The organism is Aliiroseovarius sp. S1123, assembly GCF_023015885.1.
Taxonomy (GTDB): domain Bacteria; phylum Pseudomonadota; class Alphaproteobacteria; order Rhodobacterales; family Rhodobacteraceae; genus Aliiroseovarius.
On record NZ_JALKBE010000006.1, the window covers coordinates 1 to 115,343 of the forward strand.

Sequence of the window (115,343 nt, forward strand, 5' to 3'; positions counted from 1 at the left end):
CAAACAAAAGACACTCGAAACGCGACGCTTGCATCACCGCCACCACGCCGCATAATGAAACCAACCAGATGAGCCAAACTCTCTATTAGTTTACGCAGCCATTGGTTCCAAAAACCCTGACGACGGACAGTTCGTCGTCCAGCATTCGTAATGACCCCAAATGTTCTGTCATAGACCGGCGCCCAACGGGCGTATGAGGTTTTGACGGCATTGAGTTCCAAGACACTATCCCTCGACAGGTTTTGATTTTCGTGAACAGCGGTATGCCCAAACAAGGCACGATGCGTAAACTAAGGTCAGAAATGTCAGCGTAGCCCATAGGTAGGTCAGCAGGGCTGCGGCCAAAATCCCGGCCCCCAACAGGAAGAATTTGGCGTTGGCGCGATCCATGGCCATGTTTTTAAATGAGTAGGTCGGAATACGACTGATCATCAGCAGACCAACCAAGCAGATGTACAAAGCAACAACGACCGGAGGGGTCAGAGGCATGTCTGCAACTGCAAACGAGAAGACCATCGGCAACATCACCAAGACCGCTCCAGCAGGTGAGGGTACACCGACAAAAAACTCAGACGGCGTTGAACCCGTTTCCAAGCGACAGCTGACATTGAAACGCGCAAGGCGCAAGACACAGCAAATTGCGTAGAACAATACAGCAATCCAGCCAGCACTTCGAAAGTCTTGAAAGGCCCAACTGTGCAAGATCAGCACCGGAGCGACGCCAAAGTTAACAAAATCAGCCAGTGAATCGAGTTCAGCTCCTACAGCGGTTGCCCGGTTCAATAGACGCGCCAACCGACCGTCGAGACCATCAAGAACACAGGCTGCCAGAATAAGCTGAACAGCCAATTCAAAGTTGCCCTCATACCCAAATCGTATGGCGGTAAGCCCTGCGCAGATTGCGGCGATGGTAATGAGATTGGGCAACAGATAGATCAAGCGAATATCTGATTGCTTCTCACTATCCAAGGGCTCGGTCACTGATCAATCCGCCCAGGCGGTGCGCGCGGGTTCAGTAGAGGCAAGATCTGCTAAAACGGTCTCACCTGCGATCATGGTTTGTCCTAGGTTGACCATTGGTTCTACCCCATCGGGCAAATAGACATCCAACCGTGAGCCAAAGCGGATCAGGCCGAACCGCTCTCCGGTACGCAAGGTGGCACCTTTCGTCGTGAAGCAAACGATCCTTCGGGCGACCAGCCCCGCAATCTGCACCACGGCAATTTGGCGGCCGTCAGCCATCTCAATACAAAGGCTGTTGCGCTCGTTGTCAGCACTGGCTTTGTCCAGTGACGCATTGAAAAACTTGCCAGGACGATAGGCTATCGCTGCGACCTGACCCGCTATTGGGGCACGGTTCACATGGCAATTGAAGACACTCATAAACACGCTGACGCGGGTGAGAGCCGTATCAGGCATTCCAAGTTCGGCTGGCGGGACAGCTTTTTCGATGAGCGAGACGATGCCGTCAGCAGGACTGACGATCAGCCCATCGCGTGAAGGTGTGACGCGCACGGGATCCCGAAAAAAGTAGTAGCACCAAATCGTCAGCCCCACTCCAATCCACCCCAGAACGGACCAAATGAGAAAGAGGACGACCGTGATTGCGGCAAAGATGCCGACAAATTTGCGCCCCTCAGGATGCATTGGCTTTAGGAACGTGTCACGCATCTTCATGGGGGCAACCTGATCTGGTTTGAAACGACTCCTTCTATCGTCAAAGTGACAAAATTTGCAATGTTATAATCTGCAGTGTTTTAGGGTCAGGATCGAACGGTCTTAAATGTCCAAGCCTAGATCCACTGTCCGCGCCGAATGGGTCAGCACGCCGGACGAGATATAATCCACGCCCGTCGCAGTGATCGAGGCGATCCGATCCAATTTCACATTGCCGCTGGCGTCGGTTTTCAACCGGCCATCAACCATCACGACGGCCTCGCGCAACATATCATTATCCTCGATCATCCGCGCACGCAGCGGGCTCATCTTCCCCTGTGCCATGCGAACCTCGCCCATGGCATGCAAGAGGTCAGCGGTTCGACCCCGCTAGGCTCCACCAATTCTCTTTCCCATATTAGATAATAGTTTGAAGCGGTTACGTGGTATCCGTCTACCTTTCGCGCATTGTGTCACCAGCTTGCATGAAGTCCTGTGTCACTCGGATCTGGTGACAAATGTGGCGAAAGCCGTAAAGCAGACCTTCGAATTGATCGCAGCGAATGGTAGCTTCGAACCGACCTACACAGGCACCAGTCAGCGCTGGTGAGAAGTAACTCAAGTAGCCTAGATGCCCTCAATCACGCGCATATCGCGCAAGACACCCAAACGCGGCAATATCGCTTGATATGTCGGGTCTTCGTAAGCCCGAATTGCTGCGTCGGTGGAGGCGAACTCAATGATGATCGAACGCTCGTTCTGACCCGCCTCGAAGGTCTTGACCGGCATACCTCTTGCGATGAAACGACCGCCCAACGCTTCTATCGCCTGTTTCGCGTCTGATGCATAGGCTGCTAAGTTTCCTTCGGTTGGCGGGGATCTGTAGCAAACCACCAGATAACCTTTGCCCATAGCCAATCCTCTAACTCGAAATTCAAAATCAGCATTCCGAAAACGAAAAGTCAATGGCAGCTTCGGGCTCAAGGACGAAGCCGCTCTCGCGGCAATGGTGCTTGTGGCTGATGTTTCGCATTGTTCCTGACGTCGTGCATTTTGTGAACTGACGAACCTGTCTGACGATTGGGGTTTTCTCAGTCGACAGAGGAGGTTCCAATGACAGAGGAGAGGACAACGCCGCTTCGGGAGCGGATGATAGAGGATATGCGCATTCGGGGTCTGGGGCGCCAATCTCGGTCAGTATAGGATACCCCACGGCTTCTTTTTTAGCCCCAAGCCAAGTGGCTCTTGGCGCGCATGAATATTTTGAACAGAAAAGGTATTGAACAGATCTAATTGGCAGGCCACCGCCCTCATAAAACGCACAGCGGGAAATGTGCAGGACGACCCGACTCGCAGCAAGCGACCACATCGATTAACGAGCAAAAAAAGTGCGTCTTGATTTGAATCATTGCCCGCCACCTGTTTGAGCCACCAAGCTATAAGCAGGAGGACACCACTATGTGCACTATCGGGAAAACACCCGAGGATTGCGCGGTGGCATGCTGGCGCCCGGCTGAGCTGGGCAAGGCGCGATCAGCGCATGACCTTGGCCGCGAACTTCTGACTGGGTTGCCGGGCGATGCCATCAACATCGGGTTCGAAGCCGTCGACCGGCACGTTGACCAGGGCCACGGCGATCAGGTCGCGTTGGTCTGGCTATCAAAGACAGGCGCGCGCAGGGCGATCGGTTATCGCGAACTTGCCCAGATGTCGTCGCGCTTTGCCAATCTGCTATACGCCCACGGTTTGACCAAAGGCGCGCGTGTTTTCGTTGCGATGGGCAGACGGCCCGAGCTGTATGCTGCCGCCTTGGGCACACTGAAGGCCGGAATGGTGTTTACGCCGCTGTTTGCCGCCTTCGGCCCCGAGCCCATTCGCACGCGGATGGAGATCGGAGCCGCGAATGTTCTGGTCACAACAAAGTCGCTTTACAAACGTAAGGTCGCAGCTTGGCGGGATGAGATACCCTCCTTGCAGTTGGTCCTGATTGTCGGCGATGACGCGCCTGAAGGATGCGTGGCACTGGACCCGGCGCTCGACGATGTGTCGCCTGATTTCCAAGCGGTCCGGACACAGCCCGAAGATCCCGCCCTGATCCACTTCACCTCAGGCACGACTGGAAAGCCAAAAGGCGCGGTCCATGTGCACGAGGCGGTTCTGTATCACGCGATGTCCGGACGCTATGCGCTGGAATTGCAACCCGGGGTGACCTATTGGTGCACCGCCGATCCGGGATGGGTGACGGGGACGACCTATGGGATCATTTCCCCGTTGGTGAACCGCGTGACGATGATCATTGACGAGGCCGAGTTCAACCTCGAGCGCTGGTACGGGATCCTTGAACAGGAACGTGTCGCCATCTGGTACTCGGCCCCCACAGCCATTCGGATGATGATGCGCGCGGGCAAAGAGGCCACGGAAGGTTTCGACTTCAGTGCGCTCCAGTTCTTGGCCAGCGTCGGTGAACCCCTGAACCCCGAGGCCGTGATCTGGTCGCACGAGGTGTTCGGCCTGCCCTTCCACGACAATTGGTGGCAGACCGAAACCGGCGGCATCATGATCGCCAACACGCGCGCCCAAGACATCAAGCCGGGTTCGATGGGAAAACCCATGCCCGGCATCCATGCGGGGATCGTCGAGAAAGACAATGGCGGCCTGCGCGAGATGAATGACGGCGAGATCGGAGAGCTTTCCCTACGGCCCGGATGGCCCTCGATGATGCGGACCTATCTTCACGAACAGGCGCGGTACGACAAATGCTTCCAAGACGGCTGGTATCTGTCCGGCGACCTCGCCATGCGCGATGCGGATGGGTATTTCTGGTTCGTCGGGCGCGCCGATGACCTGATCAAGTCTTCGGGCCACCTGATCGGTCCGTTCGAGGTCGAGAGCGCGCTGATCGAACATGACAGCGTGGCCGAAGCCGCCGCGATTGGCATCCCGGACGAGACGGCCGGGGAAGTCGTCAAAGCCTACGTGACCCTGAACCCCGGCCAGACCCCAAGCGAAGAGCTAGAACGCGACATCCGCGGGCTTGCCCGCAAGCGCCTTGGGGCCGCCGTCGCCCCGCGCGAAATCGTATTCCGTGAATCTCTGCCCAAAACCCGGTCAGGCAAGATCATGCGTCGCCTTTTGAAGGCGCGTGAACTGGGCCTGCCCGAGGGCGATATCTCGACATTGGAGGTGGATGAGAAATGACCGCCAAGAAACCCAAACTGGACCACACCCATGTGCGGCGGCTGTTGCAGGACATGATCCGCATCCGCCGATTCGAAGACAAATGCGCCGAGCTGTATACGCAAGAAAAGATCCGCGGCTTCCTGCATCTCTATGACGGGGAAGAGGCCATCGCGGCGGGGATCATCCCGTGCCTGACCGCCGAAGATCGCGTCGTGGCCACCTACCGCGAACACGGCCATGCGCTGATGCGGGGCGTCTCGATGTCGTCTGTCATGACCGAGATGTACGGCAAGGCCGAAGGCTGCTCGGGCGGGCGTGGTGGCTCTATGCACCTTTTCGACGCCGCGACGAATTTCTATGGTGGCAATGCCATCGTAGGGGGCGGGCTTCCCTTGGCGGCGGGCTTGGCGCTGGCCGACCACATGCGGAGTGACCGCGCGGTCACGGCCTGTTTCTTCGGGGAAGGCGCCGTGGCCGAAGGCGAATTTCACGAGTCCATGAACCTCGCTGCCCTGTGGCAGCTTCCAGTTCTGTTCGTCTGCGAAAACAACGGCTACGCGATGGGCACCGCGCTAGAGCGTTCGGAATCTGAGACCGACATCAGCGCCAAGGCCGCCGCCTATGGCGTCGAAGCACGCGTGGTGGACGGCATGGATGTCGTTGCGGTCGAGGCCGCAGCGATGCAGGCGCTGGACCACATTCGAAGCACCGGACAGCCCGTTTTTCTGGAATGCCGCACCTATCGCTTCCGACCGCATTCGATGTTCGATGCCCAGCTTTACCGCGACAAGGACGAGGTCGAAACATGGCGCGCAAAAGGACCCATCGTCCGCTTCCAGACGTGGCTTTTGGTCAACGGATTGATCCACGAAGATGAGATTGCCGCGATCGAAGCAGAGGTGGCGGCGGAAATCGACGAAGCCGTCGCGTTCGCCGAAGCCGGCACGTGGGAGCCTGTCGACACGCTGACCAAGGATGTCATGGCGCCCTCGGCACCTCCGCCAGAAGTCACGATGCCCTCTGGAGCTCTGGTCGAAACCACCTACCGCGAAGCCGTCCGCACCGCGATTTCGGACGCCATGGCGCGCGACGACCGTGTCTTTTTGATGGGCGAGGATGTGGGCGCCTATGGCGGCTGCTACGCGGTGTCGAAGGGGCTGATGAAGGTGTTCGGCCCGGATCGCATCCGCGACACGCCCCTGTCAGAATCCGGGTTCACCGGGGCCGGGATTGGCGCGGCCTGCGCGGGGATGCGCCCCATCGTGGAGCTGATGACGGTCAACTTCAGCCTATTGGCGCTGGACCAGATCCTGAACACTGCGGCGACCCTGCGCCATATGTCCGGAGGGCAGTTCGACGTACCGGTGGTCATTCGGATGGCGACCGGGGCGGGCAAGCAGCTTGCCGCGCAGCATTCGCACAGCCTTGAAGGCTGGTACGCCCATATCCCGGGGCTGAAGGTGCTCGCCCCAGCCACGCTGGAAGATGCGCGCGGGATGTTGTGGACGGCGTTGCAGGACCCCGATCCTGTGCTGATCTTCGAGAACGTGATGCTGTACAACAGGTCTGGCAAGATCGACACGAACGCTGGCCCCGTCGACATTTCGCGGGCCGCAATCCGCAGGCCGGGCAACGACGTGACGTTGATCACCTATGGCGGTTCGCTTTACAAAACACTCGATGCGGCCGAGGCACTTGCCGGCGAAGGGATAGACGCCGAGGTAATCGACCTGCGGTCTCTGCGACCTTTGGATGATGAGACCATCATGGCATCCGTTGCCCGCACCCGCCGCGCGGTCATCGTGGACGAGGGCTGGCGCAGCGGCTCGCTGGCGGCAGAAATCTCGGCGCGGATCACAGAGCAGGTATTCTGGACGCTGGATGCGCCGGTTGGGCGGGTCTGCGCCGCCGAAGTGCCAATCCCCTATCCGAAACACCTAGAGGATGCCTCGATCCCGCAGGTGCCCGTGATTGTCGCGGCGGTGAAGGCAACCATGGGGCGCGAGTGATATGGCTATTTTTCGGATGCCATCACTGGGCGCGGACATGGAAGCGGGAACATTGGTCGAATGGCTAATAAAGCCAGGAGACGAGGTGCGCCGGGGCGATGTCGTGGCCGTTGTCGAAACACAGAAAGGGGCAATCGAGATCGAAAGCTTCGAGGCTGGGATCGTAACGGAATTGATTGCAAGCGTCGGGCAAACCGTACCGGTTGGCCAAGAACTGGCCTGGATTGGTGCAGAGGAGCCACCAACAGTCGAGGCCGTACCCGAACCGAGCTCCAAGCAACCAAGTGTAGCTGTTGCAAGCAAACTCTCCGCGCCAAAGGTCACCGCAGGCCCACCCAGATCGCTGACAAGTATCGGTGCAAGCCCTGCAGCCCGCCGTGCAGCACATAAGTTGGGAATAGACCTCTCTACCCTACAAGGTAGCGGCCCTGGCGGAGCAATCGTTCTCGCCGATGTCGAAGCAAGCGAGAAACCGAAGAATATAGCCAAGACAACTGAAGGCGGTCTTTCAGAAATGCGCAAAGCCGTTGCCGCAGCCATGGTGCGTTCAAAACGCGAAATACCCCATTTTTCCGCCTCGCATACGATCGAGACACAGGGCGTCTCGGACTGGCTTGCTGCCCGAAATTCAGACCGCCCCCCTTCCGAACGGGTGTTGTTGGGTGCTGTGCTCGTGAAAGCCGCCGCCCTTGCCGCGCGCTCGGTCAAAACGTTGAACGGCCATTTCACCGATGGCGCTTTTGTCCCGTCGGACGAGATCAACACAGGTGTGGCCATTTCATTGCGCGGTGGAGGACTGATTGCACCGGCGCTGCACCGGACCGACACCATGTCGCTTGATGATGTCATGGCCGGGATGCGTGACCTCGTCACCCGGGCGCGGAGCGGACGGTTGCGCGGTTCAGAAATGACCCGTGGGACACTGACAGTGTCGAGCCTAGGCGAAAATGGTGCCGAGCAAATGACGGGTGTAATTTTCCCTCCACAGGTTGCACTTCTGACGGTCGGCGCCCCCCAGGTCCGGCCATGGGTGGTGGGGGACGCGATCATACCCCGTGAAGTGACGAATTTTGTACTCTCGGCCGACCACCGTGTCTGCGACGGGCTGCAAGCATCGAAATATCTGACTGTGTTGGCTGAAAAGCTTTCAAGACCGGAGGAATTATGAACGACAGTGAAATCAGAGATATCGTCCTGAGTGAAATCCACAAGGTTGCACCAGATATCGATCCCGCCGACGTGTCCGATGATGACCATCTTCAGGATGATCTGGAGCTGGATTCGATGGATATCTTATCCCTCGTCACAGCTTTACACGAACGCCTAGGCATATCGATCCCCGAAGCTGAGTATCCAGAGATCGATACCCCTGCCAAGGCTGTTCGATACCTCGCTGGCAAGATCACCGGATAAGACGTAGTACCATATTTCCAGAGACGCGGACAAAGACGCGACTTGTGGTGAAGGTCTGAAATCCGCTCTAATTGCTTGCGCATGCCGGGTATGGTGGCACCCCGGCTCCATCTCCCTGCCCACCGGAGGGTGCACGGAGCGCCCGGCGACTTGCGCCAGCTATCTACCCGGCTCCTGCGGGCCTCCTGGGCGTCTCTCCGTCAGGCGCCGCTCTTGACCTGATAAAGACGATCCAGCACCTCAGCCCCACCTCGACGCCTTGCGCCTGTAGAGTGGAGACAAAACTGTGCCGCGCTGAATGGTGAGTGGCGTAACGGACCCGAGCGGCTTTGAAAGCCGGTCGCCAATAACGCTTGAGGAAATTTGAGTAGAGCACCGGCCCACCGCCACCTTGGCGGGGCAGGGGCCATTGCTGAGCGACACCGGGCCCCGGGAACACGCGGTAGAGCTTGCCGTCCAGACGCGGGTAGCCGCCAAGCAAGAGGTCAGTATTTGGAAGGGCAGAAAGCGGTTGTTCGCCGCGACCATTCCCAAGGTCAGCTTTGCAGGTCGGGAGGGCTCGGCGGTGCCGTCTGGCAAGGCTGTCGTAGTCGAAAGCTGACGCGGAACGTGGCAGCCAGATCCCCTCTAATCCAAGCTTCATACTGTGAGGTAAACTATGGCCGCTTCAAAATCGAGCCGGCGATAACCCCGCGTGAAACCAGTTGAGAAAGGTGACCACCGAGTAGACCGGGCAGCCAGTGGATTTAGTGATGTCTGCCGCATAGGGCGCCATGTTGGTGCATTCCAGAACGATTGCTTTGACCTTTGGTGCGGCTTGAAGAAGCGATGTTGCAGCCCAGATCATCTCGTCTCGGCAGGCCGCGTAGTCCATTTCCTTTCGATCTTCGAACACGGCACTGGCAAAGGCACCCTCTCTTGGCAAGCCTTCCATAGCCGTATCCGGCCGCGCACCTGCCGCGCGAAGATGTGCGTCGCTAAGGCTATCTTTCGAGATGGTCAAAACACCGGCTTCTTGGCCCGACGGAAGCAGGGTTTCAATCATCGCTAATTGCATCAGGGGGGAACTGGCAAACGGCACACCCAATGCTGACTTGAGATCATCCTGTAGAAGAGAAAGAAAGCCGCAGGAGGTCGCGATTCCAGTGCAACCTTCAGCGATAAGCGAACGACCTGCATCAACAAAGTCGCCCAGAATTTTCCGCGGGTCGTCCAGCACCACCTTTCCCGCACTTGCTCCGGGCACGGTGTGAAAGCGCACGGGAAACCCCCATGTCCCCGGGTTTCCAATATCGCCCAACGGGCGCGGAAATTGCGTTTCAAGCATCAAGACGCCAAGGCTTGGCTGGTTCATGTTTTTTCGCTTTTACTCATTGCCCCAATCGGTGCACCGGTTGCCGAATAGGGTTCCAGTTCTTCAAGGAGATAGGCCAGAAATTCCTTTCCCACCAGTGACAGGGGGCGTGTGGCGGATGTTACGATCGCCATGTCCATGGTGATCTGTGGTTCGAACCTACGTGCCACAAATCGATCATCATAGTCGAACTCAAGGCCAAAACGGTCAAGCAGGGCTACACCCATCCCTTCTTTGACGAAGCTCAGAAGGTTCTTGAAGAGATGCGAATGAACGCGCGTCCTTAGCGGAACTTCAGCCGCCTCGAACACGTTTCTAAGTCGCCGCGACGTGATGTGCTCTGGCCCCATAACGATGAAAGATTCATCGCGCAGCAAGTCCGGCGTCAGAACCTCGTGGCGCGCCAGCGGATTGTCCTTGTGCAAGGCGATTTTGGTTTCGATATGAAGCGGATACACTGTGAGCGCATCATAGAGCATTGGCATTTCGCATATGCCGATTTCAAACAGTCCAGACAGAACCCACTCCTGAATTTTCGAGCTGTACTGCGACTGGAACGAGATATTCATGTCCGGCCGTGTCTTGGAAAACTCTGCGATCAGCTTGGGCATGAATCCAAAGGACATAGAGTGCTGAGACGCCACTTGAAGGTGCCCTGCTTGCTTGTTCTGTAGGTCCACGACTGCCTGTGTTACATGGTCAAGCCCCCGGACAACGGTGTCGATTTCACGGTGCAGCAATTCAGCTTCCGGTGTGGGAACAAGCCGTCCGTGCAGACGCTCAAAAAGCTTCAGCCCGGTTTGACGCTCAAGTTCGGCAAGCAGGTTAGATATCCCCGGCTGCGAGATGCCCAGCGCATCGGCTGCTCCGGTCACGGTGCCGGTGTCTACTATCGCGTGGAAGGCTTGTAACTGTCTGAATCTGAGTTTCATTCCTCTTTCTATCATTTTTTATGATATACCTGCCATAAATTAATATTGGAAATGATATTTGGCAGCTGCGAGACTGTTGTCCTTAAAGAGGAGCATGATCGAATGAAGCCAAAGCACGTCGTCATTGTTGGAGCGGGGATTGTTGGCACCGCGTCGGCCATCTGGCTAAGGCGTGCCGGTTTTGACGTTACCTTGCTTGATAAGGGCACGCCCGGGATGGGGGCGTCCTATGGCAATGGCTGCATTCTGGCGAGCTGCTCGGTCGTGCCGGTTACCGGGCCGGGGCTGTTGATGAAAAGCCCGAGCTATCTGCTCGATCCCAACTTTCCGTTGTTTCTGCGTTGGGGATACGTCCCCAAACTGCTTCCGTGGCTCGTGAAGTACATGTCACACGCCAACGAAAGCGATACACGCCGCATCAGCCAAGGCTTGGCGACGATCGTTGGAGATAGCTTTGAACAGCATCAATCGCTCACCGCGGGCACCGACGCCGCAAAATGGGTACAAAGCAGCAGCTACAGTTTTGCATATGCGGATCGCGCAGCATTCGAGGCGGATGCGTTCGCGTGGCAGCTGCGCAAGGAAGCGGGCTTTGAGCCCGAGTTGGTCGAAGGCGACGCCGTGCAGGAAGCTGAGCCGATCCTGGGTTCGAACACCCAGCTTTTGGCCGTTCTGAAGAACCATGGATTTATCCTGAACCCGGGGTCGTATGTACAGGATCTGGTGAAGCTGCTCGAGAAAATGGGCGGAAAGTTTGTTCAGGCGGAAGTGACGGATTTTGACCTGAGCGGCGGACAGGTCAGCGCGGTGGACACGACGCAAGGGCGCTTTCATTGCGACAGGGTTGTGGTTGCGTCGGGGGTCTGGTCCCGTCCTTTGATGCAAAAACTGGGGATCAATGTGCCGCTCGAGGCCGAGAGGGGGTATCACATCACCTTCAAGGGGCCGAGCCAGCGCCCCAACAATCCGATGATGTTGACCGCTGGAAAATTCGTCGCGACAGCGATGGATCAGGGCGTTCGCTGCGCGGGCGTGGTCGAGTTCGGCGGGCTGAGCGAGAAGCGCTCAAAAGCGCCTTTGAAGCTCCTTCGCCGTAAAGTGAAAGAGATGTTTCCGGGCCTTGAATGCGAATCCGACGAAGAATGGCTGGGGTTCCGCCCGGCCCCCACGGACAGTCTGCCGTTGATCGGCGAACTCGGGTCCACCGGTGTATTCACGGCATTTGGCCACCACCATATCGGTCTAACAGGTGGTCCCAAAACGGGCCGGCTGGTGGCCGAGATGATTGCCGGAAAACACCCAAACTATGACACGAGCCCATTCGAACCCATGCGGTTCGCTTCGGGTCACTAACGAAGAAACGTGCACCAAATCAGGGAGAGAACCATGACTGCACTTACAAAACTGAAAACTGCCGCTGCAATCGTAGCAACTACCATCGCCGGCACTGCGGCGTCCGCCGAAAAATGGGACATGCCCATGGCCTATGCCGCGACGAACTTCCATTCCGAGCATGGCGTCATGTTCGCCGATAAGGTCCGCGAATACACCGGCGGCGCCATCGACATCACGCCACACCACGGCGGTTCGCTGTTCGGCGGTGCCGAGATCAAACGCGCGGTTCAGACCGGCCAAGCACCGATCGGCGAGCGATTCATGTCGGCCCACGCCAACGAAGAGCCGATCCTTGGATGGGACAACCTGCCCTTCGTCGCAACGTCCTATGCAGACAACGACAAGCTCTGGGCCGCGGCCAAGGACATCGTGAATGAACGCCTGTCACACCATAACCTGGTGACCCTCTACACCTGCCCATGGCCGGGCCAGGGTTTCTACTTCAATCAGAAAGTCAACTCGTCGGCTGATATCCAAGGTGTGAAATTCCGCGCCTACAACTCTGCCACCGCGCAGATCGCCGAAAAACTGGGCATGATTCCGGTCACCATCGAAGCGGCTGAAATCGCGCAAGCCTTCGCCACTGGCGTTGCGGCTTCCATGATCTCGTCGGGGTCCACCGGCTATGACCGGAAGCTGTGGGAACATGTGTCCGATTACTACAAGGTCAACGCTTGGTTCCCGCGCAACTATGTGTTCGTGAACAAAGGCATCTGGGATGGTCTGGACGCCGACACGCAGGCGGCCATGCAGAAAGCAGCTGACGAAACCGCAGTGTCCTGCGCGGCCAAGTCGGCAGAATTGGCCAGCTGGTACTTCGAACAGTTCGTTGAAAACGGCATGGCTGTTCAGGAAGCGGGCCCTGATTTCCGGGCAGAGCTGGAGCAAATTGGCGCTGAAATGACCGCAGAATGGCTGGAAGCCGTTGGTGAAGACGGTCAGGCTATTCTTGACGCCTACAACGCCAACTAAGGCTGAAACCAAGCACTCTGGAGAAGGCCCCTGACACGAAAGGGGCCTTCTCCAAACTTCATCGCGGGGGACAACTTGATGCGAGATTGGCAACCATTTCTGGGCCTACCTTTATGGGTTTGGCTCTTTGTTTTTCCGACCTGTCTGGCTCTCTATTGCCTGTGGCAAGGTCCCAAGGCCGCGCGGCTTTTGCAGCCCGTTTGGCGCATTCTTGACAAGATCTATAAAGCCGCAGGTGTCATTGGCGCCGGTTTCATGATGGTGATCCTCCTGCTCATCATTGGGCAAATGGTCGCGCGGTGGTCGAGTATGACCTTCCCCGGAGCAACGGAATACGCAGGCTATGCCATGGCCGCGACATCGTTCTTCGCACTTGCCTACACGCTTACTCAAGGTGGGCATATTCGGGTTTCGGTGTTGCTCAATCTCAACCGGCACACCGAATTCTGGCTAGACGCCGCTGCCAAGTTCATCGCCGCGATCACGGCGACCTATTTCGCGAGATATGCGATCAAGACCAACATCGTGTCCGAGATGATCAATGATCGCACACAGGGGCAGGACCTGGTGCCTGAGTGGCTGCTGACCACGCTCGCCATGTTCGTAAACTCTCCTGCCAAATGGGGAGAGATGTGGGCCGCGACCGGTTCTGACTGGGTCTATACACCCATTTGGCTTCCACAACTTCCAATGTCGATCGGCGCGGTTCTGCTGGCCGTTGCCATTTGGGATTACCTCACACGTCTCCTCGCCTTGGGGGAAAGCCAGATTCACGAGGAGGTTCTGGAATGAGCGAACTTTACACCACAGCGATCTTCCTTTTCGTGCTCTTTGCCCTTTTGGGCGGATCCGTTTGGATTGGTCTTGCGCTCATGGGCGTGGCTTGGGTCGGCATGGAGCTGTTCACGTCGCGGCCTGCGGGCGACGCGATGATCACGACGATCTGGGCCGGGTCCTCGAGCTGGACACTGACGGCGCTGCCTTTGTTCATCTGGATGGGAGAGATCCTCTATCGAACGCGATTGTCGCAAGACATGTTCCGCGGACTTGCCCCTTGGATGCGCTTTCTGCCGGGTGGGCTTTTGCACACCAATATCGCTGGATGCACCATTTTCGCGGCCGTTTCAGGGTCGTCGGCAGCAACCCTTAACATGGTCGGCAAGATGTCGATCCCCGAACTGCGCAAACGCGGCTATCCAGAGTTCATGATCATCGGGACGCTGGCCGGTGCGGCGACCCTTGGGCTGATGATCCCGCCGTCGCTGACGCTTATCGTCTACGGCGTGACCATCAACGAGAGCATCACCAAGCTTTTCATGGCAGGCGTCTTCCCCGGCCTCGTGCTGGCAGGGTTGTTCATGCTCTACATCGTGGCGTGGCACTTCATCTACAAAGACCAACGGCCCGAGCCCGAACCCAGAATGTCTCTTGGCGCCATGCTGTCGGAAAGCCGTTTCCTGTTGCCCCTCTTCGGTCTTGTCTTCGTTGTCATCGGGTCGATGTATATGGGGTTTGCGACCGCGACCGAGGCCGCTGCCGTCGGCGTCACCGGCGCGCTTCTTCTGTCCGCGATGCAAGGATCGCTTAGCTGGGATACGTTCAAGAACAGTCTGATGGGCGCGACGAAGACCTCGGCGATGATTGCTTTCATCCTGATGGGGGCCGAGTTCCTGTCCTTGTCTATGGGCTTCACAGGCCTGCCGCGCGCGCTGGCCGAGATGATCGACAGCTACAACCTGTCGCCCATCGCGCTGATTGCGGTGCTGACGGTCTTTTATCTGATCCTGGGCATGTTCATGGACGGGCTGTCCTCGGTTGTTCTGACCATGGCGATTGTCGAGCCGATGATCCGCGCAGCCGGAATTGACGTGATCTGGTTCGGCATCTTCCTTGTGGTGGTAATCGAAACTGCACAGGTGACGCCGCCCATTGGGTTCAACCTGTTCGTGCTGCAGGGCATGACCCGCCACCAGATCGGCTATATCGCGAAAACCGCGATCCCGATGGTCGGTCTGATGCTGCTTATGGTGGTGATCCTTGTGGTCTGGCCAGAGCTTGCGACCTGGTTGCCCAATAACATTCGGCAGGGACCCGGCGGTTGACCCTGATGCTGCAATCGCTCGGGCTGTTCGCACGGTATGGGCGGTTTGTCCTTGTTGCCGGATTGCTGGCGGGGCTTGCCCTGCCAGCAGTCGCACAGGCCCTTCGCCCTTGGTTGAGCGAAATGGTCTTGTTCCTGCTGTTCCTGACCGCGTTCCGTGTTGGGTTTCCAGCAACCCATGAAGGGCTGCGCCGTTCCTGGAGCGTGTTGGGCGTGGTCTTGACCTATCAGCTTGTCCTACCTCTGGTCTGCCTGGGTGTTTTTGGTCTGTTTGGCCTCGCTCAAAGCCCCGTCACGATTGCCTTGACGCTGATGCTCGCAGCCCCTCCGCTTACGGGAAGCCCCAATCTGTCATTGCTGCTTGGTCATTCACCCGAACCGGCCTTTCGTTTGCTTGTCTTGGGTACTCTGCTCCTGCCGCTCACTCTTATTCCGGTTTTCTGGTTTTCCCCGGCCCTCGGAAGCCTGACACAGGCGCTTGCTGCGGCGTTGCGCCTTGGCGCGGCTCTTGGTGTGACGATTGCCTTCGCCTTTGTCGCACGCGCCCTTCTGCACCCCAATATGAGCGAAACAGAAATCCGTGGGGTCGATGGGATAACCATTCTGACGCTTGCCATTGTCGTTGTCGGTCTGATGAGCGCAGTGGCGCCCGCCCTGTCGACCAATCCTGCGGCTCTTGCAGGTTGGCTGTTCATTGCACTGGTCATTAATCTGGGCCTGCAGGTGATCGCCTATCTGGTTCTCAATCGTGGTGGGGACGTGGTTAGCTCAGCCCCAATGGCCGTGGTTGCAGGCAATCGAAATGTGGCGCTCTTTCTTGTCGCGTCCAGCGCCACCCAAACAGACAGTTTTCTGATGTTTTTGGGGTGCTACCAGATCCCCATGTATCTCACACCTTTCCTGATGCGCCCTCTACTGGGAAGGCGGATCCCCTCGGCGTGATGTCGGGGCAGCAGAGCTTTCATACTCAAACCAGTCGAAGTTTCCGGCTTGCGCATTTAACCACCTATCGAAGGAATGACACATGATCGAGCGTATCCATACCGGCCAGCGCATGAGCAAAATCGTAAAACACAACGGAACTGTCTATCTGTGCGGGCAGGTCGGGGCTGGCGATACGGTCGCCGAGCAAACACGCGATTGCCTATCGCGAGTCGATGCCTTGCTTGCCGAAGCGGGCACATCAAAAGAAAATATTTTGCAGGCAATCGTCTGGGTGGCGGATATGGCTGACTTCGCAGAAATGAACGCGGTTTGGGATGCCTGGGTTCCCGAAGGCTATGCCCCGGCCCGCGCTTGCGGCGAGGCGCGCCTTGCACGCTCCGAGCTGAAGGTAGAGGTCATCGTTACCGCTGCCTGTTGATAGTCGGCTCTTTCCCCTTCACACCAACTCAGATTAGCGCCCCTTCGGGGCGCCCCGAAAGGGTGGTTGTTGATTATCTGACCAAGGAACGGACCTCCACGACCGATGGCGCGAATGTCTGGAATAGGCCGATAAGGGACTTCGGAATCGAAACAAATCCGTCTCTTTGTCACCCTTTGGTCACTTGTATAAAACCCAAGAGCTTTCAACCAAACTCAGCGAAATTGAACTTTCTGCCCTGAATTCCAACCCTTTCCAGAACCCACAATTCGGTCCAATTTCGTCCACTTCCCTCCATTTACCTGTACGGGTCTCACAAACCAATCTCGCCCATGGCATGCAAGAGGTCAGCGGTTCGACCCCGCTAGGCTCCACCAAATCTCTCACCCAGATTTGATAATGGCCCGGAGTTCATTGCTCAGGCCGTTCGAGATTGGATCGCAGCGGTCGGTGCCCAAACGGCCTACATTGAACCAGGATCACCTTGCGAGAACGGATACTGTGAAAGCTCCAGCGCACGCTTCAGAGACGCGTTGCTGAATGGAGAGGTATTTTGCAGCCTACGGGAAGCGCAAATCCTGATTGAACAACGGAACCGCTCGGTGAATGCATGCATTCACCGAGCGGTCAGTGGAAAACACTACAACACCAAACGACCGCATAGTGCTCGGTGCTACCGCCCGCCGGCTCCGGAGGTCATCGTTCCGGTGGAAACCAGGCCGATCATGCACGAACACTCAAATTGGACCACTTAGATGGGGCTGATCAACCCTTCGGCTGGTACAGACAGCTCAACCAACTTCAACTCATCTGGGCGAAGCTGCATCTCTCATCCAAATCTGAAAGTCACGAGAAAGACCTTGGAACGGGTTCTACTTTCCAACGACCTGGATCAGAGGGCTGTGTCACATGGCCCGGCGGCCGTTAACCGGACCCCTCCTCAGGTAGGGGAGCAATCAAGCCCTAGGCGGATTTGGAATGTCCGGTAATCCTCTGGGGCAGGTGTATTTACCATCGCGTTTGATAGAGGGTTCAATGACCGCGCCAGATAAGTTATTGTTTATGGGTAAAGAGTGAGAGTACCGATGAAGAATGTTATTGTGGCCGCCGTTCTTGGCCTTTCTGTTGCGACGCCTGCGCTTTCGCAATCCACCCACACAATTCATAATCCTTGCGAAAGAGGGCCGTTGCCTAAGGTAAGGATTATCAACGATTCCAAAGCCGAATTTATTGGATTCTTGCAGGGAATTCGGCCCGCTATGCCCTACGGCACCGCCCGTGTCATTGCATATAGCCTATGTGACGATTTGAGTTTGGTCGGAGATTCGCGTGGCCTGACGACGCGCCTGAACCAACTTCTTAAGTTGCACGGATACTGAACGGGTCTAAGGCGTAAGTCTGTTCCCTTAGGGAAGAGTTTGCTGGATTGGTCGAGCGTATCGCTCGACTGTCTCCATTGGTGCGCCGTGGTGGTGGGGATGTTGTCGGGGTCGCGCCCGAACGCCTTGCTGAATTGACCACGCAAGCGATCAAGCTCATGGCAGACCCTGCGCTCTGCGTTGTGCGATCTGCCGACCGTCCCACGTGCCAGCGGATCAAATGAATGCGGCCTGTTATTAGAAGCAGGTTTCTGCGTCGGCAGGCCGTGGAATGCCGGCAGCCGTCGACAGCGGGAACCATTTACGGAACCGATTGCAGATGGCGGTTTCCCCGATCAGCACAATGCGTTCATCCGCAAGCGCCTCTGACAGGGGGACATCGCCCATCCAAACCCCCATCAAGTCGCGCAATGACGCGGTCACAAACACATCAATGTCTTTGCCCGGATCCTGATAACACAGGTCCACCTCTTTGTGCGTGCAGACCAGCCACCATTTTCCGAACTCTTCAAGGCCCGGGAACTGGAAGCAAAGGACGGTTTCACCCCCCGGAAGCTCGTCCAGCTTCAGGTTGCGCTGGATGTCGAACATCAGAAACGTCACATCCAGATCGTCATCATCCATTTCATCGCGCGCCCAGCGCATCCCCCACACGACCAGAGCCTCGACAACGGCGGACAGCTCGTTCCCGGCAGGGGTCAAGCGGTATTCATGCCCGCGCTGGCCGCTCAGGCGCCGCTTCACGATCACGCCGTTTTCTTCCAACTCTTTGAGCCGTGTGTTCAGGACGGTCGGGGATATCCGGGGAAGCCCCTTTTGCAGCGCAGAGAACCGGCTGCTGCCCAGAAGCAGCTCGCGCACGATCAAAAGTGTCCAAGGGTTTCCCAGAATTTCTGCCGATTTCGCCACGGGGCAGAACTGGCCATAGCTGCGCATGTTGGAACCTCCTGATGTCAGGATAGTGTCGTGCGGGCGGACTACGCAATACGTAGTTGTTTACTACACTGGGCGCAGTATGTCCTGCCTGCTCGCTTGGGTACTTCTTCTTCATCGCCGGACCACACCGGCAACAGAAGGAGGAAACCATGTACAACTTCGTAAAAAACGTGCTGCAGATCTTCGGTGTCGTCTATCTGCGGTTTCGCATTGTCCCACGGATCTGGAATGTCTGGCTTGTCGGCGTCAATCTGGGCTGTCTGTATTTCATCACGCATATCGAGGCACAGGTCCTGCTGGCCGTAACCAGTGTTGCCGTTGCCGGGCAAGCCCTGATCTACGACCGGATTGGCTTCACGCGCATTTTGGGCATTGTCCACCTGATGTGGATCCCGATGTTCGCCTGGATGGCCACCCGGCTTGAGGCAATTCAAGCCGATCCGCAGCTGGCAAGCTGGATTGCCGTGCTGTTCGTGACGAACCTGGTGTCGCTTGTCGTCGATACCACGGACGTCCTTCGCTATCTGCGCGGCGAACGTGCCCCCCACTATAGCTGGTCCCGCGCCTCGGCCGCCTGATGATCCCCGGGTCGCGTTGATCATGCGACCCGGCTTTCCAAGGAGAATTCCCATGACCAAGATTGACCACACCACCCCCTTTGCGGTGCCAGTCTCGCCGATTGTCGAGTTCTGGAATGACGTTCTAGCCCCGAAGTTCCTGACCTATCGCCACATTCTGGAAGGTGGCCTGTCGCGCCACAGCGCCCAAGTTTTTCCGCGCCTGGAAATCCAGAACGGCGCGCAGGTTCTCGATGTTGGCTGCGGTTTCGGCGACACCACGCTGGCTCTGGCGCGGATGGTCGGCACGAGCGGCCATGTGACCGGAGTCGATTGCTGCCCCGATTTTGTAAACGTCGCGCAATCCGAACTGCGCAGCTCGGGGCTGGCGAACGCCAATTTTCACGTCGCAGACGCCGAGGTTCACCTGCCCGAACAGCAATATGACAGTGTCTTTGCGCGTTTCGGCACCATGTTCTTCGTGAACCCCGTGTCTGGCCTGCGCACCATGCGCAAAGCACTTCGCCCCGGTGGGCGGCTGACCCATATTGTCTGGCGACATCGCGCGGAAAACCCGTGGCTGGCGGCTGCGCGGTCGGTTCTTCTGGAGCACCTTCCACAGCCGGACGCAGACGCGCCCTGTTGTGGCCCTGGCCCGTTCTCGATGGCGGACCCGACGCTTGTACGGACGCAAATGGAGGCGGCGGGATTCACCGACATCTCATTTGAAAAGATTGACGCACAGGTTCTGGTCGGGCGAACAATTGAAGAGGCGATCGCGTTTCAACTGGCCATTGGCCCTGCGGGCGAGATTTTTCGCACGGCAGGCGACGCGGCCGAACGTAAGCGGTCCGCCATCGAAACGGATCTGCACGCGTTGTTTTCCGCGGCGCGTCACGATGCAGACGGCATCTGGATGAACAGCGCATCTTGGATGATCTCGGCGACTACGCCGCAGCAGTGAAAGGACGCAGAATGGGAAAAAATTCCGATGCAACGGTGGATGCAGAGGGGACCTTTGAGCCCTATGCCGGCGGATGTACCTGCGGTCATGTGCGATACCACATGCACTCCAAGCCTCTGATCGTACATGGTTGCCACTGCACATTCTGCCAAATCCAGACCGGCGCAGCCTATGCGGTCAATGCTTTGATCGAGTCAGATCGGGTAGAGCTCCTTTCCGGTGCGGTGCGCGACCACCAAGTGACAACACCCAGTGGGGCCGGGCAGACGATCTCGCGTTGTCCGGAATGCGGAGTTGCCGTCTGGAGCAGATATCACGCCCTGCCGAAGGTCGGGAACCATGTCCTCTTCATACGCGCCGGAACGCTGGACGACCCAAGCCTGACGCCCCCCGATGTGCACATCTACACATCTTCCAAACAGAAACATGTCCTTCTGTCCGGCCCAGCGCCACAGTTCGACGCGTACTATGATCCCGCGAAAACTTGGTCGAAAGAAAGCCTCGCACGCTATGCGGTGATCATCGCTTCCAAAACGCGTGGTACCGCGCATTGATGAACGGAAAGGGAATGTGACAGTAGTTGGCGTCCCTGCGGCAGGCGCCGCGAAGCCCCGCTTTCCGCTCTCTGTTTCCAAGCCGATCTCAGAACAGGTCGCCAAGCACCCCTACCAACTGTGGCAGAATTGTCCTGCAGTTTGGAAAGGCGGTATTGGCTAGATCCAGTCGGCGCACACCCGTATGGTGTTCATTTTTCGCATGCTTTCCAAGGATGACCTATGATCATTTCAAGCAAGATGCGGGTGTTGATCGTGTTTTGCCACCCGTCCCCCGAAAGCTTCAACCCGGTCATGGACGGGGACGAATTGCGCAACTATTTGGACACCGGTCGCAACCGTCTTGGGTAGAGGACGATATCGAGGACATTCTTTGGTGCAATGCCCTGATCTTCATCTACTCTACCTGGTGCTATGGCCCACCCGCGATGCTGGAACGCTGCCTTCTGCCCGGAGTGGCGTTCGATCCAGCGCTTTGGGCAGCGACACGATCCCGCGTGGGCTGGCGCATGTCACACGCTTGGGCGGTTTCACCACCTGCGACGCAAGCCTTGCGCTAACACATATGATGGGATCCCCAGGCAAGAACACATTCTTGCGGGGCGTGCGGGCGCTTTTGGCAGTGCGCTGCAAGACCAGCTTTGAGGGGTATTAAATGCGCGCGCCTTCCGGGCTAAAGAAATACGCATTGTCGGCGTCGAATCCGAGTGACAGGGACTGCCCTTCTGCAATGTCATGTTGACCGAACAGGCGTGCCGTAATCTGCTGGTCGCCGAGTTTGGCGATCACGTTCGTATCTCCACCAAGTTTTTCAACATGGCTGACATGTACCGATAGTGCGCCGTCGTCTGCCAGATACAGATCCTCGGGGCGCACGCCCATAGTCCGATCATCGCCTTCCGTCACCAGACCGGCTGGGAAGAAATTCATCGCCGGAGAGCCCAGAAAGCCCGCGACAAACTGGTTTGCCGGGTTGTTATACAGCTCCATCGGGCTGCCAATCTGCTCGACCCGTCCGTCACGCAGAACAACAATCTTATCGGCCAGTGTCATCGCTTCGGTCTGATCATGGGTCACATAGACCATCGACGTGCCAAGCTGCGCATGCAGGCCGGCGATCTCGATCCGGGTGTTCATGCGCAGGGCTGCGTCGAGGTTCGACAGGGGCTCGTCAAAGAGGAATATCTTTGGCTGGCGCACGATGGCGCGCCCGATGGCGACGCGCTGACGCTGGCCGCCCGACAGCTCTGACGGGAAGCGATCAAGATATTCCTCAAGGTTCAGCATGCGGCTGGCCTCGGCCACGCGAGCGTCGATCACATCCTTGGGCTGCTTTTCCTGTTTCAGCGCCAGCGACATGTTCTTGCGCACGTTAAGGTGCGGATAAAGCGCGTAGCTTTGGAACACCATCGCGATGCCGCGCTTGGACGGCGGGGTCATGTTCACCACATCGTCCCCGATCCGGATCTCGCCCGAGCTTGCGTCTTCCAGCCCGGCGATCACGCGCAGAAGGGTGGACTTGCCGCAACCGGATGGGCCGACGAACACAACGAACTCGCCTTCTTCGATTTCGATATTGATGTCTTTCAGCACATGAACTTTGCCGAAGGATTTGTTCACATTGGTCAGGGTCAGCGCCGTCATGGCGTCACCTCCATCAGGTTTACGGGTTGTCCAGTACGGACGCTTTCGTCAGCAGCCAAACAAATGGCCAGCGATTGAACGGCGTCCTGCATATGTCGGGTTAGGTCGATATCTTCGCGGATCGAGCGCAGCATATAGGCTTGCTCGGCGTCGCAAAGCTCTTGGTGGCCGGGTTCATCAGGCAGGTCGATCACGGTGTCGCCGTCTGGGCGGTGCACCAACAGGCCTCCGACCTTGGTGTGGCCATCCACGTCCGAAGAACCGGCCTTGTCGGCTTCAGTGATCGACACCGATCCCGCGGGCGAGATTACGTCTTTCACGAAAAACGCGGTCTCGGACATCATCGGGCCCCAGCCTGCCTCGTACCAACCGACCGATCCGTCGTCGAACGTGACCTGAAATTGGCCGTAATTGTACATGTTAGGCGCGATTTCGTCTGATAGGCGCAGCCCCATAGCGTTCACGCGCACGGGTTTGGCATCGGTGATCTGGCACCAGACATCCACATAATGCACGCCGCAATCAACGATCGGGGCGGTGGTCTGCATTAGTGCCTTGTGGGTCTCCCACTCGGCACCTGTGCTTTGCTGGTTCAGGTTCATGCGAAACACATATGGACCGCCCAAAGCGCGAGCCTCTTCGATCAGGCGCACCCAGCTGGGATGGTGGCGCAGGATGTATCCTACGGCCAGCTTCAGGCCCAGCCGGGTTGCCGTGTCCACCACCCGGCGCGCATCTTCCACTGTCGTCGCCAGTGGCTTTTCGACGAAGACATGCGCACCTGCTTCCATCGCGGCCACAGCATAGTCGGCGTGGCTGTCGGAATAGGTGGCAATAACCACGAGGTCGGGGTGAGTGGTGGAGAGGGCCTCGTGGAAATCAGTGAAAACGGGGTAGGGGGCCAGATCGGGGGCGTCTACCTTGCCCGACCGGTTCACCAATCCCACAATCTCGGCGTCTGGATGATGGTGATGCGCCAGCGCGTGGCTCATCCCCATATTCCCCAGACCTGCGATCAGAACACGGGTCATTTCACGGCTCCCGACGTGATGCCGCGGATCAGTTGACGCGAGAAGATGACGTAGAGCACCAAGACCGGCAGGATCGCCATCGACAGGGCGGACAGGACCGCGTTCCAGTCGGTCACGAATTGTCCGATGAAGACCTGGCTGCCAAGGGTGAGCGTCTTGGTTTCCTCGGCCGGGGCCAGGATCAGCGGGAACCACAGGTCGTTCCAGATTGGGATCATGTTGAACACGGCGACCGTTGCCATCGCCGGGCGCACCAGTGGCAGCACCAATTTAAAGAAAATCGTGTATTCAGACAGCCCGTCGATCCGGCCTGCGTTTTTCAGGTCGTCCGACACCTGCCGCATGAACTCGGACAGGATGAAGACGGCAAGCGGCAGGCCTTGTGCGGTGTAGACAAGGATCAGCGCCCAGAGCGAGTTGACCAGCCCGGTCGCCACCATCATTTCAAGAATGGCCACGGTACCGATGCGGATCGGGATCATGATGCCAAGGGCAAGATAAAGCCCCATCAGCGTGTTGCCTTTGAAACGGTATTCGCTCAGCGCGAAGGCCGCCATTGCGCCGAACAGCAGCACGAAGAACAAGGACGCCACGGTCACGATCATCGAGTTCTGGAAGTAGAGGAAGAAATCCCCCTGCTTCATCACCGTCTGATAGCCGATCATCGAAAAACTGTCTGCATCCGGCATCGCCAAAGGCTCGCGGAAGATCGCTTTGCGCGTCTTGAAGCTGTTGATCAGGATCACGAAGACCGGGAACAGCGCGATCAGCGTGTAAAGGATCAGCGCGCCATGCATCGCGGCTGTATTCAGCGGGTTTGTGCGGGCCTGATTCATGGTCCTAACTCCTTACAGCTGATACCGGCGCATCCGGGTTTGGATGCCGAAAAGATAGATGCAGACCCCCACAAGGATGATCGCGAACATGGCGCCAGCGATGGCCGATCCCATATGCGGGTCTCCCAGTTGCAGCTGGAAGCCAAAGAATGTCCGATACATGAACGTGCCAAGGATATCGGTCGAGAAGGCCGGCCCCGCCAACGCGCCTTGCGCGGCATAGATCAGGTCGAAGGCATTGAAATTGCCGACGAATGTCAGGATCGAGATGATACCGATCGAGGGCAGGATCAGCGGAAGCTTGATCTTCCAGAAGGCAGACATGCCAGTGATACCGTCAATTTCGCCCGCTTCCAGAACCTCTTCGGGGATCGACAGAAGCGCGGCGTAGATCAGCATCATCGGGATACCGACGAACTGCCAGACGGAAATGAGTGCAAGCGTGGTCAGCGCGTATTCTTCCTTGCCCAACCAAGGCGCAAATAGGGATTTCAGGCCCACCGCATCCAGCATCGAAGGAGCGATGCCCCAGATGGGCGACAGGATCAGTTTCCACGCAAAGCCAACAATCACGAAGCTTAGGATCGTTGGGATAAAGATGGCCGAGCGGTAAAGTGCAGCGAAGCGCAGCCGGGGATGGCTGAGGATCGCGGCCAGAGCGATGCCGATCGGGTTCTGAACCAGCATGTGGATCAGGAAAAACCAGAAATTGTTGCCCAATGCGTTCCAGAATTGCTCGGACCAGATCGGATCCCCAAACAGGGTCTGGAAGTTCTGAAGCCCGACATAGACGCGCTCCTGATCAATCTTGCTGAACAAGGACAGGCGCAGCGTGTTGAAAAGCGGGAAGATCATCACCGCCGTATAGACAAGCACAGCAGGGGCAAGGAACACGGCAATGTGCCAACGGATACGAGGCTTTTGCATGGGAAACTCCGGGTGTGTGCCCGGACGCCATCAAAGCGTCCGGGTCGTTTGCAACAGAGGGAGGTTACTGCTGCGGTGCGTACCAGCTGGCCAGACCGTCTTGCAGTTTCTGACCAAGCTCTTCAGGTGACGACGTGCCTTTGATGGCGGCCACGGACGCGCCCCAGGTGTCGTTCTCTAGGTTCGGCGTACCACGCGACAGGATCTGATAGGTCGAGCGGATTGTGCTTTCGCACTCGCCGCGCCAGCCTACGATCTCTTTCGCCAGCGGATCTTCCAGTTCAACAGGTGTGCTGGACAGCGGGAAGAAGCCGGGCAGAGCGTTGCCAAAGATCGACGCGAACTCGGGGCTTGCGACCCAAGACAGGAACGTCTTGGCAGCGTCCGGGTTGGCAGTCTTGGCGTTCATGCCGATGCCGATGTCCGTGTGGTCCGAGATATAGCAGGTGTCGCCTGCATTCTGGACGGGCGGCTTGAAGGCACCCATTTCGAAGTCAACCAAGGCGTTGAAGCCCGAGATCTCCCACGATCCGGCCGGATAGACGGCAGCACGGCCCAGCGTGAACAGGTTTTGGCTGTCGGGATAGGTTTGAGCCTCATAGCCGTCACCCAGATAGCCGCCCCATTTGGCCAGTGTCGCATAAGGCGCAACCCATTGCGGGTCGGTCAGCTTCTGTTCGCCTTTGATCAGCGCCAGACGACCTTCTTCGCCCTTCCAATAGTTCGGACCGATGTTGTTATAGCCCATGGTGGCCGCTTCCCACTGGTCGTTGGTGCCCATCGCCATCGGGATATAGCTGCCGTCTTCCTTGATGGTGTCGAGAGCGGCGAAGAACTCGGCCTCGGTGGTCGGAACCTCGATGCCCAGCTCGGCAAAGGCGTCCTTGTTGTAGATGAAGCCGTGGATCACGGATGCCATCGGCACGCAGAAGCTGGCCGAACCATCATCTGTCTGCCATGCGGACTTTGCCACGTCCGAGAAGTTGCCCATGGCCTCCATGTCGTCCAGATCAGCCAAGTGACCTGCTTCGAACAGGGCCAGCGAGGCATCGAACGGGCGGCAAGTGATCAGATCACCAGCCGACCCAGCGTCCAGTTTCGAGTTCAGGACCGCGTTGTATTCGGCAGGGGCCGACGGGCTGAATTTCACCTTGATGCCGGGATGTTCGGCCTCAAAAGCCGGAATGATCTTGTCCTGCCACAGGGTCAGGTCGTCATTGCGCCAGCTTTCGATGGTCAGCGTGACGTCTTCTGCATAGGCGCTTGTCGCGACCAATGCGGTGCCGGCAAGCGCCAGCGAGAACAAACTACGTTTCATTTTTTCCTCCCAGAAGTTTGATTTATTCGTTCTTGAGTTTCTCCAACACGGGGCGAAGGTGCCCCTTGCGGGCATTCAATAGCGCGGTTGCCTTGGGCAGGCTCTCGACGCCGGATGCGATCAGAATGGCGGGTTTCACGGCGCCACCTGCTTGTGACAGGGCGTTTTCGGCCACGGCGTCATCGACCCCCGCGATCTTCGCGACAATCCCACGTGCACGGCCAAGCAGCTTGGCGTTGTCCGCGGTCAGATTGACCATCATCCCGTCATGCACATGGCCCAACTGGACGGCCATCAACGTCGACAGCATGTTCAGGGCAATCTTCTGCGCCGTGCCCGCGCCCATCCGGGTCGAACCCGAAAGCAGTTCGGACGGGGTGGCCAACAGAATTGGATGATCGCTGAGGCACAGCAGCTCGGCCCCGGCGTTGTTGGCAATGCCGACCACCGTTGCCCCTGCGGATATTGCGACCCGGGCGGCCTCATTTGTGTATGGCGTCGAGCCACTGGCCGATACGGCTATCACAGTATCATGTGGTCCGATGTCTGCGAGGCTCTTGCGAATTTGGTCGGTTTCATCTTCCGTGCCGCCGGGCATTTCCGCCCCTGTTGGCAACCCTCCGGCCATGTGAATGCGGATCTGAGAAGGTGGGATCGAGAACGTGCCGCCCAGCTCCATCGCGTCAGCGGCAGCCATCAAGCCCGAGGACCCAGCTGCCACATAATGCAACACAGCATCTTGGGAAATGCTCTGGGCCATGGCCTGACTGGCGTCTGCAATCTGACCAGAAGCCTTTTCCACGCATGTGGCCGCGTTGCTTTGGCCTTGCGACAAAAGCAGAGCGATCTCGGTCAGAGGCCGGCAATCAAGCCCCTCTGCCTTTTCGTGCAATTGTTCTGTGACACGCTGTGGCACGCGATTCCCCCCATTGGATTGTCAAATAACATACCTATTAAATACCATTTGTCTACCATTTTGTTGTGATCCATGATTATTGCGCCAATTTGGTTTGAATTTAGGCTCCTGGGTCGATTTTGGTCTTTTAAAACTAAAATAGGTATTATAAAGGTATCACATGATTCATTCATCCAAGCATACATCCAATCCCGTGGTGGCCATCGACGGTGGCGGTACGCGTTGTCGCCTTGCTTTGCGCAATGGGTGCGCTGATGCGGTGGTCGAATTGGGGTCCGCTAATGTCACCACAGATTTCGATGCCGCGATTTCCGAGATCTCGCGCGGGTTGGGGTTGTTGGGCGCGCGCGCCGGGATTGAAATGGCCGAACTGATCAGCCTGCCGGCCTATGTGGGTCTTGCTGGGGTTGCGGGCCCATCTGTCGCTAAGGACGTCGCTGAAGCCCTGCCATTTACACATATACGTGTTGAAGATGATCGCCCGTCCGCACTGGTGGGTGCATTGGGCGCGCGTGATGGCGTGGTGGCGCATTGCGGCACCGGGTCGTTCTTGGCAGCCCAGATCAATGGAGATCGGAGATTTGCAGGGGGCTGGGGACCGGTTCTGGGTGATCCGGCATCTGCGCAATGGGTTGGGCGACGCGGTTTGACGCTGACGCTGGATGCGGTGGATGGGATTTGTGCGCACACTGCCTATTCCCAACATGTTTTGGACAAGCTGTCTGGCGCAGCGGGTGTCGTGCAGTTCGCTTCGACAGCCCGCCCGGCGGATTTCGGGGCGTTGGCCCCGGCAATCACTGCCTACGCAGCAAAGGGCGACGCCCTTGCGCGGCAGGTCGTGCAGGAAGCCGCCAACAGCATCGCGGAATTGCTGCCGATCCTGGGGTGGAAGCCCGGCATGGCCATCTGCCTGACCGGAGGGATCGCGCCGCAATACGCATCCTATCTGCCCGACGACATGCAAAGCTGCGTCACCGCCCCAGCGGGGGAACCCCTGAGCGGGGCGCTGTCCTTGGCCCAATCGTTCAGCGAGGAGATTGCCCATGAACATCTCTGATTTTCTGGATCCTCAGGAATGGCTGGGACACCGCTCGGGTCCGCGTTACGTGCAGTTGCGTCGCCGGATTGAAGAAGCAATCGAAAAGGGCATTTTGCCGCCCGACAGTTCTTTGCCCCCAGAACGCGAAGTTGCCGAGATCACTGAACTGTCCCGCGTTACCGTGCGCAAAGCCATTCAAGAGCTGGTAAAGCTGGGTGTTGTCGAACAGCGCCAGGGCTCGGGCACGTTCGTTCGCGCCCCCGTTGCGCGGGTCGAACAGTCGCTGTCGCATCTGACGTCGTTCACCGAAGACATGAAACGGCGTGGCCTTGAAACCACCTCGCGGTGGTTGGAACGGGGCGTCTTCATCCCGTCGCCGGAAGAGGTTCTGACATTAGGCCTTGCTGCCGGGGATTCCGTTGCCCGAATTTACCGCCTGCGCGAGGCTGGTGGGCAACCTATGGCGCTTGAGCGTGCGTCGCTTCCGCTGGACATTCTGCCCAACCCGATCGAGGTGTCCCGCTCGCTTTATGAAGTGCTCGAACAATCCGGCAATCGTCCGGTGCGCGCGGTGCAGAAAATCTCGGCGGTGAATCTAGAACCCGATGATGCCGAACTTCTTGGCGTGGCTGAAGGCACCGCAGGACTGAGCATCCAACGTATTTCCTATCTGGACAGCGGCCGCGTGGCCGAGCTGACCCGATCCGTCTATCGCGGTGACGCCTATGACTTCGTGGCCGAACTGCGCCTTTCAACGTGACCTGACAAACATTAAGGCTGCCTGACATGTCCCAAGACACGACAACGCGCATGCGGCGCGAAATCAATGAAATCCCTGATGCCGTCGAACGGCTTCTGACCGAAGGGCGCGCGGGTGTTCTGGCAACCGCTGCCGAAATCCGCGAGCGCGATCCACGGTTCCTGCTGTCCGTCGCACGCGGCTCGTCCGACCACGCGGCGACCTATCTGAAATATGCCAGCGAGCTGCTGCTGGGCTTGCCGATGGCATCCGTCGGGCCGTCCATCAAGTCGATCTATGGTGTGGACGTCGCGGGCGAAGGCTCGCTGTGCATTTCCGTGTCGCAGTCCGGCCAAAGCCCCGACATCGTGCGGCTGACCGAAGCCTTCGCCAAAACCGGTGCCTATACCGTGGCCATCACAAATGATGCGACGTCGCCCTTGTCCCAAGCCACAGCGGCCACCTTGCCGATTTATGCCGGGCCCGAGCTGAGCGTGGCAGCCACCAAGACCTTCGTGACCTCGCTTGTCGCCGGTCTTTGGCTTCTGGCGCAGCTGAAGGATGACGCCGAGTTGATCGCCGCAATTCACGCGCTGCCTCAGCATCTGCAGAAGGCAACCGAGTGCGACTGGACCCCCGTCGTGGATGCCATCATTGGCTCCAGCGAGTGTCAGTCTCTGTTCACTCTTGGGCGTGGGCCCAGCTGGGCAATCTCGAATGAAGCGGCGCTGAAGTTCAAGGAAACCTGCCAGATCCACGCCGAAAGCTATTCCTCGGCCGAGGTGCTGCACGGCCCGGTCTCGATCGTCGAGCCAGGCTTCCCGGTAATTGCTTTTGCCGCCCGCGATGCTGCCGAAGACAGCATTGCAGGTGTGGCTGATGCACTGGCCGAGAAAGGTGCGCTGGCGTTCACGACCTCGGACAAAGCCAAGGTCGCAACGCATCTGCCGCATGTCTGCACCGATCACTGGATCACGGATCCCGTGGCCTCGATCGTATCGTTCTATGGCATGGTGGAAACGGTTGCAGCCCGGCGTGGGATCAACCCGGATACGCCGCGCCATCTGAAGAAAGTGACGGAAACGGTATGATCCATGGCACGGTGACATATCGCGGCGGGCGGATCTTCGACGGGACGCGACTGATTGACGGTTACGCGATCAGTTTCAAGGACGGGCAGCGCCTGGCGTATGGCCCCGACGCGGATGTGCCTGACATGGGCGCGGTGATCGATCTTGGAGGAGACATCCTTGGCCCCGGCTATGTAGATTTACAGGTCAATGGCGGGGATGGGATCATGCTGGGGGACGATCCGTCGGTCGACACCCTTTCGCGGATCGCGCGTGCCCATCGCGCCCTTGGCGTGACGCATCTGTTGCCGACCCTAATCACCGACACGCCCGAGATCACACGCGCCACGATTGCCGCAACGATTGATGCCGTTCGCGAAGGCGTACCGGGTATCGCCGGGTTGCATCTTGAAGGCCCGCATTTGTCCGTTGCCCGCAAAGGCGCACATGACGCAGCGCTGATCCGCCCGATGACGGACGATGATCTGACCGAGCTTCTGGCAGCCGCCGACGCCCTGCCATGCCTGAAAGTCACCATTGCGCCCGAGAACGTCACCGAAGCGCAGGTTGCCGCCATGGCGCAGGCGGGCATACTTGTATCGCTGGGCCATACGGATGCTGACTATGATACCTGCCGCAGCTACATGGCTGCCGGTGCGCGCTGTGTGACGCATCTGTTCAACGCGATGAGCCAACTTGGCAATCGCGAACCGGGGCTTGTCGGTGCGGCCCTCGCATGTGGCAAGGTATTCTCTGGGTTGATCGCCGACGCGGTTCATGTCCATCCGGAAGCAATTCGTACTGCATGGGCTGCCAAGTCCGGGCCGGGGCGGATCTTTCTTGTCAGCGATGCGATGGCCGTCGCAGGCTCAGACAAAACAGAGTTCACGCTGAAAGATCGCACCATCCATCGCCGGGAAGGTCAGTTAACGCTTTCAGATGGCACGTTGGCCGGGGCAGATCTAGATCTGACCACGGCCATCCGGGTGATGGTCGAACAGGTCGGGCTGCCATTAGAGGCCGTGCTGGGCGCGGCAACGACAGCGCCATCGCAATTGCTCAACGCGGGCTTGGTCACGCCGGCCGATCCAAACTGCCGCGCATCAGATTTGATCCGCATTTCGCGCGATTTGCGCGCGGTGTCTGTTTTGATCTAAGTTCGCCTGAACCAGCACGTAAGCGCTTTGCCTCTGCGGTGAAGCAGCACAAAGCAGAGCGGGAAGACCCGCTTACATGGCCGCCAATGTGTGCTCCAAACCGTTGCGAATGTGCTCTTCAAGCAGTCGCTTGGCCTTGCTCGCATCCCGTGACAGCGCCGCGTCAAACATGGCGTTGTGTTCGACCACGGCTTCTTCACCGCGATACGTCAGGACCAACATCTGATAGCGCAGGTATTTGTCGTATAGTGTCGAGTGGAGCGAGAGCAGGTTCTTGGAATTGCACGCCTCGATCATGGCCAAATGGAATTCCCAGTCATAGCGTTTCCACATCTCTTTCTCGGAATGATCGCCGGAAAGCATGCGTTGTTCCATCAGGTGTAGCTTGTGATGGGCGGCGACCAGATTGCCTTCCCAGTCGGTGTCTCCGTTCTTGATCGATTGTTCAAGCGCATGACATTCCAGAAGGACGCGCAGCTCGGTGATTTCGATCAGGTCTTCACGAGAGACCGGGGTCACAAAGAAACCGCGTTGTTCAGGCGCTTCAACGAAACCTTCGCTTGCAAGACGATTTAGGGTTTCGCGCAGCGTCGATGAACTGGCCGAGTAGCGCTGCTTTAGCGCCTCGAGCTTTAGTTTCGCGCCAGGGGTCAATTCGCCGAAAATGATGTCGTGCTTGATGCGCTGATAGGTGCTTGATCCGACAGTGGCGAATTGTTTGTTCATCTTTTTATCCGGTTTTTTCTGCTTTTCCATTTTTTGTACCATTTCGCTGATACAGTCACAATAACTCAATAAATCCGTTAAAACAAAAAATATCAGACATTATTGCAAATTACGTTTGCCGCGCCTAGGGTGAGGTGATGACGCCGGCGACTCTGTCGGTCAACGAAATTCAAGGCGCGTCTGCGCTCTAGGGGGGACTGTCCCGGTGGAGACTGTTCAAATTGCAATTGCTGGGGTGGGTCTGGTTGGCCGACGTCATGCGGATGCCATCAACCAACTGAAACACGTAACCCTGTCCGGGGTCGTGGATCCCAGCGCTGAAGGGCGTGCCTTCGCCCAAGACCGGGGGGTTGCGTGTTTTGACACGCTGGAAGAGCTGTTTGCGGTGCAAAAGCCGGATGGGTTGGTTTTGGCAACGCCCACATTTCTTCACGTCGAACAGGGACTTGAAGCTGTACGCCATGCGTGTCCGGTTCTGGTCGAGAAACCCTTGGCGACCTCGGCCCGCGAAGCGCGGACGCTTGTTGAGCAGGCAGAAGAGAAGGATGTGCCCATTCTTGTCGGGCACCACCGCCGTCACAACCCACTGATCCGCAAGGCGCATGAAGTTGTCTCGGATGGTGGGATCGGTGAAGTGCGCGCGGTGCACGTCAATTGCTGGTTCTACAAGCCCGACCATTATTTCGATGAAGCGCCTTGGCGCAAAAAAGCGGGGGCGGGGCCGATCTCGGTCAATCTGGCGCATGATGTGGATCTGATCCGCCATCTGTGCGGCGAGGTTAAAAGCGTTCAGGCGCAGTCAGCGCCGTCAATGCGCGGGTTCGAGAATGAAGACGTCGCCGCTGCTGTCTTGCGGTTCGAGAATGGCGCGATCGGCACAATCACCGTGTCCGACAGTATCGTCGCGCCCTGGAGCTGGGAGCTGACGTCGAACGAATACCCGATTTACCCGCCGACGCCCGAAAGCTGCTACATGATCGGCGGCGCGCATGGATCACTGTCCGTTCCCGATCTGCGGTTGTGGACACACCAAGATGGAAAGCGTGATTGGTGGACGCCGATTTCGGCGACGACGCTTATCCGCGAGGCCTCGGACCCGCTGGTCAACCAGATGCACCATTTCGCGGATGTTATCACCGGACGGGCTGTACCCTTGGTGTCCGGACGCGAGGGATTGCGCACGTTGAAAGTGCTGGAAGCCATTCAGTTGGCCTGCCTAACTGGTAAAATTGTCGACATTCACCCCGGTCAAGATATTGAAACTGAAGGGGAATATGTGGCTACAGGATAAAATATCAGATATTTTGCAAAAAATATTGCAAAATATCCAAAATCAGGCAAAGCTTACAATCGAGCTGATCAATGCGATATTCAGGGAGGAAAATCATGATCACCAAACTTACACGCCGCGCGGCGATTTCTGCCATCGTGGCAGCGGGCGTTGTTGCGGGCACATCGGGTGCCAGCTTCGCGGCCGACAAAATCCAACTGCGTCTGGCAACTTCGGGTTCGGAAACGGACCAGCGTTCGGTCGCGATGGCCGAAGTCTTTGGGCCGATGGTCGCAGACTTCGCCGACTATCAACCCAGCTATAACGGCACCATCTTCGCCCAAGGCACCGAGCTTGACGCGATCTCGCGCGGGAACCTTGAGATGTCGATCGCCTCGGCGCAGGAACTGGCACAGTTCTTCCCCGAGTTCTCGATCTTCGCGACAGGTTATGTCCATCAGGACGCTGCCCACCAGGTTGCCGTGTTCAACGATCCGCTGATGGATCCGTTCAAAGCCAAGGTGGAAGACGAACTGGGCGTAAAGCTGCTGTCGGTCATGTATCTTGGCCGTCGTCAGGTGAACCTTCGCCAGTCGAAAGACGAATTGACCGTCATGACTCCGGCTGACCTTGCAGGCGTGAACCTGCGTATGCCGGGCACGGATGCATGGCAGTTCCTAGGTGCCGCTCTGGGGGCCGCGCCCACGCCGATGGCATTCTCGGAAGTTTACACCGGTCTGTCGACCGGTGCCGTAGATGGCCAAGACAACCCGCTGCCGACCGTTGTGGACAAGAAGTTCTACGAGGTGACCAAGCAGATCGTTCTGACGTCGCACCTTGTTGACCTGAACTACATCGCGATGTCGAAAGCTGTTTGGGATGGCATGTCGGCTGACCAGCAGGCCACCGTACAGAAAGCCGCCGATGCTGCTGCCGAAAGCGGCCGCCAGAAGCAGCTGGAGCTGGAAGGAAGCCTTGTGTCCTTCTTGGAAGAGCAGGGCATGTCGGTCTACGAGCCCGATCTTGATGCCTTCCGTACCCACGTGCAGGCACAGTATGTTGGTTCTGAATTTGCAGCCAGCTGGCCCGAAGGTGTGCTTGAGAAAATCAACGCACTGGGCAACTAAGCCAAACTGACAAGGGGGAGAACGACAATGGAGAAAGCCTTCAAGTGGTTCTCCCGACTTGCAGAAGCGATTGCCGGCGGTTTGCTGGCGGCAATCTTCCTGACCTTTCTTCTACAGATCGCGCTGAGATACCTGTTCACGCCCGCCGGCTGGACGTTGGAGCTGATTGGTATCCTGTGGGTCTGGGTGATCTTCTTCAGCTGCGCCTTCGTAGTGCGCGAACAGGATCAAGTGAAATTCGACATTATCTATCTGTCGGTTAGCAGACCGGTTCGTCGGGTCTTCGCGCTTATCTCGGCTGTCGCACTGGTCGTTGGGATGCTCTACACGCTTCTTCCGACGCTGGACTACATCGACTGGATGAAGATCCGCAAAACCGCAACGGTGCGCAATCCGTTTACGGGCAACAAGATTCCGCTACGCGATGTCTTCTCGATCTACGGCGTCTTCATCGTTGCGATCGCCGTACGGTATGCTTGGCTGTTCGTCGACACCCTTCGGAACGGACCGCCCAAGACCGAGCTGGAACTGGCCGTCGAGGCGCTTCACGAGGCTGAAGCCGCAGAGAATTCCCAAGAGGATGCAAACAAATGAGCTTTGAGCTGATTTCCCTTCTTGTCACTCTCTTCTTCTTGGCAGGGATTGGCACGCCGATCGGGTATTCGATCTTGTTGGCATCTGTTGTCTATCTGGGTGTTGCCGGGCTGGACGTGGCTTTGGCGGGCGAGAAAATCCTGCAGGGCTTCTATCGCAGCACCATCCTGCTGGCCGTGCCGCTGTTTATCGTCGCCGCCAACATCATGAACGCCGGGTCGATCACCGACCGACTTCTGAATTTCTGTGTCGCGGCTGTTGGGCGTTTCAAAGGCGGCCTTGGGCATGTGAACGTCGTGGCGTCTCTTATCTTCTCGGGCATGTCGGGATCGGCTGTCGCGGATGCTGCCGGTATTGGCAAAATCATCATCGAGATGATGACCAAAGGCGACCGCTACCCGCGCGGATATGCAGCCGCGATCACCGCTGCCACCGCCACAATCGGTCCGATCATTCCGCCGTCGATCCCCATGGTGCTCTATGCGCTTGTGTCTAAGGCATCTATCGGATCGCTGTTCCTTGCTGGCATCTTGCCGGGCCTGATCATGGGTGCTGTGCTGATGGGCATTAACGGCTACCTGGCCCGCAAGCGTGACTTCGCGTTGGAAGAGCCTATTCCGCTGCGCGAACTGCCGCGGAAAACGGCGAATGCCTTCCCTGCGCTTCTGATGCCCGCGATCCTGCTTTATGGCATCTATGGGGGCGTCACGACGCCAACAGAAGCTGCCGCTGTTGCTGCATTCTATGCGCTGATGCTGGCCTTCATGTTCTACCGCGCCATTTCATTGGGCAAGCTTTATCAGGTGTTCGTGGACAGCGCCCGGTCGTCGGCATCTGTCGGGATCGTCATCGGCGGCGCGTTCATCCTGAACTTCATCGTGATCCAGGAACAGATCCCGCAGGCGATCTCGTCCATGCTGGAAGGCTCGGACATCAGCCCGATCATGTTCCTGATTTTGGTGAACGTCCTGATCTTGGCGCTGGGCTGCGTTCTGGATGCCACCACAATCATCTTGGTGATTGTCCCGCTGTTCATCCCAACATGCGAGGCCTTGGGCATCGACCTTGTTCATTTCGGTGTGCTGGTGGTTGTGAACTCGATGATTGGTTTGATTACGCCACCTTATGGAATCCTGCTCTTTGTGATTAACGCGGTTACAGACATCCCACTGCGTGAAATCATCGCCGAGATCTGGGCCTTCCTGATTGTTCTGGTTCTGGCGCTGATCGCGATGATGCTGTTGCCTGACATGATCCTGTGGCTACCGAGGCTCTTTGGATACCAAGGCTAATGTCACTTGCAATTTCGACCACGTCCATCCCCGGTGATCTCGAGGAAAAACTCTCGGTCATCGCGGAAGCGGGCTTTCAAGCTGTGGAGCTGCACGAGCCGGATTTCACCGGATTTCACGGGGCCGCCGAGGATGTTGCTCAGATGGCGCAGGGGTTGGGGCTGTCGATCAACCTGCTGAAGCCCTTCAACGAACTTGAAGGGTGGGACGGGAAAGAACGCACCCGCGCTTTTGATCGGCTCGAGCGGAAGTTCGACTTGATGGGCGCGCTGGGCACCGATATGCTGCTGATTGGTGCCTCCAGCCGGGAAGTGTCGATTGAGCAGGCCACAACAGATCTTGCAGATGCTGCCGCCCGTGCGAAAGCGCGTGGGATGCGTCTGGCCTATCTTGCGTTGCCGTGGGCGGGATCGGTTCAAACCGATGCGCAAGCGCTGGACCTGATTCAGCAGATCGACAGTCCCAATCTGGGTCTCGCGCTCAATAGCTATTTCTCGCTTGCGGATGGGGCGAAGCCTGCCCAGTTGCGGGACCTGCCGGGCGAACGTGTGTTCCACGTTCAGCTGTCCGACGCGCCGCGCACGCAAGGGGCCATTCGCAGTCTTAAACGGCACTTCGGCATGCTGCCCGGTTTGGGATCTCTGAACCTCGCGGGGTTCGTGAAGGTGCTGTCGCGTGCGGGTTACAATGGCGCGTGGTCGGTGGCGCGTGTGAACGAACACAGCCCGCGTCCCGGCGGGCGCACATTGGCGCAAGATGGCTATCGGGCGCTGGTGAACCTGCTGGACGAAGTGTCCCGCAGCGATCCCGACCTACGCTTCGACATCCCCGATCTTCCGCCGCGCGTTTACACCTCGGGGTTTGAGTTTATCGAGTTTGCGGCGGACACCACCAGCGGCAAAGAGCTGACCGACATGCTGTCGGCCATGTGTTTCCGGATGGAGCGCAAACACGTCTCAAAATCAGTCGAGCTGTGGCGACAGGGTGCGATCAATATCGTCGTGAACACCGATACAGAGGGCTTCGCGCATTCCGCCTTTATCGGCCACGGCCCGTCGGTCTGTGACATGGGGTTGCGCGTTAAGGACGCGGAGCAGACTGTCGCGCGCGCAACCGCGCTTGGCACGCCGAAGTTCTCGCAACCCGTGGGTACGGGCGAATTGGACATTCCTGCGATCCGCGGCGTTGGCGGCAATGTGGTGCATTTCATTGACGAGAAATCCGACCTGCATCGCGTCTGGGATATCGAGTTCGAACCCGTCGCCAAGACCGAAGCCACCCAGCCAGCGGGCCTGCGCCGTATCGACCACGTGGCCCAGACCATGCGCTATGAGGAAATGCAAAGCTGGCTGCTCTACTACACCTCGACCTTCGAGATGTCGAAATCTCCGATTGTCGATGTGGCGGACCCGGCAGGTGTGGTGCACAGCCAAGCCATTGAAAGCCCAGAAGGCGAAGTGCGTCTGAACCTGAATGGCGCCGAGGGGCACCGAACTTTCGCGGCTTCGTTCTTGGCCGACAAGTTCGGGGCAGGGGTGCAGCATATCGCGTTCCTGAGCGACGACATTTTTGAGACCTCCGCGCAGCTTGCGGCACATGGTTTCCCACGGTTGGAGATCTCGCCCAACTATTACGACGATCTTCAGGCGCAGTTCGGGTTGGACGACGACCTGATCGCACGTTTGCGCGCCGGCAACATCCTCTACGACCAGCAAGGTGACACTGCCTATTACCAGATCTACAGCCAGCCGATCTTCCAAGGGTTCTTCTTCGAGATCGTCCAGCGCACCCGCAGCTATGCCGGATACGGCGCGCGCAACGCGTCCGCCCGACTGGCTGCACAGATGAAACACCAACGACCAGCAGGGATACCGCGCACATGAAAGCCGCGCTGATTGGACAGAATATCGGGGGGTCTCTGACCCCGGACATGCATATGGCCGAGGCGAAAGCTCAGGGCTTTAATTATGCATATCAACGATTTGACACCGTAACGCCCCCGTTTAACGGGATGACCTTGAAGGAGATCCTGCAACGGGCCGAGGCTGAAGGCATGGTCGGTGTAAACGTGACCCACCCTTTCAAAGCGGACGCTGCCGGTTTGATGCACGAGCTTTCCGAGACCACACAGACGTTGGGCGCTGTGAACACCGTCCTGTTCGAAAATGGGCGTTGGATTGGTCACAACACTGATTATGTCGGGTTCCGCTCGGCGCTGCGGCGCGAAATGCCGATGGCATCCATTGCGAAGGTTTTGCTGGTTGGGGCAGGGGGCGCGGGCGGTGCCGTTGCGCTGGCCTTGATAGATCAAGGATGCGGTGCGCTGTGCGTAACAGACCTATCCCGTGATCGTGCCAATGCGCTCGCCACGCGGCTGAAGGCGGCGCGACCTCGGGCGGATATTCAGGTTGTTCGTGACATTGAAAGCGCTGATCCCTCCAGCCTGAGCGGTGTCGTCAATGCAACCCCCGTTGGGATGGATGCTCATCCGGGTATGGCTTTTGATCCGGACCAGCTTTCGCCCGCGTGTTGGGTCGCAGACATCATCTATTTTCCGCGTCAGACCGAGCTTCTGAAACGCGCCGCGTCGCGTCGCCTGCGCATAATGGACGGGTCTGGCATGGCAATTTTTCAGGCGGCGGCCGCGTTTCACTTGCTGACCGGGAAAGCGGCATCTCCTGAACGGATGTCCGAGCAGTTCAAGCATCTTGTATCTTTGGAGCGGGAGGAAATGGCATGACCACCCAATCTTCAGATGCAGACGCCATTCGCCATTGGTGGCGCACCTCGATCATCGACATGGAACCGGGCAAGATCGCGTTCCGGGGCCACCCAATTCAGGACCTGATTGGCAATGTGTCCTTTCCCCAGATGATCTGGCTGATGGTGCGCGGTGACATGCCAAACGCCGACGAAGCCGCCCTGTTCGAAGCCGCTTTGGTGGCCGGGGTGGATCACGGACCACAGGCGCCCTCGATCGCCGCTGCGCGTATGGCGGCGACCTGCGGGGTTGGGCTGAACAACGCCATGGCGACGGCTGTAAACATGCTGGGCGATGTGCATGGTGGCGCGGGCGAGCAATGCGCCGAGCTTTACTATGGCATCTCGGACAAGCTGCGCGCGGGGCAGGGGCTGAACGAGGCCGTCACCAGTGGGCTGGACGACTGGCGCACGCAGTATGGGAAGATCGTCTCGGGCTTTGGGCACAGGTTCCACAAACCCGTCGATCCGCGTGCCCCGCGGCTGATGCAATTGGTGCGCGACGCTGCGGCCAAAGGCACGGTGTCCGGCCGTTTTGCCGATATCGGCGAAGAGGTTCAGGCCGAGCTTGGTCGTCAGCGCGGCGGGCGTCCCATTGCGATGAACATTGACGGCGCGACCGCGGTAATTTTCTGCGAACTCGGCTTCCCGGCACCCCTGTCGCGCGGGCTGTTTTGCCTGTCTAGATCCGTCGGCGTGCTGGCGCATGCTTGGGAGCAGATGAACCAGGGTGGTCGGAACAAAGGTCCGATGCCGCCCAGCTATTTACCACTTTATGAAGCGAAAGAAGATGACCGGTGACGCACCGAAAACCTTCCGGGTCGGCCTTGTTGGATGTGGCCGCATAAGTGACATCTATCTGACGACACTTGCGAAATTCCCTGAACTCGAGGTTGTAGCCTGTGCCAGCCTTGATCTGGAGGAGAGCCGGGCAAAGGCCGCGCAACACGGGATTGCACGCGCCTGTTCCGTGGACGAGGTGATTGCCGATCCCCAGATCGATTGCATCCTCAACCTGACCATTCCGGCAGCCCATGCTGATATCACGCGGCGGGCGCTTCTGGCGGGCAAACATGTCTACTCGGAAAAACCCTTTGTGACGGACATGGACGACGGGCGCGAGCTGCTGGAATTGGCCGAGGCACGCGGGCTGAAGCTGGGCAATGCGCCTGACACCTTCCTTGGCGGACGCTGGCAAACCGTGCGCCGTTTGATCGACGAGGGCGCGATTGGTCGTCCGACCGGGGTGTTCGCCCATGTGGGCACCCATGGCACAGAACGGCACCACCCGAACCCGGATTTCTATTATCAGACAGGGGGCGGGCCGCTTCTGGACCTTGGTCCCTACTACCTGACTGCCATGGTGTTCTGCCTTGGCCCCATCGCGCGCGTGGCGGGCATGGCAAACCGCGCCTTTGACCGCCGCCAGATCGAAAACGGCCCCCGCAATGGCGAATGGATAGATGTGCAGGTCGATACCCATTCGCTCAGCTTGATCGAGTTTGAAACCGGGGCCATCGGTTCGATGACCATGAGTTTCGACATCTGGGACAGCGAAACCCCGCGGTTCGAGATCTATGGCGAGACCGGCGTGATCTCGATCCCCGATCCCGACCCTGTGCATGGGGCGAATGATTTTCACGGCCCGGTCTGGCTGCGCACGCGCGAGACCTCGCGCTGGTCACACCAACCTCGCCCCACCGGACGCGACGATTGGCAAGTGGTCGAGAACACCCACGGCTTCAATGAAAACAGCCGCGGTCTGGGCTTGCTTGATCTGGCCTTGGCGGTGCGGGACGACCGGCCCGTACGGGCAAGCGGTGCGCTGTCTTTCCACGTGTTCGAGGTGATGGACGCCATCGCCCGCGCCCCGCACGAAGGGCTCTACCAGAGTATTGCCAGCACATGTCCCGTGCCCGAACCGCTTCCCGAAACCTTCCCTGCCAGCGAAAACACCAGGACTCATGAGGCCGCCAATGCCCATTGAAACCGTTACTATCGCCGAGCCGTTTTTCGGCATACGCCACGTCACGGTCGAGGCCCAGTATGAGGTCTCCGACCGCGCGATTGTGGTGAACGTCTCCGACCGCCCCATTCGTGTCGAGCGGCAGACCCTTGCCCCGCTGCAATCGGCGATCTTCGCCAATGTTACCTTGGACGATGTGGATCGCGCCATCGTGGTAGAGCGGTTCGACGCCCATGCCGATGACGCCGCCCTTTGCGCTGACGTGCGCAAGGCGTGGCCGACGGCTTTTGAGTTGCGAGGGGAAGAACGGCTGCGCGGGGTTGAACACTACATGTCGCCCAAGGTTTTCGTCGGCAATATCGGTCTGACCATGTATCATTCTGCCTCGGTGCCGTTGAATGTCGGTCTGCACAAAGATCACCCGTTCTGCCCGGTGCCGGGCTTTCGCGAGGTGCACACCCAGATCGTCGGGTTCGGCAAGATGCAGCAATGCCGCGAACGCGACCCGGCCACGCTGTATCTGGAAGAACCAATGGCGCCGGGCATGACCCATCGACCGATGTATGACGACCAAGGCAACTATCCTTGGCACCAATATGAAACGACCACGCCCAGCATTTTCATGGCGCTGGAAATCCTGCCCGAGGGGGCAGAGATCCCGAAACTGGGAGGATAAAATGACCGAAAGACTTCTGCCTGAAAACTTGGATTTCAACGGGCCATTCCCGGCCCTCTCGCGCCGCCTGCGCCTTGGTGTCGTTGGCGGCGGACGCATTTCGGCGACGCAGGCCACCGCCGCGCGGATGACCGACAGGTGGGAGGTGGTGGCTGGTGCGCTGTCGTCCGACCCGAAGAGGGCGAAGGCGCGTGGCGCGGAGTGGTTCATGGATCCAGATCGCTGCTATGCCTCGTTCGAGAAGATGGCGCAGGCCGAGGCCATTCGTCCCGATGGCGTCGACGCGGTGATGATCACCACGCCGAACAACCTGCATTTCCCCGCGGCCAAGGCCTTTCTGGACGCGGGCATCGACGTGATCTGCGACAAGCCCCTGACCAACGAGGTGGACGAGGCCACGGCGCTGATCGACCTGACCGCACAAACCGGGCGGGTGTTCGGTGTGGGCTATGTCATGTCTTGTTTTCCAATGATCCGTCAGGCGCGCGAAATCGTGGCCGTGGGGCGCATTGGCAACATCAACCAGATCCATGTGGAGTTCCTGCAGGACTGGATGACGCCCGATGATGCGGCCGACGCGCCGCATGTGAAATGGCGGCTCGATCCGAAGATCTCGGGCCCGACCAGTTGTGTGGGCGACATCGGCACCCACGCGGCCCATCTGGCGAGCTTTGTCAGCGGGCTTGAAATGACGGACCTGCGGGCTGAGTTCCATGTCTGCGGCACGCCAAAGCCGCTTGAAGACACGGTGTTCATGTTCACACGTTTCCAAAACGATGTGCCCGGCACGCTGATGGCGACCCGTCTTGCACCGGGCAATCGCGGTGGGTTGCGGCTTCGGATCTACGGGTCCGAGGGCGGTCTGGAATGGGATTTGGAAACCGCCGAGCAGCTGAAATTCTATCGCTTTGGCGAGGCGGATCGCGTGATCAGCCGTGGTCATGGCCACGGGGTCAGCGCCGCGACCGAGCGGCTCGTGCGCACTGGTCGTGGCTTTTCAGAGGGGTTCATTGAGGCTTGGGCCAATCTCTATACCGAGTTTGCCATGGCCGTGGCGGCGCGGCGCGACGAAGTGGCGTTGCCGGATGATTGGCTGAGCTTCCCCAAAGTGGCTGAAGGTGCCACCGGGGTGCAATTCATCGCGGCCTCGGTTCGGTCGAATGAGCAAGGCGGGGAGTGGGTCACGATCTGACCCAAATTGGGCAGAGTAACCGGGTTTGAAATCAGTAATTGAAATTATCAAAAATATCAGATATTTTAGATTGCGTAGGATAAACCTGCGACTCACTGATTTCGTCCGGAGCCCGTTCCATGCCCGATACTGCCCATCAGGCCGATGACACTTCGCTGTATTCATTGGCGCATCTGACCCTGATCGGGGCGTCGCCGCCCGAGCTGGTCTATATCGCTGCACGTGCGGGCTATGACGCTGTCAGCCCGCGCTTTATCCCGATGAAAGTCCCGGGGGAGTTCACGGAAGCCCCTGTGGACAAGGCGCAGGTGCAGGCCACGAAGACGGCCTTGGCCTCGACCGGGTTGAAGGTGTTGGATGTAGAGCTTGCCCGCATTACCGAAGATGTGGACCCGCGCAGTTTTGAGCGCGCTTTGGAACTTGGCGGCGAGTTGGGTGCCAAGCGGATGATCATGTCGGCCTGGACGCCGACCCGCGACGACCGCAACTTTTTGGTCGATGTCTATGGCGAGACATGCGATTTGGCCGAGCCCTATGGCATCACGGTCGACCTTGAATTCCCGTCCTTCTCGCGCTTGCGCACACTGGACGAAGCGCTGGATATCGTTCGTGCTGCGGACCGTCCGAACGGTGGCATTCTGGTGGATACGCTCTATCTGCACCTCAGCCGCGTCGATCTGGGCGAGCTTTTGCACGTCCCGTCCGAACTGTTTCACTTCCTGCACATCTCGGACTGCTTGCCGGGCATCGCGGACACGCGTGAAGGGATGATCCAGCTGGCCCGTGACGCACGACTGTATCCGGGCGAAGGCTGGATTGACTTTGCTGGCATCATCGAACGGATGCCCCCGGTCGATTACTCGATCGAACTGCCCAACCAGAGCCGCGTGGCGGAACTGGGATACGAAGAACATGCGCGGCGTTGCCTTACGCACGCGAAACGAACCTTCGGCGAGGCGCGCTCTCAGCGCCGGATGCCGGATGCAGCTACTCTCCAACACAATGAGGAACATCATGAGCAAAGAGCTCACTGACGCGGATCGCCAGTTGGCGGCCGACATGCTGGCGCGTGCGCGCGCGGCCATGGCTGAAATCGAAGACTGGTCGCAGGAGCGCCTGGACCGCCTGTCACAGGCGATTGCTTGGTATGCGGGCAACGAGAAAACCTTCACCCGTCTTGCCGAACAGGGCGTGGATGAAAGTGGCATCGGTGACCGCGCAGGTCGTCCCGGCAAACGCTTCAAGATCCAGATGGTGCTGCGTGATGTGTTGCGCACTCCGTCCACCGGTATCGTTGAGGTGGACGAGGAAAAAGGGCTGGTGAAATACGCCAAGCCCGCCGGTGTGATTGCCTCGTTGATCCCGATGACGAACCCGGCGATGACGCCGCCGGTGACCGGTGTGTCTTCGGCCAATGCACGCAACGCGGTGATTTTCTCGCCCCACCCGCGCACTGCCCAGACCACATGGGAAATGACCGAGGTGATGCGCGCGGCGTGTCGTGCTGTGGGTGCGCCTGAGGACCTGTTCCAAGCGATCCGCAAGCCGTCCATCCCGCTGACCCAGCACCTGATGGAGATCTGCGATCTGACGCTGGCCACCGGCGGCAAGCCGATGGTGAAAGCAGCCTATAGCTCGGGTCGTCCGGCTTATGGCGTGGGTGCGGGAAACAGCTCGATCGTCATTGACGAAACGGCTGATCTGGACATCGCCGCGATGAACACGCGCATCTCGAAAACCTCGGATTTTGGATCGGGCTGTTCGGCGGATGGGAACATCATCATCCAGAAGTCGATCTATGAAGATATGGTCAAGGCGCTGGAGGCCGAGGGTGGCTATCTGTGTTCGACCGAAGAAAAAGCGATGCTTGAGGCCGCCATGTGGGACGAGAAAGGCAATCGTACTTTCCCGACCATCGCCTGCCGCCCGCAGCAAACCGCCGAGGTCGCCGGGTTCTCTATCCCTGAGGATCGCAAGTTCCTGATGGTGGAAAACCAAGGGCAGATCGGGCCCGAGCACAAGTTCTCGAAAGAGAAGCTGACCACGCTGATGGCGCTGTATCACTTCGAGAGTTTCGATGATGCGCTCGACACGGTAAGCCAAATCTATGCCACCGGCGGCAAGGGCCATTCCTGCGGCATCTACTCGCACAATGACGAGAACATCGACCGTCTGGCCCGTCTGGCCCCGGTCAGCCGCATGATGGTGCGCCAGCCGCAGAGCAAGGCCAATGCAGGCGCTTGGACCAACGGCATGCCGATGACCAGCTCGCTGGGGTGCGGCATCTGGGGCGGCAACATCACCAATGAAAACGTCACCATGAAACACATGATGAACTACACATGGGTCTCGCGGCCCATCGCCGAAGATCGCCCCTCGGAAGAGGAGCTGTTTGGCGAGTTCTACGGACAGGAGGTCGCATGATGGACGGAGCGAACGTAGCAGGCAAAACGGTTGCCGAACATATCGTCGATTTTCTGGAACGACGCGAGGTCGAGCATGTGTTTGGCCTGTGCGGTCACACGAACATCGCCGTTCTGGCGGCGCTGGCGGAAAGCCCGATTGACTTCATCACCGTACGTCATGAACAGATCGCCAGTCACGCGGCGGACGCTTATGCGCGCGTGACCGGCAAGGCCTCGGTGGTATTGTCGCACCTCTCTCCCGGTTTGACCAACTGCACCACCGGGGTCGCCAATGCGGCGCTCGATTGTATCCCGATGGTGGTGATCGCGGGCGACATTCCGACCCATTATTATGGCAAGCACCCGCACCAAGAGGTGAACTTGCACGCGGACGCCGCCCAGTGGGAAATCTATCGCCCCTTCGTAAAACGCGCGTGGCGCGTGGATCGGGCGGACCTGATGGCCGAGATCCTGGAAAAGGCGTTCCACTTGGCCGAAAGCGGTCAGCCCGGTCCGGTTCTGGTCAACGTGCCGATGGACATCTTCTCGGAAGTGATCCCGTCAGATAGTTTTGACCGCATCATCGACAACACCCGCGCGCTGAAGAAGCCGTCGATTGACGACGAAACCGCGCGCGAGATTGTCGAGAAACTGGCACAGGCAGACAGCCCCGTGGCTTATGTGGGCGGCGGCATTCTGTTGGCGCAGGCCAGCGAGGAACTGCGTGAATTTGTCGAGCATATGGGCTTGCCTGTCGCACATTCCCTGATGGGCAAGGGCGCACTGCGCGATGATCATCCGCTGGTCATGGGCATGACGGGCTTCTGGGGCACCGAGTTGGTGAACCAGTCCTGTCTGAATGCGGACTATGTCTTCGCCGTGGGGACCCGCTTTAAAGAGGCCGATTGCTCCAGCTGGTATCCCGGCTACACCTTCAATATCGGTGGGAAGGACGACACAACGAAGGTCATCCATATCGACATCGAGCCGCAGGAGATCGGCCGCAACTATCCGACCGAGATCGGTGTAGTTGCCGATGCCAAAGCTGCTCTGCGGGTGCTGACGCGCGTTGCGAAAGAGATGTATCCTGACGGCTTCCCCCGCGCCGAGAAGAAGGCCGAGATTTCCGACTTCCGCACCAAGTTCAAAGCCTCGAACACCGAAATGCAAACCTCGTCCGCGTTCCCGATGATGCCGGAGCGTATTCTGGCGGATGCCCGCAAGGCACTGCCGGAAGACGCGATCATCACCACGGATGTGGGCTGGAATAAGAACGGGGTCGGGCAGCAGTTCGATATCCTGACCCCCGGTTCGATCCTGACGCCGGGTGGTTTTGCGACGATGGGCTTTGGCCCCCCGGCGACGATTGGGGCCAAGCTGGCCGCGCCGGATCGCGTGGTGATCAGCCTTGTGGGCGATGGCGGCTTTGGTCAAAACCCGTCCATGTTGGCCACTGCCGTCGAACTGGATTTGGGCATCATCTGGCTGGTGATGAACAACAACGCTTTCGGCACTATCGCGGGGCTACAAAAAGCCCATTACGGGCTGACCTATGGCACGACCTTCCCCGGCACTGCTGCCGCGCCCACCAACGGGCCGGGTTATGCCGAGATCGCGCAGGCCTATGGTGCCGTCGGGGTGCGGATTACGTCTGCGGACGAGTTGCTCCCAGCGCTTGAGGCGGCGATTGCCAGTGGCAAGCCCACGGTGCTGGACGTTCCGATGATCAACAACCCGACGCCGACGACGGGGCATTGGAATATCCTCGATATCTATTCGCCGGACAAAGACGTGTCTCACGTCGCAACCTAAGACCAACAGCCGGGGCCTCGTGCCCCGGCCATTTATTGGGGGATCACCATGTTCAACACCATCCTCGTTCCGGTCGCTTTGGACCACACCGAAACACTTGCGCGGAAACTGGACATCGCCCGACAATTGCGCGCGCCTGACGGTCGCATCATTGCGATCTCTGTGTTCGAAGACATTCCGTCATATGTTGCCGAATACGCGATGGTAAAGCCCGACCGGAAGAAGATGGTGCAGGAGATCAGGAAAGCCTTTGACGATGCCTTGGCCGGTCAAGATGACATTGACCGGGTAACTCTTGCCGGCAAGCCCGGCGTTGTGATCGCGACCTACGCCGAAGAGATCGGCGCGGACCTGATCGTCACAGGCGCAAGCCGACCCGGAAGCGAGGGCTATGCGCTGGGGTCAACCGCGTCCCGGCTTGCACGCCGCGCTCCATGCTCGGTATTCGTGATCAGGTGATCTGTCACTTTGGTTGCTATGTGGGTGTCTTCGATGCAGGATCGCGAGGCTGTGACCGGCGCACCGGAAACGTGTTTTCCGCCAACCACACGCGCATCCCCACACTCTTCTAGAAAACGAGCATCCCCAGCACGGCCGCGATGAGCACAGTCCAGATTTCACTCTTTTTCAGGTACATCAGCACGACGCAGGACAACAGGAAGATCACCGCCGGTGTCAGAAGGTTTGACGCCTCGCTGGCGATCCCGATGAGCAGTGACAGCGCAGCTGAGATGATCATGCCGAAAACGGCAGTCCGAATCCCGGATTGTGCGGCTTTGAATCGTGCAAGGTGGCTGATGCGTTCAAGTTGCCGTGCGGCCAGTATGATGAGAGCCGCCGGAGGCATGAAGATCGCAACTGTTGCAACCATCGCCCCCGCCAAGCCCGCAACTTTATACCCGATGAATGTCGCACTGATCAGGATCGGTCCCGGCGTGACCTGACCCAGCGCAATGCTTGCTGCGAAATCTTCAAGGGACAGCCACCCGTAAGCAGTCACCACGGCCTCTTGGATCATCGGAATGAAGATGTAACCGCCCCCAAACAGCAACAGGCTCATGCCAGAGAACACCGAGAACAACTGAATCAGGATCGATGAGATATCCAACTGGGGAAGGAACAGAAATAAGACGATGCACGTCGCCAAGAACAGAGTGACGACACGTGATCCGATGCCAAATGATGGATGCCGTCGTGCGTTTGGGGCGCGACTATCCGTATCGGCCGCGCGATGCCGCAGGATACCTACGACAGCAGCGACCGTGAAAGTGCAGACGACGATCCAGATTCCACCGACCGCCAAAAGCAAGACGGCCGCACCCACCGCCATTGCCATGTCGATTGGGCCCTGTATGGCCTTTTCACGCATTTTCCAGCCGGCGTTTAAGATGATCGCGGCGATCGCGGGCAGAACGCCTGCCAACGCCTTGTCAGCGACAACCATCGTGCCCCACGATAGGTAGAGGGCTGCAAAGCCCACCATCAGGAAGAAAGACGGAAGGATCACCGCCGCAGCGCACACCGCGCCACCCAATGGGCCACGGATTTTGTCGCCAACATAGGCGACGACATTCACTGCGACGGGCCCGGGAAGCAGCATCGCTAGGGCGACACCGTCCATAAGCTCGTCATCCTCAATCAGACGATGCTTCCCCACGACCTCGGATCGAACGACCGAGATCAGCGCCATGTATCCCCCCCACGAGATACAGCCGATTTTGAAGAAAATTAGAAACAGCTGGGCGAGAGAGATCTCGTCGGCGTAGGTGCTGGCAGATTTATGCGACATGGCGATTTATGTTTCTGCTAGCGAGGCGTTCCTTGATCTCTTGCATTACTGACGCCTGAGCCTTTCTTTTCTGCAGATCCTCTGGCTTCGCGCTTTCCAAGGCCTGTGCCTTAAGACGCTGGTTCTCGTCGTCAAAGCCGCTCATCAGTGGATACCCCATCTTGTGCAGCGTGTCGCCTGCGACGGCTTCGAATACGGCAATGTCCTGCGCGCTCATCTCGCGCAGGAACTTGTTCGTATTCTGCGACATGACTGGCTTTTGCACATTGGACCACATCTGCCCGGCCACCGACGTGCTGGCTGCTTCGCGGGATTTGTGGAATTCAAGCATGTCAGGATAGAATTGAACCTTCATGAAGTCGCACAACCGACGCAGTTCGGTTTCTGGGCGCGTGATCAAGTCGGAATACGCGACCGAAATGAACCGGTCGGCCGGTAGGTTCCGCCCAAGATCCAATGCCTTCTCCTGTTCGTCACGCCATTGCTTCGCGATGTGATAGAACGATTTTTCGCCCACAATCGCCTTGCGGAACGACAATGCTGAATCCCGACCATCGCGATGTAGGTGGATGAACTTCGCACGCGCACCACCAAAGCGGTCGATCTCGTCCGCGAAGTGCACATTCGCAAGGGATTTGCACACCCAATCTGTTGCCATGTTGTGTCGCGCCAACAGGTTGTGGATTTCGAAATAGATGGCCACGAGCGACTGTTCCGCGCACGCGTCTTCCAGTGCCGCGCGATCAATCGTGCCAAGTTTCCAACTGACCGGGTTGGTTTCCACCAGCAGGCAAACATCATCAACCAAGCGCGAAAACGACTGTGAATTCTGCAAGTCGCCATACTCGGTCAGCAATGGCCAAAGTCTTTCCAGAATATGAGGCGGATGGGGCGCGACAAGTTCGGGTGATTGATTCAACATAATACGCAGTAGGTTCGAACCAGACCTTTGGGTCCCGATCATAAAATATGGCATCTGCAGCACTCCGTTTTAGGCCACGTTCACTGTTGCGTCACAGATGCGGTGGCAGCTCCGATGCTCAACTAAAGCGCGTAAATCGTTTACGTTTCGTTAACGCAGATGAAAGTTTTGTTAACCATAGAGGCTCGTTCTGAGCAGGGGATGAGAGCGAAAAAAACATCTATGTAGTGAAAATATTAAGCAATCCGCCCCAAGCTTGCTGCGCGACCACACAAATGCGTTGGCAGAGTTGTGGATCGAAATCCGGCGACGTCCAAAGAGGGGCAGATATGATCAGAAATAGACTCCAAACAACCATTGGTGGTATTGTTGGTGTGATTGCAGCGATGTGGCTAAATGCTTCGCCACTTGTTGCACAGACCTACACATTCGGTATCGTTCCGCAATTCGAAGCGCGAAAGCTCGCGCGAATTTGGGAACCGATTATCAGCGAAATCGAAAAGCGTACGGGCTACGATTTCGAGATTGTAGGGGCGCCACGGATCCCGGAATTTGAAACAAGTTTCATGAATGGTGAGTTCGATTTCGCCTACATGAATCCCTATCACGCGATCATTGCTGCCCAAACGCAAGGGTATCAGCCAATCATTCGGGATGGGGGGCGTGAACTGTTCGGCATCTTGGTTGTGCGCGATGATAGTGACTATCAATCGGTTGAAGATCTTGAAGGGCAAACCATTGCCTTCCCTGCGCCCAATGCGCTTGGCGCATCATTGCTGATCCGGTCCGACTTGACCAATCAACATAGCGTCGATTTTTCACCAATGTATGTGTCGACACACGGGTCGGCATACTTGAACGTTATCCTGAACCAAGCCGCAGCGGCTGGCGGGGTAATGGGAACGTTTCGGTCGCAGCCAATCGAGATATCCGAACAACTACGCGTCCTCTACAAAACGACCCGTGTCCCACCGCACCCAATCGCTGCTCATCCACGTGTACCGGAGGATGTTCAAAGGCAGGTTGCTCAGGCCTTCCTTGACTTGTGGAAAACTGGATATGGTCGTGAGTTGCTTGAACGCGTTCCGATCCGCGAGGTGATTGAGACGAGTCTGGACGACTACACTGAACTGCAAGGAATGGGCTTGGATGCGTTCTTTGTTAAGTGACCCTCCACTTGTGGCACCTGTCAAAGCCGTGATTGCGTCGGCATTGGCAGGGGTGCGCTTTAAACTGCGCAGCCGCTTTGTGGCCTTGCTTGCCTGCATGATGTGCGTGTGTGTGCTTGGGTTGTCATTTATCTGGGAGCCGCGCCTGACAAGAGAGATGACGGCCTCTCAAATTCGGAATCTGGACCAGAACGTTGAAATTCTGTCTGACGCCCTTATCCCATTTCTACTACAAAATCAGATCGGTGCGGTTTTCGAGACTCTAAGCAGCATGCAGAGCCGCTATCAGAATTGGGAAACTGTTGTTCTAACAACGCCAGAGGGCGCGCAGCTTTATCCCCTGTCTGCGGTGGATCCAGAGGCCAAGCCCGACATCATTCAGACCTCGCGGGCCATCTCGTTCGAAGGAAAAGAGCTTGCCGCGCTTTCTGTTCAGGTCAACATTTCTGATGATCTCGGACAGATCCGGCATCAGGTTCGCTTCCTCGCAATTCTGATCGCACTCTTCTTCCTTTGGGCGCTTCTTGTAGTTGGCGTGCTTCTTGATCGTTGGGTTGTTAAACGCGCAGCCCTGCTGGCCTCGGCGGCTCAACAGCTGGCACAAGGCAACTATCAAGCGAAAATTCCACCCAGTTCAAACGATGAAATTGGCGATCTGACCAACAGCTTTTCCACGATGCGGACAACCATCAAAGAAAACGAGAAAAATCTTATCGCATCCCGCGACGAAGCCCAAGCCGCGGCCGAGGCCAAATCGCGCTTTCTAGCTACCATGAGCCACGAAATCCGGACGCCTCTGAATGGGGTCATTCCGATTGCCGAATTGCTATTGGAGCAAGATCTGCCGAAAGAGCAGGCTCAACTTATCGAAACGATACAGGAATCGGGGAAGGCGCTTAAGTCTATCATTGATGACATCCTGGACATCACGAAGATGGACGAGGGAAAATTTGTGCTCCACAGCGATGAGTTCTCGCTTAATAGCCTGGCCCAGAGCGTCATTGGGATTTTTCGCGTTTCGGCACAAAACAAGGGGATATCACTTGATTTTTCGGTGCAGGATACTTGCCCAAAGATGGTTGTGGGCGATGCAAACAGACTGCGGCAGATACTGATAAACCTTGTCGGGAATGCCATCAAATTCACTTCGGAAGGTGGTGTTACTTTACGCGTAAATGGGTTTGCTGATTTAACCCCCCAAACCGGCACCATTTGTTTTGAGGTTTCCGATACCGGCATTGGGATCTCGGAACAGGATCAGGCGCAGGTCTTCGAGCGGTTCGTACAAGTGGATAATCGTAGCAACCGAGAATACCAAGGCACGGGGCTGGGATTGTCAATCTGCAACATGCTGGTCGCAGAGATGGGTGGTGAACTGTCTGTAGACAGCCGCGAAGGAGAAGGTAGTCGGTTCTACTTTTCGTTACCGTTCAACTTTGTTGATGTTGAAAGCGAAACCCAAGCAGATCTTGCGCATGGCCCCGAAGCCACTTCTTCTCATCGCCAGACACCCGCAAAACCCTCCAGCGTTCTGGTGGTAGATGACAGCAAAACTAATCTGAAGATCGCCAAGGTCATACTGCGGTCGCTCAAGCACGAGGTATCAACTGCCGAAAGCGGTGAAATTGCGATCGATCTGATGCAAGAGAACCAGTTTGATCTGGTGTTGATGGACGTCAACATGCCTGGGATTGACGGGCTGGAAACAACGCGCCGTATCCGGAAAGGATCACAACACATGATCCAGACCCCCGTAATCGGTTTGAGCGCGAGCGCCTTCGCAGACGATATCCAGAACTGTCTTGATGCTGGTATGAACGGCTTTCTCGCCAAGCCGCTGTCAAAAGCCGAATTGGCCACGACTTTGTCAGAGCATCTAGGTCACGCGTGAGACGTGTGACTGTCCATCACGAGGCTTTCTGAATGAACGCGATACCGGCCGCATAGGTGTCGCAGCATCAGCTTGGGGTAGAGTGTGACAGCAAGACCAATGCCGCCACCGCTTGGTTGTTTCAGTGCCGTCACCAAGCGAAAACTGCGAGAATGGGTGAGGGCGACACAGGGGCTTTATCTATCGGCAAAATCGAACCACCCAATTGGTGATGTCATATGTTCCAACTTACTTTGGTCGGCGATTGAGGCGCATGAAGGCTGCGACTGGCCTTAATCTTCGCCCTTAAGATAGCAATAACGCTGTGAGACCGGCGACATTTTTAGTTGCTAGCGCTGACAAAGTGCAAACGGGTTGTGGATAATGTGATGAGGCGTTAGGTCTTCCGGCACAAAATGCCTTGTGGAGGGTAACAGTTGTTGGACCTTGTAAATCTTCGTTCAGTGCTTTCTGCTAACTATGATCTCACACCTTCCCTCGCGTTGGCAGAGTCCATGGAAGATGTGTATCGCAAGATGGATCGCGTGGTGACACCGCCGGACTGGGTCAGTTTTGCCCCCTATGTCAAAGCCATCAACGAACTTAAGAAAGAACGCAACGCTGTCGTTCTGGGGCATAACTATATGACGCCCGAGATCTACCATGGTGTCTCGGACTTTGTGGGCGACAGCCTGCAGATCGCGATGAAGGCGCAAGAGGTGGATGCCGAGGTTATCGTTCAGGCTGGCGTTCACTTCATGGCTGAGACGTCGAAAATTCTGAGCCCGGAAAAGACAGTGCTGATGCCGGACATGGAGGCTGGGTGCTCTTTGGCTGAAAGCATCACCGCCGACGGTATCGAGGAAATGCGGGCCAAGTATCCGGGCGCCCCTGTTGTCACCTATGTGAATACCACGGCTGATGTAAAAGCGGCCTCGGATATCTGCTGTACCTCGTCGAACGCGGTGCAAATCGTGGACGCGATGGACAGCGATACTGTTATCATGACGCCAGACCAGTATCTGGCGCAAAACGTTGCGAACCAAAGCAAGAAGAACATCGTGTTCTGGCCCGGTTCGTGCATCGTGCACGAGCAATATACGGCCAAAGATCTGCAAGAGTTCCGCGAATGGAACCCCGGCACGCGCCTGATCGCGCACCCGGAATGCCCGCCCGATGTGGTCGCCGAAGCTGATTTCAGTGGCTCGACCGCCGGGATCATCAAGTACGTGACCGATGAGAAGCCCGAAAAGGCGATGCTGATCACCGAATGCTCGATGGCGTCGAACATCTCGGATGCATTGCCGGAAGTCGACTTTGTTGGCCCCTGCAACATGTGCCCGTATATGAAGAAGATCTCTCTCGAAAAGATCCTTTATGTGCTGCACACGATGGAAAATCAGGTCGAAGTTGACCCATCGGTCGCGGATGGCGCACGCCAATCTGTCCAGAAGATGATCGACCTGTCCCGGAAGCTGGGCCTCTAGTCGCGATGCAAGTTGTCACCACAGATCGCGTCATCATTATCGGCGCGGGTCTTGGGGCTCTTTATGCAGCCTTGAAACTTGCCCCGTGCCCTGTCGTGCTGATCTCGCCCGAGACATTGGGTGAAGGGGCAAGTTCGGCTTGGGCGCAAGGTGGCGTTGCGGCGGCTATGGATGCGAATGACAGCCCGGATGACCATGCCGAAGACACGATCAATGCAGGTGCCGGCACGGTCAACCCCAAGGTCGCCAAGCTGGTAACGCAAGAGGCGCGGGATTACATCCTTGATCTGACCGCACTGGGCACGCCCTTTGATCGTACCGAAGACGGTGGCTATGTCCTGTCACGCGAGGCTGCGCACAGCTATGCGCGTGTGGTGCGTGTAAAGGGCGACCAGGCAGGCGCCGAGATTATGGCCGCGTTGATCGAAGAAGTTCGCGAAACGCCATCTGTTCAGGCGCTTGAAGGCGTCATGGCGGTTGATTTCGAAACCGAAGATAACCGGGTGACGGGCGTTGCCATCCAAGCTGCGCACGATGCGCGGTCTGCGCCAATCATGTTACGTGGCGCGGCAATTCTTGTGGCTGGAGGTGGGTCCGGTGGCCTTTACGCCTTGACCACAAACCCCCATCGCATCAGAGGGCAGGTGATCGGCATGGCCGCACGGGCGGGTGCCACGATTGCCGATCCCGAGTTCGTCCAGTTCCACCCGACGGCCATAGATGTCGGCGAAGATCCTGCCCCTTTGGCGACCGAGGCGCTGCGGGGGGAAGGTGCAGTTCTGGTCAACAAGCACGGAACGCGCTTTATGCTGGATGTCCACAAGGATGCGGAACTGGCCCCGCGCGATGTGGTTGCCCGCGCCATTTTTGAACAGAGCCAAGCCGGGAAACGCCCGATGCTCGATACCACCACCGCGATCGGTGAAGATATCAAAGCGCAATTCCCCTCGGTGACCGAGGCCTGCCTGCGCAACGGGATCGACCCATCCGTTGACCCCATCCCGGTTGCCGCTGCCGCGCATTATCACATGGGCGGGATCGCCACCGACACTCACGGCAAGGCCAGCCTTGATGGCCTTTGGGTCTGCGGCGAAGCGTCGTCGACCGGGCTGCACGGGGCGAACCGGCTGGCCTCGAATGGTCTGCTTGAGGCGCTGGTTTATGCCCGCATTTGTGCCGAAGGGATTTCCACCGAAATTGCGCCTGCTGAGAACGCGCCTGAAGTCGCACTCGATTTTGCGACCGGCGGCACCGCGCCCGATGCCGAGGCGGTTCAAGAGCTGCGCCAAACCATGACCAACCATGTCGGTGTGGTGCGCGATGCGGCGGGCCTGAAAGCTGCGCTTCGCACTATTGCCCGGCTAGAGAAGAACCACGGCAGCAGCCCCTCGTTCTTAAATATGTGTGCCACGGCCACTTTGATTGCCGCAGGTGCGTTGCTGCGCGAGGAAAGCCGGGGCGCGCACGAGCGTTCGGACTTCCCGGACACAAAACCCGAGTTGGCGCAATCAACCCTGTTGACCCTGTCCGACGCCCTGTCCCTACGTTCCAAAATCTGCGGAGAACCTGAATGAGCTTTGCAACCGTTCCCGACCTCATCCTCGAGCCGATGATCCGCAATGCTTTGCTGGAAGATCTGGGCAGCTATGGTGACATTACAACCCGCACGGTTGTCCCTGAAGACATCACCTACACCGCGCGGATCAATGCGCGTGAAGATGCTGTGGTGTCAGGGATGCAGGTCGCGCAGATCGCGTTCCGTCTTGTCGATCCCGATCTGGTGGTCACCACCCACAAGCCCGATGGCTCGGCCTGTTCGGCGGGCGAGACACTGATGACCATCGAAGGGCGCGCGCGGTCGATCTTGTCGGCTGAACGGGTCGCCTTGAACTTTGCTGGCCGGTTGACGGGCATTGCGACGAAAACGGCGGGTTTCGTGGCCGAGACCGAAGGGACCAAAACCCGGGTCACCTGCACGCGCAAAACGACACCCGGATTGCGGATCGTTGAAAAGCTTGCCGTCCTGCACGGCGGGGGTTCCAACCACCGCTATAGCCTGAGCGATGCCATTTTGATCAAGGACAACCACATCGCTGCCGCGGGTGGTGTTCGTGCTGTGCTGGAAGAGGTGAAAGCCAAAGCAAGCCACATGATGGCGGTCGAAATCGAAGTGGATCGCCTTGATCAGCTGGAAGAGGTGCTTGAGGTGGGCGGCGCACACACGGTGTTGCTGGACAACATGGACAATGACACCTTGCGCAAGGCTGTCGCTCTGGTCGATGGCCGGTTGAAGACAGAAGCAAGCGGCAACGTGACACGCGAGCGGATCGCCTCGATCGCGGCGACGGGTGTCGACTATGTGTCATCCGGAGCCCTGACCCATTCGGCGAGAACGGTTGATCTGGGGCTCGACTTTTAAGCGTCGACCACGCCCGCTCTACGCTTTCTGCGTCCAATCCACGCAAGGGATGCTGCCGTTCAAACGAAAGGCGATTGCCTGCAAGATGACACCATTGGTGTTGACGTCGCTATAGGCCTGATCCGATTTGCCAGTCACCGAGAATACTCCGGGGCTGAAGCCCAGCTTATCTGTCGTCGCTTTCTCGCGGACCTGCGCGACCAAGCGGTCCGTATAGTCGTTCGGCCTGCAGGCGTTCCACAGGAAGGCGCCTTTGCTGTTCAGCATATCGACCGCACGGACAAACCCCTTGGTCTTGAAACGTGGGGACGGATCAAGGGTTTCGGCAGTCCATTGGCCGCCATCGTCGGTGATCTGATAGCCTTGATACACAAACCACGGCGCGCGATTGACGGGGCCTTCCGAAACGCAGACCAGCTTGCCGGTTGCGCGGTATTCGTCGATCTGCGCGGCGAACAAAGCCTCGGCGGCGGTGCCGGCCAGAGGCGATGCACCAAGTTCTACTGCCTCAAGAAGATGGGGCTCGGTGCCGATTGGGCCGAACTTTGCCACATCATGCAGAATTTGAACCCCTTGATCGAAGGGGGATCCGGGGCTGGGGGCTGCGTAGGGCGAGGTCACAGGATAGTCCCAAAGGCTAAAACCGCGTGCGATGTATCCGGCGTAGTTGGATCGGTAGGCAGACACCAGTTTGCCGCCACGCACCGTCATTGGTGCGCCGTCTTGGATGGTCTGTTCCAAGTCCCACCCGGCAAGAATGCCTGAGATCCCCAGATCCTGCTTGGTATAGGATTGGACCAGATGAAGCGCGGTCAGCAAGCGCGAGGTGTCGCTTGCATTATAGTCATCGTCCCCCTTGGCCTTGCCATCGGTCGACGTAAGTCCCTTGGGTAAACCAAGCCCGTTGAACGTGCCGGTCGCCAGCCCGCCAAGGACCGCTTTCAACCGGGCGGTATATTCGTCGTCCTCCAATATGCCGATGCTATGTGCACTCATGATTGCCAGCAGATGGGTCCCTGTGTCCCACATCGTGCTGAACCGATAGGTCTCAATCTGGTCGTTTTCGGCCCACGCCGTCGCGGGCGCCAGCCCGGTCGCGGGATCGGTCAAACGCGCGAAATAGGACCAAGCGGTTTTGGCGTCCTGCATAAGCTGTTCGCGCTCATTATTCGCGACGGCGCTGGGCGCACGTGCTGGCCAGCGGCTGGCAGCGCGAAGAAGCCGCGCTGGTTCGCTTTTTATCGATACAGCGCTGAAGTGATCTGCAAGGTCCAATAGGCGAAACTGTTCCGAGCTTCCCAGTGTGATCAGGGTGTTGACCAGCGTCTGTACGTCTTCGGGTCGCGTGAAGGCGCTTTCCTTGACCAGTATGGTGGCGTCTTCACCGAGCGGGGCAGATTGCAGCAGTTTTTCCTGAAACCTTTGCGTAGAGATCGGCGCATCAAGCACCATTGATACCCCAAGGTGAAGCGAACCTTGTGCGTCAAATCCGATATCGCCTTTGCGGGTTTCGGACATGTCAAGAACGACCTCGAACCCGGCGAGGGTACGGGTGTCCGTGGGCATGGACTTTTCGCGCTCAAGCGCGACGCTGTGCACGGCAACGCCAGTGCTCGTGTCGAATGCGGCTTTCCGTATGCTTTGCCAATCGTGCGTGTCCGGGCTTGATGCCAGAAAACATCTGTGAGGGGTCTTTTCCGTCAAGTCGTCTACGGTATTGGCGGGTGGCACGGGCGGCAGAAGCTCGGTGAAGGGAACATGCGCTGCGGCAAGTTGCGCCCTGAGGCCGTTTTCGGCTTTTGCGGACCCGGCGGCGTCGAGGCAAAGAACCATGTGACGGGCGAAAGCGGCACCCGAGCGGAAGCGGAGCTCCGAGGGTAAAATGAAATAGTTGCGACTAGAGCTCAAGGCGCGCCGAAAGCTGTCACCAAGAACGGCGCCCTGATCGAAAAAGGCATCATCGCCTTGCATGTCTTCGCCTGGAAAGGACGCGACGAAAACCAAGGGTCCGTCTTGCGATGCTGCTTGCGTGAATGTGGTCTTGATCTCATTTGCGGAGGGCATGAGGGGAAACGTCCATCCCCCGTTCACTTGCTGTGTGCCATCCGCATTGCGCCAGACCTCGGTCGTGCTGCCGTCGTTCGGGATCAAGAATGAGGTCAGAAACCCCGCAGATCGAAGCCCTTCAAGCGTCGGAGTTTCGCCGTCAGGCAGGTCGGAAATCAATGTTTGCGGCGTGTAAGTCCCGCCAACTTTGGCCATCGCCTGCCCGAACCGGTTGCGCGCTGTGCTGGCGGCGCGCATTCGCAGATAGGGAAGCGCGCCTGCAAGCCCCGGTATCTCGATCGCCAAATCCACCAGACCGGGATAGTCGATGATCAGCCTTTGCAACACCTCCATCAACTCGGTGTTCTGGTCTGCGCTTTCCCATTCCGCTTGGTCGAACTTGATCGCTACGCAGACGGGCACGTTGTGTGATGTGATCGGATCCAGAAAGGAAAAGAGCGCCGATGCCGAGCTGCGCGGCGTTACATTTCGGACAAACAACAGGCTGGGATGCGTGGCTGCGGCATGGGCCATTTGCCAGGGCGAAGAAAGTGCTGCCGCTCCTCCGGCCAAGGTGCGAGAGAGAAATGTCCTGCGATCCATCACCACTCCTCAGAAATACCGCTCGACCCACCATTGCAGCTTTAGTCTTGGCCGCCAACTACCAAGACGTCACACCCGGCATGCCTGCGACCATATACGCATTCCTTCAGCGTACCGGCTGTGACAGACTAATGAAAACGCCAGCCTAGAACGGGACGCGATACAGGTAACTGACTTGAACAGCCAAAAAGACAACAGGGACAAGCCCAAGGCGAAGCCGATATTCTTCGATCCGACGTCCCATCGGCTCGTTCTTTTCAGCGTGTTGTCAGCTGTATTCTTGGTGTTTGCCGTGGTCTGGTTCGTGTCTTTCCTAGTCCATCTGCATGAGTCCGAGCTGCCGCCTCAGGTCGGGAATTCTGACTTAAGTAAGACAGAAGTGTCCGATGCCATCGGATCACCAAACCTGACAGAGGACGAGGCTGCCACAGCGTCGCAAGCGCAGCTTTGGACGGACGCAATTGAAGGCACTATTCTGCCCGGTGACGTCTACATCGCCCAAGATGCAAAGGTGCACGCCTTCGTGCCGTCATGGTCGATGGCGGGTTATGTCGAAGCGCGAACGCATATCGACGCGATAGATGTTCTGATGACCGACTGGGTCACGATTGATGGAACAACTGGTGCGGTAACGACCCCTTCTGCGCCCCAGAAGGATAAGCTTCGGGAGTTATGGGCATCAAACAAATCTCGGGTTAGTTTTTTCCCCGTTGCCCAGATCGAGTTCGCCCAAGGAAGAACGCAACCAAATGTGTTTACCTCGGTCGCGAAACAATCTGGTTTGATCTCTGCGCTGACATCCGTAGCTGTTTCTGAAGGCGCCGAGGGGCTGTGTGTGGACCTTTCGGGTGCCCCCAATGTGACGGTGCAAGACCTGGTGGGTTTTGCGACAACTTTGCAGGCCGGGCTTGAGGCGGCGGGGAAAGACAGCTGTCTCATCGCGGGTACCGATCATGCGCTTTGGGCACAGCCGAATGCGGGTGATCTTGCGGACAAACTGATTGTGCTCGCTTTCAATGAACCGGGACCCTTCAGCGGCCCCGAGCCGCTGGCGCCGCAGGCGTGGTTCGAGGCGAAAGTCTCGAAGCTGTTGGAGAACTTGCCAGCCGAGAAAGTGGTCGTCGCCATTGGCGGGTTCGGCATGGACTGGATCAGCGCCAGATCGACACCGGAGTATCTGAACTATTTCGATGTCGTAGAGGCCGTGCAGCGGCACAGTGGCACACTGCGCATTGACCAAGACGCCTTGAACACGGAAGCGCGGTTTCTGGATGACAAAGGGCAGCGGCATCACATCTGGCTTTTGGATGCTCTAAGCGGGCACAACCAGCTGTCGCGCTTGCCCCTTGGCGATTTGGATGGGGTCGCGATTTGGCCGGTGTCTGGTGGGGATCCCGGTATTTGGAAGATCATCTCTCCGGGTTTGCCGGACCCAAAGATTGCGCGGGACTTTCTGCAAAGGATCAGCGCCGCACCCTATGTAAACTATGTCGGCACAGGTCCGTTCCTGACAGGACACAACTCGGCAACGCCCGGCCGACGCATCCTGCAACTGGATCAAGAGAGCGGCTTGATCGTCGAGGCGACCTATCTGGACTACCCGCGCGCCTTCACGGTGACACAAAGCGGCGACCTGCCGGATCGATCGGTCATCCTAACCTTCGACGACGGACCCAGCGCGAAATACACACCTGCGATCTTGGACATTCTCAAGGAGCATGATGTTCCAGCGGTCTTCTTTGTGATTGGGACGCGGGTTCAGCAGAACCCCGATATCGCGCGCCGCATTGTGGACGAAGGGCATGAGCTGGGCGTGCATACCTACCTTCACCCCAATATCGCCGAGGTCTCGGACCTTCGCCTCAAACTCGAGCTGCATGCCTCGCAAGAGCTGATCGAAAGCGTTTCGGGAAAAAGCACCAATCTGTTTCGTGCGCCCTATGGGTTTGATGAAAACCCCGAGACTCCGAACGAAGCGCGGGTTCTAAGCCTGTTGTCGGACGAGAACTATGTGGTCGTCGGGATCGAGATCGACTCGACCGATTGGACCCGTCCGGGCGCCGAGGAAATCGCGAGAACTGTAACGTCACGGGCCGAGGCAGGTTTAGGCAGCGTCGTCTTGCTGCATGATGCGGGGGGTGATCGCGAACAGACGGTCCAGGCGCTACCCATGATTATTCAGTCGCTCAAGGATGCCGGGATTTCCGTTGTGTCTGTCGCCAGCGTCGCTGGCCACGATAGCCGCCTCAAGCCGGCCATTTTGGTGGAAGAAAGCGATCAGATGAGCGGCATGTCGTTCTTGCTGATCCGCAGCCTGAAAACCGCGGTTACAACGGCCTTTTTTGTGCTGATTACCGCGGGTGTCTTCCGGTCTTTTACCGTCCTGATCTTGGCACTGATCAAGGAACGTCGTGTTCACAAGGGCGGCGAACCGGTCTTGCCGGTGTCGGTGCTGATCCCGGCCTTCTGCGAAGAAACGGTGATCGTGAAGTCGGTGACGTCGGTGCTTCAGTCGACCTATCCGATTGCTCAGGTGATCGTGATTGACGACGGCTCGACCGATGACACGGCTCAGGTGGTCAGCGACCATTTCGGGTCCGACCCGCGCGTGCGCCTGATCCGCCAAAACAATCAAGGCAAGGCCGAGGCACTGAATAACGGCATCCAGCACATCGATACGCCCGTCTTCGTCGCCATTGATGCCGACACGATCATCGCGCCCGAGGCGGTCGGAGAGTTGGTCAAGCATTTCAATGACGATGAGGTTGGCGCGGTTGCTGGAAATGTCAAAGTTGGAAATCGGCGAAATCTTATTACGCGTCTTCAGGCCATTGAATATATATCTGCGCAGAATTTGGACCGTCGCGCTTACGAGGTTCTGAACGGGATCATGGTGGTTCCGGGGTCCATCGGGGCCTGGCGCACCGAGGCGGTAATCGCGGCGGGCGGATACACGACCCAAACACTTGTCGAGGATGCGGACCTGACGGTCTCGGTCATTCGTAGTGATTTTAAGGTCGTATTCGAACCTGCAGCCCTTGCCTACACAGAGGCACCGGAAACCATCCGGCAGTGGATGCGCCAAAGATTGCGCTGGCATTTCGGAATGCTGCAAATTGCGTGGAAGCACAAAGGCGCGTTTTTTGAGCGACGTGCCGTGGGATTGGTGTCGATCCCTGATCTATTCCTATTCGGCGCCGTATTTTCCCTGTTTGCGCCCATTGCGGATCTGGTGATGATCTTCAATCTGTTTGCACTGGTCGATCTCTTCAATGACGACTCGCGGGCGGCCCTTCAAAGCTCGTCCATATTGGTTGCCATCGGCTATGTGGCCTATTTGCTGTCAGACCTTGTTCTGGCCACCATCGCGTTCGGGCTTGAACCCAAAGAGGATAAGCGCCTGTTGCCGTGGGTTCTGACCCAAAGGTTCTTCTATCGTCAGATCTATTGGATGGTGGCTCTGCGCTCTCTTGCGCGGGCGATCACCGGGCGCTTTACCGGGTGGCGCAAGATCACGCGCACATCGTCGATCGATCTAAAAAGCGCGCTCGAGCTTTCAAGGGCGCGGGCGCGCGTTGTTCACGTAGATAAGGCCGCGGATGATCAAGGTGGGCAGGCTTAACTGCACACCTGAAAATCAACGGTCCCCGAACCCGATCCAAAGCGCCCCATCGTGAACTTCTCGATGTCGATCAGGAAACCGTCGCCGCCAAGGTTTTTCGTGCAGCAACCGTTGCAGTCGGTATCCGCACACAGGTCGAGCACCTGAACAACAATCTCGCGGTTGCCCTGACGCAGGCGTAGGTGCTTCCCGCCAAGACGCCGCCAGTCCTTTTGGTGAACTGCAGCGATGTTTTTGCTGGCCACCCAGCTTTCGGATTTCTTGCCGTTTACACCGTAAAACTGACCGGCCCATTTGCATCCATTGTACTTGACGCATTCGACACTGCCGGGATCAGGATAGCTTTCATAATTGGTCAAAGCCGCGCGTTGCCAGTCACCTTTGCAGGTCACATCTGCCGTTGCCACTGATGCGATCAGCGAAAGAAACAAAAGCAAAAAGGGTCTCAGTGTTTTCGACAAAATCATACCGGTCTCCTTAAGGTGGCATCGGAATGTTGGGCTGGAACTTATGCTCGATTAGTGTTGTTTCAATGGATTGGATCGCATTGTCACTACTTTTAGGTGTGGATTTAGGCATTACTATGTTCACATCGCGAAATCCATATGTGTTGCTGCGGTGTGCGATTTTTCGCCCAGTGTCAGGTCCAGAGATACTCAGGAACGACGGAATGGGATTTTTACAAGGGTTCTTCCGGCGTGAAGCTGGGGTTGGGGCTGATCAGATCAGACTCAGGAAGTTCATGTCACAATATCCTGCATTGGAAATGACTGATTGAGTGATGGCTTGCTGCTGACCTATGCTGCAGTCAACAAAGGCGGGTCCGAAGAGGGCTTTGTCCTGTTGGCCGCTGGTCAGTTCGCCATCCCCGATGGCATGGCTGCGATCATAGAAACCGGCGACCGCCACAGAATGACCTTCCTAGGTCACACCTTAGATTGAGACCCATGACCAAACCCGTTGTTTTCCACATCCCCGTCTGCCCCTTTTCACAGCGACTGGAAATCCTGTTGGCTCTTCGCGGCTTGCAGGATGCCGTCGAATTTCGCGTCGTGGATATCACCAAGCCGCGTGATCCCGCGCTTTTGGCAAAGACGCGTGGGACGACGGCGTTGCCGGTCCTTGAAACGTCCGAGGGCGAGATCCTCAAGGAAAGCTTGGTGATCCTGCGCTATCTTGATGAAGCGCTAGAGGGCGCGCCGCTGCGCCGTCGCGACCCCTATGAACACGCGGTTGAATCCATGCTCATCGCCAAAGAAGGGCCTTTCACCATGGCGGGTTATATCTATGTGATGAATCAGGACAAGGCGCAGCGTGGGGCGCTGAATGACAAGCTGCTTGGGTTATACCGGGACCTCAATGGCTTCCTGCTTGCGTATAACCCAGACGGCACCTTCCTGTTTGATGAGTTTGGCCTGGCGGAAGCCGTATTCACCCCGATGTTCAAACGATTCTGGTTCCTTGATTACTATGAAGGCTTCGAATTGCCGGAAGGTTCAGACTATGCCCGCGTTGCCAAATGGCGGGCGGCCTGCATGGCGCATGATGCGACGGATCAGGTGTCCGAGGAAGAGATCGTGAAACTCTACTACGATTACGCTTTAGGAGCCGGAAATGGTGCGTTGGTCGACGGGCGTACGGTCTCGAGTTTCGCGTTTGAACCTAGGTGGCAAGAGCGTCCAATGCCCCCGCGCGACAAATATGGGACGCGGGCATCTGACGAAGCGCTTGGATTGGTGGCTGCGGGCAGGGGCTAAGACGGCAGCGACTATTGCGCCATCAATCGACGCTTTTCGGCCATCGCCTCGCGCCGTTGCTGTTCCAGCCCTTGCCGGAAAGACTGCTCAACAAAGTCGATGTGATCCAGCGCCGCCTTTTCAGCGCGCTCTTCGTCGCCAGCGATGACCGCTTGCCCCAGTTCAAGGTGTTGTTCGAGCAGTTTTTTGCCCGTGCCATCAAGCGTCTTTAGGAAGTCGCGATTGTAGAACACGCTTTGCTGGGTCAGGTCGAAGATCGACGCCATCATGTGGATCAGCGTTGCATTCTGACTGGCATCCACAATGGCCGAATGGAGCGCGAAATCCGCTTCGCGCGATGCTTCCGCATCATTTGTCTTCCACGCGCGTTCGATCTCGGTCAGGACTTCGGAAATCCGCTCTTTGTCCGCACGCGTGGCGCGGCGGGCCGCAAGACGGGCGGCAAATCCTTCTTGTTCGCGCCGATATTCAAGGTAATCGAAAAAGGCCGGTTCGTGACGGCCGTACAGGTCCAGAAGGGCGGGCAGCATCGCCTGACCGGTCAAAGGCGCAACAAAGCTGCCTTCACCGTGCTTGATCATGACCAAGCCGCGCTCTTCCAAAATATGAAGCGCTTCACGCAACTTTGGCCTCGAAACGCGAAGTGTGTCCGCCAGTTCGCGCTCTGACGGTAGTTTGCGGCCCTGTTTCAGGATGCCGGACGCAATCAAATCCTCGATTTGTGCGACGACGGCATCGGCCAGTGATTCGTGCCCAACCGGATCAAAAAGAGCGTTGTTCTTCATTTTGAGCTTACCTCGGTCCCAAGTTGCTCTCGGAGTGGTGGTAAATCAAAGTAACCAATGCTCGTTAAAAATCAACCCGGAAGGGACGTTCATCGCAGGCCTTGTTAGATTTTGAAAAATAACGGGAATGTCTGGGATGGCCGCAGAATTTTCGGAAGAAATCTCCCACGTTTCGCGCTTTGAATGCGCCAGTTTCGGTACGGAATAGTACCAGTGGTAAATAAAATTGTTGACCGGTCGAGGTGGTAATATTTATTTACCAATTCATATCGACACCGGATTTGCCGTGGAGGCGGCGCCGGTCCTTACGGTCCAACCTCGGAGGAAAACCATGAAAAAGACCCTGACTTCGCTGGCGATTGCCGCGACCCTTATGACCACCACGGCTGCGCAAGCTGCCGACAAACTTCTGCTGAAAACCCCGATTGCGTTCTCGACCGCATTGCCGGGTCTTGGATCGCCGATCCCGCGCGTGGCTGAACAGCTGGACCTGATGTCCGGTGGTACGCTGAAGATGAAAGTCTACGAGCCCGGCAAACTGGTGCCGCCGTTCGAAATTCTGGACGCCGTAAGCTCGGGCAAGATCAACTCTGGCTACACCACCGCTGGATATTGGGCTGGCAAGATCCCAGCCGCCCCGCTGTTCTCGGCCGTGCCGTTTGGCCCGGAAGCCGGCGAATACATGGCGTGGCTGTACTATGGCAACGGGATGAACCTGTATCAGGAAATGTATGATCAGGCGGGCTTCAACGTGAAGGTTCTGCCCTGTGCGATCATCGCGCCGGAAACCTCGGGTTGGTTCGCTAAAGAAATCAACAGCCCGGAAGATCTGGAAGGCCTGAAGATGCGTTTCTTCGGTCTGGGCGGCAAAGTCATGCAGCGCCTGGGCGTTGCAACCAGCCTGCTGCCGGGTGGCGAGATCTTCCCCGCACTGGAAAAAGGCGCGATCGACGCGACCGAATTCTCGATGCCGGCGATCGACGCGCGTCTGGGCTTCCACAAACTGGTCAAGTTCAACTACTTCCCCGGCTGGCACCAACAGGCCACCGTGTTTGAACTGCTGGTGAACAAGGATGTCTGGAACGAAGCCAGCGACCAGCACAAAGCGATCATCGAAAACGCCTGTAAGGCCTCGATGACCGACAGCTTTGCAGAAGGTGAAGCCATTCAGCACGACGCCCTGCTGGACAACGTCGAAAACAACGGCGTGACCATCAAGACCTGGTCGGACGAGATGTTGAACGTCTTCCGCGAGAACTGGGACGCGGTCGCCGATGAAGAAGCCGCCAATGACGAATTCTTCGCCAAGGTTTTGGGTGACATGACCGAGTTCCGCGAAGGCTATTCGATCTGGAAAGAGAACGCGTTCCTCCCTCGCAAGTAACTTTCCAAAGAACGTGGGGCGGCGTGATCCGTCGCCCCGCACTTTTTCGTTTCTTCCTTTTTTATTCCTGACCTCGCGCAATTTCGCCGCCATCGCCTGTGGAGGAGAACATGGCCCAGACCCCGCATCAACAAGACGTGGACTTGAATGATCCCGTCGACGTGTACGAACACATCATCGAGCACCAGGACCGCGACACGCAGGTCGCTGCTGTTGCCATCGACAAAACTGTAAAGGGCGTCGGCAATATCGTCATGTGGGCCAACCTACTTCTGGTGGCTGCCATCGTGACACAGGTCAGCCTGCGCTATCTGTTCAACGTGAACCTCCCGAAGCTCGATGAAATCCAGTGGCATTTCTATGGTTTGGTGACGATGGTCGGGATTTCCTATGCGTTGGTCACAGACAGCCACGTGCGCGTTGATATCCTGCACATGCAACTCAGCCGCCGTGCGCAGCGGGTGATCGAGGTGATCGGGATCCTCGCCCTGCTGGTGCCCTTCATTTATCTGATGGTCGATCAAGGCTGGGACTATTTTTATGAAAGCTGGCGGGTAAACGAACGCTCGGACAGCCCCACGGGTCTGGCCGCGCGCTGGGCGTTCAAGGCTGTGATCCCGGTCAGCTTCGTCTTGCTGGCGCTTGCTGCCCTGGCCCGTTTGCTCCACGATGCGCATGCAATTGTGGTGAATTACGAGGACGAGCGGAAGGGCAAGGACCTGCGCCTGATCCTATGGGCGCTGGTGGCCTTCGCCGTCGTCGCAACCGCGCTGACCTTCGTGGTCGAAACCACCGAAGAAAAGCTGGTCATCGCGATGTTCCTGACCTTCATCGCGCTTCTGTTCACGGGCTTCCCCGTGGCTTGGACGCTTGCGGGCGTCGGTGTCGCCTATTGCGGGTTGGCCTATCTGTTCGACAATGACCTGATGCTCTGGACCGGGCTGGAAAGCACCTTCACCGGGCTGGACTATCTGACCCTTGGGGCAGTGGTGAACCGGGTCTATGCGACCATGTCGAATGCCGTTCTGGTGGCGTTGCCCATGTTTATCTTCATGGGCCTGATGCTGGATGAAAGCGGTGTGGCGGAACGCCTGATGACCTCGATGCAGCGCTTGTTTGGAACGGTGCGTGGCGGGCTGGCCATCACCGTGACAATGATTGGCATTATCCTTGCGGCCTCGACTGGCATCATCGGTGCGTCGGTGGTTCTGCTGGGCGTGCTGTCGCTGCCCTCGATGATGGAGCAGAAATACAACCCGTCGCTGGCGGCTGGCGTGGTGTCGGCATCCGGTACGCTTGGCATCCTGATCCCGCCGTCGATCATGCTGGTGATCATGGCCGACCAGATGGCCCTGTCCGTAGGTGACCTGTTCATGGCCGCGGTGTTCCCCGGCGTGATCATCGGGTTCCTCTACCTGACCTATATTTTCGTGATCGCGCTGATCAAGCGCGATGTGGCGCCAGTGCCAGAGGGTGCAACCCGCCCCGACTGGTCAGCGGTCAAGGATGTGCTGGTGGCCGTCATGCCGACACTGGGTCTGATCCTGGCTGTGCTGGGGTCAATCTTCGCGGGCCTCACCACGCCGACCGAGGCGTCGGGCGTGGGTGCCCTTGGCGCGACCCTGTTGGCGCTGGGCTATCGCAAACTGAGCTTCCGCAAGCTGGTTAACGTGCTGAAGGCCACCTTCAACACCACCGCCTATATCTTCGCGATCTTCCTGGGTGCGACAGTGTTCAGCTATGTGCTGCGCGAACTGGGTGGCGACGCGTTGATCGAGGATATGATTCACAGCGCTGGTCTGGGTGCCACGGGAACCGTGTTCATCATCCTGTTCATCGTGTTCCTGCTGGGTTTCGTACTGGACTGGATCGAGATCACGCTGATCGTGCTGCCCCTGATGCGCCCGATCGTGAATGCCCTTGGCCTGGACATCCCCGGCTTTGGGGTCATCGATGAACCGGCGCTGGTGTGGTTTGTGATCCTTGTGGCGGTGACGTTGCAGACCAGTTTCTTAACGCCACCGGTTGGATTTGCGCTCTTCTATCTGAAGGGGGTTTGCCCGCCCGAGATCAAGCTGACGGATATCTACAAGGGCATCATCCCGTTTGTGATCCTGCAGTTGATCGGTCTTGCCCTTGTCTTCTACTGGCCCGCACTTGCCACTTGGCTGCCGTCGGTCGCGTACTAGGAGTTTGAACATGCGTCTTAAAGATTGTCACAACTTCCATGATTTCCGCAAACTGGCGCAGCGCCGTCTGCCGGGGCCGATCTTCAACTACATCGACGGTGGCGCCGATGACGAGGTGACACTGCGCAAAAACTCCAGCGCGTTCGACAATTGCGATCTGTTGCCGTCGGTGCTGCGCGGGGTGAAGGACGTGGATATGTCCGTCACCGTGATGGGGCAAAAGCTGGACATGCCGGTCTATTGCTCGCCCACCGCGTTGCAACGGTTGTTCCATCACAAGGGTGAACGTGCCGTCGCCGCTGCGGCCGACAAATACGGCACCATGTTCGGAGTCTCGTCTCTGGGCACCGTGTCGCTGGAGGAACTGCGGCAAAAGCACAAGAATCCGCAGGTCTATCAGTTCTATTTCCACAAGGATCGCGGTCTGAACGCGGCCATGATGCAGCGCGCGAAAGAGGCCGGTGTCGAAGTGATGATGCTGACCGTGGACAGCATCACTGGCGGCAATCGCGAACGCGATCTGCGCACCGGGTTTTCGATCCCGTTTCGGCTGACCTTGGGCGGCATGATCCAGTTCGCGATCAAACCGATGTGGGGCATCAACTATGTCACGCACGAGAAATTCCGCCTGCCGCAATTGGATGAGCATGTCGATATGGGCGGCGGGGCCAGCTCGATTGGCGGCTATTTCACTGACATGCTCGATCCGTCGATGACATGGGATGACGTGGCCCAGATGGTCCGCGATTGGGATGGTCAGTTCTGCCTGAAGGGCATCATGACCGTCGAAGACGCCAAACGCGCCGCCGAGATCGGCTGCACCGGCATCATTTTGTCGAACCACGGGGGCCGACAGCTGGATGGCTCGCGCACGCCGTTTGACCAGCTGGACGAGATCGTTCAGGCGGTAGGTGACAAGCTGGATGTCATGATGGACAGCGGCATTCAGCGCGGTACCCATGTTCTGAAGGCGCTGTCGCTGGGTGCCAAGGCGGTGGGCATCGGGCGCGGATACCTTTATGCTCTGGCAGCAGGCGGTCAACCGGCTGTCGAACGTGCGCTTGGCCTGATGCAGGCCGAGATCGAGCGCGACATGAAACTGATGGGCGTCACGCGCGTCGACCAACTCAGCCGCGACAACCTGCGTTTTCTTGGGGAAAGCGGGGCGGCGAAGATAAGCACAGGGGCTGCTGCATGACCAACGACGCGCTTCTCTCTCGTTTCCGCGACATCGTCGGTCGCCGTCATGTCTTGACCGGACAGCGTGCGACCGAGCGGTTTCGGCGCGGGTTCAGATCGGGGGAAGGGGAAGCGCTGTGCGTTATTCGTCCGGGGACACTGCTTGAGCAATGGCAGGTTCTTGAGGCCTGCGTTGCGGCGGACAAGATCGTCATCATGCAGGCCGCCAATACCGGGCTGACCGAAGGCTCGACCCCGTCGGGCGCCTATGATCGTGACGTGGTTCTGATCAATACCCGCCGCATGGACAAGATCGTGCCGCTGGACGAGGGGCGTCAGGTCATTGGCTTTCCGGGCTCCACATTGTTTGCTTTGGAAAAACTGCTCGACCCGCTGGGGCGCGAACCGCATTCCGTGATCGGCTCGTCCTGCATTGGGGCTTCGATCATCGGCGGGGTTTGCAACAACTCGGGCGGTTCGCTGGTCGAACGTGGCCCGTCTTATACCGAGCTGTCGCTGTACGCACAGGTCGATGAAAACGGCCAGCTGTCTTTGGTCAATCATCTGGGGGTCGATCTGGGCGACACGCCCGAGGAAATTCTGACACGGCTTGAGGCGGGCGATCTGGGGCCGAGCGTCCCGGATACCAATCGCAAGGCCTCGGCCACCGACTATGCCAGTCAGGTGCGCAAAGTGGACGCGGAAACGCCCGCACGGTTCAACGCGGACAAGCGGCGTTTGCACGAGGCCTCGGGATGTGCGGGCAAGCTGGGTGTTTTCGCTGTGCGGCTGGATACCTATGCCAAGCCTGCCACCCAAAAGACCTTCTATATCGGCACCAATGACACCGCAGACCTGACAGAGCTGCGCCGTCATATCCTATCAGAGTTCGAGACGCTGCCGGTCTCGGGCGAATATATGGAGCGCGAGGTGTTCGATCTGACCGAGCGCTATGGCAAGGACACGGTGATGATGATCGACTGGTTGGGCACGGATCGCCTGCCGTCCTTCTTTGCCCTGAAAGGCGCGATTGATGCGCGGCTGCGGTCTGTCCCCGGCCTTGCCAATTTCACCGACCGCGCCATGCAGCTGTTTGCCCGCCTGACCCCCAGCATTCTGCCGAAACGGCTGAAGGACTTCCGCAATCGCTATCGTCACCACCTGATCCTGAAGATGCGAGACGATGGGATTGGCGAGGCGTCGGGCTATCTGTCCAAGCTCTTTGCGGATCGTGAGGGGGACTTCTTTGAATGCACCGACCGCGAGGCGAAGATTGCCGGGTTGCATCGGTTCGCCGCTGCAGGCGCCGCCGTGCGCTACATGGCGATCCATTCGAACGAGGTCGAGGATATCTTGGCGCTTGATATCGCGCTTCGCCGCAATGATCGCGATTGGTATGAAGTCTTGCCTGCCGAGATCAACGATCAACTGGTGCACAAGCTCTATTACGGCCACTTTTTCTGCCATGTTCTGCATCAGGATTACGTGGTCAGGAAAGGGGCCGATCCCAAGCAGATCAAGGCGCAGATGTTGGCGCTTCTGGATCAGCGCGGCGCGGAATATCCGGCCGAGCATAATGTCGGGCATCTTTATCCGGCCAAGCCTGATCTTGCCGCGCATTATTCCTGTTGCGACCCCACCAATACCTTTAATCCCGGCATCGGAAAGATGTCGAAGAAGAAGCACTATGCGTGACGGACAGGGCGCGCGCGCAATACACATCTTTTCGATCACGGAACCCTGAAGAAGCGTTGCGCAGATCGGGTGGATGTCTGGCCAAACGCTGCCGCATTCGCCAAAGGGCGTTTTCCACCGAAATTCATGGAAAACAGGCCTGGGCGGTAGTTAGAAGGTGGCTGTTCGCTTTCAGGTGGTCCCTGGTGATGCATCTGGGACAATGCGCCAAACCGAAGACGATAAAAACCTGTTTTTTCTTGAGAATTTGCGACGCATCGTTAGTAACCCTCAAACGGAAACGAGGGAATGTTTGTGAAAAGGTATCGCGGGCAGAGATCTGGTAGATTTGAGGCGTGGATCGCCGCACTGCTGATTCTGTTGCTGCCAGAAAACGCACCCGCAAGCGATCGTATGTCTCTGGGCGATGCACAGCCCGGCGAAATCCTGTTGATCGAGCTCGACCAGTTGCTTCCTCTGACGCGGTTGAAAGTCGAGATAGACGGGGTGCAGGTCTGGACCGCTCTGGACTTGTCAGGAACAACACTTCGTTTGAAAGTACCGGCAGATCTGACCGGAAATGCGCATGAACTGGTACTGTATGAAGAGACCTCGCAAGGTGATATTTTCATCGGTCGTTGGGATTTCACACTTGTCGCTGCGGGCACGACGGAAGCCTATATCGCCCTTCAGGCTGAAAGCGGTGTTGTCGGAAATCGCGATGAGTACAAGGTCTATACAGGATTTGGGGGGCGGCTGGATTTCGACATCCGGAATGGACTGCTGCGTGGCGGCCTAAGCTTTTCGCGCACTGCATTGCCGGACCCTGAGACTGGCGAGTATTACACAATTGACGATCACTATCTGGAATCCAGCCACACCGTGCTTGGGGGGGATCTGTCCCTTCGGCTGGGCTCGCATTACTACAACGTAAACGGAAACCTGATTGATCAGGCATCGCGCCGTGGGGTGTCCTTGCGGTTCGCAGACGCCTTGAACCGAGACGAGGTCGCGGCCTTTGTCTTGCAGCCCAGCCTGTCCACCAGACCAGAGAATCTGATCGGCGTTGCTGACGGGAATGATCGGGTCCACGGTGCGATGGCAAATATTGCTCCGTTTCTGAACAGCGGTTTGCGCCTTGGATTTGCCGCCTTCGACGGGCGGGCGGGTAATCTGCCAAATGAATCGGCGGGCGGCGTCCGGGGCAAGGGTGTGTCCCTGTCATCCCCATTGTTCGGTGACCGGATGGATATTCTGCTGTCTGCGGATCAAACCGAGTGGTTTGATGGCGGAACGTGGCGGGCAGGGCAGGCGCTTGAGGCTGAACTGACGGTTCGTCTGACGTCGCCCGAAGTCTATGACACGCTATCGCTTGGCGTAAGCTATTCGCAGATCGATCAGGACTTCCATTCGCCGCTCAACCCCGACCTGATTGTCGGAGAGCGGGCAAAACGGGTCGAATTGGAGTTTGTGGGCCATGAATGGAGCTGGGCCCTTGGGGCCGAACAGGCTCAGACAAATGAGGGCGGAAGCCCAGACCAAGCCGTGGATCGCCTGACCCGCCTGTCCTTCGAAACGACATATTCGCCGGACGTCTTTACCGGCGGATTTCTGAACGGTGCCAGATTCTATTTCGCGTCCGAACTGTTCGTGCAGGAACGGCTTGAGACCCCACTGGGCGCCCTGCCAGAACAGGACCACCAACTGGCCTCGTTTAGTTTCGGGATGAACAAGTTTACCGAACGGGGCAGCTTTGCCATGCTCTATAGCTATGAGGATCTGGACTATCTCTCGTCACCGGATGGGGACGAAATTGCGCATGGGCTTGAGTTTCTGGCTTCGGCCGCGCCCAGTGATCGGCTGGACGCCACGGTCGAGCTGAAGCTGCGCCACCATGCCTCGACCCTAGGGGATTTCTGGGAGGCGCGGGCCTCTGCCAGTCTAAACTACACGCTTGTTCCCGGCCTTTGGGACTATGCGCTTGAAGCTGGGATCGTAGAATATAGCGACGGTTCGGATGAGAACGCTCGCTATTTGCGTCAAGAGCTTGGGTTGACACTGATCGAGGATCATTCGCTTGTCTTCAGCGCAGAATATATGAAGGGTGATTGGTCAAGAAGGATGCTTGATGGGGACGGTTGGCTGTTCGGCATCGCCCTGCGCAGCGACCTTCGACACATCGCGTATCGGTAGGGGCGGATATGAATGATGCAGAGCTGAAATCTCTGGTTCAGCAGATCGGGGCGGGAGACAAGAACGCCATCGACGCGCTTTATCGCCAAATGGAGCAACCTCTTTACAGATTTATCAACATTAAATTGAACGATCCGTTCCTCTCGGCCGACATACTACAAGACGTGTTTTTGGATGTATGGAAAGGGGCGGCCGCTTTTGAAGGGCGGTCTGCTGTTAAGACTTGGATGTTTTCGATTGCGTACCGAAAGGTAATAGATGTGTTTCGCAAGAATGCGCGTCTGACGATCACCGATGATCTGCCCGAGCAAGTGGACGAGGCGCCAAGCGCGGTTGCGCATATTTCGGCTGCCGAGGATGCGGCGCATCTGCGAGTTTGCTTGGACGGTTTGAAGCCCGACCATCGTGAGGCCATCGAATTGGCGTTCTACGAGGACATGGGCTATCGTGAGATCGCCGAGATTACCGCAGTTCCTGAAGGGACCATCAAGACCCGTATTTTCCATGCCAAAAAGTTGTTGTTGCACTGCCTACAGGGCAGAATGAATACAAAGGTGGCGTTATGAGTGAGCAAGTAGACCGTCAGAATATCCTCGAACTATTGCCCTTTTGGGTCAACGGAACCTTGTCGCCAGAAGAGCGGGATATGGTCGAGGCCGCATTGGAGCAAGACCCAACCCTTCGGCAGGAGGCCGAGATGCTTGCCCTCATCCGTGCAACGGTGAAAGAGCAGCCCGAAATGCAGAGCCCCGGCGAACTGGGTCTGGCCCGGCTTCGACGTGTCATCGAAGACAACCCGCAGACTGTTCTCGACGGGCGATCCAGAGCGCGGCGCTATATTCTGTCGTTTTCAAGCGGTCTGGCGGCAGCGCTTGCTTTGCTTGCCGTGCTCGGCAACTTTCGCGCGTCGGAAGACGTCTATGAACTGGCCTCGTCCAGCGACGACGCGGCAAATATTGTCGTGATGTTTCGGCCGGATGTGACACAGGCGTCGATGTCGGCGCTGTTGCAGATGCATGATCTGGTGATCGTCGACGGCCCATCCGCCATTGGCCTTTTCCGGTTATCTCCGCTGGATCCTGACATTGATCTCGAGCAGCTGGCCGGAACGTTGCGCTCAGAAATCGAAGTTTTCGAAAGTGTGGATCTTCCGTGAAGCGTCTTATCCTTGCCATTGCTCTTATTACGATCTCGGCCCTTGGTTTTGCGCCTGCCGCTCAGGCGCAACAGGGCAATTGCGTATTGCCCGGCGACATACTTGATGTGCCCACCCCTGGCTTCCTTCGGAACGCGACACCCAACCTGCGCACCCGCGTGAGTGGCACGTTGTTGCCGGCTACGTTGGTTTCGCACACCACCAGCCGGCTTCGTGTCAGGCTGCCGAGCGTCGGGTTGCCATATTCAACTCAGTTTCACGTGGTCCATGTTGAACCCAACGGATCGACCAAGGTCGTCGCTTCGGCGCGAGTTTGTGATGATCCGAATGGAGGAGGCAGCGTGACCGGGCCGGGCGGCGGTGGAGGCTCGGGTCGGGGTGCCGGGTTAGGGCAGGGCCTTTTTCTGAGAACCCCCAGTGGTCAGCCCCTTGTTCGCGCCACCCGGCATGAAGTGGCCGCACCAAGTGGTGGACCGGAATACCTGCTGATCGGGTCCAGTGAAGAAATGGCCCGGGCCCAGACCATGATGTCGCGGGAAGGCGTGTCCATCCTGCGCAACACCTCTTTGGGGGCTCTGGGTGCGCGGATGTCAGCGGTGGACCTGAACGGACGTTTGTCACTTGCAGAGCTGCGGTCTCGTCTGGCCCGACAGCGTATTTCCGTGATCGCCGACAAGCACACGGTTTATGGGGCCGCCAAGGGGCGCGCCGCCTACGCCAACCGGCTTTTGGGCCTTGCGCCGGATACAGGGTGCAAACTGAACCGTCCTGTCCGTGTTGGGTTGATCGATGGTCCAGTCGATACCTCAAACCCGGCTTTGCGCGGCGTATCGGTCAAGTCCACCTCGGTTCTGTTCCCGCGTGACCGCACAGGTTCGGTCGATCATGCCACGGGCATTGTTGCTTTGATCAGCGGGTGGGGAACGGACAAGCTGCCGCAAGGTATTAGCCCCGGGGCCGAGATCTTCTCGGTCGTTGCATTTGCGCGCAACGGGGGGCGCTCGGTTGCGCGGCTTGAGAGCATTGCGAAGGGCCTGAACTGGATGGTCGAGAACAACGTCGACATCGTGAACATGTCCCTGGCCGGGCCGAAGAATGACAGCCTTGAAGACATCGTCAAAACGGTTGCCCGCAAAGGGCTGATCATGGTGGCGGCCACGGGGAATGGGGGGCGCGATGCTGTTGCATATCCCGCATCGGATCCGAACGTCATCGCGATCACCGCGATTGATGCAAGCGAGCGGCTGTACAAACATGCCAATGGCGGCCCCGAGGTGGACTTCTCTGCGCCCGGTGTCGATCTGCTTCTGCCACGCGGGCGGGGTACGACCTTTGCTTCGGGCACCTCATATGCCGCAGCCTTTGCCACTGCAATCATTGCTCAGGAAGTCGCGCGATCCGGGGCGCAAAAGACGCGTCTTCTGAACGCTCTGCGAGAACGGTCCCGCGACCTCGGCCGCCCCGGAAAAGACAGCAATTTTGGCTGGGGCCTGATCCAGGCAGACCCGTGCAACTAATTTCAAATTAATTTTGAACCATTTCCCACACTCGCCCGACAAACATATAGCGACGTTGTTAATGTCGCTGCTGTTGCTTAGTGCGGTGCTGGAGTTTTGGTTGAAGAGTAAGTGGTTACGCGGTTTGCCCCAGCGCCAGAGTATCTAGGGTTTGGCCTGCAAAGTGTGAAGTGGTTGAGTTACGATTTCTGCATGGTCAGAGGGAGCGGTTGGTATCAGTGATACCAGCCGCCGACCTGTTTGTGCATTCAAAAGCAGCCCCGATCTTTCGGGGCTGCTTTTGTGTTTTTACCTGTTCGTCAGCGCTTGCTAGCGTTTGTTTTGCCAGCCTAGGTCCGGAACACGCGATAGATCGCGGGGATCACCAGAACCGTCAGCAGGGTCGAGCTGAGCAATCCGAATAGCAGCGACAAAGCTAGCCCCTGGAAAATCGGGTCGGCCAAGATCACTGCCGCACCAATCATGGCCGCAACGGCGGTCAGAAGGATCGGCTTGAAGCGGATGGCTCCGGCCTCGATTAGCGTTTCCACCTTGTCCTTCGCCGGATCGGCATGCCGGATGAAATCCACCAGCAGGATCGAGTTCCGCACGATGATGCCTGCCAGCGCGATGAACCCGATCATCGACGGCGCAGAGAACGGCGCGTTGAACAGCCAGTGCCCGCCAATGATCCCAACGAACGTCAACGGGATCGGGGTCAGGATCACCAGCGGCAGTTTGAACGATCCAAACTGCATGACCACAAGGATGTAGATCCCCAGCAGGGCCACGGCAAAGGCGGCCCCCATGTCGCGGAATGTGACCCAGGTGACTTCCCATTCACCATCCCACAGCAGGGTGACGATGCTTTCATCCTCGGGCTGGCCATTCATGCGGATTTCGGGCTTTGTGCCGTCTTCCCACTCCATCGCGTCCAACTGCTCGGCCACGGCGATCATGCCATAGACCGGTGCCTCGAAAGCGCCGGCAACCTCGGCAGTGACCATTTCGGCCGTGCGTCCGTTGTGACGAAAGATCGGGTACGAGGCCTTTTCTTCGGTGATCTCGATCACGTCGCCAAGCTCGACCACGCCACGGGCGCCGGGTAGGGCGTTCGCGGGGATCGGCGTCGACAGGAAGCGTTCGTCCAGCACCCGGTCCGCCTTGTCGCGCTCCACAACGATGGGGATCGGATAGCGGCCCTCACCGCGATGCGAATACCCGACGGTCTGCCCGTGGTTCAAAAGCGCCAGCGTCGAGAAGACGTCCTGCTCTTGCACGCCAAAGAACTCCAGCTGGTCCTGCGAGATCGTGATGCGCAGACGGCGCGGTTGTTCGCCAAAGCTGTCATCGACATCGACGACGAAGGGCACGCTGTCAAACGCGGCACGGATCTTGCTGGCAGCCTCGCGCCTTGTGTCGGCATCGGGGCCATACACCTCGGCCAGCAGGGTCGCCATGACCGGCGGGCCGGGGGGCGGCTCGACCGTTTTGACGTTGGTGCCTGCGGGCAGATCAAGTTGGTTCACCCGCTCGCGCAGCTCCAGAGCAATCTCGTGGCTGGTGCGCTCGCGATGTTCCTTATGGTCCAGCAGGATTTGCACGTCGCCAAGATGCGGCTGCGTGCGCAGGTAATAGTGCCGGACCAGACCGTTGAAGTTGAACGGCGCGGAGGCCCCGGCGTGGGTTTGCACAGAAAGAACCTCGTGCATCTCAAGCGCTTCGCGCGCGACGGCTTGCACCACGGCGTCGGTCGCCTCGATCGACGAACCCTCAGGCAGATCTACAACCACCGACAGTTCCGACTTGTTGTCGAAAGGCAGAAGTTTAACCGTCACGTCCTTGGTATAGATCAGCGCAAGCGACCCGAACGAGATCACGGCGGCGACCAACAAGAACGTCAGACTGATGGTCTTGGTCTTCAGCAAAGGCCGCGCGACCGAGGCATAGATCCGCCCCAGCGCGCCGCCATGATGTCCTTCGTCATCGTGATCGTGCGCAGGCGCTTTGCCCGCAATCTTGATCATCAGCCACGGGGTGATGATCACGGCCACAAAAAACGAAAAGATCATCGCGGCCGAGGCGTTGGCCGGGATCGGGCTCATATATGGTCCCATCAGGCCCGACACGAACAGCATCGGAAGAAGGGCGGCCACAACGGTCAGGGTCGCGACAATGGTCGGGTTGCCCACCTCGGCAACCGCACGAATGGCCTTGGTCACGCGATCCGCCTTGTCCGGCATGCCCCAGTGGCGGGCGATGTTTTCGATGACCACAATCGCGTCATCTACAAGAATCCCGATGGAAAAGATCAGCGCGAACAGTGACACGCGGTTCAGCGTGTATCCCATGACCCAAGCCGCAAAGAGCGTCAGCAGGATGGTGACCGGGATCACCACGGCGACCACGATCGACTCGCGCCAGCCGATTGTGAACAGCACCAGCGCCACGATGGACACCGTCGCCAGACCCAGGTGGAACAGAAGCTCGTTCGCTTTCTCGTCTGCCGTTTCGCCATAGTCGCGGGTGACGTCGATTTGCACCGTGTCGGGGATCAGGTCATGTTCCAGCATGTGAACGCGGTGGAGGATTTCCTCGGCCACGACCACTGCATTGGCGCCTGCGCGTTTGGCGACCGCCAGCGTGACGGCCGGGGTGCGGATGATTTCTCCGGCCTCATTGCGTGTGACGTTGGCGACGATCTTGTCCGAGGTGTCCGGCACAAAGCTGACATTGGCCACGTCACGGACGTAGACCGGGCGGTTGTCGCGCGTGGTCAGAAGCAGATTGGCGACATCCGAAGACGCTTGCAGTGTTTGGCCGGTTGCGACCATCACCTGCTGCCCGCCGTCTCGGATATACCCGTTGTTGAACGCGCGGTTTGCACCTTGGACCTTGCCGACCAGCTGCTGCAGGGTCACACCGTACAGCGCCAGCCGCTCGGGGTCGGGGGCGATGCGGATCGCCTCGGGGCTTTCGCCGACCAAATAGGTCAGGCCAACATCTTGGATTTTGGCAAGCTCCACCTGCAGCTTGCGTGCAATCCGGGTCAGGTCATTCGCAGTGGTTTGTTCGGCCGAGGGTTTGGGGGTCAGCGTCAGAGATACGATGGCCACGTCGTCGATACCACGACCGACGATCAGCGGTTCGTTGATCCCCACCGGAATGCGATCCATGTTTGCACGCACTTTATCGTGTACCCGCAAGATCGCGGTATCAGCCGATGTGCCGACCAAAAACCTTGCCATAACAAGCGCATAGTCATCGCTTGTCTGTGAGTAGACGTGCTCGACGCCGTTGATGCCCTGCACGATGGATTCCATCGGTTCGGTCACCAGCTTGGCGGCGTCTTCTGCCTTCAGACCCGGTGCCTGAATATGGATGTCCACCATGGGGACCGAGATCTGCGGCTCTTCTTCCCGCGGCAGGCTGATCAGCGCCACAAGCCCAACGGCAAGGGCCGCCAAGATCATTAGGGGGGTCAGCGCCGAGCGGATGAACGCTTTCGTCAGCCCGCCCGCAATGCCCAGAGAGGGGGTGCTTGATTGATTACTCATGGCTGGCCACCACCTGTTCGCCTGCGGTCAGACCCGACAGGATTTCAATCATTTCAAGATCGCCCATATGGCGCGATCCACCTGCGACAACGGTGCGGTGCGTATCGGTGCCATCCGCCGCCTGCACGGTGACGAAGTCCAACCCCATGCGGGTCGAGACCGAGGACGCAGGCACCAGCAATGCCGTCGACTTGCCGACTGGCAGACGCACCAAAACGCGTGCGTCGACGAAGTCCGTCTCCATGCCTGCGAATTCCACGTCGACGATCACGCGACCGTTTTCAATCTGCGGGTAGAGCTTGGCGAGAACGCCGGTGGTTTCGCCCTCGTCGCTGCCAATTCGGATTTCAGCGCCCTCTTCAAGGTAGCTCGCATGACGTTCAGGCACGGCAAGGCGCAGAAAGAAACCACCGCCACCGATCTCGGCGATGCTTTCACCGGGCATGACGACAGACCCTTCGGTCAGAGGGACCTGAAGCACAGAGCCGCCGATCGGGGACAGCACAGCCCCTTCCGCTTCACGTTGTTTCAGAACGCTCCGCTCGGCCTGCGCGGTTCCGATCTGTCCCGTAATCACATCAACCCGTGTGCGCAGCTGATCCAGCTGCTGTGCAGTGGCGACCCCGCGCTTCAACAGGTCTTCGCCGCGCCGAAGATCGGCCGAGGCCGTATCCAGCTGAGACGCCAAAGAGGTCAGCGTCGCATCGATCGCGTTCAGTTGCAGGATCAGTTTTTCGTCCGTGATGCTGGCGATCTGTTGGCCCTTTTCGACTTTGGATCCCTCGGAGACGTTGATTGAAATGATCGTCCCCCCAAGTCGCGACCGCGCTTGGACACGGTCACGCGCTTCGATCCGGCCAAAAACGGCTTTCCATTCTGTGACGTCAACATTCTGTGCGACGAAGGGCTCTTCGGCCATAGTCGCAAGTGGGAACAAGGCGACCAATAGGGGCAAAACAATTTTACGCATCGCAATCTCCTTTGCGGTGGATGGCCCAAACCATGTCCGTTGCTGTCGCGTGCAACACGTCCAGTGCCAGAGTGTGTCGTAACTATAGCCGAGTTACCCCGGCGTGAACTTGATCAGGATCAACGAATTCGAAATAGTGAATATGTTTAGCAGATGCAAGGGGTGATGACGGGAAACGGGCATGCCACCGCGACAGACGCCGAAAGGCACGCGCTCATAGCTTTGCGCTTTGTATCCGGGTTTTGGAGTAGCTTGGGGGGTGCGACATCACCCAGGGAAGGGTGGTGTCGCAATGCATGAAGCCCGCAATCGAGCGCGGGCTTCAAACCATTTTCGGATCAGGTCGATGCGACAAGTGCAGCCTCGCGGTACTTTGCAACGCGAGGGGCGACGGGATCTTGGCGGGACCGTTTCTCACCGTTGAAAGCCCGCCAAGAAATCCCCCCACTTGCAGGAATTATGCGAAAATTCAGCCCGCCAGAGGCATATGCTGAGAATTTGCAGAATTTTGGTCTGTGTGTTGGAAACCCTGTCGCAGAGCCTCGGAAAGTACTGCGCCCTCATATGCCTTCAACACAGGCGCTGCAGTTTGGTCATTCCACATTTCGGCGTGATCTTCCCGCGGGAACTTCGCTTCGATCTCGGCCAGAGCGTCATCCGACAGCATGGTCAGCGCTTGATCCCCAAGGAACAGGCTTTCCGCCGGGGCGCCATTGGCGATCAGCAGGTCATGCTTGTCCAGCAGGATGTGGAAATATTTGACCTCGGCAGGGCGTTTCTTGCCCTTGGCAAGATCGCCAAAGTCCAGATGCTTTGCGGCGACCAGTACTTCAGATACGCCAAACAGTGTTTCGGCCAGGTGGCCCTGGACCAGAACACGGTGCTGAGGCGAGACCCAAAGGTCAGTGGTGGGTGTGCCATTGCCAAGCGCGCCAGCAGGGATGCACACCGGACGTGCGCTGGGGGTCAACATCAAGTCCACCAACGAGAATGTACGCGACCCGATCCATTTAATTGTTGCGGTCTGTCCGGATTCGAGCACGACGCGGTCTCCGCTCGCCAAGCTTTCGACAGCAACAAAACCAGAATTGGTTTCGATCAAAGTTCCATTGCAAAAGCAAACAGGGGTCGGATCGGTATCAAGATCAACAAGCGTGATGTTCCCGTTTCCGAATTGTGCCCACGTCGCCGCAGTAATGGAGCCATCAGGAGCAAAAACAAGCTTAAGATCTGTCGGGTATCCTACGACCTCGATCTTTACAACAGTCGTGCCCTGAACGGCGCCCGGGACCTTGCCGTCGACCGGAAGTTCTCCTACGCCCTCGACAATAAATTCGTAGGCCACACCATCAATGACAACCATCGTATCGGGATCAGAGAGGCCACCATTTGCGTCCAGAATAAGATTACCTGCGGCATCTTCAGTGCCATCCAGATCGCCATCAGTGATGAAATAGAAAGTGAAGTCGGTTCCGGTGTCTAGATTCAGAACATTGTTGCCAGCACTAAATTTATTTTCGCGGCCATCATAAATTTGACTTTGTGCCATTCGAAATCTCCAACTAACCTATTCATTGTAATGAGATACCTCTCGGTAATCTACAACAGGCCAAATTCATGAACCAAGCCCTAAGATTTTCGCAAATGAATCGCGAATTCTATCGTTAGGTAAAGTTTAAATGTGGCGCCTTTTTGGCGTTGGGCAGGCTGTTTGCAAAACACAACTATTAGGTGAGCGGGAAAAGGTGCCCTGACCGAGTCTCTGCCGTTTTTGCGCAAATGGGATAAAACTGCCCGACTCCACATCGAAGATTTATCAATGCGAGGTTGTAGGCGATTTTTCTTGCAAAACGCCTTTAGGGTTCATTTTAAATCAGACCTCTAGAAGTGCTTTACCATCCTTGCACATGCGTGACGGTGACGACAGGTCCTCGCTTTCAGATCTGGACATCGCGTTAACGATTTTCGGTCTGACCCAGAGGTCTGGAGCAGGGTGTATGGCGTTACAAGCCCAGTGACACCCACAGCACCTTCGCGTCTTCTTTGCTGGTCGAAATCAGCCCGTGCCCCATGCGCGCGTCGTAATAGACGGAATCGCCGGGACCCAGATGCAGCGGGCGGTAGTGCTCGGTCACCAGCGTCAACTCGCCTGATAGGACGAACATGAACTCCTCGCCGTTGTGGCGCACCCAGTCGTCATATTCGGACACCTCACGCGCGGTGACGGTCGAGATATAGGGCACCATGCTTTTCGAGGTCAGCTCGTTGCACAGCAATTCATGCGTGTAGGTCGGCGTTTTCTTGATCTCGCCTTGGCCGGCGCGGGTATAGTCACGGCGGCCCGAGATGTCCGTCTTCGCGGATTGCAGGAACAGCTGCGGTGTCTCAAGTTCCAGCGTCTGCATTAGGCGACGAATGATGTCGAAGCTTGGGCGGGTCTGATTGTTTTCAATCTTTGACAGGGTCGAACGGCCGATCCCGGCGGCCCGCGCTGTGTCTTCCAGCGTCATCCCCTTCGCCTTTCGGGCCTCTCGAATCATGAGGCCCATGGCTTCTCCGTCGGGTGCGTCCGTGGGCTCATTGCCCGTCTGTGACGCGCTATTTGTGTCGGTCTCCAAGCTTACCTACCGTCAATTTCCCCTTGTTCCCTCGCAGCTTAGTAATTGCTCGCAAAGCTGTCAAAGTATCCCGCTGCACACAATCCTTGCAATTTCCCCAAAAGTTTCCTAAGAGAAACAAGAAATCCCGAATAGGAAACTATTCCACAAAATGCGCATTCATGAATGTGAACGGGAAGCGGAGGAACACATGTTTGACCTGATCGTGATCGGAGCAGGCCCCGGTGGCTATGTTGCCGCCATTCGTGCTGCGCAGTTGGGCCTGAAGGTTGCCTGTGTCGAAGGGCGCGGGTCGCTGGGTGGCACCTGCCTGAATGTGGGCTGCATCCCGTCGAAGGCGCTTCTGACCTCGTCTGGCAAATATGCTGAACTGTCACATCTGGCCGCACACGGGATCGCGGTCGAGGGCGCCTCGCTGGATCTGGGTGCCATGATGGCGCGTAAAGATAAGGTCGTTGGCGACCTGACCAAGGGCATTGCCTTCCTGTTCAAGAAGAACGGCGTCGAGCTGATCGAGGGCTGGGCGACCATTCCCACCGCGGGTCAGGTCAAAGTGGGCGACACTGTTCACGAAACCAAAAACATCCTGATTGCAACTGGTTCCGAGCCGACCCCGCTGCCGGGTGTCGAGATTGATGAGGTGGACGTGCTTAGCTCGACCGGCGCGCTGGCGCTGGACGCCGTGCCGGACCATCTGGTGGTGATCGGCGCGGGCGTCATCGGTCTGGAACTGGGTCAGGTCTGGGCGCGACTGGGCGCCAAGGTGACCGTCGTCGAGTATCTCGATCGCGTCCTGCCCGGCATTGACGGCGAGATCGCAAAGCTGGCGCAGCGCGCCCTGTCGAAGCGCGGGCTGAAGTTTCAGCTGGGCCGCGCTGTGAAGGCGGTTGAGGCGGGCGAGGGCGGTCTGTCCCTGACAGTTGAGCGTGTCGGCAAAGACACCGTCGACTCCATTGAAGCCGACAAGGTTCTGGTGGCCATTGGCCGTCGCCCTGTCACCCGTGGTCTGGGGTTGGAAGCGCTGGGCGTCGAGGTCAACGAGCGCGGTTTCATCCCGGTGGACGGCAGCTTCCAAAGCTCTGTCCCTGGCATCTATGCGATCGGCGACTGTGTGCCCGGCCCGATGCTGGCGCATAAAGCAGAAGAAGATGGCGTGGCCTGCGTGGAAGGTCTGGCCGGTCTGAAAGGCCACGTGGATTACGACAAGGTGCCGGGCGTGGTCTACACCGACCCCGAGGTTGCCTCGGTCGGGGCAACGGAAGAAGCGCTGAAAGAAGCAGGCACCGACTATATCAGCGGCAAGTTTACCTTCATGGCGAACTCGCGCGCGCGTTCGACCGGAGAAACGGACGGCGCGGTCAAGGTTCTGGCGTCGCCCAATGGCGTGCTGCTGGGGGCGCATATTTGTGGCGCCCACGGTGGCGATCTGATTGCCGAGCTGGTCTTGGCTATGGCGAAGGGGGCGACACTCACGGACGTGGCGGCAAGCTGTCACGCGCACCCGTCCATGGCTGAGGCCGTGAAAGAAGCCTGTCTGGACGCGCTGGGCCGCGCCATTCACGCGTAAGGGGGCGACGATGAACCAGATCCCCCGCCTGCGTCACCCGGAAAAGGCCCACAAGCCCGACAGCGCGATCCCGCGCAAACCCAGCTGGATTCGCAATAAGAAGATCGAAAGCGCCGAGTATTACGAGACCCGTCGCCTGATGCGGGATCACGATCTGGTCACCGTCTGCGAGGAAGCCGCATGCCCCAATGTGGGCGAATGCTGGTCCAAGCGCCATGCCACCATGATGATCATGGGCGAGATCTGTACCCGCGGGTGTAGCTTCTGCAACGTGTCGACCGGCCGCCCGGATGCGCTGGACGCGTTCGAGCCGGGCCGCGTTGCAGCTGCGGTCAAGAAGCTGGGGCTGCGTCACGTGGTGATCACCTCGGTCGATCGCGATGATCTGGCCGATGGCGGGGCAGGGCATATCGCCCAGACCATCCGCGCCGTGCGCCACCAAAACCCGGGCACCACTGTCGAAGTTCTGACCCCGGATTTTCTGGGCAAGGGCGACGCGGCAGATCAGGTGTTCGACGCTGCCCCCGACGTCTTCAATCACAATCTGGAAACCGTGCCGCGCCTGTATCCGACCGTGCGCCCCGGCGCGCGCTACTACCAGTCGCTGCGCCTGCTGGACGACGCCAAGCGTGCCAATCCCGGCATTTTCATCAAGTCCGGCCTGATGGTCGGTCTGGGAGAGACGATGGCCGAGGTGAAACAAGTCATGGACGACCTGCGCGCCGCCAATGTCGATTTCCTGACCGTGGGCCAGTACCTGCAGCCCACCACCAAACACCACAAGATCGACCGGTTCTGGACACCGGACGAATTCGCAAGTCTGGAACAAGCCGCCCGCGCCAAGGGGTTCCTTGGGGTCTCGGCCACGCCGCTGACGCGGTCGTCGTTCCATGCTGACGAAGATTTCGCGGCCCTCAAGCAAGCACGCCAAGTGGCGCTTGCGGGAAGGGCCTGACCGAGGACGCTAAAGGGAGGAAACCATGGAAGCGTTGTCAAATTTTGTAGGCTGGATCAACGGGATTGTCTGGGGGCCACTGATGTTGGTCCTGATCCTGGGGGTCGGTCTGTTCCTTCAGGTTGGCTTGAAACTGATGCCAATCCTGAAAATCGGTAAAGGGTTTTCACTGTTGTGGAACGGCCGTACCGCACATGGTGACGGGCAGATTACGCCGTTTCAGGCGCTGATGACCTCGCTGTCGGCGACCATCGGCACCGGTAACATCGCCGGCGTTGCGACTGCCGTGTTCTTGGGTGGCCCCGGCGCCCTGTTCTGGATGTGGATGACTGCGCTTGTGGGCATGGCCACCAAATACGCCGAGGCCGTCTGTGCGGTGAAATATCGTGAGCAGGACGAACTGGGCAACTACGTCGGTGGTCCGATGTACTACATTAAGAACGGGCTGGGCAAAGGCTGGTACTGGCTGGCGCCTGCCTTTGCAGGCTTTGGTGCTATCGCAGCCTTCGGCATCGGTAACACGGTGCAGGCGAATGGTGTGGCCGACGTGCTGAACACCAACTTCGGCATTCCGGAAATCGGCACGGGCGTTGTCCTGATGATCCTGACCGGTGGCGTTGTGCTGGGTGGTATTAGCCGCATCGGTGCCGTGGCCGAAAAACTGGTGCCGCTGATGGCTGTATCCTACATCCTGATCGGCCTTCTGGTTCTGCTTTTGAACGCCGGAGAGCTGGGCAACGCCCTGTCGCTGGTCTTTACCCACGCCTTCACCCCCTCGGCCGCCGAAGGTGGTTTTGCGGGCGCCGCCGTCTGGGCTGCGATCCGCTTTGGTGTGGCACGTGGCGTGTTCTCGAACGAAGCTGGTCTGGGCTCTGCGCCCATCGCCCACGCTGCAGCTGAAACTGCTGGTCCGGTGAACCAAGGTCTGATTGCCATGCTGGGAACCTTCATCGACACGATCATCGTCTGCTCGATTACTGGCCTTGCGATCATCGCGTCGGGGGCTTGGACCTCGGGTGAATCCGGTGCGGCGCTGACCTCGCTCGCTTTCGAGACAACCCTGCCGGGCTTCGGCGGCTACTTGATCGCTATCTCACTGTCGGTCTTTGCCTTTACCACCATCTTGGGCTGGTCCTATTATGGTGAAAAATGCGTCGAGTTCTTCCTGGGGGTAAAATCTCTGGTACCGTTCCGCATCCTGTGGTGCATCGCCGTGCCGCTGGGCGCGACCGCCAATCTGGGCTTCATCTGGCTGCTGGCCGATACGCTGAACGCCATGATGGCGATCCCGAACCTGATCGCCTTGGCCCTGCTGAGCCCGGTTGTCTTCAAGGTGACGAAGGAATTCTTTGCCTCGGGCGGCGCGACCGAGCCGGATCAGACCGCGGCTGAATAAAGAAAAAAGCCGGGGGGTGGATGCTTGCCCCCCGGCCCCGACAATACCAATCGCGCCATAGGAGGCCGACATGACCGACACCCCTAAACGCACGCCGCTTTATAACCTGCATGTCGAACTTGGCGGCAAGATGGTTGATTTCGCCGGCTGGGAAATGCCCGTCCAATACCCGATGGGGATCATGGGCGAGCACAAGCACTGCCGCGAGAAAGCCGCGCTTTTTGACGTCAGCCACATGGGTCAGGTGATCCTGAAAGGCGACAATATCGGCGAGAAGCTGGAAGCGATCTGCCCGCAGGCTTATGCCACGCTGAAAGAAGGCAAGGCACGCTATGGCTTTTTCACCAACGAAGACGGCGGCATCATGGATGACCTGATCGTCTCGAACGCCGGTGATCATTTCTTTGTCGTGGTGAACGCCTCGATGCGTCATCAGGACATCCCGCACATGGCCGCCAATCTGGACGGTGTCGAAGTGACCGAGATCTTCGACCGTGCTTTGGTTGCCGTGCAAGGCCCCAAGGCCGAAGACGTGGTGGGCGAGCTTTGCCCCGCTGCCCGTAACCTGACCTTCATGGAAACCACGGTGGCGGACATCAACGGTGTCAGCTGCCGCATCTCGCGTCTGGGCTATACCGGCGAAGATGGTTACGAGATCTCGATCCCGGAAGCGGATGCCGAAGCCGTCGCCCGCGCCTTCCTGGCCCATGACGATTGCGAACCCGCTGGTCTGGGTGCCCGTGACAGCCTGCGTCTGGAAGCTGGTCTTTGCCTCTATGGCAACGACATCGACCAGACGACCTCGCCGATCGAAGCAAGCCTTGCTTGGGCCATCCAGAAACGCCGCAAAGAAGAAGGCGGCTTCCCGGGTGCCGAGCGCATCCAGCGCGAGCTGGCCGAAGGTACCGCGAAGAAACTGGTGGGCATCAAGCCCGAAGGCCGCGCCCCCGCCCGTCAGCACGTGGAAATCCAATGCGCCGAAGGCAATACCATCGGCGAGATCACCTCGGGCAGCTTTGGCCCGACCGTCGGTGGTCCCGTTGCAATGGGTTACGTGACCAAGGGCCACGGCGAGGTTGGCGAGAAAGTGAACCTTATCATTCGCGGCAAGGCCCAGCCTGCCGAAATCGTATCGCTGCCCTTCGTGCAGCAGAACTACAAACGCTAAGACAGGGGACTTCCTGATATGACGACTTATTACTCGGAAGAGCACGAATGGATCACCGTTGAGGGCGACATCGCCACCATCGGTATCACCCAACACGCAGCCGACCAGCTGGGCGAGATTGTTTTCGTTGAGCAGCGCGAGGCGGGCGACGAGTTCGAAAAAGGCGACGAGATCGGCGTGATCGAAAGCGTGAAGGCTGCCTCGGAAATCTACGCACCGGTTGACGGTGAAGTGGTTGAGGCCAATGGTGCTTTGGAAGACACTCCCGGTGCCTTGAACGAAAACCCCGAGGGCGACGCCTGGATCTATAAGGTCAAGCTGGCAGACGCCTCGCAGCTGGAAGATCTGATGGATCTGGATGGCTACAAAGCCCTGATCGGCTAAGAACAGACTGCCCGCCGGGCGACCGGCGGGTCATACCCCCCCTTCACGAGGATCCAAGCATGGCCTTCAAACTGACCGACTACGAAGCCTATGATTTCGCCAACCGCCGCCATATCGGCCCGTCTCCGCAAGAGATGGCGGATATGTTGAAAGTGATCGGCTTCAAGACGCTTGATGAACTGATCGACGCAACGGTTCCGCCCGCAATCCGTCAGGAAGAGGCGCTGGACTGGGGCCCGGCCATGTCCGAGCGGGACGCGCTTTACCACATGAAACAGGTGGCCTCTAAGAACAAGGTTCTGACCTCGTTGATCGGGCAGGGGTACTATGGCACCACGACGCCTGCGCCCATCCTGCGCAACATTCTGGAAAATCCGGCTTGGTATACGGCCTACACGCCCTATCAGCCCGAGATTTCGCAAGGCCGTCTGGAAGCCCTTCTGAACTATCAGACCATGGTCTCGGACATGACCGGTCTGGAAGTCGCCAACGCGTCGCTGCTGGATGAAGCCACCGCCGCTGCCGAAGCCATGACCATGGCGCATCGCGGCTCGCGCTCGAAAGCCAACAACGCAGCGTTCTTCGTGGACAAAAACTGTCACCCGCAGACCATCGCCGTGATCAAAACCCGCGCCGAGCCTCTTGGCATCGACGTTCAGGTCGCCGATCCCGATGCGCTGGATGCTGGCGCCGTGTTTGGTGCGATCTTCCAATATCCGGGCACCGAAGGTCACGTGCGTGACTTCACCAAGGAAATCGAAGCCCTGCACGAGCACAAGGCGATTGCCGTTGTGGCTGCTGACATTCTGGCGCTGGCGCTGCTGAAGTCGCCGGGCGAAATGGGCGCCGACATCGCCGTGGGTTCGACCCAGCGTTTCGGCGTGCCGATGGGCTATGGTGGCCCGCACGCTGCCTATATGGCGACGACCGACAAGCTGAAGCGCGCCATGCCGGGCCGTATCATCGGTGTGTCGATCGACGCGCGTGGCAACAAGGCCTACCGTCTGGCCCTGCAAACCCGCGAACAGCACATCCGTCGCGAGAAGGCGAACTCGAACGTCTGTACCGCACAGGCTCTGCTGGCGGTTATCGCCTCGATGTACGCCGTCTACCACGGCCCCGATGGCATCAAGGCCATCGCCCAGTCGGTGCACCGCAAGACCTCGCGTCTGGCGGCTGGCTTGGAAGAGAACGGATTTAAGGTCGAGCCAGAGGTGTTCTTCGACACCATCACCGTCGAAGTTGGCCCGCTGCAGAAAACCGTCATGGAAGCCGCAGTGGCGCGTGGTGTAAACCTGCGCAAAGTGGGCGATGACCGGATCGGTATTTCGCTGGACGAACAGACACGCGCGGAAACCATCGAAGCCGTCTGGGGTGCCTTCGGTATCGAGAAGAAGGACGACAGTGTCGCCAACCGCGCCTATCGCCTGCCGGATTACGCGCTGCGCGACAGCGAATATCTGACCCACCCGATCTTCCACAAGAACCGGGCCGAGGCCGAGATCACCCGCTATATGCGCCGTCTTGCTGACCGGGACCTGGCGCTGGACCGCGCAATGATCCCGCTGGGCTCGTGCACCATGAAGCTGAACGCGACCGTCGAGATGATCCCAGTCACCTGGCCCGAATTCGGCAACCTGCACCCGTTCGTGCCCGTTGATCAGGCCCAAGGCTATCACGAGATGATCGCCGACCTGAACGACAAGCTGTGCCAGATCACAGGCTATGACGCGATCTCGCAGCAGCCGAACTCGGGTGCGCAAGGTGAATACGCGGGTCTTCTGACCATCCGCAACTATCACGCGGCACGTGGTGAAGCGCACCGCAATATCTGTCTGATCCCGACCTCGGCGCACGGCACCAACCCTGCTTCGGCGCAAATGGTGGGCTATAAGGTCGTGCCGGTGAAATCGGATGACAATGGTAACATCGATCTGGACGATTTCCGTTCGAAGGCGATCCAGCACTCGGACGATCTTGCGGCGTGCATGATCACCTATCCTTCGACCCACGGGGTATTCGAGGAAACCGTGCAGGAGGTCTGCCAGATCACCCATGATCACGGCGGTCAGGTCTATATCGACGGCGCCAACATGAACGCCATGGTCGGTCTGGCCCAGCCCGGCAAGATCGGCGGCGATGTCAGCCACCTGAACCTGCACAAGACCTTCTGCATTCCGCATGGCGGGGGTGGCCCCGGCATGGGTCCGATCGGTGTGAAGGCGCATCTTGCCGAGCATCTTCCGGGTCACCCGGAATACGGCACCGCCGTTGGTCCGGTTTCTGCGGCACCGTTCGGTTCGCCCTCGATCCTGCCGGTTAGCTGGGCCTATATCCTGCTGATGGGTGGCGCGGGTCTGACGCAAGCCACCAAAGTTGCGATCCTGAACGCCAACTACATCGCGGCACGTCTGAAGGACGCCTATCCGATCCTCTACACGTCCAAGACCGGACGCGTGGCGCACGAATGTATCCTCGACACTCGTCCGCTGGCGGACGAGGGCAACGTGTCTGTGGATGACGTGGCCAAACGCCTGATCGACAGTGGTTTCCACGCGCCGACCATGTCGTGGCCGGTGGCAGGTACGCTGATGGTCGAGCCGACGGAATCGGAACCCAAGGAAGAGCTGGACCGCTTCTGCGATGCCATGTTGTCCATCCGGGCCGAGGCGCAGGACATCATCGACGGCAAGATCGACCCCGACAACAACCCGCTGAAACACGCCCCCCACACGGTGCGTGATCTGGTGGGCGAATGGGATCGTCCCTACACCCGCGAACAGGCCTGCTTCCCTCCGGGCAACTTGGGAGTGGACAAGTACTGGCCGGTCGTGAACCGCGTGGACAACGCCTATGGCGACCGCAACCTGGTCTGCACCTGTCCCCCGATGGACGCCTACGAAGACGAGGCATAAGCACATCCCCCGCCCGGTCCCAATGAGGCCGGGCGGGGTCTCATAATGTCGTACCAGATAACGGGATGCATCTATGAATATTCAGAACACTCTTATGGCCCCGGTGAATGACCTGTCGGCCATTGGTCCCATCCAGGGCATCACCATCATTGTGCCGGATCGCAGCCACGTTTCGCTGGCCAGCGTCTTTCGCGACTTCTTCATCTCGCTTGATCAGTTCACCAACGCGGAAACCCCGCGCGACCTGTCTGTCTACACGCTGGACAGCTGCCCGTCGCATGATCAGGCCTATTGGCGAAATCGCACCGTCGTATTTTGGGCTGATTTCCACGCCCGCTGGAAGCTGGACAACAGACAGCTGAGCCGCGCGCACCAGCTTCTGCGCCTCAGCCGTCAATGTGTGTTGGTGGGCGGCGGCGTATTCGTCCTGTGCAAATCGGTCTTTGCCAGCCGCACCGCCTTGGCCGTGCATTCCAACCTGCGCTTCGTGGCCGAGGAAGAGGGGCTGTTCTGCATAGATGGTGGCGCGCCCTTCGCCATTGATGGCCGCATTTGCAGCGCCACCAGCATCTTCGCCGCCCTGCGCCTGTTCCTCAAACTTCTTGAAGCGGAAATGGGCGGGTTTTCTGCCGCCACCTTTGGCGACTATGTCGGGCTTGAGGTCTCGGGCGAGCCGTTCCACGGCAAGCAAGAGCATATTATCAAACGCTATTCCGGCGGTGACCGGATCATTGGCGACTGCGTGGCCGTGATGCTTGAGCATTTGGAAAACACCCTATCGATCGTCCAGATCGCCCGGATCATGAACGTATCCTCGCGCCAATTGCAACGTCGCTTTGCCACCCAGCTGGGTGTCAGCCCGCTGACGATCTATCGCAGTCTGCGGTTGGAACGCGCCAGCCAGCTTGTGCAGCAGACCAGCTATTCCATGCACGAGATTGCAGCCGCCACCGGGTTCGGTACACGCTCCAGCCTTGTGAGATCCTTCAAGAAACAGTTCGGCATGTCGCCCACGGATGCCCGCGCGAAGATGTTTTAAGGTTTAGGCCGCTTCGGAACAGGCCTTCACCAGCTCGGCCACTCGTTCAGCGTTGTCTTTCGCAACGGATCCGTCCGCGTGTTGGCGTGAGTTCTCGAACCCGATCCGGCACTTTCCACCCGCCTGAACGGCGCGCAGAAGGGCGGGGGTTTCGCTCGGACCAAAGGCGCAGACGGCCCAGTCTGGTGACAGGCCGGTGCCATTCAGCCAATCCAGAAACGGATCGAGCTCTTTCGGGTCGGATTTCTGCCCGACAGCATAGCGCCCCAGTACAAAGATCAGTTGCAAATCCGGCGCGGTCAGAAGCTTCTCGTCCAGCACGCGGGTCAGAAGTTCGGCATCCTCCACGTCATAGAGGATATGCTGCACGGCAATGTCGCGCTGATGGCACTCGTTGTAAAACGCTCGCGTCACGTTGTGATCGTCACGGCACAGCTCGCGGACCGAGGCCGAGACCATATCCGCCCCCGAATTCAGCGCCACATGCCGTTGGTGGGCGGGGTCATACATCCCGACCGCCTCGGTCGTGATTTGGACCGGGAAGCCGGGCATTTCCGCGTCGAACAGCTTCAGCGCGTCAGCATAGGCGCCCGCATCCAGAAGGTGCTTGCCCTCTGCATCCCGCAAATGCAGGTGCAGCCCGTCGACGCCTTCTGCACGACAGGCCTGTGTGGTTTCCAAAATCTCGGCCGGAGTCATCGGCAGGGCAGGGTGGTCGGCTTTGGTCAGGCGCGCCCCGTTGGGGGCGAGCATGATCTTGGGAAGCGGTGTCACAGAACCTGCTCCAACGATTTGGACAGCTTGCCCACCAGTTCATCAATCTGATCATCCGAGATGATGAAGGGCGGGGCCAGAAGCACGTGGTCGCCGTTTTGCCCGTCAATCGTGCCGCTCATCGGATAGCAGATCAGGCCGTTCGCGAAGGCCTGCTTTTTCAGGCGGCCAGCGATGCCTCGCGACGGATCAAAGGGGGTTTTACTATCGCGATCCGCCACGATTTCCAGCCCGCGAAACATGCCGCGCCCGCGGATGTCCCCGATATGGGGATGCTGGCCGAACTCGGCGTGTAGTGCATCGTTCAGACGGGTGCCCATCTTGGCCGCACGCGCAACCATGCCGCCCTCGGTCAGCTTGCGCACAACCGCATCTGCGGCGGCGGCAGCAACGGGATGACCGATATAGGTGTGGCCATGCTGAAAGAAACCGCTGCCCTGTGCGATCGCCTCATAGATCGCACCCGTGCACAGCATCGCACCGATGGGCTGATAGCCAGCCCCAAGGCCCTTCGCGATGGTGATGATGTCGGGTGAAATCTCGTCTTGCTCGCAGGCAAACAGAGTGCCGGTGCGGCCCATGCCGCACATGATTTCGTCTAGGATCAGAAGGACGCCGTACTTGTCGCAAATCTCGCGGATCCGTTTGAAATAGCCTTTGACGGCGGGCACCGCCCCTGACGTGGCGCCGACTACTGGTTCGGCAAGGAAGCCAATCACAGTCTCGGGCCCGACGCGCAGGATTTCCGCTTCCAAAGCATTCGCGGCGCGCAGACCGTACTCCTCTTCCGTCTCGCCCTCTTGACGCAGGCGATATTCATAGCAGGGATCGATATGGCTGGCCGACATCATCAGCGGGTCAAATGGCTCGCGCCGCCACATGTTGCCGCCGGTGCCCAAAGCGCCCAGCGTGTTGCCGTGATAGCTTTGCTTGCGAGCGATGAAACGGGTGCGCTGGGGCTGCCCGATTTCAATCATGTACTGGCGCGCCAACTTCAGCGCGGCCTCGACCGCTTCCGAGCCGCCAGACACCAAATACACGCGCTCGATTCCCTCGGGTGCATGCGCGATCAGGCGGTCGGCGAGTGATTCTGCAGGCTCCGAGGTCAGAAATCCGGTGTGCGCGAAGCTGAGTCTGTCGATCTGATCATGCATGGCTTTGGCCACGTCTGGGTCCGAATGACCAAGGCAGGACACGGCCGCACCCCCGGATCCATCAAGATACCTTTTCCCTTCTGAATCAATCAGGTAAACGCCGTCTCCGCGGGTTGCGACAGGTGGGGCTGATTTGCAGTGACGCGGGAAAATATGTGACATGGGGATCCCTTGCATGTCCCGTTGAACCTGTTGCCATTGAAACAAATGAATCGAGAATTGACAATAGGTGAAACAAAAGGAACACTAAGTCTTGTCCAAACAGGGAGACACTGGACGTGAGCGCAAGTGAGAGCTTCGAAAAGAGGCTGGCAGTGGCCTACGGTGATCTAAGCGGTGCCTTGCGTGCAGCTGCCGATTATCTTGTGGCCAACCCGCTGGATGTTGTGTCGCGTCCACTGCGCACCGTGTCCGCACAGACCGGCGTGTCGCCTGCCACATTCTCGCGTCTTGCCCGGGCCTTGGACTATGCCAGCTTTGACGAGCTGCGGGACGAGATGCGCGACAAGATTGACCGCAAAGTGAACAATTTCGCAGATCGGGCTGGGCAGCTTCAGAAAGCACATGGCGACGGGAAATCTGACTTCGTTCAGGCCCATTTCGCCGCATGCGAGAACAACCTGAGGCAGACGATGGCTGGGTTGGACCCGGTGGCGATTCGTGACGTGGCTGACCGTTTGGCAGCGTCCCGGAAGGTTCTGCTCTTGGGGGCGTTGGGGTCCACCGGGGTCGTGGAATACCTGTCGTATATGGCGAATTTCTGCGCAGATAACTGGATTCTGGCCAATCGGATGGGGGCTTCCCTAGGGGGAGCCTTGTCAGGGCTCGATGAACGTGATGCACTACTTATAGTTACCAAGCCGCCATTTGCTGTCTCAGTGATCAAGGCAGCCAGGCTTGCGCGTGAGTTAGGGGTTTACGTTGTGGTGATCACCGATACGCATACGTGTCCAGCGTTGGAATTTGCGTCGGCAGGGTTCTCTGTGTCGACCGATAGCCCTCATTTCTTTTCGTCCTACGTGTCGACGATGTTTCTTCTGGAAACCATCGTCGGAATGGTGGTCGGGCGCGCAGGCGTCGCGGCCCAGGAACGAATTGCTGAAGTCGAGCTTCACAACCGCCAACTGGCGGAAGTGTGGAGCGAATAAACAAACATCAATCAAGGGAGAAATCTGATGTTTAAAGGGTTCAAGATTGCATTTGCAGGGGTTGCTGCCACCGCAGTGATGGCGCCAGCTGCCTTTGCCGAAGAATTCATCACCATCGGTACCGGCGGCGTGACCGGCGTGTACTATCCGACCGGCGGCGCCATCTGCCGTCTGGTGAACAAAGGCCGCAAAGAGCACGGCGTTCGCTGCTCGGTCGAGTCGACCGGTGGTTCGGTCTACAACATCAACACCATCCGCGAAGGCGAGCTGGAATTTGGTGTGGCCCAGTCGGACTGGCAGTACCACGCTTATAACGGCACCTCGAAATTCGAAGATGCCGGTGCCTTTGAAGGCCTGCGCGCGGTATTCTCGGTCCACCCCGAGCCCTTCACCGTCGTGGCCCGCGCCGACAGCGGCATCAAGACCTTCGCCGACCTGAAAGGCAAGCGCGTCAACATCGGCAACCCCGGTTCCGGTCAGCGCGGCACCATGGAAGTTCTGCTGGAAGCTCTGGGCTGGACCACCGGCGACTTCGCTCTGGCGACCGAGCTGAAAGCCTCGGAACAGTCGGCAGCTCTGTGCGACAACCAGATCGACGCGATGGTCTACACCGTTGGTCACCCTTCGGGCTCGATCCAGGAAGCCACCACCGCATGTGACTCGGTACTGGTTGAAGTCTCGGGCGAGGCTGTGGACAAGCTGGTTGCCGAGAACTCGTTCTACCGCACCGCCACCATTCCGGGCGGCATGTATCGCGGCAACGACGCGGACACCGCCACCTTCGGTGTGGGCGCGACCTTCGTTAGCTCGGACGCCGTGTCGGAAGACGCTGTCTATGCCGTTGTATCGTCGGTCATGAACAACATCGAAGACTTCAAAGGTCTGCACCCGGCATTCGCCAACCTTGATCCCAAGGAAATGGCAACCGCTGGTCTGTCCGCTCCGCTGCACCCGGGTGCTGCGAAGTACTATAAAGAGGCTGGAATTATCGAGTAAGCGGTCACCCGTAAGCCTTTTGATCGGGGGGCGGCCCTGCGTCCCCCGATCGCTTTGACCCGGCAGAAGATCGGGCGTGTTTTCAAAAGTAAACAAGTGCGGTCGCAAGCAGACCGAGGGAGAGACACAATGTCCACGAAAGAGGAACGCGCGCTTAGCGAAGCAGAGCTTCAAGAGCTCGTCGCCGCCAGCGACACCGGTGCGCGCAACCCACAGGGCGCGGTCGGGCTTATGATTGCTGCCGTCGCGCTGATTTGGTCGATTTTTCAGGTGCTTCTGGCCTCGCCGGTGGCGCCTTATGTTCTGCCTGGCGACCTGATTAACAACTCGCGCCAGTTCCATCTGGCGTTTGCGGTTTTCCTGGCCGCGATGGCCTATCCTCTGTTCAAATCCAGCCCGCGCAATTACATTCCGTGGTATGACTGGGTGCTTGGGGTCGGCGGCGCGTTCTTGGCGCTTTATGGTTATTTTTTCTATGAGAAGATCGTCGCGAACGGTGGTCTGGCCGATCAATCTGATGCGTATTTCGCAGTTGCGGGCCTGACCTTCCTGTTCATCGCTGCCTATCGCACGCTGGGTCCCGTCATGGTGGCCTTGGCGATTGTATTCCTTTTCTACGTCTTCTTCGGCTCGTCCGAGGTCGTGCCCGACCAAATCCGCTGGGCGGGCGCTTCCCTTCGCAAAGCCATGAGCCACATGTGGATTACCTCGGAAGGTGTCTTCGGCATCGCGCTGGGCGTGTCCACCAAGTTCGTCTTCCTGTTCGTGCTGTTTGGCGCCCTTCTGGACCGCGCAGGTGCGGGCAACTATTTCATCAAGATGGCGTTTGGTGCCCTTGGCCACCTGCGCGGCGGTCCCGCGAAAGCGGCCGTGGTCGGTTCGGCTGCGACCGGCCTGATCTCGGGCTCGTCCATCGCCAACGTTGTGACCACCGGTACCTTCACCATTCCTCTGATGAAGCGCGTTGGCTTCTCGGCCGAAAAAGCGGGCGCGGTTGAAGTTGCGTCGTCTGTAAATGGTCAGATCATGCCGCCTGTTATGGGCGCCGCTGCGTTCCTGATGGTGGAATATGTGGGTATCTCCTACGTCGAGGTCATCACCCACGCGTTCCTGCCTGCAATTATCTCTTACATTGCGCTGGTATACATCGTGCATCTCGAAGCGGTGAAAACCAAGATGCCGACCATTGGCAACAAAGTTGTCTCGATGGGCAAAACCATTGGTGGAATGTTTGCGTTCTTCGCAAGCTTTGCGCTCTTGTGTTATGCGACACAGTATCCTGTTGGATGGATCACATCGCTGTTCCCTTCGGGTTCTGGCTGGATCCTGTCTCTGCTGCTGTTCGCACTCTACATTGCCCTGATTTATATTGCAGCTCAGGTACCTGATCTGGAACCCGATGATCCGAACGCAGAGGTGGTTGAACTGCCTGACGTGGCCAAGATTTATAAGTCGGGCCTGTACTACATGCTGCCGATCATTGTTCTGGTTTACTTCCTGATGATCGAGCGAAAATCACCCGGCCTGTCGGCTTTCTGGGCCACCTTCCTGCTGTTCGGCATCCTGCTGACCCAGAAGGCGCTGAAAGCGCTGTTCCGGGGGGAAACCAACCCGGTTGGCCGTCTGCGCGACGGTCTGATGGACCTGATCGAAGGCATGATCGACGGTTCGCGCAACATGATCGGCATCGGCCTGGCCACGGCCACCGCAGGCATCATCGTGGGCACCGTATCGCTGACCGGGATCGGTCAGGTGATGGCGGACTTTGTCGAGTTCCTGTCCGGCGGCAACCTGATCCTGATGCTGATCTTCGTGGCGATCCTGTCGCTGATCCTTGGGATGGGCCTGCCGACGACCGCGAACTATATCGTTGTATCCTCGCTTATGGTGGGCGTAGTTGTGGAACTGGGTGCGCAGTCTGGCCTTGTTGTGCCGCTGATCGCGGTTCACCTCTTCGTCTTCTACTTCGGGATCATGGCGGATGTGACGCCCCCGGTGGGGCTGGCTAGTTTCGCGGCGGCGGCTGTGTCTGGTGGCGATGCCATCCGTACCGGGTTCACCGCGTTCTTCTATTCGCTTCGCACCGTGGCCTTGCCCTTCGTCTTCATCTTCAACACGGATCTTCTGTTGATTGATGTGACGATCACACAAGGCGTCGTCGTCTTTATCGTGGCAACCATCGGCATCCTTGTCTTCACGGCGGGCACAATGGGTTTCTTCCTGACGAAATCCCGCATCTGGGAAACCGTCGCCCTTCTGGTCGTGGCCTTCGCGCTGTTCCGTCCGGGCTTCTTCATGAACCAGATCCAGCCTCCGTTCACGGAAATCGCCCCAGCTCAGATCGAGCAAGCCATTGGTGATGCGGTTCCCGGTGATCCGCTGCGCGTGGTGATTTCGGGGCCGGACTTTGACACGCTCGAGGTCAAGGACCTGACCGTGGTGCTGAACGTGCCAGAAGTTGACGGCGGTGCGGCCCGTTTGGATGCGGCAGGGATTATGCTGATGCCGGAAGGCGACGTGATGCGGATCGACGAGCCAATGTTCGGCACACCGCTGTCCGATAAGCTGTCGACCTTCGATTTCTACGGGGATGATCCCGTGCAGATCTCGGCGGTGCAGGCGCCTTCGAGCCAGTTGCCGAAAGAACTGATCTTCATCCCGGCGTTGCTGCTGCTTGGTCTTGTGGCCCTCCTGCAGTCGCGTCGCGCCAAGGAAGAAGAGATTATGGAAGGAGAAACGGCATGACCCAGACCATCCTGTGTGCAGTCGACATCAACCGCGCCGATGCAGAAAGCCCCGTCCTGAAAACTGCGGCCGAGCTGGCAGAACTGCGGGGCGCGCAGTTGGACGTGATCACCGTTGTGCCGGATTTCGGCATGTCGATGGTTGGGGCCTATTTTCAGGACCATCATGTCAAATCGGCGCAGAACGACGCGGGCGACATTCTGAAAGCCATGACCCTGAAAACTTTGGGGGCGGATGCTGACGCCAAAGTGCGCCACATCGTGGCCGTCGGCTCGGTCTATGAAGAGGTGCTGCGCGCCGCCGAGCTTAGTGACGCAGATCTGATCGTGATCGGGGCGCATCGCCCGGATCTGAAAGACTACCTATTAGGGCCGAACGCAGGGCGTGTCGTGCGCCATTCCAACTGCTCGGTCTACGTGGTGCGCGGATAAACACTTGCGACAATAATATTGAATCGGGCGCGGCGCTGGCTGCGCCCGTTTTCTGTTGGGCTTCCCCTCGGCGGGGCGTGCTTCTACAAAGAGCACAGGTTTTCGCCACAAGAAGGGCAGCTCATCGCCATGCGCTTTCGTCAAGACTCGCAAAGCACGGTCCATCTTCCGGATGACCACACGCCCGAACAGGCGCGGCGTGCGGCGCGTGCGGTGCAGCTTTTGCAGGATGGGCTGCGGGCTGGGGCCAGTATTCGAGCGCGACAGGTGACTGGCCACCCGATCCAGGTTTGGCAAGCCAATGACGGTCAGCAGGTGCTGCAATGCCAAAGCTCTGGCTCCAGCGGCGCACCGAAAACCATCCAGCGCCGCCCGGATAGTTGGATTGCCAGTTTCGAGATCACTCGCCGCGAATTTGGCGCAGGCGAGGACACGCCCTATGCCGTGCTCGGCGATCCGGGACACTCGCTGGTGCTGTTTGCCATCATGGAGGCGCTGCATCTGGGCGCGGACCTGTCTGTCCTGACCGGCCTGTCGCCCCGCGCCCAGCTTCAGGGGTTGAAACGTGACAGGGTGCAGGTGCTCTACGCCACGCCCGCGCAGCTGCGGTTGCTTCTGAAAGCGCACCCTGAACCGCTGCCTGAAATGCGGCTGGTGTTTTCGGGTGGTGGAAAGCTGGACGTGGACACCACGTCGGCGCTGTCTAACCTCTTCCCAAATGCCCAGCTACACGAGTTTTTCGGTGCGTCCGAGACCAGCTTTATGTCCATTGCGCCCCCAGAAACGCCCATCGCCTCGGTCGGTCGGGCCTATCCGGGTGTACAGATCGAATTGCGGGATGCGAATGGCCACCCGATCGGGCAGGGGCCGGGCGAGCTTTGGGTAAAAAGCCCTTATCTGTTCGAACACTATGTCGAGGGCGACAGCCCAGATACCCGCTGGAATGGCGACTTCCTGACCGTGGGCGAGATGGCGCGCCTTGATGATGACGGCTTCCTCTACCTTCTGGGCCGCAAGTCGCGCATGGTGACCGTGGCGGATCATAACGTCTTCCCTGAAGTGGTCGAGGCAGAGGTCGCGCGGGCTGTTGGCGGCACACGCTGCGCGGTGGTCGCGGTGCCGGATGCTGCGCGTGGGCAGGTGTTGGTTGCCGTGGTCGAAGGAGCGGCGAATGACGAGGCTATACGATCCATCAAGGATCGTTGCCGGGACACCTTGGGCGAACCGTCGATGCCGCGCCAGGTACTGTTTGTGGAGGCTCTGCCAATGCTGCCCGCTGGAAAGCCGGATCTGAAGGCGCTTGAACAATTTGCACGGGGGCAGGGATGAGTCCGGTTTGGATCATAGCCGCACGCCGAACGGCGGTTATCCCGCGCGGTGGCGCGTTTGCGGCGCTAGATATTCACGACCTCGCGGCCCCGGTGATCCGGGATCTTTTGGCGCAAGCCGGGGTGGCACCGGACGAGGTCGGCGAGCTGATCTTGGCAAACGCGCTGGGCGCGGGCGGCAATCCTGCGCGGGTTGCGGCCTTGGCTTCAGGCTTGCCCGAAGCCGTGGGCGGGCTGACCATCGACCGCCAATGCTGCGGCGGGCTGGACGCGGTGATGCTGGCGCAGGCGATGATCTTGTCTGGCCAACATGACGTGGTGATCGCAGGCGGGGCAGAGAGCTATTCGCGCCGTCCTCTGCGATCTCGCACCTTTGCGGACGGGCGTGACCCGGAACCGTACGAGCAAGCCCAATTCACCCCGTGGCCGGATCGCGACCCGGATATGGCCGAAGCTGCCGAGGCCTTGGCGCAGAAGCTTGGGATCTCCCGCCAGGCGCAGGATGATTGGGCTGTGACCAGCCATCAGGCGGCTCTGGAGGGTGTGCAATCGGATCAGATCGTGCCCGTCATGGGTCAGGAAGCTGACGCCTTCACCCGAAAACTCACCCCGCGCCTTTGTGTGCGTGCGCCTGTTGTCGCTGGAAGCATTACTGCGGCCAATATGGCGGTGGCTGCCGATGGTGCGGCGTTCGTGCTGGTGGTCTCTGACCGGGTGGCACGCAGGCTTCCGGCCCCGAAAATCCGGATCGAGGCCGGATCAAGCCTTGGCGGCACGCCTGACCTGCCCGGTATTGCTCCCGTGGCCGCCATCAATGCGGCTCTGGCGCGCGCGGGGCGGACGCCTGACAGTCTGACCATCGCCGAAATTATGGAGGCCTTCGCCGTGCAGGCCATCGCATGCCAGGAAGGCGCACAGATACCGCGCGAGATCGTCAATCCAAATGGCGGCGCGCTGGCGCGGGGGCATCCAATCGGGGCGTCCGGCGCGATTTTGGCGGTTGGGCTGTATTTCGAACTTCTGCGCAAAGGCGGGGCCGGTGTGGCCGCGATTGCCGCCGCGGGTGGGTTAGGGAGCGCGCTGGTCTTGTCAGCGCCTTAATCGTCGAAGCCGTGAAAGCTGGTGAACACGTCCAACGCATCGCGTTCGGTGCGGAACAGGTTCACCGGCGCGGTCTCGTCCTTCTTGCCGACGGCAATCCCGCAGACGACCAGCTCGTCCTCGGGTAGGCTCAGATGGCTGTGTACGATGTTGCCATAGTTCGCCAGCGCACCGATCCCTGTCGCACCCAAGCCCTGATCCTCGGCTGCCAGCAGAAATGTCATCAGCGACATGCCCAGATCCATGAAGCAACCTTTGCCCATGCGCCGGTCGATGGTGGCGATCACGCCCACGGGCGCGTCAAAGAAGGCATAGTTGCGCGCAAACTGCTCACGACGCCCCGCCACATCGCGTTTCGCAATCCCAAGGGCTTGATACAGCGCGTATCCGGCAGCGCGTTGCCGGGCTTTCAGGTCGGCGGGCATCGGGATTGGGAAATAGGAATATTCGCTGACGGGTGGCTCGTTGCGCTCCATCGCGTCGCGCAAGGCGCAGATCAGCCCCTCCAGTGCCCGCCCGGTCAGAACGTGGAACTTCCCGGGTTGCAGGTTGGCCCCGCTGGGGGCTTTCCGCGCGGCCTGACAGATCTTTTCCAGATCAGATTTGGCCACAGGATCCTTGGTGAAAGCGCGCACAGAATGGCGCTGCGACAGGAGGTCTTGGAACGATCGTTGCATGGTTTGGGATGTGCCTTGCGCCACTGCAGCCTGTCAAGCGTGGGGTGAATCGCTAATCGGCCAATTCATGCCGGTCGGTACCGTATGGTTCGGGATGTTACCCACTCGATGCCTAAAGTTGAGGCAAATCTGATGGTCCAGACACATGCCGAACTGTGTCAAGATTTTACATTTTTTTACATGGTGATTTACAAGATAAAACAATAAAAACAATAATATAGAATGAAAACACCTACAATAATTACTGAATATTTCAGGTCAGTTAAACGTTTTTACACAAAATCTGTTGTTTAGATGTGATTAATCCTCCAGTTTTCAAGGCAAGTTTGGGAATAATCCTTTTTGGTGATGTCCCAGCCCACGCGAACTGGTCGCGTTTGGAGGAAAATCTGGGAGGATCCTGAATGTCGTCGCAAGCTACGGCTGATAAGACCTATGCTCCGTCTGCGGAGTTTGTCTCGAATGCACATATCGATGCAGCAAAATACCAAGAGATGTATGCCGCATCCGTGAACGATCCTGATGCGTTCTGGGCCGAGCAAATGACGCGTCTGACCTGGACGAAGACGCCGACCAAGATCAAGAATACCACTTTCGCGCACCCCGATGTGTCGATCAAATGGTTCGAAGATGGCGAACTGAACGTCTCGGCCAACTGTATCGACCGTCACCTCGAGACCCGTGGTGACCAGGTCGCAATCATCTGGGAATCGGACGATCCCAACCTTGATAAAAAGATCACGTATAACGAGCTGCACGAGAACGTCTCGAAGCTGGCAAACGTGATGAAGGGCATGGGCGTCGGCAAAGGCGACCGCGTCATTCTGTATCTTCCGATGATCCCTGAAGCATCTTACGCCATGCTGGCCTGTGCCCGTATCGGCGCGATCCACTCGATCGTCTTCGCTGGCTTCTCGCCGGAGGCACTGGCTGCCCGTGTTGAAGGCTGTGGCGCCTCGCTGGTGATCACCGCTGACGAAGCCCCCCGTGGTGGCCGCAACACGCCGCTGAAAACCAACGTGGATGCCGCTCTGGCACACGGCGATCTGGGCAACACCCCGGTTCTGGTGGTCGAGCGTACCGGTGGCGACGTGCCGATGGTGGATGGTCGCGATCATTCCTATTCGGCGCTGATGGCAGACGCTTCGGCAGATTGCCCGCCCGAGGCCATGAACGCAGAAGATCCGCTGTTCATCCTGTACACGTCGGGATCGACCGGCCAGCCGAAGGGCGTTCAGCACTGTACCGGCGGGTACCTGCTTTGGGCTGCAATGACCCACGAGTACGTGTTCGACTATCATGAAGGCGACATCTACTGGTGTACCGCTGACGTGGGTTGGGTTACCGGCCACAGCTACATCGTCTATGGCCCGCTGGCCAACGGCGCGACGACGCTGATGTTCGAAGGTGTTCCGACCTATCCGGATGCAGGCCGTTTCTGGGCCGTGTGCGAAAAGCACAAGGTAAACCAGTTCTATACTGCGCCGACCGCGATCCGTGCCCTGATGGCACGTGGCGAAGAGTTCGTGACCAAATACGATCTGAGCGACCTGAAGGTGCTGGGCACCGTGGGCGAGCCGATCAACCCGGAAGCCTGGAACTGGTACAACGACGTTGTTGGCAAGGGGACCTGCCCGATCGTTGACACTTGGTGGCAGACGGAAACCGGTGGTCACCTGCTGACCCCACTGCCCGGCGCGACCGCAACCAAACCCGGTTCGGCCACTACACCGTTCTTCGGCGTACAGCCCGTGATCCTCGAGCCGACCACCGGCGAAGAGATCAACGAGACCGAAGCCGAAGGCGTACTGTGCATGAAAGACAGCTGGCCCGGCCAGATGCGTACCGTGTATGGCGACCATGATCGTTTCGTGTCGACTTACTTCGCCGACTACAAAGGCTACTACTTCACCGGTGACGGCTGCCGCCGTGACGCGGATGGCTATTACTGGATCACCGGTCGTGTGGACGACGTGATCAACGTATCGGGTCACCGCATGGGCACCGCCGAGGTGGAAAGCGCTCTGGTCGCTCACGCCAAGGTGTCCGAGGCTGCCGTTGTTGGCTTCCCGCACGACATCAAGGGTCAAGGCATCTATTGCTACGTCACCCTGATGGACGGCGAAGAGTATACCGACGATCTGAAAGTCGAGCTGCGCAACTGGGTCCGTCAGGAAATCGGCCCGATCGCCAGCCCTGATCACATCCAGTGGGCCCCGGGCCTGCCGAAGACCCGTTCGGGCAAGATCATGCGCCGTATCCTGCGTAAGATTGCCGAGGACGATTTCGGGTCGCTGGGTGACACCTCGACGCTGGCCGATCCGTCGGTCGTTGACGATCTGATCGACAACCGCATGCAAAAGGCAGGCGCATAATGGACGGCGCAACGACAACCGCCGCTCCCGTTCTGATCCTTCTCGGCCCTCCGGGCGCCGGGAAGGGCACTCAGGCCCGGATGCTGGAAGACAAGTTCGGACTTGTTCAGCTTTCCACCGGAGATCTTTTGCGCGCAGCCGTAGCAGCAGGGACCGAAGCCGGCCTTGCTGCAAAAGCCGTTATGGAAGCAGGTGAACTGGTCTCGGACGAGATCGTGATCAACATCCTGCGTGACCGTCTGCAAGACGCCGATTGCGCCAAGGGCGTAATTCTTGACGGTTTCCCCCGCACCACTGTTCAGGCCGAGGCGTTGGACGCCCTGCTTGCGGAAAGCGGACAGAAAATCAACGCAGCCATCAGTCTTGAAGTTGATGACGCTGCAATGGTGACCCGTATTTCGGGCCGTTACACCTGTGGCGGTTGCGGTGAAGGGTATCACGACGAGTTCAAGCAGCCCGCCAAGGATGGCGTCTGCGACAAATGCGGCGGCACGGACATGAAACGCCGGGCCGACGATAATGCCGAAACCGTGGGAAGCCGCCTTGTGGCCTACCACGCGCAGACGGCACCGCTCATTGCCTACTACGGGGGCAAGGGCAGCCTGCAGAAGGTCGATGCCATGAAGGCAATCGATACCATTGCAGGTGACCTTAATGAGATCGTTCAGGAAGCGGTCGCATAAGAAAGGGAAGGGCGGGGGCGCATAAGCGACCCCGTTGGAGGAACTTCAGAGGGAGGAGGCTTCATGGCCGACAACTCAACAAACGACGCATATTGGTCCGCCAACTTGCGCATTATCGTGATCAGCCTGGTGATCTGGGCGATCGTATCATTCGGATTCGGCATTCTGCTGCGCCCGATGCTTTCGGGCATCGCCGTAGGCGGAACCGATCTTGGTTTCTGGTTCGCACAGCAAGGTTCGATCATCATCTTCTTGATTTTGATCTTCAACTACGCGTTCCGCATGAACAAACTCGACCGTGAACACGGCGTAGACGAAGAATAAGGGGGCCAGAAACAGATGGATCAGTTTACGATCAACCTGCTGTTTGTGGGTGCGAGCTTCGCACTTTACATCGGCATCGCAATCTGGGCCCGTGCGGGCTCGACATCAGAATTCTACGCCGCTGGGCGTGGTGTTCACCCGGTCACCAACGGTATGGCGACGGCTGCTGACTGGATGTCGGCTGCATCGTTCATTTCGATGGCTGGCCTTATCGCCTTTACCGGCTACGACAACTCGTCGTTCCTGATGGGCTGGACCGGCGGCTACGTGCTGCTGGCACTGCTGCTTGCGCCTTACCTGCGTAAGTTCGGCAAGTTCACCGTGTCGGAATTCATTGGTGACCGCTTCTACTCGCAGACTGCACGTATCGTGGCTGTGATCTGTTTGATCGTGGCTTCGACCACCTACGTTATCGGTCAGATGACCGGCGTTGGTGTTGCGTTTGGCCGCTTTCTTGAAGTGGACAACCAGACCGGTCTGTTCATCGGTGCGGCTGTTGTGTTCGCCTACGCCGTTTTCGGCGGCATGAAGGGTGTTACCTACACTCAGGTTGCTCAGTACGTTGTGCTGATCATGGCCTACACCATTCCGGCGATCTTCATCTCGCTGCAGCTGACTGGCACTCCGATCCCGGCCCTGGGCCTGTTCGGCGAGCACGCTGCTTCGGGTGAGCCGCTTCTGGCGAAACTGGACGCAATCGTGACGGAGCTTGGCTTCAATGAGTATACTGCTCACCACGCCGACACCTTCAACATGGTTCTGTTCACCCTGTCGCTGATGATCGGTACCGCTGGTCTGCCGCACGTAATCATGCGCTTCTTCACCGTACCTAAAGTATCGGACGCCCGTTGGTCGGCCGGTTGGGCTCTGGTGTTCATCGCACTGCTGTACCTGACTGCTCCGGCTGTTGGTGCAATGGCGCGCCTGAACATCACCGAAATGATGTGGCCGAACGGTGGCGTCAATGGTGAAGCTGTGACTGTTCAGCAGATCGAGACCGAAGATCGTTACGACTGGATGAAGACGTGGCAGAAAACTGGTCTTCTGAACTGGGAAGACAAGAACGGCGACGGCAAGATCCAGTACTACAACGACAAGTCTGAAGCTATGCAAGCGATGGCCGCTGAAAAAGGCTGGACCGGTAACGAGCTGACCAAGTTCAACCGCGACATCCTGGTTCTGGCTAACCCCGAAATCGCCAACCTGCCGGGTTGGGTTATCGGTCTGGTTGCTGCTGGTGGTCTGGCTGCTGCTCTTTCGACGGCTGCTGGTCTGCTTCTGGCGATCTCGTCGGCTGTATCGCACGACCTTATCAAAGGTGCGATCAACCCGCAGATCTCGGAAAAAGGCGAACTTCTGTCGGCACGTGTGGCGATGGCAGTTGCAATCGTTGTCGCAACCTATCTGGGTCTGAACCCCCCGGGCTTCGCAGCACAAACCGTGGCACTTGCCTTCGGTCTGGCCGCCGCGTCGATCTTCCCGGCTCTGATGATGGGTATCTTCTCGACCAAGGTGAACAACACCGGTGCTGTTGCAGGCATGATCGCGGGTATCTCGGTTACCCTGATCTACATCTTCCTGCACAAAGGCTGGTTCTTTGTTCCGGGCACCAACAGCTTCACCGATGCTGATCCGCTTCTGGGCACCGTTAAGTCGACCTCGTTCGGCGCGATTGGTGCAGCGATCAACTTCACCGTTGCTTACGTTGTATCGGGCATGACCAAGCCGCTTCCGGCGGAGATCAAAGAGCTGGTTCAGTCGGTTCGCGTTCCGCGCGGCGCTGGCTCGGCTCAGGATCACTAAGTTGGTTCTGGCGGGTGGCCCTGTGCGGCGACCCGCCCCCTTTTAAATCTGTCCCGTCCGGTGTCTTATCGGGCGGGACTAACTTTTGAAGAAGGCAGCTAACATGCCCCTGAACCAAGATCAGATTTTCCGATTTCTGAAATCCGTTCACCCCTATGACGCCCTGACAGCTGACGTGGTCGAGAAACTGGTGCCGACGCTTCAGGCCAGCGCGGTGTCGGCTGGCGAAAACGTCTATGCATTTGGCGATGACCTGCCCGGTGTCTTCATCATTTACGAGGGTGAGGTCGAGGTCAGTGACGAGAACGGCTCGGTCGTGTCGCATCTTGGGCTGCGCAACTCGTTTGGTGAACGCGGACTGCTGCGGGAAGGCAAGGCCGTTACCTCGGCGCAGGCTGTCACGGACGCCACGCTTCTGATCCTACCGGTCACGCAATTCCATGCCCTTATCGCCGTCGAAGACAAAGTACGACGTTTCTTTGACCGTTCGCGTGCGGATCGGAACAACAAACAGGATCGTCAGGACCTTGCGACCACACAGGTGGACACGCTGATGGCCACCAATCCTGTAACCTGCCCCCCTGCGACCTCGGTGCAAGACGCCGCAATCCTAATGCGCGACCGCCGCGTGTCGTCGCTGTGTATCACCGAGGGCGACTCCCTGACCGGCATCCTGACCACCCGCGATATGTCGGGCAAGGTGCTGGCGGCTGCCCTGCCGGTCGACACACCCGTGTCGCAGATTATGACATCCAACCCCATCACTCTTGCCCCGTCTGCCATTGGTTCGGACGTGCTGCACATTATGATGGAGCGCCGCATCGGCCATGTACCGATCGTCGAAGGCGGCAAGTTGGTTGGTATCGTCAGCCAGACCGACCTGACCCGCTTCCAAGCCGTCAGCTCGGCAGAGTTGGTGCGCGAGATTGCGCAGGCCAACACGCCTGAAGAAATGCGCGAGGTGACAGAACGCATCCCGCAACTTCTGGTCCAACTTATCGCCGGAGGCCGCCCACATCAGGTGGTTACCCGCCTAATCACCGACATTGCAGATACATGCACCCGCCGCCTGCTGGCGTTGGGCGAGGCCAAGCTGGGCCCGGCCCCCGTGCCCTATCTATGGGCCGCTTGCGGATCACAGGGCCGTCAGGAACAGACTGGCGTCTCGGATCAAGATAACTGCATGATTTTGCACGACGATGTGACGGATGCCGATCGCGACGGATACTTTGCCGAGCTGGCGAAGTTCGTCTGTGACGGGCTGGATGTCTGCGGTTATTTCTATTGCCCCGGCGATATGATGGCGACAAACCCACGCTGGTGTCAGCCCTTGTCGGTTTGGAGAAACTATTTCGATGGTTGGATCGCCAAGCCAAGCCCCGAGGCGCAGATGCTGGCCTCGGTCATGTTTGACCTTCGGGCGATTGCCGGGGACGGAAGCCTGTTTGAGGGGCTTCAGAAAGACACGCTGGCGATGGCGGCGAAGAACTCGATCTTCGTGGCGCATATGGTGTCAAACTCGCTCAAGCACACGCCGCCGCTTGGTCTGCTGCGCGGCTTTGCCACAATCCGGTCGGGCGAACACAAGAACCAGCTGGATATGAAGCACAATGGCGTGGTGCCCATCGTCGATCTGGGCCGCGTGTATGCGCTTCAGGGTGAGCTGACCGAGGCCAACACCCGCGCGCGTCTAGAAGCGGCGATCCATGCTGGTGGCCTAAGCCAGTCGGGCGGGCAGGATCTGCTGGATGCCTATGACCTGATTGCCGACACGCGGCTGGAGCATCAGGTCGCCGAAGTCAAAGCCGGTGGTAAGCCGGACAATTATCTGTCGCCCTCGGACCTATCCGAGTTTGAACGCAGCCACCTGCGCGATGCCTTTGTTGTGGTGAAATCCATGCAGAGCGCGATCGGGCACGGGCGCGGGATGCTGGGCTAAGACAGGTCAAAACAGGCTGAAACCGGCCAAAACGGGTAGGGAGGAAACCGAATGTTCTTTGAGATGGTCGCCACACTGGTATCAGGTTTTGCAGGCGCAGGTGTGGTGCTGCTTCTGAACAAGATCAGCGGCGGGCGGTTGCCAAAATGGGCCATGCCCGTCGGCGCGGGTCTTGCCATGATTTCGACCACGATTGCCAATGAATACGCTTGGTATGACCGAACACACGCAACCCTGCCCGAGGGGATGGTTGTTGTTCATACGGTTGAAAAACAGACTTTCTATCGCCCGTGGACCTATGTGAAACCTTTTACCGAACGGTTCATCGCTCTGGACGAGCCGTCCGTGCGCACGCACGACGCGCGCCCGTCCATGCGGATGGTCGATGTGTATTTCCTTGGCCGTTGGTCTGCGCCGGAAAAGATGGTGATGCTGGCTGACTGCGCCGCTGGGAAGCGCGCCCCTTTGATCGATGGCGTTTCGTTTGATGCCAATGGAGTGGTTAGCGGCGTTGACTGGTTCTCGCCGGGTGAGGGGGATCCGCTGGTTACGGCAATCTGTAAACTTGAGGTATCGTGATGCAAATCCTGACGAAGCTGTCGTTGCGCTTTCGGATCTTCCTGTTCTTTGCCTTCATGGCCGTCGCTGCGGTTCTGTTGGTCATCGGGGCGCTACTGGTCGGGGCAGGCCGTGCCACGCCTGACAATGTCGCCTCGGGTTTTGTCTTTGCAGGTGTTTTGTCCAGCTTCGGATTGCTGGCGCTGGTGGCCGGTGTGTGGTTCCTTTTTGACGAGAATGTCGCTCGCCCCATCGAGCGTCTGGCCTCTGGCCTGCGATCCAAGGCCCACGCAGGTGCTGGCGAAGTAGACATGCATAGCGCACGTTTTCTGGGAGATTTGGCCCCCGCGGCTGAAGCCGTGTCTGAGCAGTTGATGAGATCGACAATGGATCAGGCCAGCATCGTTGCTGCTGAAACCCAGCGCCTGTCTGCTGACAAAGCCCGCCTGACGGCGCTGTTGTCTGAAATCCCGGTCGCCATGGTGCTGATCAATCCGGCCCACCAGATTGTGCTCTACGATAAACAGGCTGCTGCTGTGCTGTCTCAGGTTAGCCCGGCACGCTTGAACGCCTCGATTTTTGATTACTTCCAGAAAACGCCCTTCATGGCGGCCTATCACAAGATGATTTCGACCGGATTGGAGCAGAGCTTTACGGACCTGTCCGCTGCCAATGGGCTCGAGTTCGATGCCCGCCTGAAGCCGCTTGCGCCGGGCGAAGGCTATCTGCTGATGATCGACGAAGCCCACACCACCATCGCACCAGACGAAGGCCGCCCGGTTGTGTTCGACTTCGATCTGATGGAGGGGCAGGCCACTGACGACCTGATGGAGATGAGCCTGCGCGATCTGACCTATGTGGTGTTCGACACGGAAACCACAGGTCTTTTGCCGCACAAGGACGAGATCGTGCAGATCGGCGCCGTGCGCGTGGTGAAGGAAAAGATCGTTCCCGGCGAGGTGATCAACCAGCTTGTCGATCCCGAAATGCCGATCCCACCGGCATCGACGAAGGTGCATCATGTGTCTGACATGATGGTGGCGGGAAAGCCGACCATTCGCGAGGCCGGGAAGAGCTTTCACGACTTCGCGCGTGGGGCGGTTCTGGTGGCCCACAATGCGCCGTTCGACATGGCGTTCCTGCGCCGTCACGCTGACGATTGCGGGGTCGAATGGACACATCCCATTCTGGACACCGTCCTGCTGTCGGCTGTCCTTTACGGTACGACCGAAGTGCATACGCTGGACGCGCTCTGCGATCGTCTGGGCGTGGTGATCCCGCCCGAGCTTCGCCACACCGCTTTGGGCGACGCGCAAGCCACCGCCGAGGTTCTGTGCAAGATGCTTGCGATGCTGCATTCCAAAGGGATCGAGACGCTGGGCGGCGCGATTGCCGCGGCGAAAAAGCACAAACGCCTTCTGGAAGACCTGAACTAACGCAGATTTACTAATGCAGAGGGTTAGCGGCTTTCGTCCGCCCCCATGCGCCGTTCCAGCCAGCGCACGCCTGCCGAGATGATCAGGACCAGCACAAGGTATTCCAGGATCAGAAGTGTGTAGATCTCAAGCGGGCGGTATTCGGTCACCACCAGCTCGTTCGCGCGGCGGGTTAGTTCCTGCATCCCGATGACGGACGCAAAGGCCGACATTTTCACGATATAGATGAACTGGTTGGCCAGCGGCGGCAGGATGCGGCGGACGGCTTGCGGCAGGATGACATAGCGCATCGCCTTGGCGCGGCTTAGCCCGATGGTCTGGGCAGCTTCAGCTTGCCCACGCGGGACAGCTTGAATGCCTGCGCGGAAGATCTCGGCGGTGAAGGCGCTGTCGGACAGGGCCAAGGTGATGACCGCGCCCCAGAATGGGTCGATTGAAATGCTGATCCCCATCCCGCGCATCACAACGGGCAGGCCATAGAAGACCCAGAACAGCATCGGCAGAAGCGGGATTGCGCGGATGAGCTCGACATAGATGCGGTTGGGCAAGCGTAGCCAGCGGTTCTGCGCGAAGGCGGGTAGGGCCACAAGTAGCCCGATGATGATCGAGGCCACCGCTGCCAGAACCGAAATCTGAATGGTCGAGGTGAAGCCCCGGATCAGGAAGCGGATATTGGTCCAACCGTTGTCTGTTGTGGGGTCAATGACATACCAGCCCCATGTGCCGGGTGCGGCCGAGCAGGCGGTCAGCAGCAAAAGCGACGACAGCAGGGCGATTGTTCGAAAAGTCATATCGGCCCCCTCAGTGTTTCAGGATCTTATCAAGGAAAAGTGCGAAACGTTCAGATTTCGGGGCCTTGAACGCCTGTTCAGGTGCGCCAATTTCAACGATTTCGCCGGCGTCCATAAACGCGATCCGATCCGCTACGCGCCGGGCAAAGCCCATTTCGTGCGTGACACAGATCATCGTCATCCCGTCGGCGGCCAAGTCCTCCATGACCTCTAGCACTTCGGCGATCATCTCGGGATCAAGCGCCGAGGTCGGCTCGTCAAACAGCATCAGCTTGGGTTCCATGCACAAGGCGCGCGCGATGGCGACGCGTTGTTGCTGCCCACCTGACAGTTGTGCGGGGCGTTTGTCGGCCTGTTCGGGGATGCGCACGCGGTCAAGATAAGTGCGCGCGCGCTCTTCCGCCTGGGCGCGGGACAGGCCAAGGGCCTTCACTGGGCCAAGGGTCAGATTGTCCAGAACAGACAGGTGCGGAAACAGGTTAAAGCTTTGAAAAACCATGCCAATGTCACCGGGCCGCTGTACATTCTTTACCTCGCCCTGCAGGTGAATGTCGCCTTCTTGATGAGCCTCTAATCCGGCCAGTAACCGCACGACCGTTGACTTCCCTGACCCCGAGGGGCCGCAGATAACCAACTTCTCACCAACCTCAACCGTCAGCGAGATATCCCGCAGCACCTGAAAGTCGTCATACCACTTTGAGACGCCTGTCATCTGAACGGCGGTGTTGGGTTGTTTTTTGTTCTGCACTTGTTCCACGCGCCGTTTTTTGTTCAACTCATCGTGACCGGTGATCCATTCCGTATACGATCACGTAATCTATATGGATGAAAACGAATATTTATAACCGCCAAAAGGACAACGAGCGATGAACTTTTTGAGAACTCTCGGAGCGGGGCTGCTGGCTCTGGCGACACTAACTGGGGCCGCCACGGCGCAATCCGCGTTGAATGAGATCCTGTCAGGCGGTGTCCTGAAGGTAGGGACGACAGGCGACTGGAACCCCATGTCGGTGCGCGATCCGGCGACCGAAGGCTACAAGGGTTATGATATCGACGTCATGACCGAACTGGCGAAAGACCTTGAGGTCAAGTTGGAGTTTGTGCCGACCGATTGGAAAACACTGGTGAATGGCATCGTGGCCGGGAACTATCACATGACGGGGTCGGCCTCGATTTCGCCGTCGCGGATGAAGGTGGCGGGCTATTCAGACCCGTATATCTCGGTCCAGATTTTGCCGTTTACCACATCTGACAAACTGGCGGGTTTTGACGGCTGGGCGTCGATCAACAAGCCCGAGGTGAAAGTCGCGACCACGCTGGGCACATCCTTTGAAGGCATGGTGAAAGAGTGGTTTGCGGACGCGGATATCAAGGTGGTCGAGGCACCTGCGCGTGGCTATCAGGAAGTCCTGTCGGGCCGTGCAGATGTGTTCATTACCTCGAACATTGAAGGGGCGACGTTAACGCAGAAATTCCCGCAGGTGACAGCTATCCCAGTAGACGCGCCGC

At 58.4% G+C, this 115,343-nt stretch carries 96 protein-coding genes and 3 pseudogenes (1 of these 99 running past the window's edge); 70 read left to right on the top strand and 29 right to left on the bottom strand.

What is annotated here, in order from left to right; all coding sequences use genetic code 11:
- The 5 genes and pseudogenes from MWU53_RS11670 to MWU53_RS11690 form a co-directional block, all read right to left on the bottom strand.
- A pseudogene (locus tag MWU53_RS11670) lies at positions 1 to 221 on the bottom strand (hypothetical protein); the annotation flags it as partial.
- A gap of 4 nt (positions 222 to 225) precedes the next feature.
- Complete coding sequence (gene pssA / locus MWU53_RS11675) at positions 226 to 981, bottom strand: CDP-diacylglycerol--serine O-phosphatidyltransferase (RefSeq protein ID WP_247093533.1); 756 nt, start codon at positions 979 to 981, stop codon at positions 226 to 228.
- A gap of 3 nt (positions 982 to 984) precedes the next feature.
- Entirely contained in the window at positions 985 to 1,677 is a 693-nt protein-coding gene (locus MWU53_RS11680; RefSeq protein ID WP_247093535.1) for a phosphatidylserine decarboxylase, read from the bottom strand.
- Between the two features lie 102 nt (positions 1,678 to 1,779).
- Positions 1,780 to 1,944, bottom strand: a pseudogene (locus MWU53_RS11685) (nicotinate-nucleotide diphosphorylase (carboxylating)); the annotation flags it as partial.
- 339 nt (positions 1,945 to 2,283) lie between these two features.
- Entirely contained in the window at positions 2,284 to 2,568 is a 285-nt protein-coding gene (locus MWU53_RS11690) for a DUF1330 domain-containing protein (RefSeq protein WP_247093537.1), read from the bottom strand.
- Between the two features lie 546 nt (positions 2,569 to 3,114).
- Between MWU53_RS11690 and acsA the strand changes: the two genes are divergently transcribed.
- The 4 genes from acsA to MWU53_RS11710 are packed head-to-tail and all read left to right on the top strand — an operon-like array spanning position 3,115 to position 8,258.
- The gene (acsA, locus tag MWU53_RS11695) at positions 3,115 to 4,854 is read left to right on the top strand and encodes an acetate--CoA ligase (protein ID WP_247093540.1); all 1,740 of its coding nucleotides are present in this window, start codon (positions 3,115 to 3,117) and stop codon (positions 4,852 to 4,854) included.
- Positions 4,851 to 6,845, top strand: coding sequence for a pyruvate dehydrogenase (acetyl-transferring) E1 component subunit alpha (pdhA, locus tag MWU53_RS11700; RefSeq protein WP_247093543.1), 1,995 nt, complete (start codon positions 4,851 to 4,853; stop codon positions 6,843 to 6,845). The genes acsA and pdhA overlap by 4 nt, the downstream gene beginning before the upstream one ends.
- 1 nt (position 6,846) lies before the next feature.
- Positions 6,847 to 8,013: a dihydrolipoamide acetyltransferase family protein gene (locus tag MWU53_RS11705; RefSeq protein WP_247093544.1), complete on the top strand. Its 1,167-nt coding sequence runs from the start codon at positions 6,847 to 6,849 to the stop codon at positions 8,011 to 8,013.
- Complete coding sequence (locus tag MWU53_RS11710) at positions 8,010 to 8,258, top strand: phosphopantetheine-binding protein (RefSeq protein ID WP_163039090.1); 249 nt, start codon at positions 8,010 to 8,012, stop codon at positions 8,256 to 8,258. Before MWU53_RS11705 ends, MWU53_RS11710 begins: the two co-directional genes overlap by 4 nt.
- Before the next feature lie 667 nt (positions 8,259 to 8,925).
- Here MWU53_RS11710 and MWU53_RS11715 read toward each other — a convergent pair.
- Together MWU53_RS11715 and MWU53_RS11720 are read right to left on the bottom strand one after the other, a co-directional pair.
- Positions 8,926 to 9,585 carry an aspartate/glutamate racemase family protein gene (locus tag MWU53_RS11715; protein WP_247093546.1) on the bottom strand — a complete coding sequence of 220 codons (660 nt, stop codon included), beginning with the start codon at positions 9,583 to 9,585 and terminating at the stop codon, positions 8,926 to 8,928.
- 23 nt (positions 9,586 to 9,608) lie between these two features.
- A complete protein-coding gene (locus MWU53_RS11720; protein WP_247093548.1) occupies positions 9,609 to 10,544 on the bottom strand; it encodes a LysR family transcriptional regulator in 936 nt (311 codons plus the stop codon).
- Positions 10,545 to 10,646: 102 nt separating this feature from the next.
- Here MWU53_RS11720 and MWU53_RS11725 point away from each other — a divergent pair, with 102 nt between their 5' ends.
- From MWU53_RS11725 to MWU53_RS11755, 7 genes and pseudogenes are all read left to right on the top strand, one after another.
- Positions 10,647 to 11,897 (top strand): FAD-binding oxidoreductase, encoded by a 1,251-nt coding sequence (locus tag MWU53_RS11725; protein WP_247093550.1) that lies wholly within the window; start codon positions 10,647 to 10,649, stop codon positions 11,895 to 11,897.
- Positions 11,898 to 11,930: 33 nt separating this feature from the next.
- A complete protein-coding gene (locus MWU53_RS11730) occupies positions 11,931 to 12,911 on the top strand; it encodes a TRAP transporter substrate-binding protein (protein ID WP_247093552.1) in 981 nt (326 codons plus the stop codon).
- A 78-nt stretch (positions 12,912 to 12,989) separates the two neighbouring features.
- Positions 12,990 to 13,703, top strand: a complete 714-nt coding sequence (locus MWU53_RS11735) for a TRAP transporter small permease subunit (protein WP_247093554.1) — start codon at positions 12,990 to 12,992, stop codon at positions 13,701 to 13,703.
- Positions 13,700 to 15,013, top strand: a complete 1,314-nt coding sequence (locus MWU53_RS11740; RefSeq protein WP_247093556.1) for a TRAP transporter large permease subunit — start codon at positions 13,700 to 13,702, stop codon at positions 15,011 to 15,013. The genes MWU53_RS11735 and MWU53_RS11740 overlap by 4 nt, the downstream gene beginning before the upstream one ends.
- A 5-nt stretch (positions 15,014 to 15,018) precedes the next feature.
- Complete coding sequence (locus MWU53_RS11745) at positions 15,019 to 15,954, top strand: hypothetical protein (protein ID WP_247093872.1); 936 nt, start codon at positions 15,019 to 15,021, stop codon at positions 15,952 to 15,954.
- Between the two features lie 82 nt (positions 15,955 to 16,036).
- Complete coding sequence (locus MWU53_RS11750) at positions 16,037 to 16,375, top strand: RidA family protein (protein WP_247093558.1); 339 nt, start codon at positions 16,037 to 16,039, stop codon at positions 16,373 to 16,375.
- Between the two features lie 371 nt (positions 16,376 to 16,746).
- A pseudogene (locus MWU53_RS11755) lies at positions 16,747 to 17,130 on the top strand (integrase core domain-containing protein); the annotation flags it as partial.
- Positions 17,131 to 17,991: 861 nt separating this feature from the next.
- On the opposite strand, the gene MWU53_RS11760 reads toward MWU53_RS11755, so the two are convergent.
- Positions 17,992 to 18,690 (bottom strand): helix-turn-helix domain-containing protein, encoded by a 699-nt coding sequence (locus MWU53_RS11760; protein WP_247093560.1) that lies wholly within the window; start codon positions 18,688 to 18,690, stop codon positions 17,992 to 17,994.
- 149 nt (positions 18,691 to 18,839) lie between these two features.
- On the opposite strand from MWU53_RS11760, the gene MWU53_RS11765 reads away from it, so the two are divergent.
- The 4 genes from MWU53_RS11765 (at position 18,840) to MWU53_RS15955 (ending at position 21,116) form a co-directional block, all read left to right on the top strand.
- Positions 18,840 to 19,268, top strand: coding sequence for a hypothetical protein (locus MWU53_RS11765; protein ID WP_247093562.1), 429 nt, complete (start codon positions 18,840 to 18,842; stop codon positions 19,266 to 19,268).
- A 52-nt stretch (positions 19,269 to 19,320) separates the two neighbouring features.
- The gene (locus tag MWU53_RS11770; protein ID WP_247093564.1) at positions 19,321 to 20,211 is read left to right on the top strand and encodes a class I SAM-dependent methyltransferase; all 891 of its coding nucleotides are present in this window, start codon (positions 19,321 to 19,323) and stop codon (positions 20,209 to 20,211) included.
- Positions 20,212 to 20,222: 11 nt separating this feature from the next.
- The gene (locus tag MWU53_RS11775; RefSeq protein WP_247093566.1) at positions 20,223 to 20,765 is read left to right on the top strand and encodes a GFA family protein; all 543 of its coding nucleotides are present in this window, start codon (positions 20,223 to 20,225) and stop codon (positions 20,763 to 20,765) included.
- Between the two features lie 222 nt (positions 20,766 to 20,987).
- Positions 20,988 to 21,116, top strand: coding sequence for a hypothetical protein (locus MWU53_RS15955; RefSeq protein ID WP_281501395.1), 129 nt, complete (start codon positions 20,988 to 20,990; stop codon positions 21,114 to 21,116).
- Positions 21,117 to 21,416: 300 nt separating this feature from the next.
- Here the strand turns inward: MWU53_RS15955 and MWU53_RS11780 are convergent, their stop codons facing one another.
- The 6 genes from MWU53_RS11780 to MWU53_RS11805 all read right to left on the bottom strand — a co-directional run bounded on the left by MWU53_RS11780 (position 21,417) and on the right by MWU53_RS11805 (position 27,437).
- Positions 21,417 to 22,409, bottom strand: a complete 993-nt coding sequence (locus MWU53_RS11780; protein ID WP_247093568.1) for an ABC transporter ATP-binding protein — start codon at positions 22,407 to 22,409, stop codon at positions 21,417 to 21,419.
- Positions 22,406 to 23,440: a Gfo/Idh/MocA family oxidoreductase gene (locus MWU53_RS11785; RefSeq protein WP_247093571.1), complete on the bottom strand. Its 1,035-nt coding sequence runs from the start codon at positions 23,438 to 23,440 to the stop codon at positions 22,406 to 22,408. The genes MWU53_RS11780 and MWU53_RS11785 overlap by 4 nt, the downstream gene beginning before the upstream one ends.
- On the bottom strand, positions 23,437 to 24,276 hold the full coding sequence (locus MWU53_RS11790) for a carbohydrate ABC transporter permease (RefSeq protein ID WP_163039073.1): 840 nt from the start codon (positions 24,274 to 24,276) through the stop codon (positions 23,437 to 23,439). Before MWU53_RS11790 ends, MWU53_RS11785 begins: the two co-directional genes overlap by 4 nt.
- A gap of 12 nt (positions 24,277 to 24,288) precedes the next feature.
- Positions 24,289 to 25,203 (bottom strand): sugar ABC transporter permease, encoded by a 915-nt coding sequence (locus MWU53_RS11795; protein WP_247093572.1) that lies wholly within the window; start codon positions 25,201 to 25,203, stop codon positions 24,289 to 24,291.
- A 64-nt stretch (positions 25,204 to 25,267) separates the two neighbouring features.
- The gene (locus MWU53_RS11800; RefSeq protein WP_247093574.1) at positions 25,268 to 26,521 is read right to left on the bottom strand and encodes an ABC transporter substrate-binding protein; all 1,254 of its coding nucleotides are present in this window, start codon (positions 26,519 to 26,521) and stop codon (positions 25,268 to 25,270) included.
- A gap of 22 nt (positions 26,522 to 26,543) precedes the next feature.
- Positions 26,544 to 27,437 (bottom strand): N-acetylmuramic acid 6-phosphate etherase, encoded by an 894-nt coding sequence (locus MWU53_RS11805; RefSeq protein ID WP_247093576.1) that lies wholly within the window; start codon positions 27,435 to 27,437, stop codon positions 26,544 to 26,546.
- Between the two features lie 160 nt (positions 27,438 to 27,597).
- On the opposite strand from MWU53_RS11805, the gene MWU53_RS11810 reads away from it, so the two are divergent.
- Genes MWU53_RS11810 through nagA form a run of 4 tightly spaced genes read left to right on the top strand, consistent with a single transcriptional unit; the run spans position 27,598 to position 31,442 of the window.
- On the top strand, positions 27,598 to 28,494 hold the full coding sequence (locus MWU53_RS11810; RefSeq protein ID WP_247093579.1) for a BadF/BadG/BcrA/BcrD ATPase family protein: 897 nt from the start codon (positions 27,598 to 27,600) through the stop codon (positions 28,492 to 28,494).
- The gene (locus MWU53_RS11815; RefSeq protein WP_247093581.1) at positions 28,481 to 29,236 is read left to right on the top strand and encodes a GntR family transcriptional regulator; all 756 of its coding nucleotides are present in this window, start codon (positions 28,481 to 28,483) and stop codon (positions 29,234 to 29,236) included. Before MWU53_RS11810 ends, MWU53_RS11815 begins: the two co-directional genes overlap by 14 nt.
- Before the next feature lie 26 nt (positions 29,237 to 29,262).
- Positions 29,263 to 30,306, top strand: a complete 1,044-nt coding sequence (locus MWU53_RS11820; protein ID WP_247093583.1) for an SIS domain-containing protein — start codon at positions 29,263 to 29,265, stop codon at positions 30,304 to 30,306.
- Positions 30,303 to 31,442, top strand: a complete 1,140-nt coding sequence (nagA, locus tag MWU53_RS11825; protein WP_247093585.1) for an N-acetylglucosamine-6-phosphate deacetylase — start codon at positions 30,303 to 30,305, stop codon at positions 31,440 to 31,442. Before MWU53_RS11820 ends, nagA begins: the two co-directional genes overlap by 4 nt.
- Positions 31,443 to 31,514: 72 nt before the next feature.
- On the opposite strand, the gene MWU53_RS11830 is transcribed toward nagA, so the two are convergent.
- Positions 31,515 to 32,168 carry a GntR family transcriptional regulator gene (locus tag MWU53_RS11830; protein WP_247093586.1) on the bottom strand — a complete coding sequence of 218 codons (654 nt, stop codon included), beginning with the start codon at positions 32,166 to 32,168 and terminating at the stop codon, positions 31,515 to 31,517.
- 205 nt (positions 32,169 to 32,373) lie between these two features.
- On the opposite strand from MWU53_RS11830, the gene MWU53_RS11835 reads away from it, so the two are divergent.
- From MWU53_RS11835 to MWU53_RS11900, 14 genes are all read left to right on the top strand, one after another.
- Positions 32,374 to 33,459, top strand: a complete 1,086-nt coding sequence (locus MWU53_RS11835) for a Gfo/Idh/MocA family oxidoreductase (protein ID WP_247093588.1) — start codon at positions 32,374 to 32,376, stop codon at positions 33,457 to 33,459.
- A gap of 95 nt (positions 33,460 to 33,554) precedes the next feature.
- Positions 33,555 to 34,565, top strand: a complete 1,011-nt coding sequence (gene dctP, locus MWU53_RS11840) for a TRAP transporter substrate-binding protein DctP (RefSeq protein ID WP_247093590.1) — start codon at positions 33,555 to 33,557, stop codon at positions 34,563 to 34,565.
- Between the two features lie 27 nt (positions 34,566 to 34,592).
- On the top strand, positions 34,593 to 35,159 hold the full coding sequence (locus tag MWU53_RS11845; RefSeq protein ID WP_247093592.1) for a TRAP transporter small permease subunit: 567 nt from the start codon (positions 34,593 to 34,595) through the stop codon (positions 35,157 to 35,159).
- The gene (locus MWU53_RS11850; protein ID WP_247093594.1) at positions 35,156 to 36,451 is read left to right on the top strand and encodes a TRAP transporter large permease; all 1,296 of its coding nucleotides are present in this window, start codon (positions 35,156 to 35,158) and stop codon (positions 36,449 to 36,451) included. Before MWU53_RS11845 ends, MWU53_RS11850 begins: the two co-directional genes overlap by 4 nt.
- Positions 36,451 to 38,334 carry a sugar phosphate isomerase/epimerase and 4-hydroxyphenylpyruvate domain-containing protein gene (locus tag MWU53_RS11855; RefSeq protein WP_247093596.1) on the top strand — a complete coding sequence of 628 codons (1,884 nt, stop codon included), beginning with the start codon at positions 36,451 to 36,453 and terminating at the stop codon, positions 38,332 to 38,334. Before MWU53_RS11850 ends, MWU53_RS11855 begins: the two co-directional genes overlap by 1 nt.
- Positions 38,331 to 39,191 (top strand): shikimate dehydrogenase, encoded by an 861-nt coding sequence (locus MWU53_RS11860; RefSeq protein ID WP_247093598.1) that lies wholly within the window; start codon positions 38,331 to 38,333, stop codon positions 39,189 to 39,191. The genes MWU53_RS11855 and MWU53_RS11860 overlap by 4 nt, the downstream gene beginning before the upstream one ends.
- Positions 39,188 to 40,012 (top strand): citryl-CoA lyase, encoded by an 825-nt coding sequence (locus MWU53_RS11865; RefSeq protein WP_247093600.1) that lies wholly within the window; start codon positions 39,188 to 39,190, stop codon positions 40,010 to 40,012. Before MWU53_RS11860 ends, MWU53_RS11865 begins: the two co-directional genes overlap by 4 nt.
- Positions 40,002 to 41,198, top strand: coding sequence for a Gfo/Idh/MocA family oxidoreductase (locus tag MWU53_RS11870; RefSeq protein WP_247093603.1), 1,197 nt, complete (start codon positions 40,002 to 40,004; stop codon positions 41,196 to 41,198). Before MWU53_RS11865 ends, MWU53_RS11870 begins: the two co-directional genes overlap by 11 nt.
- Positions 41,188 to 41,853: a hypothetical protein gene (locus MWU53_RS11875; protein WP_247093606.1), complete on the top strand. Its 666-nt coding sequence runs from the start codon at positions 41,188 to 41,190 to the stop codon at positions 41,851 to 41,853. The genes MWU53_RS11870 and MWU53_RS11875 overlap by 11 nt, the downstream gene beginning before the upstream one ends.
- A gap of 1 nt (position 41,854) precedes the next feature.
- Positions 41,855 to 43,045: a Gfo/Idh/MocA family oxidoreductase gene (locus MWU53_RS11880; protein ID WP_247093608.1), complete on the top strand. Its 1,191-nt coding sequence runs from the start codon at positions 41,855 to 41,857 to the stop codon at positions 43,043 to 43,045.
- 119 nt (positions 43,046 to 43,164) lie between these two features.
- Positions 43,165 to 44,079, top strand: a complete 915-nt coding sequence (locus MWU53_RS11885; RefSeq protein ID WP_247093609.1) for a sugar phosphate isomerase/epimerase — start codon at positions 43,165 to 43,167, stop codon at positions 44,077 to 44,079.
- Entirely contained in the window at positions 44,060 to 45,469 is a 1,410-nt protein-coding gene (locus MWU53_RS11890) for an aldehyde dehydrogenase family protein (protein WP_247093611.1), read from the top strand. The genes MWU53_RS11885 and MWU53_RS11890 overlap by 20 nt, the downstream gene beginning before the upstream one ends.
- The gene (locus MWU53_RS11895; RefSeq protein WP_247093613.1) at positions 45,466 to 47,262 is read left to right on the top strand and encodes a thiamine pyrophosphate-binding protein; all 1,797 of its coding nucleotides are present in this window, start codon (positions 45,466 to 45,468) and stop codon (positions 47,260 to 47,262) included. The genes MWU53_RS11890 and MWU53_RS11895 overlap by 4 nt, the downstream gene beginning before the upstream one ends.
- 48 nt (positions 47,263 to 47,310) lie before the next feature.
- Entirely contained in the window at positions 47,311 to 47,721 is a 411-nt protein-coding gene (locus MWU53_RS11900) for a universal stress protein (protein WP_247093615.1), read from the top strand.
- Between the two features lie 109 nt (positions 47,722 to 47,830).
- Here MWU53_RS11900 and chrA read toward each other — a convergent pair whose 3' ends face one another.
- Both chrA and MWU53_RS11910 read right to left on the bottom strand, forming a co-directional pair.
- Positions 47,831 to 49,051 carry a chromate efflux transporter gene (gene chrA, locus MWU53_RS11905; RefSeq protein WP_247093618.1) on the bottom strand — a complete coding sequence of 407 codons (1,221 nt, stop codon included), beginning with the start codon at positions 49,049 to 49,051 and terminating at the stop codon, positions 47,831 to 47,833.
- A complete protein-coding gene (locus tag MWU53_RS11910; RefSeq protein WP_348647040.1) occupies positions 49,041 to 50,027 on the bottom strand; it encodes a sulfotransferase in 987 nt (328 codons plus the stop codon). Before MWU53_RS11910 ends, chrA begins: the two co-directional genes overlap by 11 nt.
- Positions 50,028 to 50,302: 275 nt before the next feature.
- On the opposite strand from MWU53_RS11910, the gene MWU53_RS11915 reads away from it, so the two are divergent.
- From MWU53_RS11915 to nadC, 5 genes are all read left to right on the top strand, one after another.
- A complete protein-coding gene (locus tag MWU53_RS11915) occupies positions 50,303 to 51,142 on the top strand; it encodes a phosphate/phosphite/phosphonate ABC transporter substrate-binding protein (RefSeq protein WP_247093620.1) in 840 nt (279 codons plus the stop codon).
- Positions 51,123 to 53,033 (top strand): ATP-binding protein, encoded by a 1,911-nt coding sequence (locus MWU53_RS11920; protein WP_247093622.1) that lies wholly within the window; start codon positions 51,123 to 51,125, stop codon positions 53,031 to 53,033. Before MWU53_RS11915 ends, MWU53_RS11920 begins: the two co-directional genes overlap by 20 nt.
- A 416-nt stretch (positions 53,034 to 53,449) precedes the next feature.
- On the top strand, positions 53,450 to 54,499 hold the full coding sequence (nadA, locus tag MWU53_RS11925) for a quinolinate synthase NadA (RefSeq protein ID WP_247093624.1): 1,050 nt from the start codon (positions 53,450 to 53,452) through the stop codon (positions 54,497 to 54,499).
- Positions 54,500 to 54,504: 5 nt separating this feature from the next.
- The gene (locus tag MWU53_RS11930; RefSeq protein WP_247093626.1) at positions 54,505 to 56,073 is read left to right on the top strand and encodes an L-aspartate oxidase; all 1,569 of its coding nucleotides are present in this window, start codon (positions 54,505 to 54,507) and stop codon (positions 56,071 to 56,073) included.
- Positions 56,070 to 56,918: a carboxylating nicotinate-nucleotide diphosphorylase gene (gene nadC / locus MWU53_RS11935; protein WP_247093628.1), complete on the top strand. Its 849-nt coding sequence runs from the start codon at positions 56,070 to 56,072 to the stop codon at positions 56,916 to 56,918. Before MWU53_RS11930 ends, nadC begins: the two co-directional genes overlap by 4 nt.
- A gap of 18 nt (positions 56,919 to 56,936) precedes the next feature.
- Here nadC and MWU53_RS11940 read toward each other — a convergent pair whose 3' ends face one another.
- Positions 56,937 to 59,567 (bottom strand): DUF3131 domain-containing protein, encoded by a 2,631-nt coding sequence (locus MWU53_RS11940; RefSeq protein ID WP_247093630.1) that lies wholly within the window; start codon positions 59,565 to 59,567, stop codon positions 56,937 to 56,939.
- 379 nt (positions 59,568 to 59,946) lie between these two features.
- Between MWU53_RS11940 and MWU53_RS11945 the strand changes: the two genes are divergently transcribed.
- Complete coding sequence (locus MWU53_RS11945) at positions 59,947 to 63,189, top strand: polysaccharide deacetylase family protein (RefSeq protein WP_247093633.1); 3,243 nt, start codon at positions 59,947 to 59,949, stop codon at positions 63,187 to 63,189.
- On the opposite strand, the gene MWU53_RS11950 is transcribed toward MWU53_RS11945, so the two are convergent.
- Complete coding sequence (locus tag MWU53_RS11950; protein WP_247093635.1) at positions 63,186 to 63,656, bottom strand: hypothetical protein; 471 nt, start codon at positions 63,654 to 63,656, stop codon at positions 63,186 to 63,188. The two genes, MWU53_RS11945 and MWU53_RS11950, sit on opposite strands and share 4 nt — an antisense overlap.
- 307 nt (positions 63,657 to 63,963) lie before the next feature.
- Between MWU53_RS11950 and MWU53_RS11955 the strand changes: the two genes are divergently transcribed.
- Both MWU53_RS11955 and MWU53_RS11960 read left to right on the top strand, forming a co-directional pair.
- Complete coding sequence (locus tag MWU53_RS11955; protein ID WP_247093637.1) at positions 63,964 to 64,131, top strand: hypothetical protein; 168 nt, start codon at positions 63,964 to 63,966, stop codon at positions 64,129 to 64,131.
- 5 nt (positions 64,132 to 64,136) lie between these two features.
- Complete coding sequence (locus MWU53_RS11960; protein WP_247093640.1) at positions 64,137 to 64,946, top strand: glutathione S-transferase family protein; 810 nt, start codon at positions 64,137 to 64,139, stop codon at positions 64,944 to 64,946.
- Between the two features lie 11 nt (positions 64,947 to 64,957).
- Here MWU53_RS11960 and MWU53_RS11965 read toward each other — a convergent pair whose 3' ends face one another.
- On the bottom strand, positions 64,958 to 65,731 hold the full coding sequence (locus tag MWU53_RS11965) for a FadR/GntR family transcriptional regulator (RefSeq protein WP_247093642.1): 774 nt from the start codon (positions 65,729 to 65,731) through the stop codon (positions 64,958 to 64,960).
- Between the two features lie 331 nt (positions 65,732 to 66,062).
- On the opposite strand from MWU53_RS11965, the gene MWU53_RS11970 reads away from it, so the two are divergent.
- The 8 genes from MWU53_RS11970 (at position 66,063) to MWU53_RS16000 (ending at position 77,023) form a co-directional block, all read left to right on the top strand.
- Positions 66,063 to 67,115, top strand: a complete 1,053-nt coding sequence (locus MWU53_RS11970; RefSeq protein ID WP_247093644.1) for a TRAP transporter substrate-binding protein — start codon at positions 66,063 to 66,065, stop codon at positions 67,113 to 67,115.
- 110 nt (positions 67,116 to 67,225) lie between these two features.
- On the top strand, positions 67,226 to 69,304 hold the full coding sequence (locus MWU53_RS11980) for a TRAP transporter large permease subunit (protein WP_348647041.1): 2,079 nt from the start codon (positions 67,226 to 67,228) through the stop codon (positions 69,302 to 69,304).
- Between the two features lie 10 nt (positions 69,305 to 69,314).
- A complete protein-coding gene (locus MWU53_RS11985; protein ID WP_247093646.1) occupies positions 69,315 to 70,502 on the top strand; it encodes an alpha-hydroxy acid oxidase in 1,188 nt (395 codons plus the stop codon).
- Entirely contained in the window at positions 70,499 to 72,178 is a 1,680-nt protein-coding gene (dld, locus tag MWU53_RS11990) for a D-lactate dehydrogenase (RefSeq protein ID WP_247093648.1), read from the top strand. The genes MWU53_RS11985 and dld overlap by 4 nt, the downstream gene beginning before the upstream one ends.
- Before the next feature lie 288 nt (positions 72,179 to 72,466).
- Complete coding sequence (locus MWU53_RS11995) at positions 72,467 to 74,350, top strand: hypothetical protein (protein WP_247093650.1); 1,884 nt, start codon at positions 72,467 to 72,469, stop codon at positions 74,348 to 74,350.
- An 8-nt stretch (positions 74,351 to 74,358) separates the two neighbouring features.
- Positions 74,359 to 74,916: a sigma-70 family RNA polymerase sigma factor gene (locus tag MWU53_RS12000; RefSeq protein ID WP_247093651.1), complete on the top strand. Its 558-nt coding sequence runs from the start codon at positions 74,359 to 74,361 to the stop codon at positions 74,914 to 74,916.
- Positions 74,913 to 75,506 carry a hypothetical protein gene (locus tag MWU53_RS12005; protein ID WP_247093653.1) on the top strand — a complete coding sequence of 198 codons (594 nt, stop codon included), beginning with the start codon at positions 74,913 to 74,915 and terminating at the stop codon, positions 75,504 to 75,506. The genes MWU53_RS12000 and MWU53_RS12005 overlap by 4 nt, the downstream gene beginning before the upstream one ends.
- Positions 75,503 to 77,023: a S8 family serine peptidase gene (locus tag MWU53_RS16000; protein WP_247093656.1), complete on the top strand. Its 1,521-nt coding sequence runs from the start codon at positions 75,503 to 75,505 to the stop codon at positions 77,021 to 77,023. The genes MWU53_RS12005 and MWU53_RS16000 overlap by 4 nt, the downstream gene beginning before the upstream one ends.
- Before the next feature lie 329 nt (positions 77,024 to 77,352).
- Here the strand turns inward: MWU53_RS16000 and MWU53_RS12015 are convergent, their stop codons facing one another.
- The 4 genes from MWU53_RS12015 to MWU53_RS12030 form a co-directional block, all read right to left on the bottom strand.
- Positions 77,353 to 80,559 carry an efflux RND transporter permease subunit gene (locus MWU53_RS12015; RefSeq protein ID WP_247093657.1) on the bottom strand — a complete coding sequence of 1,069 codons (3,207 nt, stop codon included), beginning with the start codon at positions 80,557 to 80,559 and terminating at the stop codon, positions 77,353 to 77,355.
- On the bottom strand, positions 80,552 to 81,529 hold the full coding sequence (locus tag MWU53_RS12020) for an efflux RND transporter periplasmic adaptor subunit (RefSeq protein ID WP_247093659.1): 978 nt from the start codon (positions 81,527 to 81,529) through the stop codon (positions 80,552 to 80,554). Before MWU53_RS12020 ends, MWU53_RS12015 begins: the two co-directional genes overlap by 8 nt.
- Positions 81,530 to 81,998: 469 nt before the next feature.
- Positions 81,999 to 83,078, bottom strand: a complete 1,080-nt coding sequence (locus tag MWU53_RS12025) for a Hint domain-containing protein (RefSeq protein WP_247093661.1) — start codon at positions 83,076 to 83,078, stop codon at positions 81,999 to 82,001.
- 454 nt (positions 83,079 to 83,532) lie between these two features.
- Positions 83,533 to 84,069: an XRE family transcriptional regulator gene (locus MWU53_RS12030; RefSeq protein ID WP_247093878.1), complete on the bottom strand. Its 537-nt coding sequence runs from the start codon at positions 84,067 to 84,069 to the stop codon at positions 83,533 to 83,535.
- A gap of 268 nt (positions 84,070 to 84,337) precedes the next feature.
- Between MWU53_RS12030 and lpdA the strand changes: the two genes are divergently transcribed.
- The 7 genes from lpdA to MWU53_RS12065 all read left to right on the top strand — a co-directional run bounded on the left by lpdA (position 84,338) and on the right by MWU53_RS12065 (position 93,571).
- A complete protein-coding gene (gene lpdA / locus MWU53_RS12035; RefSeq protein WP_247093664.1) occupies positions 84,338 to 85,714 on the top strand; it encodes a dihydrolipoyl dehydrogenase in 1,377 nt (458 codons plus the stop codon).
- Positions 85,715 to 85,724: 10 nt separating this feature from the next.
- Positions 85,725 to 86,669 carry a lipoyl synthase gene (gene lipA, locus MWU53_RS12040; RefSeq protein ID WP_247093666.1) on the top strand — a complete coding sequence of 315 codons (945 nt, stop codon included), beginning with the start codon at positions 85,725 to 85,727 and terminating at the stop codon, positions 86,667 to 86,669.
- Positions 86,670 to 86,694: 25 nt separating this feature from the next.
- Positions 86,695 to 88,065 (top strand): sodium:alanine symporter family protein, encoded by a 1,371-nt coding sequence (locus MWU53_RS12045; protein WP_247093668.1) that lies wholly within the window; start codon positions 86,695 to 86,697, stop codon positions 88,063 to 88,065.
- Between the two features lie 70 nt (positions 88,066 to 88,135).
- Positions 88,136 to 89,233: a glycine cleavage system aminomethyltransferase GcvT gene (gene gcvT, locus MWU53_RS12050; RefSeq protein ID WP_247093670.1), complete on the top strand. Its 1,098-nt coding sequence runs from the start codon at positions 88,136 to 88,138 to the stop codon at positions 89,231 to 89,233.
- Between the two features lie 18 nt (positions 89,234 to 89,251).
- A complete protein-coding gene (gene gcvH, locus MWU53_RS12055) occupies positions 89,252 to 89,617 on the top strand; it encodes a glycine cleavage system protein GcvH (RefSeq protein WP_133487675.1) in 366 nt (121 codons plus the stop codon).
- Between the two features lie 59 nt (positions 89,618 to 89,676).
- The gene (gene gcvP, locus MWU53_RS12060) at positions 89,677 to 92,532 is read left to right on the top strand and encodes an aminomethyl-transferring glycine dehydrogenase (protein WP_247093672.1); all 2,856 of its coding nucleotides are present in this window, start codon (positions 89,677 to 89,679) and stop codon (positions 92,530 to 92,532) included.
- Between the two features lie 73 nt (positions 92,533 to 92,605).
- Positions 92,606 to 93,571 (top strand): helix-turn-helix domain-containing protein, encoded by a 966-nt coding sequence (locus MWU53_RS12065; protein ID WP_247093674.1) that lies wholly within the window; start codon positions 92,606 to 92,608, stop codon positions 93,569 to 93,571.
- Between the two features lie 3 nt (positions 93,572 to 93,574).
- Here the strand turns inward: MWU53_RS12065 and MWU53_RS12070 are convergent, their stop codons facing one another.
- Positions 93,575 to 94,345 (bottom strand): 3-keto-5-aminohexanoate cleavage protein, encoded by a 771-nt coding sequence (locus MWU53_RS12070; protein WP_247093676.1) that lies wholly within the window; start codon positions 94,343 to 94,345, stop codon positions 93,575 to 93,577.
- Complete coding sequence (locus MWU53_RS12075) at positions 94,342 to 95,661, bottom strand: aspartate aminotransferase family protein (protein ID WP_247093678.1); 1,320 nt, start codon at positions 95,659 to 95,661, stop codon at positions 94,342 to 94,344. Before MWU53_RS12075 ends, MWU53_RS12070 begins: the two co-directional genes overlap by 4 nt.
- Positions 95,662 to 95,777: 116 nt before the next feature.
- Here MWU53_RS12075 and MWU53_RS12080 point away from each other — a divergent pair, with 116 nt between their 5' ends.
- From MWU53_RS12080 to MWU53_RS12105, 6 genes are all read left to right on the top strand, one after another.
- The gene (locus MWU53_RS12080; RefSeq protein WP_247093679.1) at positions 95,778 to 96,647 is read left to right on the top strand and encodes a MurR/RpiR family transcriptional regulator; all 870 of its coding nucleotides are present in this window, start codon (positions 95,778 to 95,780) and stop codon (positions 96,645 to 96,647) included.
- 27 nt (positions 96,648 to 96,674) lie between these two features.
- Positions 96,675 to 97,643 carry a TAXI family TRAP transporter solute-binding subunit gene (locus MWU53_RS12085; RefSeq protein ID WP_163038948.1) on the top strand — a complete coding sequence of 323 codons (969 nt, stop codon included), beginning with the start codon at positions 96,675 to 96,677 and terminating at the stop codon, positions 97,641 to 97,643.
- A 129-nt stretch (positions 97,644 to 97,772) separates the two neighbouring features.
- Positions 97,773 to 100,388 carry a TRAP transporter permease gene (locus MWU53_RS12090; protein ID WP_247093681.1) on the top strand — a complete coding sequence of 872 codons (2,616 nt, stop codon included), beginning with the start codon at positions 97,773 to 97,775 and terminating at the stop codon, positions 100,386 to 100,388.
- The gene (locus MWU53_RS12095; protein ID WP_247093683.1) at positions 100,385 to 100,819 is read left to right on the top strand and encodes a universal stress protein; all 435 of its coding nucleotides are present in this window, start codon (positions 100,385 to 100,387) and stop codon (positions 100,817 to 100,819) included. The genes MWU53_RS12090 and MWU53_RS12095 overlap by 4 nt, the downstream gene beginning before the upstream one ends.
- A 129-nt stretch (positions 100,820 to 100,948) precedes the next feature.
- Positions 100,949 to 102,148, top strand: coding sequence for an AMP-binding protein (locus MWU53_RS12100; protein WP_247093684.1), 1,200 nt, complete (start codon positions 100,949 to 100,951; stop codon positions 102,146 to 102,148).
- A complete protein-coding gene (locus MWU53_RS12105) occupies positions 102,145 to 103,248 on the top strand; it encodes a thiolase family protein (RefSeq protein WP_247093686.1) in 1,104 nt (367 codons plus the stop codon). Before MWU53_RS12100 ends, MWU53_RS12105 begins: the two co-directional genes overlap by 4 nt.
- Here MWU53_RS12105 and MWU53_RS12110 read toward each other — a convergent pair.
- On the bottom strand, positions 103,245 to 103,925 hold the full coding sequence (locus MWU53_RS12110; RefSeq protein WP_247093689.1) for a nitroreductase: 681 nt from the start codon (positions 103,923 to 103,925) through the stop codon (positions 103,245 to 103,247). The genes MWU53_RS12105 and MWU53_RS12110 overlap by 4 nt on opposite strands.
- Positions 103,926 to 104,329: 404 nt before the next feature.
- Between MWU53_RS12110 and acs the strand changes: the two genes are divergently transcribed.
- From acs to MWU53_RS12145, 7 genes are all read left to right on the top strand, one after another.
- Positions 104,330 to 106,300, top strand: coding sequence for an acetate--CoA ligase (gene acs / locus MWU53_RS12115; RefSeq protein ID WP_247093691.1), 1,971 nt, complete (start codon positions 104,330 to 104,332; stop codon positions 106,298 to 106,300).
- Positions 106,300 to 106,983, top strand: a complete 684-nt coding sequence (locus tag MWU53_RS12120) for an adenylate kinase (protein WP_247093693.1) — start codon at positions 106,300 to 106,302, stop codon at positions 106,981 to 106,983. The genes acs and MWU53_RS12120 overlap by 1 nt, the downstream gene beginning before the upstream one ends.
- Positions 106,984 to 107,046: 63 nt before the next feature.
- The gene (locus MWU53_RS12125; RefSeq protein WP_247093695.1) at positions 107,047 to 107,307 is read left to right on the top strand and encodes a DUF4212 domain-containing protein; all 261 of its coding nucleotides are present in this window, start codon (positions 107,047 to 107,049) and stop codon (positions 107,305 to 107,307) included.
- 15 nt (positions 107,308 to 107,322) lie between these two features.
- On the top strand, positions 107,323 to 109,110 hold the full coding sequence (locus MWU53_RS12130) for a sodium:solute symporter family protein (RefSeq protein WP_247093697.1): 1,788 nt from the start codon (positions 107,323 to 107,325) through the stop codon (positions 109,108 to 109,110).
- A 103-nt stretch (positions 109,111 to 109,213) separates the two neighbouring features.
- Positions 109,214 to 111,049, top strand: coding sequence for a DUF294 nucleotidyltransferase-like domain-containing protein (locus MWU53_RS12135; protein WP_247093699.1), 1,836 nt, complete (start codon positions 109,214 to 109,216; stop codon positions 111,047 to 111,049).
- Between the two features lie 51 nt (positions 111,050 to 111,100).
- Positions 111,101 to 111,628, top strand: a complete 528-nt coding sequence (locus MWU53_RS12140; RefSeq protein WP_247093701.1) for a hypothetical protein — start codon at positions 111,101 to 111,103, stop codon at positions 111,626 to 111,628.
- On the top strand, positions 111,628 to 113,043 hold the full coding sequence (locus MWU53_RS12145; RefSeq protein ID WP_281501396.1) for an exonuclease domain-containing protein: 1,416 nt from the start codon (positions 111,628 to 111,630) through the stop codon (positions 113,041 to 113,043). The genes MWU53_RS12140 and MWU53_RS12145 overlap by 1 nt, the downstream gene beginning before the upstream one ends.
- A gap of 23 nt (positions 113,044 to 113,066) precedes the next feature.
- Here the strand turns inward: MWU53_RS12145 and MWU53_RS12150 are convergent, their stop codons facing one another.
- Together MWU53_RS12150 and MWU53_RS12155 are read right to left on the bottom strand one after the other, a co-directional pair.
- Complete coding sequence (locus tag MWU53_RS12150) at positions 113,067 to 113,834, bottom strand: amino acid ABC transporter permease (protein ID WP_247093703.1); 768 nt, start codon at positions 113,832 to 113,834, stop codon at positions 113,067 to 113,069.
- Positions 113,835 to 113,844: 10 nt separating this feature from the next.
- Entirely contained in the window at positions 113,845 to 114,546 is a 702-nt protein-coding gene (locus tag MWU53_RS12155) for an amino acid ABC transporter ATP-binding protein (RefSeq protein ID WP_247093882.1), read from the bottom strand.
- 154 nt (positions 114,547 to 114,700) lie between these two features.
- On the opposite strand from MWU53_RS12155, the gene MWU53_RS12160 reads away from it, so the two are divergent.
- Positions 114,701 to 115,343, top strand: partial view of a transporter substrate-binding domain-containing protein gene (locus MWU53_RS12160; protein ID WP_247093704.1) — the 5' portion only. 134 nt of this gene lie beyond the right edge of the window; only the first 643 of its 777 coding nucleotides appear in the window; the start codon lies at positions 114,701 to 114,703; the stop codon falls past the right edge of the window.

Excerpts from the sequence above, each read along its gene's own strand:
- MWU53_RS11815 (WP_247093581.1), top strand. The coding sequence starts at position 28,481 with ATGAACATCTCTGATTTTCTGGATCCTCAGGAATGGCTGGGACACCGC.
- MWU53_RS12085 (WP_163038948.1), top strand. The coding sequence starts at position 96,675 with ATGTTTAAAGGGTTCAAGATTGCATTTGCAGGGGTTGCTGCCACCGCA.
- gcvH (WP_133487675.1), top strand. The coding sequence starts at position 89,252 with ATGACGACTTATTACTCGGAAGAGCACGAATGGATCACCGTTGAGGGC.
- MWU53_RS11740 (WP_247093556.1), top strand. The coding sequence starts at position 13,700 with ATGAGCGAACTTTACACCACAGCGATCTTCCTTTTCGTGCTCTTTGCC.
- MWU53_RS11720 (WP_247093548.1), bottom strand. The coding sequence starts at position 10,544 with ATGAAACTCAGATTCAGACAGTTACAAGCCTTCCACGCGATAGTAGAC.
- dld (WP_247093648.1), top strand. The coding sequence starts at position 70,499 with ATGACCAACGACGCGCTTCTCTCTCGTTTCCGCGACATCGTCGGTCGC.
- MWU53_RS11690 (WP_247093537.1), bottom strand. The coding sequence starts at position 2,568 with ATGGGCAAAGGTTATCTGGTGGTTTGCTACAGATCCCCGCCAACCGAA.
- lpdA (WP_247093664.1), top strand. The coding sequence starts at position 84,338 with ATGTTTGACCTGATCGTGATCGGAGCAGGCCCCGGTGGCTATGTTGCC.
- MWU53_RS11735 (WP_247093554.1), top strand. The coding sequence starts at position 12,990 with ATGCGAGATTGGCAACCATTTCTGGGCCTACCTTTATGGGTTTGGCTC.
- pdhA (WP_247093543.1), top strand. The coding sequence starts at position 4,851 with ATGACCGCCAAGAAACCCAAACTGGACCACACCCATGTGCGGCGGCTG.
- MWU53_RS12145 (WP_281501396.1), top strand. The coding sequence starts at position 111,628 with ATGCAAATCCTGACGAAGCTGTCGTTGCGCTTTCGGATCTTCCTGTTC.
- MWU53_RS12025 (WP_247093661.1), bottom strand. The coding sequence starts at position 83,078 with ATGGCACAAAGTCAAATTTATGATGGCCGCGAAAATAAATTTAGTGCT.
- MWU53_RS11680 (WP_247093535.1), bottom strand. The coding sequence starts at position 1,677 with ATGAAGATGCGTGACACGTTCCTAAAGCCAATGCATCCTGAGGGGCGC.
- MWU53_RS11865 (WP_247093600.1), top strand. The coding sequence starts at position 39,188 with ATGACCACCCAATCTTCAGATGCAGACGCCATTCGCCATTGGTGGCGC.
- MWU53_RS11940 (WP_247093630.1), bottom strand. The coding sequence starts at position 59,567 with ATGGATCGCAGGACATTTCTCTCTCGCACCTTGGCCGGAGGAGCGGCA.
- MWU53_RS12090 (WP_247093681.1), top strand. The coding sequence starts at position 97,773 with ATGTCCACGAAAGAGGAACGCGCGCTTAGCGAAGCAGAGCTTCAAGAG.
- MWU53_RS11870 (WP_247093603.1), top strand. The coding sequence starts at position 40,002 with ATGACCGGTGACGCACCGAAAACCTTCCGGGTCGGCCTTGTTGGATGT.
- MWU53_RS12020 (WP_247093659.1), bottom strand. The coding sequence starts at position 81,529 with ATGCGTAAAATTGTTTTGCCCCTATTGGTCGCCTTGTTCCCACTTGCG.
- MWU53_RS12000 (WP_247093651.1), top strand. The coding sequence starts at position 74,359 with ATGAATGATGCAGAGCTGAAATCTCTGGTTCAGCAGATCGGGGCGGGA.
- nagA (WP_247093585.1), top strand. The coding sequence starts at position 30,303 with ATGATCCATGGCACGGTGACATATCGCGGCGGGCGGATCTTCGACGGG.
- MWU53_RS15955 (WP_281501395.1), top strand. The coding sequence starts at position 20,988 with ATGATCATTTCAAGCAAGATGCGGGTGTTGATCGTGTTTTGCCACCCG.
- MWU53_RS11710 (WP_163039090.1), top strand. The coding sequence starts at position 8,010 with ATGAACGACAGTGAAATCAGAGATATCGTCCTGAGTGAAATCCACAAG.
- MWU53_RS11830 (WP_247093586.1), bottom strand. The coding sequence starts at position 32,168 with ATGAACAAACAATTCGCCACTGTCGGATCAAGCACCTATCAGCGCATC.
- MWU53_RS11765 (WP_247093562.1), top strand. The coding sequence starts at position 18,840 with ATGTACAACTTCGTAAAAAACGTGCTGCAGATCTTCGGTGTCGTCTAT.
- MWU53_RS11775 (WP_247093566.1), top strand. The coding sequence starts at position 20,223 with ATGGGAAAAAATTCCGATGCAACGGTGGATGCAGAGGGGACCTTTGAG.
- MWU53_RS11930 (WP_247093626.1), top strand. The coding sequence starts at position 54,505 with ATGCAAGTTGTCACCACAGATCGCGTCATCATTATCGGCGCGGGTCTT.
- MWU53_RS11970 (WP_247093644.1), top strand. The coding sequence starts at position 66,063 with ATGAAAAAGACCCTGACTTCGCTGGCGATTGCCGCGACCCTTATGACC.
- MWU53_RS11895 (WP_247093613.1), top strand. The coding sequence starts at position 45,466 with ATGATGGACGGAGCGAACGTAGCAGGCAAAACGGTTGCCGAACATATC.
- nadC (WP_247093628.1), top strand. The coding sequence starts at position 56,070 with ATGAGCTTTGCAACCGTTCCCGACCTCATCCTCGAGCCGATGATCCGC.
- MWU53_RS12155 (WP_247093882.1), bottom strand. The coding sequence starts at position 114,546 with ATGACAGGCGTCTCAAAGTGGTATGACGACTTTCAGGTGCTGCGGGAT.
- MWU53_RS11885 (WP_247093609.1), top strand. The coding sequence starts at position 43,165 with ATGCCCGATACTGCCCATCAGGCCGATGACACTTCGCTGTATTCATTG.
- MWU53_RS12005 (WP_247093653.1), top strand. The coding sequence starts at position 74,913 with ATGAGTGAGCAAGTAGACCGTCAGAATATCCTCGAACTATTGCCCTTT.
- MWU53_RS11760 (WP_247093560.1), bottom strand. The coding sequence starts at position 18,690 with ATGCGCAGCTATGGCCAGTTCTGCCCCGTGGCGAAATCGGCAGAAATT.
- MWU53_RS12045 (WP_247093668.1), top strand. The coding sequence starts at position 86,695 with ATGGAAGCGTTGTCAAATTTTGTAGGCTGGATCAACGGGATTGTCTGG.
- MWU53_RS11875 (WP_247093606.1), top strand. The coding sequence starts at position 41,188 with ATGCCCATTGAAACCGTTACTATCGCCGAGCCGTTTTTCGGCATACGC.
- MWU53_RS11730 (WP_247093552.1), top strand. The coding sequence starts at position 11,931 with ATGACTGCACTTACAAAACTGAAAACTGCCGCTGCAATCGTAGCAACT.
- MWU53_RS11855 (WP_247093596.1), top strand. The coding sequence starts at position 36,451 with ATGTCACTTGCAATTTCGACCACGTCCATCCCCGGTGATCTCGAGGAA.
- MWU53_RS12015 (WP_247093657.1), bottom strand. The coding sequence starts at position 80,559 with ATGAGTAATCAATCAAGCACCCCCTCTCTGGGCATTGCGGGCGGGCTG.
- MWU53_RS11960 (WP_247093640.1), top strand. The coding sequence starts at position 64,137 with ATGACCAAACCCGTTGTTTTCCACATCCCCGTCTGCCCCTTTTCACAG.
- MWU53_RS12030 (WP_247093878.1), bottom strand. The coding sequence starts at position 84,069 with ATGATTCGAGAGGCCCGAAAGGCGAAGGGGATGACGCTGGAAGACACA.
- MWU53_RS11750 (WP_247093558.1), top strand. The coding sequence starts at position 16,037 with ATGATCGAGCGTATCCATACCGGCCAGCGCATGAGCAAAATCGTAAAA.
- acs (WP_247093691.1), top strand. The coding sequence starts at position 104,330 with ATGTCGTCGCAAGCTACGGCTGATAAGACCTATGCTCCGTCTGCGGAG.
- MWU53_RS11810 (WP_247093579.1), top strand. The coding sequence starts at position 27,598 with ATGATTCATTCATCCAAGCATACATCCAATCCCGTGGTGGCCATCGAC.
- MWU53_RS12150 (WP_247093703.1), bottom strand. The coding sequence starts at position 113,834 with ATGACTTTTCGAACAATCGCCCTGCTGTCGTCGCTTTTGCTGCTGACC.
- MWU53_RS11785 (WP_247093571.1), bottom strand. The coding sequence starts at position 23,440 with ATGACCCGTGTTCTGATCGCAGGTCTGGGGAATATGGGGATGAGCCAC.
- MWU53_RS12140 (WP_247093701.1), top strand. The coding sequence starts at position 111,101 with ATGTTCTTTGAGATGGTCGCCACACTGGTATCAGGTTTTGCAGGCGCA.
- MWU53_RS11995 (WP_247093650.1), top strand. The coding sequence starts at position 72,467 with ATGTTTGTGAAAAGGTATCGCGGGCAGAGATCTGGTAGATTTGAGGCG.
- MWU53_RS11800 (WP_247093574.1), bottom strand. The coding sequence starts at position 26,521 with ATGAAACGTAGTTTGTTCTCGCTGGCGCTTGCCGGCACCGCATTGGTC.
- MWU53_RS11845 (WP_247093592.1), top strand. The coding sequence starts at position 34,593 with ATGGAGAAAGCCTTCAAGTGGTTCTCCCGACTTGCAGAAGCGATTGCC.
- MWU53_RS11880 (WP_247093608.1), top strand. The coding sequence starts at position 41,855 with ATGACCGAAAGACTTCTGCCTGAAAACTTGGATTTCAACGGGCCATTC.
- MWU53_RS11985 (WP_247093646.1), top strand. The coding sequence starts at position 69,315 with ATGCGTCTTAAAGATTGTCACAACTTCCATGATTTCCGCAAACTGGCG.
- MWU53_RS11850 (WP_247093594.1), top strand. The coding sequence starts at position 35,156 with ATGAGCTTTGAGCTGATTTCCCTTCTTGTCACTCTCTTCTTCTTGGCA.
- MWU53_RS11965 (WP_247093642.1), bottom strand. The coding sequence starts at position 65,731 with ATGAAGAACAACGCTCTTTTTGATCCGGTTGGGCACGAATCACTGGCC.
- MWU53_RS11780 (WP_247093568.1), bottom strand. The coding sequence starts at position 22,409 with ATGACGGCGCTGACCCTGACCAATGTGAACAAATCCTTCGGCAAAGTT.
- MWU53_RS11980 (WP_348647041.1), top strand. The coding sequence starts at position 67,226 with ATGGCCCAGACCCCGCATCAACAAGACGTGGACTTGAATGATCCCGTC.
- acsA (WP_247093540.1), top strand. The coding sequence starts at position 3,115 with ATGTGCACTATCGGGAAAACACCCGAGGATTGCGCGGTGGCATGCTGG.
- MWU53_RS12125 (WP_247093695.1), top strand. The coding sequence starts at position 107,047 with ATGGCCGACAACTCAACAAACGACGCATATTGGTCCGCCAACTTGCGC.
- MWU53_RS11890 (WP_247093611.1), top strand. The coding sequence starts at position 44,060 with ATGAGCAAAGAGCTCACTGACGCGGATCGCCAGTTGGCGGCCGACATG.
- MWU53_RS12120 (WP_247093693.1), top strand. The coding sequence starts at position 106,300 with ATGGACGGCGCAACGACAACCGCCGCTCCCGTTCTGATCCTTCTCGGC.
- MWU53_RS12075 (WP_247093678.1), bottom strand. The coding sequence starts at position 95,661 with ATGTCACATATTTTCCCGCGTCACTGCAAATCAGCCCCACCTGTCGCA.
- MWU53_RS12095 (WP_247093683.1), top strand. The coding sequence starts at position 100,385 with ATGACCCAGACCATCCTGTGTGCAGTCGACATCAACCGCGCCGATGCA.
- gcvT (WP_247093670.1), top strand. The coding sequence starts at position 88,136 with ATGACCGACACCCCTAAACGCACGCCGCTTTATAACCTGCATGTCGAA.
- MWU53_RS11950 (WP_247093635.1), bottom strand. The coding sequence starts at position 63,656 with ATGATTTTGTCGAAAACACTGAGACCCTTTTTGCTTTTGTTTCTTTCG.
- MWU53_RS12065 (WP_247093674.1), top strand. The coding sequence starts at position 92,606 with ATGAATATTCAGAACACTCTTATGGCCCCGGTGAATGACCTGTCGGCC.
- MWU53_RS11910 (WP_348647040.1), bottom strand. The coding sequence starts at position 50,027 with ATGCCATATTTTATGATCGGGACCCAAAGGTCTGGTTCGAACCTACTG.
- MWU53_RS11715 (WP_247093546.1), bottom strand. The coding sequence starts at position 9,585 with ATGCTTGAAACGCAATTTCCGCGCCCGTTGGGCGATATTGGAAACCCG.
- MWU53_RS11915 (WP_247093620.1), top strand. The coding sequence starts at position 50,303 with ATGATCAGAAATAGACTCCAAACAACCATTGGTGGTATTGTTGGTGTG.
- gcvP (WP_247093672.1), top strand. The coding sequence starts at position 89,677 with ATGGCCTTCAAACTGACCGACTACGAAGCCTATGATTTCGCCAACCGC.
- MWU53_RS12105 (WP_247093686.1), top strand. The coding sequence starts at position 102,145 with ATGAGTCCGGTTTGGATCATAGCCGCACGCCGAACGGCGGTTATCCCG.
- MWU53_RS12100 (WP_247093684.1), top strand. The coding sequence starts at position 100,949 with ATGCGCTTTCGTCAAGACTCGCAAAGCACGGTCCATCTTCCGGATGAC.
- dctP (WP_247093590.1), top strand. The coding sequence starts at position 33,555 with ATGATCACCAAACTTACACGCCGCGCGGCGATTTCTGCCATCGTGGCA.
- lipA (WP_247093666.1), top strand. The coding sequence starts at position 85,725 with ATGAACCAGATCCCCCGCCTGCGTCACCCGGAAAAGGCCCACAAGCCC.
- MWU53_RS11790 (WP_163039073.1), bottom strand. The coding sequence starts at position 24,276 with ATGAATCAGGCCCGCACAAACCCGCTGAATACAGCCGCGATGCATGGC.
- MWU53_RS11705 (WP_247093544.1), top strand. The coding sequence starts at position 6,847 with ATGGCTATTTTTCGGATGCCATCACTGGGCGCGGACATGGAAGCGGGA.
- MWU53_RS11795 (WP_247093572.1), bottom strand. The coding sequence starts at position 25,203 with ATGCAAAAGCCTCGTATCCGTTGGCACATTGCCGTGTTCCTTGCCCCT.
- MWU53_RS12110 (WP_247093689.1), bottom strand. The coding sequence starts at position 103,925 with ATGCAACGATCGTTCCAAGACCTCCTGTCGCAGCGCCATTCTGTGCGC.
- MWU53_RS11770 (WP_247093564.1), top strand. The coding sequence starts at position 19,321 with ATGACCAAGATTGACCACACCACCCCCTTTGCGGTGCCAGTCTCGCCG.
- MWU53_RS11920 (WP_247093622.1), top strand. The coding sequence starts at position 51,123 with ATGCGTTCTTTGTTAAGTGACCCTCCACTTGTGGCACCTGTCAAAGCC.
- MWU53_RS11900 (WP_247093615.1), top strand. The coding sequence starts at position 47,311 with ATGTTCAACACCATCCTCGTTCCGGTCGCTTTGGACCACACCGAAACA.
- MWU53_RS12130 (WP_247093697.1), top strand. The coding sequence starts at position 107,323 with ATGGATCAGTTTACGATCAACCTGCTGTTTGTGGGTGCGAGCTTCGCA.
- MWU53_RS11725 (WP_247093550.1), top strand. The coding sequence starts at position 10,647 with ATGAAGCCAAAGCACGTCGTCATTGTTGGAGCGGGGATTGTTGGCACC.
- MWU53_RS12135 (WP_247093699.1), top strand. The coding sequence starts at position 109,214 with ATGCCCCTGAACCAAGATCAGATTTTCCGATTTCTGAAATCCGTTCAC.
- MWU53_RS11860 (WP_247093598.1), top strand. The coding sequence starts at position 38,331 with ATGAAAGCCGCGCTGATTGGACAGAATATCGGGGGGTCTCTGACCCCG.
- MWU53_RS11820 (WP_247093583.1), top strand. The coding sequence starts at position 29,263 with ATGTCCCAAGACACGACAACGCGCATGCGGCGCGAAATCAATGAAATC.
- MWU53_RS11745 (WP_247093872.1), top strand. The coding sequence starts at position 15,019 with ATGCTGCAATCGCTCGGGCTGTTCGCACGGTATGGGCGGTTTGTCCTT.
- chrA (WP_247093618.1), bottom strand. The coding sequence starts at position 49,051 with ATGTCGCATAAATCTGCCAGCACCTACGCCGACGAGATCTCTCTCGCC.